Source organism: Clostridium sp. D43t1_170807_H7 (assembly GCF_015555905.1).
In the GTDB taxonomy this organism is placed as follows: domain Bacteria; phylum Bacillota; class Clostridia; order Clostridiales; family Clostridiaceae; genus Clostridium.
On sequence record NZ_JADNLK010000001.1, the window covers coordinates 64,302 to 179,644 of the forward strand.

The 115,343-nt window shown below is 27.4% G+C and carries 106 protein-coding genes, 1 tRNA gene, 1 other RNA gene, 2 pseudogenes, 1 riboswitch and 1 other annotated feature; of the genes and pseudogenes, 34 read left to right on the top strand and 76 right to left on the bottom strand.

Features of this window, described 5'->3' with window-relative positions; genetic code table 11:
* Positions 1-96: 96 nt before the first annotated feature.
* Together I2E98_RS00310 and argS (I2E98_RS00315) are read right to left on the bottom strand one after the other, a co-directional pair.
* On the bottom strand, positions 97-186 hold the full coding sequence (locus tag I2E98_RS00310; RefSeq protein ID WP_243250856.1) for a hypothetical protein: 90 nt from the start codon (positions 184-186) through the stop codon (positions 97-99).
* Positions 187-501: 315 nt separating this feature from the next.
* A complete protein-coding gene (gene argS, locus I2E98_RS00315; protein WP_195466996.1) occupies positions 502-2,256 on the bottom strand; it encodes an arginine--tRNA ligase in 1,755 nt (584 codons plus the stop codon).
* Between the two features lie 389 nt (positions 2,257-2,645).
* On the opposite strand from argS (I2E98_RS00315), the pseudogene I2E98_RS15890 reads away from it, so the two are divergent.
* A pseudogene (locus I2E98_RS15890) lies at positions 2,646-2,761 on the top strand (IS1595 family transposase); the annotation flags it as partial.
* A gap of 80 nt (positions 2,762-2,841) precedes the next feature.
* Here the strand turns inward: I2E98_RS15890 and I2E98_RS00320 are convergent.
* The 14 genes from I2E98_RS00320 to I2E98_RS00385 form a co-directional block, all read right to left on the bottom strand.
* Positions 2,842-3,531, bottom strand: a complete 690-nt coding sequence (locus I2E98_RS00320; RefSeq protein ID WP_195466997.1) for a Crp/Fnr family transcriptional regulator — start codon at positions 3,529-3,531, stop codon at positions 2,842-2,844.
* Positions 3,532-3,836: 305 nt separating this feature from the next.
* Positions 3,837-4,859 (bottom strand): CAP domain-containing protein, encoded by a 1,023-nt coding sequence (locus tag I2E98_RS00325; protein ID WP_195466998.1) that lies wholly within the window; start codon positions 4,857-4,859, stop codon positions 3,837-3,839.
* Between the two features lie 273 nt (positions 4,860-5,132).
* On the bottom strand, positions 5,133-5,627 hold the full coding sequence (locus tag I2E98_RS00330) for a hypothetical protein (protein WP_195466999.1): 495 nt from the start codon (positions 5,625-5,627) through the stop codon (positions 5,133-5,135).
* Between the two features lie 221 nt (positions 5,628-5,848).
* Positions 5,849-6,640 (bottom strand): DUF4097 family beta strand repeat-containing protein, encoded by a 792-nt coding sequence (locus I2E98_RS00335; protein WP_195467000.1) that lies wholly within the window; start codon positions 6,638-6,640, stop codon positions 5,849-5,851.
* 12 nt (positions 6,641-6,652) lie between these two features.
* Positions 6,653-7,327, bottom strand: a complete 675-nt coding sequence (locus I2E98_RS00340) for a hypothetical protein (protein ID WP_195467001.1) — start codon at positions 7,325-7,327, stop codon at positions 6,653-6,655.
* A 10-nt stretch (positions 7,328-7,337) separates the two neighbouring features.
* A complete protein-coding gene (locus I2E98_RS00345) occupies positions 7,338-8,036 on the bottom strand; it encodes an ABC transporter ATP-binding protein (RefSeq protein WP_195467002.1) in 699 nt (232 codons plus the stop codon).
* An 8-nt stretch (positions 8,037-8,044) separates the two neighbouring features.
* Positions 8,045-8,401, bottom strand: coding sequence for a GntR family transcriptional regulator (locus tag I2E98_RS00350; RefSeq protein WP_195467003.1), 357 nt, complete (start codon positions 8,399-8,401; stop codon positions 8,045-8,047).
* Positions 8,402-8,590: 189 nt separating this feature from the next.
* Complete coding sequence (gene adhE, locus I2E98_RS00355; RefSeq protein ID WP_195467004.1) at positions 8,591-11,242, bottom strand: bifunctional acetaldehyde-CoA/alcohol dehydrogenase; 2,652 nt, start codon at positions 11,240-11,242, stop codon at positions 8,591-8,593.
* Positions 11,243-11,729: 487 nt separating this feature from the next.
* The gene (locus tag I2E98_RS00360) at positions 11,730-12,533 is read right to left on the bottom strand and encodes an ATP-binding cassette domain-containing protein (protein ID WP_195467175.1); all 804 of its coding nucleotides are present in this window, start codon (positions 12,531-12,533) and stop codon (positions 11,730-11,732) included.
* Positions 12,499-13,419 carry an ABC transporter permease gene (locus I2E98_RS00365; RefSeq protein WP_195467005.1) on the bottom strand — a complete coding sequence of 307 codons (921 nt, stop codon included), beginning with the start codon at positions 13,417-13,419 and terminating at the stop codon, positions 12,499-12,501. The genes I2E98_RS00360 and I2E98_RS00365 overlap by 35 nt, the downstream gene beginning before the upstream one ends.
* Positions 13,419-14,459, bottom strand: coding sequence for an ABC transporter substrate-binding protein (locus I2E98_RS00370; RefSeq protein ID WP_195467006.1), 1,041 nt, complete (start codon positions 14,457-14,459; stop codon positions 13,419-13,421). The genes I2E98_RS00365 and I2E98_RS00370 overlap by 1 nt, the downstream gene beginning before the upstream one ends.
* 269 nt (positions 14,460-14,728) lie before the next feature.
* Positions 14,729-15,166 (bottom strand): HutP family protein, encoded by a 438-nt coding sequence (locus I2E98_RS00375; RefSeq protein WP_243250859.1) that lies wholly within the window; start codon positions 15,164-15,166, stop codon positions 14,729-14,731.
* 59 nt (positions 15,167-15,225) lie between these two features.
* Positions 15,226-15,684 carry a MarR family winged helix-turn-helix transcriptional regulator gene (locus I2E98_RS00380; RefSeq protein ID WP_195467007.1) on the bottom strand — a complete coding sequence of 153 codons (459 nt, stop codon included), beginning with the start codon at positions 15,682-15,684 and terminating at the stop codon, positions 15,226-15,228.
* A 197-nt stretch (positions 15,685-15,881) separates the two neighbouring features.
* Positions 15,882-17,006, bottom strand: coding sequence for an SEC-C metal-binding domain-containing protein (locus I2E98_RS00385; protein ID WP_195467008.1), 1,125 nt, complete (start codon positions 17,004-17,006; stop codon positions 15,882-15,884).
* Between the two features lie 357 nt (positions 17,007-17,363).
* On the opposite strand from I2E98_RS00385, the gene I2E98_RS00390 reads away from it, so the two are divergent.
* Positions 17,364-18,314: an alpha/beta hydrolase gene (locus I2E98_RS00390; RefSeq protein ID WP_195467009.1), complete on the top strand. Its 951-nt coding sequence runs from the start codon at positions 17,364-17,366 to the stop codon at positions 18,312-18,314.
* 78 nt (positions 18,315-18,392) lie between these two features.
* Here I2E98_RS00390 and I2E98_RS00395 read toward each other — a convergent pair whose 3' ends face one another.
* The 5 genes and pseudogenes from I2E98_RS00395 to I2E98_RS00415 all read right to left on the bottom strand — a co-directional run bounded on the left by I2E98_RS00395 (position 18,393) and on the right by I2E98_RS00415 (position 23,632).
* Positions 18,393-19,355 carry a tRNA-dihydrouridine synthase family protein gene (locus I2E98_RS00395; protein WP_195467010.1) on the bottom strand — a complete coding sequence of 321 codons (963 nt, stop codon included), beginning with the start codon at positions 19,353-19,355 and terminating at the stop codon, positions 18,393-18,395.
* Positions 19,356-19,427: 72 nt separating this feature from the next.
* Positions 19,428-20,181 (bottom strand): annotated as a pseudogene (locus I2E98_RS00400) (U32 family peptidase).
* 14 nt (positions 20,182-20,195) lie between these two features.
* A complete protein-coding gene (locus I2E98_RS00405; protein WP_195467011.1) occupies positions 20,196-21,536 on the bottom strand; it encodes a hypothetical protein in 1,341 nt (446 codons plus the stop codon).
* Between the two features lie 3 nt (positions 21,537-21,539).
* On the bottom strand, positions 21,540-22,553 hold the full coding sequence (locus tag I2E98_RS00410) for a metallophosphoesterase (protein ID WP_195467012.1): 1,014 nt from the start codon (positions 22,551-22,553) through the stop codon (positions 21,540-21,542).
* 347 nt (positions 22,554-22,900) lie between these two features.
* Entirely contained in the window at positions 22,901-23,632 is a 732-nt protein-coding gene (locus I2E98_RS00415; protein WP_195467013.1) for a MerR family transcriptional regulator, read from the bottom strand.
* A gap of 288 nt (positions 23,633-23,920) precedes the next feature.
* Between I2E98_RS00415 and I2E98_RS00420 the strand changes: the two genes are divergently transcribed.
* The gene (locus tag I2E98_RS00420) at positions 23,921-25,339 is read left to right on the top strand and encodes a DUF4317 domain-containing protein (protein WP_195467014.1); all 1,419 of its coding nucleotides are present in this window, start codon (positions 23,921-23,923) and stop codon (positions 25,337-25,339) included.
* 60 nt (positions 25,340-25,399) lie between these two features.
* Here the strand turns inward: I2E98_RS00420 and I2E98_RS00425 are convergent, their stop codons facing one another.
* Positions 25,400-26,101 (bottom strand): MgtC/SapB family protein, encoded by a 702-nt coding sequence (locus I2E98_RS00425; protein WP_195467015.1) that lies wholly within the window; start codon positions 26,099-26,101, stop codon positions 25,400-25,402.
* 290 nt (positions 26,102-26,391) lie between these two features.
* Between I2E98_RS00425 and I2E98_RS00430 the strand changes: the two genes are divergently transcribed.
* The gene (locus tag I2E98_RS00430; protein WP_195467016.1) at positions 26,392-26,904 is read left to right on the top strand and encodes a L,D-transpeptidase; all 513 of its coding nucleotides are present in this window, start codon (positions 26,392-26,394) and stop codon (positions 26,902-26,904) included.
* A gap of 145 nt (positions 26,905-27,049) precedes the next feature.
* On the opposite strand, the gene I2E98_RS00435 is transcribed toward I2E98_RS00430, so the two are convergent.
* Positions 27,050-28,570, bottom strand: coding sequence for an NAD(P)H-hydrate dehydratase (locus tag I2E98_RS00435; RefSeq protein WP_195467017.1), 1,521 nt, complete (start codon positions 28,568-28,570; stop codon positions 27,050-27,052).
* Between the two features lie 201 nt (positions 28,571-28,771).
* Between I2E98_RS00435 and I2E98_RS00440 the strand changes: the two genes are divergently transcribed.
* Both I2E98_RS00440 and I2E98_RS00445 read left to right on the top strand, forming a co-directional pair.
* Positions 28,772-29,458 carry a Crp/Fnr family transcriptional regulator gene (locus I2E98_RS00440; RefSeq protein WP_195467018.1) on the top strand — a complete coding sequence of 229 codons (687 nt, stop codon included), beginning with the start codon at positions 28,772-28,774 and terminating at the stop codon, positions 29,456-29,458.
* Positions 29,455-29,877 carry a cytidine deaminase gene (locus tag I2E98_RS00445; RefSeq protein ID WP_195467019.1) on the top strand — a complete coding sequence of 141 codons (423 nt, stop codon included), beginning with the start codon at positions 29,455-29,457 and terminating at the stop codon, positions 29,875-29,877. The genes I2E98_RS00440 and I2E98_RS00445 overlap by 4 nt, the downstream gene beginning before the upstream one ends.
* 97 nt (positions 29,878-29,974) lie before the next feature.
* Here I2E98_RS00445 and I2E98_RS00450 read toward each other — a convergent pair whose 3' ends face one another.
* Complete coding sequence (locus I2E98_RS00450) at positions 29,975-30,424, bottom strand: NUDIX domain-containing protein (RefSeq protein WP_195467020.1); 450 nt, start codon at positions 30,422-30,424, stop codon at positions 29,975-29,977.
* Positions 30,425-30,594: 170 nt separating this feature from the next.
* Here I2E98_RS00450 and I2E98_RS00455 point away from each other — a divergent pair, with 170 nt between their 5' ends.
* Both I2E98_RS00455 and I2E98_RS00460 read left to right on the top strand, forming a co-directional pair.
* Positions 30,595-31,284, top strand: a complete 690-nt coding sequence (locus I2E98_RS00455; RefSeq protein ID WP_195467021.1) for a YoaK family protein — start codon at positions 30,595-30,597, stop codon at positions 31,282-31,284.
* A gap of 60 nt (positions 31,285-31,344) precedes the next feature.
* Positions 31,345-31,734, top strand: a complete 390-nt coding sequence (locus tag I2E98_RS00460; protein WP_195467022.1) for a hypothetical protein — start codon at positions 31,345-31,347, stop codon at positions 31,732-31,734.
* Between the two features lie 102 nt (positions 31,735-31,836).
* On the opposite strand, the gene I2E98_RS00465 is transcribed toward I2E98_RS00460, so the two are convergent.
* From I2E98_RS00465 to I2E98_RS00515, 11 genes are all read right to left on the bottom strand, one after another.
* Complete coding sequence (locus I2E98_RS00465; protein WP_195467023.1) at positions 31,837-32,709, bottom strand: radical SAM protein; 873 nt, start codon at positions 32,707-32,709, stop codon at positions 31,837-31,839.
* A 193-nt stretch (positions 32,710-32,902) separates the two neighbouring features.
* The gene (locus tag I2E98_RS00470; protein ID WP_195467024.1) at positions 32,903-33,643 is read right to left on the bottom strand and encodes a hypothetical protein; all 741 of its coding nucleotides are present in this window, start codon (positions 33,641-33,643) and stop codon (positions 32,903-32,905) included.
* A gap of 94 nt (positions 33,644-33,737) precedes the next feature.
* Positions 33,738-33,890 (bottom strand): DUF296 domain-containing protein, encoded by a 153-nt coding sequence (locus tag I2E98_RS00475; RefSeq protein ID WP_195467025.1) that lies wholly within the window; start codon positions 33,888-33,890, stop codon positions 33,738-33,740.
* 218 nt (positions 33,891-34,108) lie between these two features.
* Entirely contained in the window at positions 34,109-35,347 is a 1,239-nt protein-coding gene (gene purD, locus I2E98_RS00480; protein ID WP_195467026.1) for a phosphoribosylamine--glycine ligase, read from the bottom strand.
* 208 nt (positions 35,348-35,555) lie between these two features.
* Positions 35,556-37,061, bottom strand: coding sequence for a bifunctional phosphoribosylaminoimidazolecarboxamide formyltransferase/IMP cyclohydrolase (purH, locus tag I2E98_RS00485; protein WP_195467027.1), 1,506 nt, complete (start codon positions 37,059-37,061; stop codon positions 35,556-35,558).
* Between the two features lie 13 nt (positions 37,062-37,074).
* Complete coding sequence (gene purN, locus I2E98_RS00490) at positions 37,075-37,677, bottom strand: phosphoribosylglycinamide formyltransferase (protein WP_195467028.1); 603 nt, start codon at positions 37,675-37,677, stop codon at positions 37,075-37,077.
* Positions 37,665-38,666 carry a phosphoribosylformylglycinamidine cyclo-ligase gene (gene purM, locus I2E98_RS00495; protein WP_195467029.1) on the bottom strand — a complete coding sequence of 334 codons (1,002 nt, stop codon included), beginning with the start codon at positions 38,664-38,666 and terminating at the stop codon, positions 37,665-37,667. The genes purN and purM overlap by 13 nt, the downstream gene beginning before the upstream one ends.
* 18 nt (positions 38,667-38,684) lie before the next feature.
* The gene (gene purF, locus I2E98_RS00500) at positions 38,685-40,106 is read right to left on the bottom strand and encodes an amidophosphoribosyltransferase (RefSeq protein WP_195467030.1); all 1,422 of its coding nucleotides are present in this window, start codon (positions 40,104-40,106) and stop codon (positions 38,685-38,687) included.
* A gap of 163 nt (positions 40,107-40,269) precedes the next feature.
* Positions 40,270-40,974, bottom strand: coding sequence for a phosphoribosylaminoimidazolesuccinocarboxamide synthase (purC, locus tag I2E98_RS00505; protein WP_195467031.1), 705 nt, complete (start codon positions 40,972-40,974; stop codon positions 40,270-40,272).
* Positions 40,974-41,453, bottom strand: coding sequence for a 5-(carboxyamino)imidazole ribonucleotide mutase (gene purE, locus I2E98_RS00510; RefSeq protein ID WP_195467032.1), 480 nt, complete (start codon positions 41,451-41,453; stop codon positions 40,974-40,976). Before purE ends, purC begins: the two co-directional genes overlap by 1 nt.
* A gap of 101 nt (positions 41,454-41,554) precedes the next feature.
* Positions 41,555-45,301 (bottom strand): phosphoribosylformylglycinamidine synthase, encoded by a 3,747-nt coding sequence (locus I2E98_RS00515; RefSeq protein WP_195467033.1) that lies wholly within the window; start codon positions 45,299-45,301, stop codon positions 41,555-41,557.
* A 298-nt stretch (positions 45,302-45,599) separates the two neighbouring features.
* Here I2E98_RS00515 and I2E98_RS00520 point away from each other — a divergent pair, with 298 nt between their 5' ends.
* The 3 genes from I2E98_RS00520 (at position 45,600) to I2E98_RS00530 (ending at position 50,166) form a co-directional block, all read left to right on the top strand.
* A complete protein-coding gene (locus I2E98_RS00520) occupies positions 45,600-46,241 on the top strand; it encodes an undecaprenyl diphosphate synthase family protein (RefSeq protein WP_195467034.1) in 642 nt (213 codons plus the stop codon).
* Positions 46,242-46,267: 26 nt separating this feature from the next.
* Entirely contained in the window at positions 46,268-47,758 is a 1,491-nt protein-coding gene (gene crtI, locus I2E98_RS00525; protein ID WP_195467035.1) for a phytoene desaturase family protein, read from the top strand.
* A gap of 230 nt (positions 47,759-47,988) precedes the next feature.
* Complete coding sequence (locus I2E98_RS00530) at positions 47,989-50,166, top strand: UvrD-helicase domain-containing protein (RefSeq protein ID WP_195467036.1); 2,178 nt, start codon at positions 47,989-47,991, stop codon at positions 50,164-50,166.
* 97 nt (positions 50,167-50,263) lie between these two features.
* Here the strand turns inward: I2E98_RS00530 and I2E98_RS00535 are convergent, their stop codons facing one another.
* The 4 genes from I2E98_RS00535 to I2E98_RS00555 all read right to left on the bottom strand — a co-directional run bounded on the left by I2E98_RS00535 (position 50,264) and on the right by I2E98_RS00555 (position 53,589).
* Complete coding sequence (locus tag I2E98_RS00535) at positions 50,264-50,893, bottom strand: hypothetical protein (protein ID WP_195467037.1); 630 nt, start codon at positions 50,891-50,893, stop codon at positions 50,264-50,266.
* A gap of 444 nt (positions 50,894-51,337) precedes the next feature.
* Positions 51,338-51,880 carry a rubrerythrin gene (gene rbr, locus I2E98_RS00540; RefSeq protein WP_195467038.1) on the bottom strand — a complete coding sequence of 181 codons (543 nt, stop codon included), beginning with the start codon at positions 51,878-51,880 and terminating at the stop codon, positions 51,338-51,340.
* 334 nt (positions 51,881-52,214) lie between these two features.
* Positions 52,215-53,150: an SPFH domain-containing protein gene (locus I2E98_RS00550; RefSeq protein WP_195467178.1), complete on the bottom strand. Its 936-nt coding sequence runs from the start codon at positions 53,148-53,150 to the stop codon at positions 52,215-52,217.
* A gap of 10 nt (positions 53,151-53,160) precedes the next feature.
* The gene (locus I2E98_RS00555; RefSeq protein ID WP_195467039.1) at positions 53,161-53,589 is read right to left on the bottom strand and encodes an NfeD family protein; all 429 of its coding nucleotides are present in this window, start codon (positions 53,587-53,589) and stop codon (positions 53,161-53,163) included.
* Positions 53,590-53,938: 349 nt separating this feature from the next.
* Here I2E98_RS00555 and I2E98_RS00560 point away from each other — a divergent pair, with 349 nt between their 5' ends.
* Complete coding sequence (locus I2E98_RS00560; RefSeq protein WP_195467040.1) at positions 53,939-55,843, top strand: NAD(+) synthase; 1,905 nt, start codon at positions 53,939-53,941, stop codon at positions 55,841-55,843.
* An 88-nt stretch (positions 55,844-55,931) separates the two neighbouring features.
* On the opposite strand, the gene I2E98_RS00565 is transcribed toward I2E98_RS00560, so the two are convergent.
* From I2E98_RS00565 to I2E98_RS00595, 7 genes are all read right to left on the bottom strand, one after another.
* Positions 55,932-56,537, bottom strand: a complete 606-nt coding sequence (locus tag I2E98_RS00565) for a hypothetical protein (RefSeq protein ID WP_195467041.1) — start codon at positions 56,535-56,537, stop codon at positions 55,932-55,934.
* A gap of 130 nt (positions 56,538-56,667) precedes the next feature.
* Positions 56,668-57,318: a deoxynucleoside kinase gene (locus I2E98_RS00570; protein WP_195467042.1), complete on the bottom strand. Its 651-nt coding sequence runs from the start codon at positions 57,316-57,318 to the stop codon at positions 56,668-56,670.
* A 137-nt stretch (positions 57,319-57,455) separates the two neighbouring features.
* Positions 57,456-58,319 (bottom strand): NAD(P)/FAD-dependent oxidoreductase, encoded by an 864-nt coding sequence (locus I2E98_RS00575; protein ID WP_195467043.1) that lies wholly within the window; start codon positions 58,317-58,319, stop codon positions 57,456-57,458.
* A 12-nt stretch (positions 58,320-58,331) separates the two neighbouring features.
* On the bottom strand, positions 58,332-58,646 hold the full coding sequence (gene trxA, locus I2E98_RS00580) for a thioredoxin (protein ID WP_195467044.1): 315 nt from the start codon (positions 58,644-58,646) through the stop codon (positions 58,332-58,334).
* Positions 58,647-58,784: 138 nt separating this feature from the next.
* Positions 58,785-60,494: an ABC transporter ATP-binding protein gene (locus I2E98_RS00585; protein ID WP_195467045.1), complete on the bottom strand. Its 1,710-nt coding sequence runs from the start codon at positions 60,492-60,494 to the stop codon at positions 58,785-58,787.
* A gap of 78 nt (positions 60,495-60,572) precedes the next feature.
* Positions 60,573-60,809, bottom strand: coding sequence for a hypothetical protein (locus tag I2E98_RS00590; protein ID WP_195467046.1), 237 nt, complete (start codon positions 60,807-60,809; stop codon positions 60,573-60,575).
* 47 nt (positions 60,810-60,856) lie between these two features.
* Positions 60,857-61,231 (bottom strand): DNA mismatch repair protein MutT, encoded by a 375-nt coding sequence (locus I2E98_RS00595; RefSeq protein ID WP_195467047.1) that lies wholly within the window; start codon positions 61,229-61,231, stop codon positions 60,857-60,859.
* A gap of 190 nt (positions 61,232-61,421) precedes the next feature.
* On the opposite strand from I2E98_RS00595, the gene I2E98_RS00600 reads away from it, so the two are divergent.
* The 3 genes from I2E98_RS00600 to I2E98_RS00610 all read left to right on the top strand — a co-directional run bounded on the left by I2E98_RS00600 (position 61,422) and on the right by I2E98_RS00610 (position 63,463).
* Positions 61,422-62,021, top strand: a complete 600-nt coding sequence (locus I2E98_RS00600; RefSeq protein WP_195467048.1) for a restriction endonuclease — start codon at positions 61,422-61,424, stop codon at positions 62,019-62,021.
* On the top strand, positions 61,999-62,514 hold the full coding sequence (locus I2E98_RS00605; RefSeq protein ID WP_195467049.1) for a restriction endonuclease: 516 nt from the start codon (positions 61,999-62,001) through the stop codon (positions 62,512-62,514). The genes I2E98_RS00600 and I2E98_RS00605 overlap by 23 nt, the downstream gene beginning before the upstream one ends.
* A gap of 235 nt (positions 62,515-62,749) precedes the next feature.
* On the top strand, positions 62,750-63,463 hold the full coding sequence (locus tag I2E98_RS00610; RefSeq protein WP_195467050.1) for an HAD family hydrolase: 714 nt from the start codon (positions 62,750-62,752) through the stop codon (positions 63,461-63,463).
* A 260-nt stretch (positions 63,464-63,723) separates the two neighbouring features.
* On the opposite strand, the gene I2E98_RS00615 is transcribed toward I2E98_RS00610, so the two are convergent.
* Both I2E98_RS00615 and I2E98_RS00620 read right to left on the bottom strand, forming a co-directional pair.
* Positions 63,724-64,563 carry a S1-like domain-containing RNA-binding protein gene (locus I2E98_RS00615; RefSeq protein ID WP_195467051.1) on the bottom strand — a complete coding sequence of 280 codons (840 nt, stop codon included), beginning with the start codon at positions 64,561-64,563 and terminating at the stop codon, positions 63,724-63,726.
* Positions 64,564-64,571: 8 nt separating this feature from the next.
* The gene (locus tag I2E98_RS00620) at positions 64,572-65,075 is read right to left on the bottom strand and encodes a gamma carbonic anhydrase family protein (protein ID WP_195467052.1); all 504 of its coding nucleotides are present in this window, start codon (positions 65,073-65,075) and stop codon (positions 64,572-64,574) included.
* 134 nt (positions 65,076-65,209) lie between these two features.
* Here I2E98_RS00620 and I2E98_RS00625 point away from each other — a divergent pair, with 134 nt between their 5' ends.
* Entirely contained in the window at positions 65,210-66,238 is a 1,029-nt protein-coding gene (locus I2E98_RS00625) for a CehA/McbA family metallohydrolase (RefSeq protein ID WP_195467053.1), read from the top strand.
* A gap of 158 nt (positions 66,239-66,396) precedes the next feature.
* Here I2E98_RS00625 and I2E98_RS00630 read toward each other — a convergent pair whose 3' ends face one another.
* Positions 66,397-66,753, bottom strand: coding sequence for a hypothetical protein (locus tag I2E98_RS00630; protein WP_195467054.1), 357 nt, complete (start codon positions 66,751-66,753; stop codon positions 66,397-66,399).
* Between the two features lie 204 nt (positions 66,754-66,957).
* Between I2E98_RS00630 and I2E98_RS00635 the strand changes: the two genes are divergently transcribed.
* Both I2E98_RS00635 and I2E98_RS00640 read left to right on the top strand, forming a co-directional pair.
* Complete coding sequence (locus tag I2E98_RS00635) at positions 66,958-67,425, top strand: Lrp/AsnC ligand binding domain-containing protein (protein ID WP_133014714.1); 468 nt, start codon at positions 66,958-66,960, stop codon at positions 67,423-67,425.
* A gap of 95 nt (positions 67,426-67,520) precedes the next feature.
* Positions 67,521-67,715 carry a DUF378 domain-containing protein gene (locus I2E98_RS00640; RefSeq protein ID WP_133014715.1) on the top strand — a complete coding sequence of 65 codons (195 nt, stop codon included), beginning with the start codon at positions 67,521-67,523 and terminating at the stop codon, positions 67,713-67,715.
* Positions 67,716-67,754: 39 nt separating this feature from the next.
* On the opposite strand, the gene I2E98_RS00645 is transcribed toward I2E98_RS00640, so the two are convergent.
* Positions 67,755-69,497, bottom strand: a complete 1,743-nt coding sequence (locus I2E98_RS00645) for a phosphoenolpyruvate carboxykinase (protein WP_195467055.1) — start codon at positions 69,495-69,497, stop codon at positions 67,755-67,757.
* Positions 69,498-69,676: 179 nt separating this feature from the next.
* Here I2E98_RS00645 and I2E98_RS00650 point away from each other — a divergent pair, with 179 nt between their 5' ends.
* The gene (locus I2E98_RS00650) at positions 69,677-70,552 is read left to right on the top strand and encodes a ComEC/Rec2 family competence protein (RefSeq protein WP_195467056.1); all 876 of its coding nucleotides are present in this window, start codon (positions 69,677-69,679) and stop codon (positions 70,550-70,552) included.
* A gap of 80 nt (positions 70,553-70,632) precedes the next feature.
* On the opposite strand, the gene I2E98_RS00655 is transcribed toward I2E98_RS00650, so the two are convergent.
* Positions 70,633-71,433: a ribonuclease H-like domain-containing protein gene (locus tag I2E98_RS00655; protein WP_195467057.1), complete on the bottom strand. Its 801-nt coding sequence runs from the start codon at positions 71,431-71,433 to the stop codon at positions 70,633-70,635.
* Positions 71,434-71,662: 229 nt separating this feature from the next.
* On the opposite strand from I2E98_RS00655, the gene I2E98_RS00660 reads away from it, so the two are divergent.
* The 3 genes from I2E98_RS00660 to I2E98_RS00670 are packed head-to-tail and all read left to right on the top strand — an operon-like array spanning position 71,663 to position 73,844.
* Positions 71,663-71,884 carry a ferrous iron transport protein A gene (locus I2E98_RS00660; RefSeq protein WP_195467058.1) on the top strand — a complete coding sequence of 74 codons (222 nt, stop codon included), beginning with the start codon at positions 71,663-71,665 and terminating at the stop codon, positions 71,882-71,884.
* 24 nt (positions 71,885-71,908) lie between these two features.
* Positions 71,909-73,666: a ferrous iron transport protein B gene (feoB, locus tag I2E98_RS00665; RefSeq protein WP_195467059.1), complete on the top strand. Its 1,758-nt coding sequence runs from the start codon at positions 71,909-71,911 to the stop codon at positions 73,664-73,666.
* 46 nt (positions 73,667-73,712) lie between these two features.
* Positions 73,713-73,844, top strand: coding sequence for a FeoB-associated Cys-rich membrane protein (locus I2E98_RS00670; RefSeq protein ID WP_195467060.1), 132 nt, complete (start codon positions 73,713-73,715; stop codon positions 73,842-73,844).
* A gap of 46 nt (positions 73,845-73,890) precedes the next feature.
* Here the strand turns inward: I2E98_RS00670 and I2E98_RS00675 are convergent, their stop codons facing one another.
* Positions 73,891-74,991, bottom strand: coding sequence for an AI-2E family transporter (locus I2E98_RS00675; protein WP_243250867.1), 1,101 nt, complete (start codon positions 74,989-74,991; stop codon positions 73,891-73,893).
* Between the two features lie 113 nt (positions 74,992-75,104).
* Positions 75,105-76,796, bottom strand: a complete 1,692-nt coding sequence (gene argS, locus I2E98_RS00680) for an arginine--tRNA ligase (protein ID WP_195467062.1) — start codon at positions 76,794-76,796, stop codon at positions 75,105-75,107.
* 223 nt (positions 76,797-77,019) lie between these two features.
* Between argS (I2E98_RS00680) and I2E98_RS00685 the strand changes: the two genes are divergently transcribed.
* The gene (locus I2E98_RS00685; RefSeq protein WP_195467063.1) at positions 77,020-78,537 is read left to right on the top strand and encodes a Ppx/GppA family phosphatase; all 1,518 of its coding nucleotides are present in this window, start codon (positions 77,020-77,022) and stop codon (positions 78,535-78,537) included.
* Between the two features lie 10 nt (positions 78,538-78,547).
* Here I2E98_RS00685 and I2E98_RS00690 read toward each other — a convergent pair whose 3' ends face one another.
* Positions 78,548-79,198, bottom strand: a complete 651-nt coding sequence (locus tag I2E98_RS00690; protein ID WP_243250869.1) for a site-2 protease family protein — start codon at positions 79,196-79,198, stop codon at positions 78,548-78,550.
* A 171-nt stretch (positions 79,199-79,369) separates the two neighbouring features.
* Complete coding sequence (locus I2E98_RS00695) at positions 79,370-80,833, bottom strand: LCP family protein (RefSeq protein WP_195467064.1); 1,464 nt, start codon at positions 80,831-80,833, stop codon at positions 79,370-79,372.
* 446 nt (positions 80,834-81,279) lie between these two features.
* Here I2E98_RS00695 and rocF point away from each other — a divergent pair, with 446 nt between their 5' ends.
* Together rocF and I2E98_RS00705 are read left to right on the top strand one after the other, a co-directional pair.
* The gene (rocF, locus tag I2E98_RS00700; protein ID WP_195467065.1) at positions 81,280-82,179 is read left to right on the top strand and encodes an arginase; all 900 of its coding nucleotides are present in this window, start codon (positions 81,280-81,282) and stop codon (positions 82,177-82,179) included.
* A 112-nt stretch (positions 82,180-82,291) separates the two neighbouring features.
* Positions 82,292-82,918, top strand: coding sequence for a 3'-5' exonuclease (locus I2E98_RS00705; RefSeq protein ID WP_195467066.1), 627 nt, complete (start codon positions 82,292-82,294; stop codon positions 82,916-82,918).
* A gap of 60 nt (positions 82,919-82,978) precedes the next feature.
* On the opposite strand, the gene pflA is transcribed toward I2E98_RS00705, so the two are convergent.
* Positions 82,979-83,692, bottom strand: coding sequence for a pyruvate formate-lyase-activating protein (pflA, locus tag I2E98_RS00710; RefSeq protein WP_195467067.1), 714 nt, complete (start codon positions 83,690-83,692; stop codon positions 82,979-82,981).
* A 652-nt stretch (positions 83,693-84,344) separates the two neighbouring features.
* On the opposite strand from pflA, the gene I2E98_RS00715 reads away from it, so the two are divergent.
* The 5 genes from I2E98_RS00715 to I2E98_RS00735 are packed head-to-tail and all read left to right on the top strand — an operon-like array spanning position 84,345 to position 88,734.
* Entirely contained in the window at positions 84,345-84,884 is a 540-nt protein-coding gene (locus I2E98_RS00715; RefSeq protein WP_195467068.1) for an XRE family transcriptional regulator, read from the top strand.
* 60 nt (positions 84,885-84,944) lie between these two features.
* Positions 84,945-86,027 (top strand): spermidine/putrescine ABC transporter ATP-binding protein, encoded by a 1,083-nt coding sequence (gene potA / locus I2E98_RS00720; protein ID WP_347708004.1) that lies wholly within the window; start codon positions 84,945-84,947, stop codon positions 86,025-86,027.
* On the top strand, positions 86,017-86,844 hold the full coding sequence (locus I2E98_RS00725) for an ABC transporter permease (RefSeq protein ID WP_195467070.1): 828 nt from the start codon (positions 86,017-86,019) through the stop codon (positions 86,842-86,844). Before potA ends, I2E98_RS00725 begins: the two co-directional genes overlap by 11 nt.
* A 14-nt stretch (positions 86,845-86,858) precedes the next feature.
* Complete coding sequence (locus I2E98_RS00730; RefSeq protein ID WP_195467071.1) at positions 86,859-87,671, top strand: ABC transporter permease; 813 nt, start codon at positions 86,859-86,861, stop codon at positions 87,669-87,671.
* A gap of 1 nt (position 87,672) precedes the next feature.
* Positions 87,673-88,734, top strand: coding sequence for an ABC transporter substrate-binding protein (locus I2E98_RS00735; RefSeq protein ID WP_195467072.1), 1,062 nt, complete (start codon positions 87,673-87,675; stop codon positions 88,732-88,734).
* Positions 88,735-88,780: 46 nt separating this feature from the next.
* On the opposite strand, the gene ndk is transcribed toward I2E98_RS00735, so the two are convergent.
* Positions 88,781-89,197 carry a nucleoside-diphosphate kinase gene (gene ndk, locus I2E98_RS00740; RefSeq protein WP_195467073.1) on the bottom strand — a complete coding sequence of 139 codons (417 nt, stop codon included), beginning with the start codon at positions 89,195-89,197 and terminating at the stop codon, positions 88,781-88,783.
* Between the two features lie 108 nt (positions 89,198-89,305).
* Between ndk and I2E98_RS00745 the strand changes: the two genes are divergently transcribed.
* Positions 89,306-89,578 carry an acylphosphatase gene (locus I2E98_RS00745; protein ID WP_195467074.1) on the top strand — a complete coding sequence of 91 codons (273 nt, stop codon included), beginning with the start codon at positions 89,306-89,308 and terminating at the stop codon, positions 89,576-89,578.
* A gap of 793 nt (positions 89,579-90,371) precedes the next feature.
* On the opposite strand, the gene I2E98_RS00750 is transcribed toward I2E98_RS00745, so the two are convergent.
* The 14 genes from I2E98_RS00750 to I2E98_RS00815 all read right to left on the bottom strand — a co-directional run bounded on the left by I2E98_RS00750 (position 90,372) and on the right by I2E98_RS00815 (position 107,004).
* Positions 90,372-91,103, bottom strand: a complete 732-nt coding sequence (locus I2E98_RS00750; RefSeq protein ID WP_195467075.1) for a glycoside hydrolase family 73 protein — start codon at positions 91,101-91,103, stop codon at positions 90,372-90,374.
* Positions 91,104-91,319: 216 nt separating this feature from the next.
* Complete coding sequence (locus I2E98_RS00755) at positions 91,320-92,726, bottom strand: sodium:alanine symporter family protein (protein ID WP_195467076.1); 1,407 nt, start codon at positions 92,724-92,726, stop codon at positions 91,320-91,322.
* Positions 92,727-92,881: 155 nt separating this feature from the next.
* Positions 92,882-92,979, bottom strand: a riboswitch (glycine riboswitch).
* 175 nt (positions 92,980-93,154) lie between these two features.
* Entirely contained in the window at positions 93,155-94,828 is a 1,674-nt protein-coding gene (gene leuA, locus I2E98_RS00760; RefSeq protein ID WP_195467077.1) for a 2-isopropylmalate synthase, read from the bottom strand.
* Between the two features lie 87 nt (positions 94,829-94,915).
* Positions 94,916-95,110 (bottom strand) — a binding site (T-box leader).
* 60 nt (positions 95,111-95,170) lie between these two features.
* Positions 95,171-96,130 carry a D-2-hydroxyacid dehydrogenase gene (locus tag I2E98_RS00765; RefSeq protein ID WP_195467078.1) on the bottom strand — a complete coding sequence of 320 codons (960 nt, stop codon included), beginning with the start codon at positions 96,128-96,130 and terminating at the stop codon, positions 95,171-95,173.
* A 139-nt stretch (positions 96,131-96,269) separates the two neighbouring features.
* Positions 96,270-96,357 (bottom strand) — tRNA-Leu (locus I2E98_RS00770).
* 64 nt (positions 96,358-96,421) lie between these two features.
* The gene (locus I2E98_RS00775; protein WP_195467079.1) at positions 96,422-97,186 is read right to left on the bottom strand and encodes a potassium channel family protein; all 765 of its coding nucleotides are present in this window, start codon (positions 97,184-97,186) and stop codon (positions 96,422-96,424) included.
* 218 nt (positions 97,187-97,404) lie between these two features.
* The gene (gene malQ, locus I2E98_RS00780; protein ID WP_195467080.1) at positions 97,405-98,904 is read right to left on the bottom strand and encodes a 4-alpha-glucanotransferase; all 1,500 of its coding nucleotides are present in this window, start codon (positions 98,902-98,904) and stop codon (positions 97,405-97,407) included.
* A gap of 72 nt (positions 98,905-98,976) precedes the next feature.
* Positions 98,977-99,990, bottom strand: a complete 1,014-nt coding sequence (locus I2E98_RS00785; protein WP_195467081.1) for a LacI family DNA-binding transcriptional regulator — start codon at positions 99,988-99,990, stop codon at positions 98,977-98,979.
* A gap of 237 nt (positions 99,991-100,227) precedes the next feature.
* On the bottom strand, positions 100,228-101,187 hold the full coding sequence (locus I2E98_RS16260; RefSeq protein WP_195467082.1) for a helix-turn-helix domain-containing protein: 960 nt from the start codon (positions 101,185-101,187) through the stop codon (positions 100,228-100,230).
* Between the two features lie 208 nt (positions 101,188-101,395).
* Positions 101,396-102,346 (bottom strand): helix-turn-helix domain-containing protein, encoded by a 951-nt coding sequence (locus I2E98_RS16265; RefSeq protein ID WP_195467083.1) that lies wholly within the window; start codon positions 102,344-102,346, stop codon positions 101,396-101,398.
* 25 nt (positions 102,347-102,371) lie between these two features.
* Positions 102,372-103,481 (bottom strand): sn-glycerol-3-phosphate ABC transporter ATP-binding protein UgpC, encoded by a 1,110-nt coding sequence (gene ugpC / locus I2E98_RS00800; protein ID WP_195467084.1) that lies wholly within the window; start codon positions 103,479-103,481, stop codon positions 102,372-102,374.
* Between the two features lie 341 nt (positions 103,482-103,822).
* A complete protein-coding gene (locus tag I2E98_RS00805; protein WP_195467085.1) occupies positions 103,823-104,194 on the bottom strand; it encodes a hypothetical protein in 372 nt (123 codons plus the stop codon).
* Positions 104,195-104,218: 24 nt separating this feature from the next.
* Positions 104,219-104,704, bottom strand: a complete 486-nt coding sequence (tpx, locus tag I2E98_RS00810) for a thiol peroxidase (RefSeq protein ID WP_195467086.1) — start codon at positions 104,702-104,704, stop codon at positions 104,219-104,221.
* Positions 104,705-104,982: 278 nt separating this feature from the next.
* Positions 104,983-107,004 (bottom strand): molybdopterin-dependent oxidoreductase, encoded by a 2,022-nt coding sequence (locus tag I2E98_RS00815; protein WP_195467087.1) that lies wholly within the window; start codon positions 107,002-107,004, stop codon positions 104,983-104,985.
* Between the two features lie 142 nt (positions 107,005-107,146).
* Between I2E98_RS00815 and I2E98_RS00820 the strand changes: the two genes are divergently transcribed.
* On the top strand, positions 107,147-108,697 hold the full coding sequence (locus I2E98_RS00820; protein ID WP_195467088.1) for a ClC family H(+)/Cl(-) exchange transporter: 1,551 nt from the start codon (positions 107,147-107,149) through the stop codon (positions 108,695-108,697).
* A gap of 65 nt (positions 108,698-108,762) precedes the next feature.
* On the opposite strand, the gene I2E98_RS00825 is transcribed toward I2E98_RS00820, so the two are convergent.
* Positions 108,763-109,629, bottom strand: coding sequence for a hypothetical protein (locus I2E98_RS00825; RefSeq protein WP_195467089.1), 867 nt, complete (start codon positions 109,627-109,629; stop codon positions 108,763-108,765).
* 187 nt (positions 109,630-109,816) lie between these two features.
* On the opposite strand from I2E98_RS00825, the gene I2E98_RS00830 reads away from it, so the two are divergent.
* The gene (locus I2E98_RS00830) at positions 109,817-110,041 is read left to right on the top strand and encodes a hypothetical protein (protein WP_195467090.1); all 225 of its coding nucleotides are present in this window, start codon (positions 109,817-109,819) and stop codon (positions 110,039-110,041) included.
* A 46-nt stretch (positions 110,042-110,087) separates the two neighbouring features.
* Positions 110,088-110,452, top strand: an RNA gene (rnpB, locus tag I2E98_RS00835) — RNase P RNA component class A.
* 218 nt (positions 110,453-110,670) lie between these two features.
* On the opposite strand, the gene I2E98_RS00840 is transcribed toward rnpB, so the two are convergent.
* From I2E98_RS00840 to dnaG, 4 genes are all read right to left on the bottom strand, one after another.
* Positions 110,671-111,456, bottom strand: coding sequence for a Nif3-like dinuclear metal center hexameric protein (locus I2E98_RS00840; RefSeq protein ID WP_195467091.1), 786 nt, complete (start codon positions 111,454-111,456; stop codon positions 110,671-110,673).
* Between the two features lie 9 nt (positions 111,457-111,465).
* Entirely contained in the window at positions 111,466-112,158 is a 693-nt protein-coding gene (locus I2E98_RS00845) for a class I SAM-dependent methyltransferase (protein ID WP_195467092.1), read from the bottom strand.
* 183 nt (positions 112,159-112,341) lie between these two features.
* Complete coding sequence (rpoD, locus tag I2E98_RS00850; RefSeq protein WP_195467180.1) at positions 112,342-113,472, bottom strand: RNA polymerase sigma factor RpoD; 1,131 nt, start codon at positions 113,470-113,472, stop codon at positions 112,342-112,344.
* Between the two features lie 8 nt (positions 113,473-113,480).
* On the bottom strand, positions 113,481-115,265 hold the full coding sequence (dnaG, locus tag I2E98_RS00855; RefSeq protein WP_195467093.1) for a DNA primase: 1,785 nt from the start codon (positions 115,263-115,265) through the stop codon (positions 113,481-113,483).
* Positions 115,266-115,343 lie beyond the last annotated feature (78 nt).

Genomic DNA, 115,343 nt, shown 5'->3' on the forward strand with positions numbered 1-115,343 from the left:
ACTTATATATAAAAAATAAGAAATACTATGATTATAATCACAGTATTTCTTATATATCCTTAAAAAACTTAGCTAATTCTTCTCTATCAGTCACTATTATCTTTTTATTTTCGGAAATAATAAGCTCTTTTTTTTTTGTAGTATTTTTAACGCTCTAGATATCGTTTCTCTAGGAATTCCTAACATATCCGCTAAATAAGTAATGCTTAAGTTAAGATGAATCTACAAGACCAGCTAACTATAAATAACTTAAACGAGTTATTTATAAGCATATATAGTTTTACAATATAAAAAGATTACAAGTGAACTAAAAGGTGTAACTCCTTTTGAATATAGAAGTAACACCTTAATAGCATAATTTCATATTATTTCCTCAGTTCCTAATTCACAGGAGGCAATCCAAATTAAAACCTCCTTTTTGTATTAGTTAGTCGAGAATTTTATTTTGCGACAACCAAATTTGATTTCATAAGAAAAATCCTTATTGGCATTATGATATTACTACATTTTCTCAACAGATTGAATACCTAATAAATCTAAACATTGCTCTAACACTGATTTTACAAGATTTATTAGCGTTAGCCACGAGTCCTTCTTAGACTGATTTTTTTCTGTCAATATTTTTGTATCATTATAAAACTTATTAAAGTTATTTGATAAATCATAGATATATTCACAAATCTTATGTGGTGCTCTATCTCTAAAACTTACTTGAACAACTTCATTAAATTTAACTAGTTGTAACATTAATGCTAATTCTGAATCCCTCTGTGGAGATAGTATATTATTATTTAAGTTGAAACCTGCCTTTTTTAGGATAGATTTAATTCTTACTATCGTGTATAAGATATATGGGCCTGTATTTCCTTCAAATGAAATAAATCTATCAATATCAAATATATAATCCTTAGCTGCTTGGTTTGATAAATCACCATATTTTAATGCTGCTAAACCAACCTTTGAAGAAATTTCTTCAATTTCTTCCATATCTATATTCTTATTATTTACTAATTTTTCTTTACTTGCATCTTTGATAATTTTTAATAAATTAGAAAGTCTCATTACTCCACCATCACGAGTCTTAAACGGCTTTCCATCTATACCATTCATTGTTCCAAAGCCTACATAATCTAATATTGTATCTTTTTTAGCTATTCCTGATTTCTTAGCTGCTCTAAAGAATTGTTCATAATGAAGACTTTGTCTCTTATCCGCCAAATATATTATTTCATCAGCTTTCATATCTCTAACTCTTTCTACAACTGTAGCTAAATCAGTAGTCCCATATAAAGCACCTCCGTCAGATTTTAACAATAAAAGTGGTGGCATTGGACTCTTATCACTTTCCTCTTCAATCTCAAATATTAGAGCTCCTTCACTTTTCTTTGCATATCCATTTACTTTTAGCATCTCTATCATCTCAGGTATATATTTTTCTGCATCACTTTCACCATTCCATAATTCAAAATTAACATTTAAATCTTGATAATTTCTCTTTAAATCTTTAACTGAAACATCTAATATATGTTTCCATAATGCAATATATCCTTTTTTCCCTTTTTGTAATTCTACTGTAGCTTGTTTTGCTGCTTCCAAAGCACTTTTATCACTTTTAGCTAATTTACTTGCATATGGATATATTTCTTCTAGTTCATCTATTGAAAACGGTGCTTCTTTAGGATATTCTCCAATAAAACTTTCATCAAAATATGGTAGCTCTGGATTTCTTCTTTTAACTTCTGAAATTACCATCCCAATCTGAAGTCCCCAGTCCCCTAAATGAACATCTCCCATTACATTATGACCTAAAAATTTAGCCATTCTCTTAATACTTTCCCCTATAATAGCTGGCCTTAAGTGCCCAACATGTAGAGGTTTTGCTACATTAGCACCGCCATAATCAACTATTATTTTCTTTATCTCTGTAGTCTTGGGTACTCCAAATCTACTATCATTGTTCATTTTATTAATATATTCTGTTACAAATTCATTATTAATATTAATATTTATAAATCCTGGTGATACAACTTCTATTTTTGAAAAAACTTTATTATTTGATAATTTTTTTAAAGCCTCGTTCGCTATAATCATTGGCGCCTTTTTATATTTTTTTGCATTCATTAATGCTCCATTACACTGATACTGACAAAGATCTGGTCTATTTGAAATACTTACCCTTCCAGATTCCCTATCATATCCAAGCTCCTCAAAAGCATTTTTTACTAAATCACTTATTTCCTCAATAAACATTCTCATTCCATTTACCTCCTAAAAAATTAATCCTCCTTTTGTCTATTAAAATTGGTCGCGAAACTTTTTTATTATTAATAAAATGAGTTTTTTATATACTCACAGCTTAACCTCATCTGAATACACCTGAATGAATATAAATAAGTATTATTCTTTTCATAAAATTTAATTTTTAACTTTATGTTATATTATATCATTATTTTCATATATTTCCATAATATATTTGTATTTATTATAATATTAAAGTAATTTAGTGAAATAAACTGACGATTAGGTAAATACTGTATACTATTAAAATCAAATCTTAGATATTTTTAATTATTATTGTAACTTCTTTTATTGAGTCACATAATACTTAACTCCCTCAGCGATTTCTTTCTGTAGGTTCTGTTGAACGTATAGGAGAAATTCTATTCTATGTACAGATTTTCACAAATCATATATTCAATTTGCTATAAATATGAACTTGTACCATACGAGATTTAAAAGATGTAGACCTCATGAAAATATTAATGAGAAGACTCAATGGAGTTGCAACATTTATTTATATATAAAAAATAAGAAATACTATGATTATAATCACAGTATTTCTTATATATCCTTAAAAAACTTAGCTAATTCTTCTCTATCAGTAACTATTATCTTTTTATTTTCGGAAATAATAAGCTCTTTTTTTTGTAGTATTTTTAACGCTCTAGATATCGTTTCTCTAGGAATTCCTAACATATCCGCTAAATAAGTAATGCTTAAGTTAAGATTAATTAAAATCCCTTCTTCTACTTCTATTCCATAATCTTTTGATAACTTCCACAGTTTAGCAGCTAGCTTTTTTTCTACTTTAATTGATATAGTATTTTTACTTTGCCTATATAATCTTCTTACTTTAAGTGCAAGAGAGTTTATTATTATTATTGATAACTCAAAATCTTCATTCATTAACCCAATAAAAGCTTCTCTTTTAAAACAAAGTATTTCTGCATCTTCAAATACTTCACAATTAATAGCTGCTGGCAACTCATCAATTATTACATCATTTATTACCGTATTATCTCCCAAAATAAAAATTACTTTTTTTTGTGCTGACTCAGTTAATTTATAAAGTGCTACTTTTCCACTTTTAACTATATATATATTTTTAACTTGATCTTTATCCCTAAATAAATGTTCTCCCTTTTTAAGTAATCTAACTACACCAATACTTGATAACTTTTCACAAGTTATATTATTCATATTCTGAAATAAATGTAATTCTTTCACGTCTTCAACGCTACATTTTTTCATTAGAGTAACTCTCCTTTTTTTATTTAACATTAATATTACTATTTAATACATAATAAATAATTAAATTATATTTCACAAGTAAGTAATTTACAAACATTACAAAACTATTATAATTAAAACCTTTTCATTTTATATATTATAGTGCTATTATACCACTAAAAATTATTTATATAAAATTATAATTCATTATTATAAACCTAATCAATAAAAATGAGGATTCAATTTGGAATCCCCATTTTTCTTACTACTATATAATAGCTTGTCCTATTTATTAGAACATAATTATTAAGTTTTAATTCTATATCTTATTTGTAGAATTCTTGAGTAGCATATACCTTATTTCCTATTTTATATACACCAACTCCTATACTTGAGAAGTTAGTTGACAAGATATTTGCTCTATGTCCTGATGAATTCATCCAATTTGTCATAAATTGATTAGCTAACGCATTTGCATCAGAAACTCCACCTATATATGCAATATTTTCTCCCCAAGCTCTATAAGATACTCCATCATTTTTCATTTTAGTTGTTATAAGATTTCCATTTAAATCTTCATGACTAAAATAATTATTATCTCCCATATCTTGAGATTTTATTCTAGCATACTTTTGCATTGTATTATTATATGTTAATGCTGGAACTCCTGCTTTAGCTCTCTCTTCATTTACTTTATTAAATATAGCTTGCTCTACTGCTGCCATAAAATTTTGATTTTCATTAACTGTACTATTATTAGTTGAGTTATCTGGTGTTTGATTTACTACCGGAGGAGTTACCTGCGGTGTATTAACACTTGGTTTTTGCTCTACACTTGGAGCATTTGGAGTACTTGGTTTTTGCTCTACACTTGGAGCATTCGGAGTACTTGGTTTTTGCTCTACATTCGGTGTATTTGGAACTACTGTGTTCCCTGGTGTTTCATCAACACTTGGATTGTTAGGAACATTTGGTGTTTGAGATCCATCACTTGGTGGAACTACATTATTATTATTATTGTTATTATTATGGTTACTATTATTATTGTTATTATTATTGTTATTATTGTGGCTATTGTTATTGTGCTTGTCCGATGTTCCTATAATAATTATATTTCCACATGAACCGTTACCCCAATATATTTTCTTAAAATGTATTCCACCTAATAGGCTTCCTGAAATACCACATCTAGCTTTTTCAGATATGTTTGAATTAGAAGCATTGTTAACCTCTGTTACGTTTACATTTGTTGTTTCTTTAGAAACTTTTCTTGTAGCCGCAAATGCAGGTGTAACCGCTCCCCCTATTAATGTTAATGTAAGTATACTAGCAATTAGTTTATTCTTCATTCGTACCACTCCTTTTTATTTTTTCGAATAATATTAAATTACTCAATATCTTATTAGTTTAAAGTACTTTATTACTTTCACTAATGCCGTCTTGTATAGTTATAACATATATCTTATTTAAAGCTAATAGTAGATTACTTCTTAAAATAGTAATAACACCTATTCATATTATTAGATTCCATAATATCCATTAATGCCTACAGAAATTTTCGCATGTTTTCTATGTTTAAATCACTTTGGTAATTTAATACTTACAATAAATTTCTAGTATATTTATTTATTTTTTAAAAAATTTTTATTTTCTTTTTTTGCAATCTCTAAACTATCATATTCTTTTATACTCTCAATATAAAATTCTCTATTATTTTTTCTTAACACAACTTCTACAGGTACATTAATCCCTTCTGCCGTATCATATCCTTGTTCTAATCCATCAGTTTCTAGTACTGTAGATTGTGCTTCCATATTAATAACTAAACAGACATTATATTTACCATCATCCTTACTAGCTCCCAAAACTTCACTTTCATATTTATTCAATATAACATCTTCTATATAGTAGTTATAAAATATTACATATTTAGATTTATTAAAAACCTCTTCTTTTATATAGTCACTAACCTCTTCATCATACCCCCTATCATACGATAATACTTTATCTACTATTTCTTTAATTTTTTTAATATCACTCTTTGATATATCATTACTACTACACATAACCATTCCTATGTTTAGTAGTATTAATATAAACGCTATTATTTTTTTCACTTAATTCCCTACCTTTTTAAATTTATTTATATATTCTTATGTAAACTAATCATCTTATATGAATATGTTTTATGAAACTTATGTAAAAATATATTTAAATACACTATTTGCTTACTATTTTTTATATTTTCCAATATATCTTCTATTTTTATTTGTAATATTATTGTTAATAAGAAAACACCTTAGCTTCTGCTAAAGTGTTTTTTATATAATGATAAATATTAATTATATACTTTTAATTCTCCTATTCCTACATTCAAATCAAACTTATAAGTTTTTTCTGAAGAAGTTTTTACATCTATACTTGCTTCTCCAATTCCCGAACTAGTATTAAAATATACTGGAGCATTTTCTGGAATTTTTATTTCTCCACTTCCAACTCCTGATTCAAAAGTAAGATTCCCTCCAACTTCAGCTAGTGAAATATAAATATCTCCTACACCTCCATCAATATCTATATCACCACATTTTCTAACTAAATTTATATTACTATGACCTACACCTGAATCAAAATCTAATTTATTAAATACAATATCATCAATGGTTAATTCTCCAGTCCCACCATCAATAGTTAATTTATTACATGTAATATCTCTTATTTCATTTTCTCCTACACCAAAGTCATAATCTAAATCTCCATTAAATGAATATGGAATTTTTATTTCTAACTCTAATATATAATCATTATTTCCAAATAGATCTATTAAGTCATCACTATTATCTTTAATTTTAATAGTATTATTACCCTTAGTTAATATTATATCTTCTTCAGCTAAATTAGTTATACCTGAAACTATAACCTCATCACCTTCATAGCCACTTAGCTTTACTACTCCACATCCAACATCTATATCTATTTTGTTTTCTCCTTCAAAAACTACACTTTTATTTATTTCTATTTCTTCACTACTTAATTTAGTTGTATTTGCTTTACCTCTCACTTCAAATCTTACACAAGCAGTAAAAGTAAGCACCATTATTATTGACCAACATAAAACAATTATTTTTTTCATTATTTTAACCCCCTATACTATATCTAATTTTTTATCAATATGATATACACTTAAAAATATCAATCCCCCAAAAATAATTATATTTATAAGTATATCAAATAAATTCATCTCTAAAATTTCTCCAATTACCATATATATTGGGGGAAATATAAAATAGCTAATTATTTTCAATACAACAATTACTATTGCTATAATCCACATAGATATAATAGTTAAAAATACACATGTTCCTGTATTAGAAATATAACTTTTAAAAATCACTATTAAGGATGTTATTAAAATAAATAAAATAAAAACTCCCAACAAAATTGATAGTGATGTTATAATTATTAACTTACTATCTCCTCCAATAATCATATTCCCTATACTTGTAAAAAGAATTAATAGTAATCCTAAACCAATAAACTCTAAATATTTAGCACATATTAATTCCCATCCTTTGATAGGTGTAAGAAACAATAATCTCCCTTCTTCTATAGATATACTTTTTAAAAACTTACCTATTGATATTATAAAATTAATTATCAACACTACAGATATTACTGGAATAAATGTTACATCTGAAGGAACTCTTCCACCCAATATTAAACGTCGAATAATAAAAAATAATATAACTGCAAATTCTATTATTAGTTGTATCTTTTTACTTTTTATATCAAATTTAATAATACTAACAATATTCCTCATATTCCACCTCCTACTCTGCAAAAATATATTTATATATTTCTTCTATTGATTTACCATACTTTTCTCTTAATACTTCTGCATCATTAATTTCAATAATTTTACCTTCATCTAAAAATGCAACTTCATCAAATATACCTTCCAATTCTCCAACATAATGAGTTGTTATTATCATTGAGCTATCTTCTTCAATATTATCTATAATAGCTTTTATTATTTTTTCTCTAGTAACTATATCTATCCCTGAAATTGGTTCATCTAAAATATATAATTTAGCTTTTCTACTTAGTGTTAAGCTTAAATGTAATTTCTCTAACATACCTTTAGATAAACTTTTTATCTTTAACTTTTCATCTAAATTCATAAACGCTAATAATTCTTTAACTTTTTCTTCATTAAAATCTTGAAAAAAATCTTTATAAAACTCTACAGCATCTTTTATTGTCATCCAATTAGATAAAGTATTTTTTTCTTGAAGGAATGATACTGACTTTTTTGTCTCACTACTTACTTTTATTCCATCAATTAATACATCTCCTGATGTTGCTTTCTTAATACCAGAAATTATATTTAAAAGTGTAGTTTTACCCTTCCCATTAGGCCCAAGTATACCTAATACTTTTCCTTTGTTTAAAGTTAAATTTAAATCTTTAATAATTTTTTTATTGCCAATTTTTTTATACAAATTATTGACCATAAGAACCTTTTCCATATATCCTCCTAAAAGCGTTCATTTATTATACTAATTAAATCTTCTTTTCTAACACCTAGTCCCTTACTTTCATTTATAAAATTAATAATTACATCTTCTAACATTTCTATTCTTACTTCATTAATCTTGTTTTTATTTTCTACAACAAACTTTCCAATTCCTCTCTGAGTGTATATTAGGCCTTCATCTTCAAGTTGTGCATATGCTCGTTGAATAGTATTTGGATTTACTTTTAATTCACTTGCACACTCTCTTACTGACAAAATTCTATCACCTCCTTTTAAATCTCCTTTTACTATACTCTTTTTTAAATATCTTATTATTTGAGTATATATAGGTTCTTTTGAGTTAATCTTAAACTCCATGTCTCCCCTCCTTGCGGGTATCAGTGTGTTAATAATATAATACACTAATTCACTTCTTTTGTATACATTTTTTTCTATTTTTTATATTTTTTTCTTTTTAATCATTACCTTAATGTTTTACCTTATTAATTTTTTCATAAAGAAAAGCCCTAGCTTTCGCTAGGGCTTCCTATTATATGAATATATTGATTATTTATTTTTCTTTTCTTTTTTAGCTGGAGCTTCTACTGCTACTTCTTTAACAGCTTCTACTTTTTCACCATAGTAGCTAGTGATATACATTTCTTTTAATTCTTTCATTAATGGATATCTTGGGTTAGCTCCTGTACATTGGTCATCAAATGCTTGCTCAACCATTTCATCAAGTGTTTCAAAGAATTTAACTTCGCTTACACCAGCATCTTTAATTGTTTTTGGCATATTAACTTTAGCTTGTAATTCTTCTACAGCTTTAATTAATAATTCAACTTTTTCTGCTTCAGTGTTCCCACCTAATCCTAAGTGATCTGCTATCTTAGCATATCTCCATGCTGCATTTGGATATTTGTATTGAGCAAATGCTGCTTGCTTAGTTGGAGCATCAGTAGCATTGAACTTAATAACTTCTTTCATAACTAAAGAGTTAGCCATACCGTGTGGTAAGTGGTGGAATGCACCTAGCTTATGAGCCATTGAGTGGTTAATTCCTAAGAATGCATTACTGAATGCCATACCTGCCATACAAGATGCATGAGCCATTTTTTCTCTTGCTTTAATGTTAGTTGTACCTTCATTATAAGCATCTGGTAAATATTTAAATACTAATCTGATTGCTTCTAAAGCTAATCCATTAGTGTATTCTGAAGCCATTATTGAAACATAAGCTTCTATAGAGTGAACTAATACGTCGATACCAGCGCAAGCTGTTAATCCTTTTGGAGATGTCATCATTAATTCAGCATCAACGATAGCCATATCTGGAGTTAGTTCGTAGTCAGCTAATGGATATTTAACTCCTGTTTGCTCATCAGTTATAACTGCGAATGGAGTAACTTCTGATCCAGTACCAGCTGAAGTTGCTATAGCAACCATCATAGCCTTTTGACCCATTGTTGGGAATTTGTATATTCTCTTTCTTATATCCATGAATGTCATTGCTAAATCATGGAAGTTAACTTCTGGATGTTCGTACATAACCCACATAATTTTAGCAGCATCCATAGCTGATCCACCACCAAGTGAAATTACAACATCTGGTTGGAAGCTAGTCATTTCTGCAGCACCAGCTCTAGCACATCTTAATGTTGGGTCTGGTTCAACATCTGAGAATATTTTATATTGGATTCCGTTTGCTTCTAAAACTTCTGTAACTTTGTTAGTATATCCCATTTCGAATAATACTTTATCTGTTACGATGAATGCTTTCTTTTTACCCATTTCAGCTAATTCTTGTAAAGCTACTGGTAAACATCCATATTTGAAGTAAGTTTTTTCTGGAACTCTAAACCAAAGCATATTTTCTCTCCTTTCAGCAATGCTCTTAACGTTAATTAAGTGCTTAGGACCAACGTTTTCTGAAACTGAGTTTCCTCCCCATGATCCACATCCTAATGTTAATGATGGTGCTAACTTGAAGTTGAATAAGTCTCCGATAGCTCCTTGTGCTGCTGGCATGTTAATTAATGTTCTAGCAGTCTTCATTCTTTCTCCGAATGTTAATACTCTATCTCTGTTCTTTAATTGATCAGTGTATAGAACTGAAGTATGACCCATACCACCTAATTCGATTAATCTATCAGCCTTATCTAAAGCTTCTTCAAATGACTTAGCTTTGTACATAGCTAATACTGGAGATAATTTTTCGTGTGAGAATGGTTCTTCTAATTCAACTGAAGTAACTTCTCCAACTAAAACTTTAGCTGTTTCTGGAACGTTAACTCCTGCCATCTTAGCAATCTTACAAGCAGATTGACCAACCATGTCAGCATTTAATCCACCTTTTTCATTTAAGATGATCTTTCTAACTTTATCTATTTCTTCGCCTTTAAGGATGTATGCTCCTCTTTCAGCTAATTCTCTCTTAACTTGATCATAAACTTCTTCTAAAACAATGATTGATTGTTCTGATGCACAGATAACACCATTATCGAATGTCTTAGAAAGTAATATTGAGTTTACAGCCATTTTAATGTGAGCTGATTCATCAATTATTGCTGGAGTATTACCTGCTCCAACCCCTAAAGCTGGTCTTCCTGATGAGTAAGCAGCCTTAACCATTGCTGGACCACCTGTAGCTAATATTATATCTGATTCTCTCATAACGTTTTGTGATAATTCAACTGATGGTTGATCTATCCATCCGATTATTCCTTCTGGAGCTCCTGCTTTAACTGCAGCTTCTAAAACTATTTTAGCAGCTTCGATTGTAGCATTCTTAGCTCTTGGATGTGGAGAGATTATTATAGCATTTCTAGTCTTTAAAGCTATTAAACACTTGAATATTGCTGTTGATGTTGGGTTTGTTGTAGGAACGATAGCAGAGATAACTCCGATTGGTTCTGCTACTTTAGTAATTCCACTTGTCTTATCTTCTTCTAAAACTCCACAAGTTTTCATATTCTTATATTGGTTATATATATATTCAGCAGCAAAGTTGTTCTTTACAACTTTATCTTCAACTATACCCATTCCAGTTTCTTCTACAGCTAATTTAGCTAACTTAATTCTGTTGTGGTTAGCTGCTAAAGCCGCTTGTCTAAAGATTTCATCTACTTGTTCTTGAGTATAAGTAGCAAATTTCTTTTGTGCTTCTCTTAATTGTTTAATTCTTGCTGTTAATTCTTGAGCGTTTGTAACTTTCATTTATTACATCCTCCTAAATAATCAATATTTATAATAATTTTCATTGATATCTTAAATTCCAGGGACTTTGTTAAGTTTTTGTTTTGATTGTTAATTCTTTAACTTGTCCACACCCTTATTGTACTCGTTTGTTTATTTTTTGTCAAACTTTTTTTAAAAGTTTTTTTATTTTATTTTTTAACCCTATTTCCAACAACTTCTAAAACCAAGTTTTTTCAATTATGATAACATTTTCAGCATCTTTTATTTTTTTTTGACATTTTATAAATTTCTAGTATTTATTTTTTTATTTATATTTTAATTCCAACTAATTTGTTTTTTTATTAACCCTCCTTCATTTTTGTTATATTAATAACAAACTTTTTTAACCTATTTCTATATTATAATTTCTTATTAAGGACCTTTCTCTTCAAAAAAAAGACTGAAATATAAATATACCTTTAAATTTGGCATAATTTAAAATTTCAGTCTTTTTTTATTAATGATACTATGCTAATGATGTTAGTAAACTTCGGTCACTTACTTCATCAATAACATTAGCTTTACTAAACATATCCATTAACTTTTCTGTTGTTAGTTCTCTCTTATCTTTATCTTTAATGTCAAAAAGAACTTTTCCTTCATGCATCATAAGTAATCTATTACCATATTCTAATGCTTGTTTCATATTATGAGTTACCATTAATGTAGTAATATTATTTTCTTTTATAACCTCTTGCGTAATCTCCATTATCTTAGCTGATGTCTTAGGATCTAATGCTGCTGTATGTTCATCCAATAATAATAGTTTTGGATCTGACATTACTGCCATCATAAGGGTTAAAGCTTGACGTTGTCCTCCTGATAATAGTGTTACTTTATTATAAAGTTTATTTTCAAGACCTAAATCAAGTTTAACAAGTAATTCTTTATAATATGAGATTCGCTTTTTATTAATTCCAAAAGAAAGGCCATAAGTTTTCCCCTTATTATCTGCTAAAGCCAAATTTTCTAAAATAGTCATATTAGGAGATACACCTACTGATGGATTTTGATAAACTCGTCCAATTTCCTTAGCTCTAATATACTCCTCTTTGAATGATACATCCCTTCCATCCAATAATACCATTCCAGAATCTATTGGTATACTCCCACTAATTAGATTTAATAAAGTTGATTTACCTGCACCATTTGATCCTATTATAGTTATAAACTCGCCTTTTTTTACTTCTATACTAAAGTTATCAAAGACCTTATTCTCATTTATAGTGTTAGGATTAAATACTTTGCATAGCCCTTGAATCTTCAGCATTTCCTTCACCACCTTCTCCTTTATTATTATTTACTTTTTTTCTTTTATTCTTTATTTTAAACACATCACCATTTGATGCTAATGCTATAGCAACCAATATAGCTGTTAATATCTTTAAATCATTTGGATTTAATTTCATCCATAATGCTATTGCCACAACTAATTTATATATTATTGCACCGAATATAGATAATGTTGTAACCTTTATCATAGATAATTTTCCAAATATTGATGTTCCTATTATTACTGCTGCTAATCCCATTACAACAATTCCAGTTCCCATCGTGATATCTGAAAACCCTTGATTTTGAGCTGTTAGAGCACCTGATAATGCTACTAATGCATTACTTATTGATAACCCTAAAACCTTAACTATATTCTTATTTACTCCTAATGATGATACAACCTGTTCATTGTCACCAACTGCAACTAATAAAAATCCAGTTTTTGTCTTTAAAAATAAATCCAATATTATTTTTACTAAAATTACTATAGCTAAAATAATAAATATTGAATTAATAGCAGGATTTTTAAAAATATAATTAGTATTAAATAGTGGTATATTTGATTTTCCCATTATTCTCAAGTTTATTGAGTATAATCCCATCATAACTAATATCCCTGACATTAAATTACTTATTTTTAGCTTCACATGTAAAAAACCAGTTATAGCACCAGCACAAGCTCCCCCTAAAGTAGCTACTAATATAGTAACCCATGGATTTATTCCATGAACTAACATTGCTGCTGAAATTGACGCACCTAATGGAAATGTTCCATCAACGGATAAATCAGGAAAGTCTAGTATCTTATATGTTATATAAACACCCATGGCCACTAAGGCAAATAGTAATCCTTGTTCTAAAGCATTAAGTATTACTTCCACTATTGAACCCCTCCAGTTACTTTATTAGCTTTTGTATTAATATCTTCTGGAATTGTTATATTTAACTTTTCTGCAACATCTGTATTAATAGTAATAGACATATCACTCAAAGTACTTATTTCAATATCACTTGGTTTTGTTCCATTTAAAATTTCTGCTGCTTTATATCCTGCTTCTTTTCCTAGTTTAAAATAATCTATACCAATAGAACAAAGCCCTCCTTTAGATACTCCAGCTTCCTCACCGCACAATATAGGAATGTTTTTATTTACGCAAATATTTCCAACTAAATCATATGCTGAAGCTACTGTATTATCTGTAGGTGCATATAAAGCATCTATTGAGGCTATTGCCGCATTTAAATTTTGATTTATTTCATTAACAGTTGTAACGGATATTTCTTTAATATCTATTCCATTTTTATCTGCCTCTCTCTTAAGCTCTTGAACTTGCGCTAATGAATTAGCTTCTGATGAATTATATATCACTCCTAGTGTTTTTATATCTGGAACTAATGTTGTTAATAAACTTAATTGTTCTTCCATAGAAACCATATCTGAAGTTCCTGTAACATTTGTACCTGAACTTTCCCAACTCTCAGCTACTCCTGCATCAATAGGATCTGTAACTGCAGTGAAAACTATTGGAATATCTTTTGTAGCATTATAAGATGCTTGAAGACTTGATGTAGCTATAGCAAATATCATATCTACCTTAGATGTAACAAATTGATCAGAAATAGTTTTAGCAATTGCTATATCTCCTTGGGCATTTTGATAATTAATCTTTAAATTTTTTCCTTCCTCAAAACCTTTTTCCTTCAATCCTTCTATAAATCCCTCTCTTGAAGCATCTAGCGCATCATGTTGAACTAATTGATTTATTCCAATTGTATATATCTCCTGAGCTTCATTTGAATTTTCGCTTATATCCTTTGTTTTTTCACTCTCATTTGATGAGCTTGTTTTAGCACACGAAACTAATCCTGAAACAATTAAAATTCCGCTTAAAATTAGTGCTAGTTTTTTCTTTCCTACCATGTTTCCATCCCCCTAAACTTAAAACAACTCAAACTTCATCCTACTATTCTACTTTTCATAATAATAAAAAAAACTAATATTTTTTCTTTTATTTAAACATAATATTATTTATTTATGTTTTTGTTACTAAAAATTGAGTTATTTTATTAAATTGTTATTATTTATGTTATCACACTTTGAATATATTGTAAATATTTTAATTTTACCCCAGTATATTTTTGTAAAAAAAATAGATTAGTATAAAACTCTATCTATACTAATCTACTATATTACTCTGGTACAGCTCTATGTCCAATTCCAATTACAACCTCATCTAAATGTAAAAGTCCTACGCTTAAAAATATACAAACACTCATATGTTGCCCTTTTCTAGCTATTCCAACTTTTCCTCCAACATTTTGCCCACTAGCTCTCTCTCTAATTTGCATTAATGCATCTCGAGTTGCTCCAATAACTCCACCTTCATGTAAATGTTCATCCCTTGTAACATTACTTCTTTTAGCAGCTACTAAAGCACGTTCTAATATTTTAGATGTAGATTCATTAATATTACCACCTATATTAACTGCTGTAACTAATATTCCTGACTTTTTATATAAATCCTTTAACTGTTCTTCCTCTTCTCTTGTGGATATTGCCATTTGTGTAGCAATTTTAGCAACCTCCATACTTGAACTATAAGTCATTCCCATACTCTTCCTTTCCATACCCCTTTAAATTAAATATTTAAATATTTTTTCAAAACAAAATTTCTAGTTAAATTAAACTAACCAAGAAGATTATATTTTTCTTCAAAAAAGTTAGTCATTCTCTTTAATGATGTTATAAGTACAGTTTCCTCAGTCTCCGGAAGCTCTTTGATAATACTTTTTATCATATCATCATGGAACTGTGCATGACTATCAAATGCTTTTTCCCCTTTGTTTGTTAATTTTATTAAAACTACTCTTCTATCTTCTTCTATTCTTCTTCTCTCAACATACTCTTTTTTTATTAATCTATTTATAGCAGTAGTTAATGTTCCTACCGTAATATCTAACCCCTTTGCTACCTCTGTCATAGTCATCTCTCTATCCTTACCAATAGCTTCAATAATATGATTTTCGGTAACAGATAAATCACTAAATTCCCCTTGCTTTATAGCTGCTGCTTCAATCTTTAAAATATCATTAAATAATTTTACTAATAACATATTTAAAACGTCCTCAGACTCTTTACGTATCATTTGTTTCACTCTCCCAAAAAAATAAAAATATATTATTATTATAAAATAGATTAATACATTTTATCCAGTATTATTTGAAATTATTTATCATTTGTAAACTGCTAATATTGCTCGTTACTAACAAATAAAAGGATTAACAACTTATTATTCATGAAAAAAAGGAACGTAATTAAACATTCCTTTTTATTATGATTGATTTATCCACAACACTTTTTATACTTTTTACCACTTCCACATATGCATGGATCATTTCTACCTATTTTAACTTCATTAACAACCCTAGCATTTGCTTTTTCTATTTCATCTTCAGTATATCCTTTTAAAGACCACTTTCTAATACTTTTTGCAAAAAGCTCTAATTCATATACAAAAATCTTTCTTTCTTCTTCTGATTGTATTTCATAGGCTTGTAAAAATATATCTATAGCTTCTGACTTCTCTACTTCATTTTTTATAGCAACTATAAAGCCATCCATTTCTTCTTTTAATATATTTTTATCAATAACAAACAATTCACCAAGTACTTTCTCTAATTTAGCTCCTTGTTTATTCTCTTCAACGAAATCAATTTTACCTGCCTTTACTAATGATTTCTTATCAAATTTATAATAATCATTTTTACATTCTTCTTGAAGCTTTAATATCTTTTCTGTATCCTCTACATCTATGTTACAAAGCATATCTCCATCAATAACATAGTCATATCCAAGTTCTTCTCCATTTGCTATTAATGTATTTATATATGATTCATCAAGGCTTGTTCCAAATATATTTTTTATATTTGATTTAAGAAAATCAATTTTGCAAACACCATAATAATAAACCATTCCTGAAATAGCTTTTATTATTTCTTCATTTAATCTAGCTTTATCCTTTAAATCCTTATTTAATTGTTCACTAATTACGCTCTTTAATTCCTTTGGCATAACTACAAATGCCTCATCATTTTTTACTCCAGAAAAAGCTAAACCTCTATTTCTTAAATAATTAATATAAATCATTTCATTACATTCATATTTCTTTAGTCCGTTCACCTTAAGTAATTCTTCTATATATCTTAAAACACTTTCTTCCATTAACTCTAAAGCAACCTTAGTGTTTTCTAATATTACATTCATTACCTTTTCAACAGCATCTGCTTTCTTTAATGTTGTAATCCCTCTAACTGAATATCTCTTAGCTATTTTAACTAATTCATCTTTAGTCATTTTTTCTAAAAAAGCTTTTAAAGTGCAATCTTCATCTATACTCTTCCACATTTTTTCAACACTTTTATTATCAGCCTTCATTATTTCTTCTTGAAGTTTATTCTTATCTTCCATTTAATTTCTGTCACCCCGTATTATATTCTACAAAAAAATCACTTCTTTTATTATATATATTTTTTCATTATAGTCAAAATTATTTTTTACCAAAAAATCGAATATCTATGTGTTAATTTTTTATCATAACTAAATTTAAAAACTTATACGTGATATTCTAATTTTTTAATTCAGTTAGTATAACTTTCCTCTCAGATAAATAGAAAGATTAGTTTACTGTAATACATTATATCTTCAAATTGCCATTACCTTTTATTTACTTGTTAATTTTTCAAAAAATATGATACAATAATCTAAAAAAATAAATTTCGACCTTCAAACTATTTGATTTTTTAAAATGTGCAAAGGAGATTAATAATGAAAAAGAAGAAACTTTTAGGGATATCCTTAGGGATTATTACAGTCATTATAGTAATATCTCTAAGTCTTGTAGGAAATTACTTTTATAACTTAGCTTTAAATCCAAATACACCAAAAGATATTGTATTTGGAACACCAGAAGAAGCAGAAGCAACAAGTGGACAAGTTTTAGATTCAGATATTTCTTGGTTATTAAATGACTCAAATTATACTGATGAATATATAACTTCTTCTGATAACTTAAAGCTTCACAGTTATCAAATTAAAAATCAAAATTCATCTGACAAATGGGTAATTACTGTACATGGTTATACAAGTGAAGGAATAAATATGAGTACATATGCTAAACAATATTATGATAATGGCTATAATGTACTTATTCCTGATTTAAGAGCTCATGGGTTAAGTGAAGGTAACTATATAGGAATGGGATGGGATGATAGATTAGATATTATCTCATGGATAAATTATATATTAGCTGAAAATCCTAATGCTGAAATAGTACTTCATGGAGTTTCTATGGGAGCTGCTACAGTATTAATGACTTCTGGTGAAGAAATACCTTCTAATGTAAAATCAATAGTTGCAGACTGTGGGTACACATCAGTTTGGGATGAATTTGCATATCAATTAGATGACCTATTCTCATTACCTGAATTCCCAATACTTAATGTTTCATCTATAGTTGCAAAAATAAGAGCCGGTTATTTCTTAGGCGAAGCTTCATCTATAGATCAAGTAAAAAAATCTAAAACTCCAATTTTATATATCCATGGAGATCAAGATGATTTTGTTCCTTACTATATGATGGAAGAACTTTATAATGCAACAAGCTCTGAAAAAGAAATGTTAACAATAAAAGGTGCAGAACATGCTAAAGCTTCTGAAGTAGATCCTGAAACTTATTGGACAACTGTAAATAACTTTATAAATAAATATATGAACTAATTTATTTTTATAACTTTAAAATGAGGATTCAAAATTTCAATTTTAGAATCCTCATTTATTTATATTTAGTATTATTTATTATTCATTACTAAATAACCCAGCACCTTTTATAATTTCTTGCTCCTCAAATAAACTTGAAACAGCCTCTCTATAATCTTTAGCTTTTTGTGCCTTCTTAATTTTTTTATAATATTTTTTATTATCTGTAAATATATGTGACATATATCCCCAAATCTCTTTCATTCTATACATGGCATTTTTGTCTTCATTTAAAAGAATTGTATAATTTTCAAAAATCTCATCATGGAATTTTTTCAAAGTTTCTTTGCTAGTAAAATTATTATCTTTAATTTCTCCAATTAATCCTGGATTAGCTAATATACCTCTTCCAAGCATTACTTTATCTATTTGTGGAAACTCATTTACTATATTGTGATAATTTTCAGTAGTAAAAATATCACCATTATAGCATATCGAATGCTTACTTAAAGATAAGGCATCTTTAAACATTTTTAAATTTGGTGTGTTTCCATAAAAATCCTCCCTAGTTCTAGGATGAATTATTAATTCTTCAAGAGGGTACTTATTATAAATTTCAATAAGCTTATAAAATTCTTCTGGCATTTCTTTTCCTAATCTAGTTTTTATTGATATTTTCATATTATCAATTTTATATATTTCATCTAAAAATCTATCTAATTCATCTGGATAGGCAAGAAATCCTGAGCCTCTCTTTTTTGAAACAACTGTTCCTGCTGGACATCCTAAATTTAAATTAATTTCATTATATCCTAATTGCTTTAACTTATTTGCAGTTAATATAAATCCTTCTGCATCATTAGTTAATATTTGTGGAACTACATTTAAACCTTCATTGTTTTCTGGTAATAGATCTCTTAATTCCTTAGTTTTAAGACTTAAACTTTGGTTAGGTACAATAAAAGGTGTAAAGTATTTATCTATATTATGAAAGTATTTTTCATAAGCATTTCTATATATGTGCCCTGTAATTCCTTCCATTGGTGCTAAATAATATTTCATGTAATTACTCCTCGTTTGTAAATATTCTAAAAAACATTATATCAGCCAAATACTTTATAATCTACATTAATATTAATAATAACACTCTTTACTACATTTACCTTTAAATAGCTTATTTTTTATAGCTTTTTTATAATTCTCATCATTATCAATATTTCCAAGGATAATAATTAGATTCCTCATTTACTTTAACTAAATCATATGGCATCTTACATAAATGACACATTTCATCACAATGCAAAGAGCTACAAAAAGCCCCACTATAATGACACTTCTCATTTAGAATAAAAGCTTCATATTGTAAATTTTTTATTTTATTATTTTTTATACAGGATTTTATATCTTCAATTGTATTTTTCCTATGAAAAACATATCTAGATATATTTAATTTATTTAAAAAATCTATTGCTAAACTATTAATTTCTGAACATTCTCCACTTAAATGTATAACACACTTGATCCCCTTTTCTTGTAAGTATAATATAAGTGCAATATCTGCTATAATAAATTCATTAAATCCAATGCTTATTAAATCTTCTATTATATTAGCTATTTCCTCATACTGCTCTTCTATATAATATAGATAATTAAATGCTATACTTACTGGAACCTTATAAATATCAACCATTTTCTTTAATATCTTCATATCTTCTAAAGAATTTATTTGAATATTATAATAAAGTACTTCCCTTCTATTTAAAGGAAAAAGACTTCCATATTTTTTATTCCACTCATAAGGCACATACCCACAAAAAACTTCATCTGCCCCTGCTTTAACTAATCTTATATAATCATCAATACATCCAAGTCCTGATACTATCTTCATTTTATTTTCCTCATTTATATAAAATTTAAAACTATTCTATCTATTCCATTATCTATATAATGCTCTAACTTCTCAAAATCCTTAAGTAATGTGTCATCAAAAGCAAATATTGAATTATATCTTCCTACCATTTTTAAGTGCTTTGGATATGAAAATATATATTCCTTACAGTACATTGGACATCCTTTAACAAGTTTTTGATTACCTCTATTCATTGTTGTACACATTGCATATAATGTACAATACTGAGATGTATTAGTTACATAAAAAGGAATATGTAAACTATGATTTCCTTCTGCAATTTCAATATCATATCCACAATTTTCATACTCATATCTTTTTATATTATTTTCATTTAGAAATCTATTAAAAATATAACTATTAAGATTATTTTTTCCTATTAACTTATTGTTTTCCTTATACCCTTTTTTATAAACATACCTTGGATCCTTCTTTCTTTTATTTAATAATACTCCTAGGTTAAGAATAAAATAATCACTTTTATCCTGTACTAACTTTATCATTCCCCAATCATTTATTACAATTTCTATATTTTTATTATTTTCAATACACCAATCATATATCTTCTCTATTATATATCTAGTTTTTTCTATATAGCACTCTCTTATATAGGTAAAGCATATTGTGATTTCTAGATTTTCTTTTTTAGCCTTTTTAATCATTTCAATTAACAATTCAAGGCTTGGAAATAAATTATGACAAAACTCATTTCCAATATAAATTCTTGATATATTTTTATGCATAAGCTTATGCTTTTCTATAAAATTATTTTTTAAGTAATTATCAACAAATACCTCTATGTCTTCATTTAAATATTTATTATACAGCTCATAATTATCTATATTAATGGCTAATTCTACTGAATTTAAAATACTATAATTAAAGCTATCATAATTTAAATTAGTCATCCACTCTTGCTTTTGACTTATATAATCTTCATAGAAATCATAATCTTTTTCTGAAGGATATCCTACCATCTCATTAGAAAAATAATTATCATCACTATATGACTTTAATCTAATATATCTAGTATAATTGTTAAAAGTATTTCTCACATTTTGTAAATAAGCTTCGTCCTTAATAGAAAAAACATAAGTTATATAAAACTCATGCTTCTCCTTATTTATCAAATTATATTTTTCTATAGTTATTTCTTCATATCTATTTTCATCAAATATATGAAATATAACCTTTAATTCATTTATCTCCTTTATCTCTTGTGCTAATCTTATAGTTAACCTTTCAGGAGATATTTTCATTATTCTTACTTCTTTAATATTTAATAAACAGGTTATTAACCCTGATGGTAATAATTCTACTTCTTCTCTTTCCAAAATTTATTTCCTCACAATATCAATCACTACATATTCACAATGTTTTTCTGTTCTTAATGGATATCCCCAACCTCCTATTCCACAAGAGACTATTATATCCATATTGTCTTTTTTTTCATATCCATATTCCATTTCATTAATATTAAACAATTCCATCAACTGTCCTATTGGCCATATTTGACCATAATGTGTATGCCCAGAAATCATTAAATCATATCCACTTTCACTATTTTCTTTTAATTCACAAGGCTCATGATCAACTATTATTTTATAATAATCATCACTTACTTCTTTTGATAGTTCTTGTGATGATTTTCTAGTTTCATTTGCATAAGATCTATCTTTTCTTCCTATTATACACAGTTCATCATTTATTTCATATATATCATCGGCAAGTATTTTTATTCCTGAATTTATTATTGCTTCCTCTAACTCTTCTTCAGTATAGTTAGGATCTATTGTATATTTAGATTTATCATGATTACCATATACATAATATATCCCATAATTACTTTTAATAGTTGATAATATTTTAAATGCATCTTGCATTTCTTTTAAAGTCGTACTTTCATCTACAATATCTCCACCTAATATTACTATATCTGCATTAGTTTCTGATATTTTATCACAGTATTTTTGCAAAGTCTCATTATCCATAGTAGTGCCAAAATGGAGATCTGATATAAAATCTACTCTATAGGCTTTGCTCCCAATATTTTTATTTGTATACACAGTATAATCTTTTTCAATTATATTATGAATATTTATATATCCATATACAATTAAAATTGCTGTTAATAATAACGGTATAATTCCACTTCTATAAGTTACTTTAATAAAACTATTATTAGTAAATTTCTTTATAATAAAATAAATTAATTCAACTACCCATGCAATTATAACAATATGAAATACTACAACTGCCCATGTTCCCCATACCTTTAATGCTGGTATCATTATAAGTAATGTTAAAACTAAACTTATAATTTTTTGTTGCTTGATTTTCTTATCTTTCATAAGCAAATTTAAGATTCTTCTAATAAAAAAAAATATATATATATATTCCAAAAGGAATCATAAATATTACTGGTAGTACAATATAGAAAAACATTTTTTATTCCCTCTTTCTCAATATTTCTTTTTCCAAACACTTTAAAAACTACTCACTATATATTTCATTCATTATTTGTGCAGATACCATATTAAAATAATACTGCACCTTACCCTTAGTACAATAAATTAAATCTTCTCATTTTTATATTTATTTTTTGCTTTTTTCAAGAAAATGTCAAGTTGTTAAATACATAATACCTGCAAAAAATCCACAACAATTGTTGTGGACTTTATATTATAAATATAAGCTTTTATTTTGAGCAATATATCTCAATTGCCTTTGCCATGAATTCTGAAGTTCCTTCTCCATATTTATCTATATTTTCTTTAAATCTTTCATCTCCTATATACATTAATCCTAAACAACTTAAAATTTCCTTTGTGCAATTATAAAAATTTAATGTTATATAACCTCTCCATTTTTCAACTAAACTTTGTACAATATCACTATTTACATCTTTATCTCTATTATCAGCAAACTCCTTTAATATTTTTGCCATTTCTTCATTAATTGTATTCCATGAATTTTTATCGTAACTAGTGGTTTTTTTCTCATACTCCTTATATGCATCAGTATTGCCCCAACGTTTTTTAACTTCCTCTGAATATTTTCTTTTATTTTCTTCAATTTTACTATTATCAAATTCTTTAAAACTCATATTATTATCTCCTTTTATTGTTTTATCTATTAAGGTAACTAATCCATCTATTCTTTTTCTTTTTTCTATAAGCAATTCCTTATGCTTATTTAACGCTTCAATTTTATCATATTTTGGATTTACCATTATTTCTTTTATTTCATTTAATGGAAAATCTAATTCTCTAAAAAATAGTATTTGTTGTAACTTTTCTAAATCCTCAATTGAATACATTCTGTATCCAGCTTCCGTAGTCTTACTTGGTTTTAAAAGTCCAATTTCATCATAATAATGAAGTGTCCTTACTGTAACTCCGCTTAACTTTGCTACCTCGCTTATTTTCATTTTTATTCAACCTCTTTTTATAGATCAGTAGATATTTTCAATTGAATTATTATAGCTATAATAAATTTTCCCTACCACAATATAACTATAATCTATAACGTAACGTTATAGTCAACAAAAATTTAAAATAATATTTTATCCATTATAATATCTTATATTCAAAAATTTATAACTTACTAATATAATCTATTTCATTCTTGCAGAGGTTTCATGAGAATATTATACTTATAATTAGTAACATATTTTGCTATATATTAATAAATAAAATTTGTAATGAAAGGATTATATATGAGAAAAAAAGATATATTAGAGCTAAAAAAACGTTTTAAAAAAGACCACTGTACTTTTACAAAAATGTGTGGTTGTTACGTTAATGGCGAAAAAAATATTTTATTAAAATTTAGGGAAACATTTTTAAATTTAGAAGAAGATGATTATTTTAAATACTTAGAAATTGCTAAGAAAGTTTTATCTGGAACTATTGGTAACAATATTTTAGAACTTAATTTTGAACTTAACGAAGAACACATAAACGAAAAACAACTTTCTTTTATGAAACTAAAAAACAGTGGATTAAAAGATGATGCTTTACTTGATGAATTCTACAATTCAATTATAGAAAGTTATGATTATACCGGTAACTTCCTAATACTTATATTCCACGATGCTTACGATATTATTACTAAGACTAAAGATAATGCAAAACTAGATGAATCTGAAGAGGTTTATGAATATATTCTTTGTGCTATATGCCCTGTTGAACTATCTAAGGCGGGACTTAGATACTTTGAGGAAGAAAATACTATTAAATCTCGTACAAGAGATTGGGTTGTTGAAGCACCAAGTAATGGATTTGTATTTCCTGCCTTCATAAATCGTGGTTCAGATGTTAACTCTATTATGTACTATACAAAAAATTCAAAAGATACACATCCTGAATTAATGGAAAATGTTCTAGGCTGTCCTTCAAAACAAACTCATACAGAGCAAAAAGAAGCATTTAATGATATTATCCGAGATGCTCTTGGTCCTGATGAAAAAAAATCTGAGCATTTCTTTATGGAAATTCAAGAAAGCCTAAATAATAAAATTGAAGAACATAATAGTATTTATGAAGAGTCTGATACACCAATAGTTTTAACTAATGATGTTGTTCAGGAAATACTATCTCTAAGTGGTGTCCCTGAAGAAATTACTACTAAAATAGAAAAATCATATACAGAAAACTTTGGCGATACCCCTCCTGTAGCTGAAATATTAATAGATAATAAGGCTCTTGCCGCAAAAGCTCAAAAGAAAAAAGAAGAAATGCTTGAAAGACAGGTAAAAATCCTTGAAAATAAACTTGAAAGAGTAAGTCAAGCCTCTTCCCCAGATTCAGAAAGCGAAAAGATTTCATCAGAATTAGAAAATGAAGCTGCTATAGAAGTAGATTCTTCTAATATTACTTCAGAAGATATTAATGATTCTATATCAAAAGATAATTCTGATACCGACCTTAATACTAACATAGGGACATCTGAAGCTTTAGATGAAAGTATTGATAATTCTAATACTACAAATGAAAACTATGATATTGTACTAAAAGTAAAACCTGAAAAAGTACCTCAAATAAAATCACAAATAATTGACGGTAAAAAATACCTTGTTATTCCTGTTGATGAAAATGAACAAACTACTGTAAATGGAATTGATAGCTTAGTTTAATATAATTTAATAATAAAAATGGTATGTATCATGCTTTCTGACACATACCATTTTATATGTTTAATGTTCTATTAAATCTACCTTTTCAACTTCATTTATACACATTATATCTGTTAATATATCACTAATATCAAGTTCATCATCAATATTTATTTTAAATCTAAGCCTAACCCTTTCACTATTAGATTTTTTTTGCATTTCAATAGATACAATATCCCCACCTGTACTTCTTATCATATCCTTTATAGCTTCAACTGTCACTGATATATTTCCATTTATTCCAACCTCTATATGTGCATGTGAATTCTTAGATATAGAAATTAAATTTTTTATTTTAAATACATCATTTAAAAATGCATATGCCACAAGAGTAACCACTATTGAAGCAAGATATATACCTGTTCCTACTGCAAGTCCTATTATAGCTGCTAAACATATAGATGCTGCTGTAGTTAAGCCTTTTACACTTCTTTTATCCTTTAATATTGTTCCTGCACCTAAAAAACCTATACCTGAAATATATTGTCCAGCTAATCTGAACACATCATTATCTCCACCATTAATGCGATAATATTCTAAAGATGTTATTTGAATTAATAAGCCTACAAGTCCAACCATAACGTGAGTTCTTATTCCTACTACCATTCCTTTTTTCTCTCTATTATATCCTATTGCCCCAACAAGAATTACACATATAATTATTTTAAATATAATGACTGCTGATATTCTAAATATTTCACTATTAATAAATTCCCTTATCATAAGATACTCACCTCCAGAAACTTAATAAAAACTCTATATCTATATTATAATTTAATTTATTATCTATAATATAAGTAGATTTAAAACATTTTTAATTTTTATTAACTTATGCTATACCCTATTAAATAGACACATTTTTAGAATACTTTTCTGGAAAAAGTTTTAATTTAAATAGAAGTATAAGATTATTTAATCCAATACTTCTATTTTGTCGTATAAGAAACAATACTTGAACATTCAAAGCTAACTATTCATAAACTACTATATTTAGTAATTAAAAGAGAGGCTTTATGTTATTTTATAGTAAATTAAAAAATTTATATCACAAACTAATTTTATCCAAATATATAATAGCTCATAATTTTAGAATTCCATCAAATTACAATGATACCTCTACAAAATTTGTAAATAACAATAATTTATCTAGCACTACCAAATATCTTATTTGGGTAGATACTAATAATTTTCATGTGAATATTTTTTCAGGCTCTAAAAATAACTGGAAGCTAGTGAAGAATTATATTTGCTCTATTGGAAAACCATCCACCCCTACACCATTAGGAACATTTAAAGTTGGTGCTAAAGGATTTTCATTTGGCGAAAATCATGGGTATATTTGTTATTACTATACACAATTTAAAGGAAATTATCTTTTCCATTCAATTATTTATAACTTAGATAATACAGTTAGAGACGGACGTCTTGGATATAAAATTAGTAATGGCTGTGTTAGACTTGCTAAAGTAAATGCTAAATGGATTTATGATAATATTCCATATGGAACTACCGTTTTTATAAGTTAAAGAATTGATTATAAAAGTTGAGAATCAATAATAAAACTATATATTTATAATTTAAGCTGTATCCCACATATTTGGTAGAATACAGCTTATTTTTATTATATACGTATATAATCACTTCTCAATATCATCTCTAATTTTCATTTCTCTACTGTAATTTAAGTTGATTTTCATGTTTATTTATTAAATCTTCAACTATATATGGAAGCTTTTCAATAATATGAGATGCATTAACACAAAACATATCTTTTGATAATATATCTCCACAATATCCATGAATATAGGCTCCTAATATTGCAGCCTTAAAAACATCATAACCTTGACCTATAAAAGAGGCAATAATTCCTGTAAGTGCATCTCCCATACCTCCTGATGCCATTTTGCTATTTCCTGTTGAATTTATATAAACTTCTCTACCATCAGTTATTATAGTATTATATCCCTTTAATAATACTACTACATTATATTCTTTAGCAAAATTAACAGCAATATCAATTCTATTTTCAACTAACTCTTTGATATTAATACCTGTAATCCTAGACATTTCTCCCATATGTGGTGTTATTACAATCTTTCTATTACTATTCTTTAATAATTCTAAATTATCTTTTAATACATTTAATGCATCTGCATCAAGAACTACAGGACATCCTTCCTTAGAAAGAATACTTCTTACCTGTTTAAATGTAAATTCATCATTTCCCATACCAGGTCCCATTGCAATACTATCACTATTTAATATAACCGCTTCAAATGTATTATCCTCATATGACATTGACATAGCTTCTATTAATTTAGTCTTTAAAATATCTACTACAGATTTCTTTGTACAAAGAGTAACTAACCCTGAACCAGTTCTTACAGCTGCCATAGTTGAAATATACGCTGCACCTGTAAATTTTTCAGATCCTGCTATAATAGTAACTCTTCCAAAATTACCTTTATGTGAATACTTATTTCTCTTTTTTATAATACTTTTTATATCATTTATTTCTGTCATGTATTCTTTATTATGAAATTTATTAACTACATAATCTGGTATACCTATTTTTTCAATTATTATATCACCTGTATATTTTTCACTTTCATAATCTAAAAATCCCTTTTTATAAACTTCAAAAGAAACAGTTTTATCAGCTTCAATAGAATTACCTAGAATCCCAAAGCTATCGCATTTCATTCCTGAAGGTATATCTATAGAAAGTGTGTAAGTGCTTTTTTCATTTATTATTTTAATTACTTCATCATATATTCCTTCTATTTTTCTGCTTAAACCTATTCCAAAAATTGCATCAATAGTCATGCTATTTTCACTTAGTGCTTCCCTTAAATTTATAATATCTTCACTTTTAATAATATGCTTTATATTAATCCCCATATTTTTTAAAATATTATAGTTTGTTTTACAGTCTTTACTCATTGAATGATTACCTATTATAAATATATCTACTTTCATATTCATACTAAAAATATGACGTGCAACAGCTAAGCCATCACCTCCATTATTTCCAGTTCCACATACTATAGTAAATGATTTAAATTTTTCAAAATCTATATTTTTATTAACCTTTAATGCAGCATTTTCCATAAGAATAATTGAAGGAACTTTTAAATTATTTATACAGTAATTATCTATATTTCTTATTAAATCTGACTTTCCTATTTTCAAAATCTCATCACCTTTTATAAAATTAATTTATATATTTATAATTATACCATCATTTAACTATTTTATATTAATTTTAATAATTTGTTTCTTTAGATTATCTTTCTAAAATTTTGGACATTTGTCCTTAATTTTTCTATTACCACTTTCTAAAAAAATTTAATATGATATAATTACTTTACTTAACTAATAAGGAGACTTGCAATGAACAACTTACCTTATTTTTTAGACACTTGTCCTAATTATATAAAAAATAAATTTATGTATGTTAAATTTAATACCTTTGATAAAATACTTAAACAAAATGAAGCTCCTAACTTTGTATATATAATAAAAAAGGGAAAAGTCAAAGTTTATTCACTAACACCAAGTGGAATTAAATATCTGGAAAGGACTTATTGTGAAAATGATTTATTTGGGGAATTAGAAGTATTCGCTAATAAACCTATATTAAATTATGTAGAGGCACTTGAACCTTGTGAAGCAATTAAAATTTCTAAAGAATCCTTTTTAGAATGGATTAAATATGATAGTGAATTTTCTTTATATATTCATATAGAGCTTTCTGAAAAAATGTATCATACTTCTATTAATAGTAAAGCAAATGTTGCTTATAATTTAAAAGATAGAGTACTCTTCTTTTTATGGAAGTTTTTAAATGAACATAATCTAAATACCGTTCATAAAGACATACTAGTAGAAGGTGTAGGTTCTAATATTAGAAGTATTAATCGAATTATTAAAGAGTTAGTAGATGAAGATATTGTTGAATATAATAAAGGATTTATTAAGGTAAAGGATATAAATAAACTTGCTGATATAAATTTCTCCTCTAATAGTCATAATAACTTAGTAAGTATTTTTAATAATAATTCAGGAGGCAAACCATGATAGATAAGAAATTATTAATAGAAAAAGCATTCGATGCTCAAAAACATTGTTACACACCATACTCAAACTTTAATGTAGGTGCAGCTTTACTTTGTGCTAACGGTGAAATTTATCAAGGATGTAATATAGAAAATGCTGCATATACACCAACAAATTGCGCTGAAAGAACAGCTTTCTTCAAAGCAATTTCTGAAGGTCAAAAGGAATTCACTGCTATTGCAATTGTAGGAAATAAAGCAGACATAAAACCTGGAGATGGGGATTTTTGTGCTCCTTGTGCTGTATGCAGACAAGTAATGGCTGAGTTTTGTGATTTAAAAACTTTTAAAGTAATAATTGCTAAAAGTACAGAAGAATATTTAGAGTATACATTAGACGAACTTTTACCATTAGCATTTACAGGTAAAAATTTAGAGTAAACTATTAAAAGCTATTGATTTCTAATCAATAGCTTTATCTATATACAAAAAAGTTATTAAGAATTATCTTTAATTTACTCCCTAATAACTATTTATCTTATAAACTATAATATTGCTCTATGAACACTTTATGACTTCTCGGTATATTTTCAGGTAGTTCATCATAACTGAAGAAACATAAATCCTTAGTTTCAAAATTATCTATATTCAGTTCACCACTATAATTTTTACATACATATCCTATGGTTATAAAGAAAGCCTTATCTCCATGAGGAAACTCTATAAAACAATCTTTACCTGAAGTTGTTCCTAAAAGCTTTAATTCTTTTATATCTAAGCCTGTTTCTTCTTTTGCTTCTCTAATTGCAGTAGTTTCAAGAGACTCACCTAACTCTGTAATTCCACCTATTAATCCCCATTTGTAAGGAAATGTTCCTCTCTTTTGTAATAATATTTGATTATCTTCATTTATTATTAATACATTTACCCCTGTCAGATTTATTGAGTCATGACCTACTCTTTCTCGTATATATTTAACATAATCCATATTTATAACCTCACTATTATTCATTAGCCTAAACAATATAATTAACTTTTTTCTCACTTCTATTATACCTATAACTTTTTGTTATTAAATAAAAAGAAAGATAATTTTCTAATTTAGGGCATAATATATAGGTCATTTTATTAATATTTATGTCTTTAAGGTGGATTTATATGAAAAATAACAATAACAAAATACAAAAGCTACCACCATTTGAAAAGCCTTTATTTATAATGATAATAACTTTTGTTGGTGGATATATGAATGGTTATACTTATATTACAAGAAATAATATATTAGCTAATATGCATACTGCTAATATGTCTAAATTAGGAATTAATATTGCTCTTGGAGAGTGGTTAGAAGCACTACATTACTTCATTCCAATTGTAACCTGTATATTAGGTGCAGCTTTTAGTAAATTAATCGAAACTATACTTATAAACTTTAATTTTAAAGGGGATTGGAGAAAGTTTGCTCTTATTTTAGAAGGAATTGCATTATTTTTAATAGGACTAATTCCTAGTTCTTTTCCTGATATTATTGTTACTAATTTAGTTTCTTTTTTAATGGGATATCAATTATGTTTATTTAGAAATTGTCTTGGTGTCCCTTTTAATACAACTATATGCACTGGTAATATTAGAACTGTTGGATTATTCTTATTCGGTGCATTAGATAAAGAAAGTACTGACTCTTTTAAAAAATTAATTACTTTTACAATACTTACTTTTTCTTTTACAGCTGGTACTATTCCTGGTACTTTAATATCTCTTGCTTTAAGTATTAAATCTGTATGGGTTTGTAGTTTTATATTATTTATACAAGCTTTTTGGATATATATTTATGAAAAGAAACTTTAAACAAACTTACCTCTTCTAAATACTATATAGTATGAAATCTAATGATAGGAGATGAGATACATGTCAAAAAATTGTTGTAACACTGAATCACCCTTCTGTAATAATAACTGCTGTAACCCTTGTAATGGCTATGGCAATGGTATATCAAGCTTTGGTGGCTCTTGGTTTTATATGCTAGCAATATTTTTATTATTTGGTGGTAGTGGCTTTGGTCCTGGTAGCTTTTGGGATGACTATGGCAAGATATTCCGTTGTAGCGGATTTAATAATGCTTGGTGTGATAATATTGGATTTAATAAATTTAACAACGGCATCTTTGGTAACAGCAACTTTGGTAGTAATAATCTTTCTAATGCCAATCTTTCCAATACTGGACTTGCTGGACTTCTTGGAGGTCTTTCTGGTAATAGTAACTTTAATATTGGTAATCTTACTGATTCTTATAATTAAGCCACTCCCAAAGAAAGCTATTAGGATTAATTTTCCTAATAGCTTTCTTTAAAATCTAATAATAGACATGTATCATGAGTATCGTTTCTCTCATAACTAAAACTATATATCAAAACTTAATTGAATTTCATTATTTTTTTCTTCAAAAGTTCTCATATATTTAAAAACCTCTTCTACTCCACAAATAATATTATTCTTCTCACAATTTTCCTTAATAATTTTCATCAATTTTTCATGATTATCACTTACTACTTCATAACTATTACCATATTTTCTTATATATTTCTCTTTTAACCCTTTAAAATACTTATCTAAATTTTTATAATAATACTCTCTATTTCCATCTCTTAATGTTAATCCAATACCGAATACTACAATTCCTTTAACTTTAGCTTCTATACAATAATTTAATATTCCTCTTATATTATCTTCGGTGTCATTTATATATGGTAAAATAGGAGTTAACCAAACTACTGTAGGAATACCGTTATCCCTCATTATCTTTAACACTTCAAAACGTTCTTTTGTGGTAGAAACATTAGGCTCAATTATTTTGCATAACTCTTCATCATAAGTTGTTAGTGTCATCTGTACAACACACTTTGCTTTATTATTTATGCTTTTTAATAACTCTAAATCTCTTAATATTCTATTTGATTTAGTTAGTATTGTTAATCCAAATCCATGCTTTTCAATTATCTCTAAACATTTTCTTGTATTTTGCAGCTTTTCTTCTAATTGAATATATGGATCACTCATTGCACCTGTTCCTATAATGCACTTTTTCCTTTTTTTCTTAAGTGCATCCTCTAATAACTGAGGTGCATTACTTTTAACTTCTATATTTTCAAAGCTATGATTCATTCCATAGCAAAGACTTCGGGCATCACAATATATACATCCATGAGTACATCCTCTATAAATATTCATTCCATTATTACTAGATAGTATCCCCTTAGCTATGATCTCATGCATATACCTGTAACTTCCTTCCTTAATTATTTCATTACTCTATATCTTAATACAGTTTTTAATTTTTCTAGTCCTACCTTCTTCTGTTAAATCCCATAATCCATCTAAAGAATAAACAGTATATTAAAAATAACCATCTGGTGTATGTCTATTTTTATACATCATTCTAATTTCATAGGCAATAGAATAGTTGATTTTACTGTAAAGAATTTATAAAAGCTTCTAACTCACTTAATGTTGCTGATTCATAATTCCAACAAGCATCTATATTTTTAGCCTCTTTTACTATTGAGTTATAGATATTATTATATTCATCTTTTGTTACATTTTGATTATCTATAAAGAATTCAATTAAATTATCTCTAATAGGTATATTATTACCTGATTCAGTTTTAGCATAAAGTTCTTTTGTCTTTGCTTCACCATTTTCTACTGTAACTATTGTAATTTTCTCTTCTTCCCAAGTTTTTTCAGAATTATAGACTGTAAGACTTGGATTTTCAGAATTGTCGTTTACTCTAAAAGTATATGATACATCACTTTGTCCATATCGCTCTCCAATTACTCCTTCATATATACATTTTACTTCTCCATCTTTTATTGTATATAACATTACCTGCATATCATGTAAAATTATCATTTCTGGAATTTCATCCTTATCAAAATCAATTAATTGTCCATATTTAATTCCTTTAATCATTCCAGTTGATTCTGTCTCGAATCTACCATACTTATCTATTAAACTGTTAACCTCTTCCTTGTATAAAGCCTTGTAATCAACGATTTCCTCTTCTTGCTCTTCAACTTCTTCTTTATCTATCTCTTCTTGAACTATATTATCAACTTCTTTATCCTCTTGTTTACTTGTACACCCTACACCGTTACTAAATACAAAAATTATTGCCAAAAGTAACATAACCCCTTTTATCTTTCTCACTTTAACCTCTCCCTATTTACATTTTATTCCAAATACTATTTTATAATATTTTTTCTATATTTAAAACATAATTTTATATTTTTATTGTAGTAGATTAAAAAATTAAAAATTCAATTAAGTTTGACACACATCCTACTGATGATAATACAACTGCAGCCTTAAGGTTCTCTTCTTTTGCTATTTTCTTTATTTTAATTAATAAATCATCTCCTCTCTGAAGCCTTTTGCATATAATTCTACTATTCATTTTATTTACCTCATTTTACAAGTTAATTCTAATAACTATACTGAACATTACTAATATATTTAAAAGTATGCTCTTAATTATATAATTACTCTATAATATACTCATATATTATTTTGCATTTAATTATTTTACTATAGATTTATTATAATTTAATCAACTCTAAATAAAAACATCCTCAACATTTATGCTAAGGATGCTTCACTATTTCCATATTTATATTAAATATCTCTTCTACAATACTTACCTTCAAAATTAACCATATCAGCTAACTTATAAGCCTCTTCTCTAGCCTCTTGAACCGTTCTACCTCTTCCAACAACAGATAAAACTCTACCTCCACTAGTTCTAAGAACTCCATCTACTAATTGAGCACCAGCTAAGAATACCTTGTCCTTAATACTTTCATCAATAGTTATTTCAAATCCCTTTTCAAAAGTTCCTGGATATCCATTAGAAGCTAAAACAACATTAACGCAAGCTCCATCATACCACTTAACTTCAACTTCATCTAATCTACTATCTAAAGCTGCTTCAACTAAATCAAGTAAATCACTTTCCATTAAAGTTAATACAGATTGAGTCTCTGGATCACCCATTCTTACATTGTACTCTAATAAATAAGTTCCCTTTTTAGTTATCATTAAACCAAAGAAAATAATTCCCTTAAAATCAAATCCTTCTTCTTGAATTCCTTTTAAAGTATTAGCAACTATGTTTTCTTCAAAGTCTTTCATTACTTCTTCAGTAACAAATGGATTTGGTGCTAAAACTCCCATACCACCAGTGTTTGGTCCCTTATCTCCATCAAATATTTGTTTGTGGTCTTTTCCTGAAATAAAAGGTATTAAAGTTCTACCGTCAGTAATTGAAAGGATTGAAGCTTCTACACCTTCAAGGAATTCTTCAATAACAACCTTTTGTCCTGCCCCCTTGAAGATATCAGAAATCATAAAATCATCAATTGTATTCATAGCCTCTTCCTTAGTTGCTGCAATTACAACTCCTTTACCAGCAGCTAATCCATCAGCTTTAATAACTATTGGATATTCACAGTCTTCTAAATAAGCTTTAGCTTCTTCACATTTTGTGAAAGTTCCATATTGAGCAGTTTTAACTCCATACTTTTTCATAAAATCCTTAGAAAAAGCTTTACTTCCTTCTAATTGAGCACCTGCAGCATCTGGCCCAAAGCATCTAAGCCCTGCTGCCTTAAACTTATCTGTTATCCCTTTTGTTAATGGATCTTCTGGTCCAACAAAAGTTAAATCTATATTATTTTCTCTTGCAAATACTACTAATTCATCTATATCAGTGATATTAACATTTTCACATTTATTTTCAATTGCAGTTCCACCATTACCAGGTGCTACAAATATTTTACTAACTTTTTCACTTTTAGCTAATTTCCAAGCAATAGCATGCTCTCTTCCACCCGAACCAACTAATAATACTTTCATGTAATTACTCCTTTTCTTTTAATTATAAATGACTTATAACTATCAACTATATCTGTTACTAATGACAAGTGACAAGTGGAAAGTGACAAGTTAAGGATGAAACTACTTCGTAGTTTCTACAAATTATAAATTTTCTAAAGTCAGCCTAAGCTGACTTTATCCCTTAACTTCCCACTTGTCACTTGCCACTTGTCACTATTAAACATTCTTAATGTTTAAAGTGTCTTATTCCTGTGAATACCATGGCAATTCCATGTTCGTTGCAAGCATCAATTGATTCTTGATCTCTTATTGAACCACCTGGTTGAATTATTGCTTTAATTCCATATTTAGAGCATTCATCAACTATATCTCTAAATGGGAAGAATGCATCTGAAGCTAGTATAGTTGCTCCTTCACCTCTTCTTAAAGCATCCATTGTTGGCCAAATTCTATTAACTTGTCCTCCACCAATTCCTACAGCAACACCATCTTTAACTGTAACTATAGCATTTGATTTAACATATTTAACAACCTTCATACCAAATACTAAATCTCTCATTTCAGCTTCAGTTGGAGCTTTTTCTGTAACAACTTTTAATTCATCTAAAAGTTTAGTATCTTCTTCTTGAACTAAAATTCCTCCATCAACAGTTACCATGAATTTCTTATCACATGGCTTAACGTTACATTTAATAACTCTTAGGTTTTTCTTAGTTCTTAAAACTTCTAAAGCATCTTCATCAAAATCTGGAGCTGCAACTACTTCTAAGAATATTTTAACCATTTCTTCAGCAGTAGCTTTATCAATCTTCTTATTGATAGCAACTATTCCACCGAATATTGAAGTTGGATCTACATCGTGTGCTTTAGTGTAAGCTTCTACTGCAGTATCACCTATTGCAACACCACATGGAGTGTTATGCTTTAATGCACAGCAAGCTGTTTCTTCAAATTCATTGGCAACTTTCCATGCGATATCTAAATCCTTGATATTGTTGTAAGAAAGTTCTTTACCATTTAATATTTCAAAGTCATTCATACCACCATCAAATTCATTTGAAACATAGTATGCAGCACTTTGATGTGGGTTTTCACCATATCTTAAGCTTTGCTTCTTCTTATATGAAATTGAAAGATATTCTGGATATTCTTCTTCATCATTTAACATAAAGTTAGAAATTGCTGCGTCATAAGCACTCATTAAATTAAATACTTTACCAGCTAATTTCTTTCTTAACTTGTAGCTGACATCTCCAGTTTCATTAATTTCATTCATTACTAATTCATAATCCTTAACATCTGAAATAACAACAACATCTTGGAAGTTCTTAGCTGCTGCTCTTAGCATTGTAGGACCACCAATATCTATAAATTCAACTTTTTCTTCAAAGCTTAAATCTTCTCTTACTTTTTCAAAGAAAGGATATAAATTAACTATAATCATATCTATAGTTTCAATATTTCTTTCTTTTATAGTTTTCATATGCTCTTCATTGTCTCTTATAGCAAGTATTCCTGCATGAATAATTGGGTGAAGAGTTTTAACTCTTCCATCTAGCATTTCTGGGAAATTTGTAACTTCATTAACTTCTGTTACTGCAACTCCATTTTCCCTTAAGTGTTTATACGTACCTCCAGTTGAAATAACCTCAACTCCGTTTTCTGCTAAAAACTTTGAAAAATCTAAAATTCCAGTCTTATCAAATACGCTAATTAATGCTCTTTTAATCATGTAAAAATCCTCCCTATTTTAAAATATTTACTCTGCCGTCTATAATCTCAATTTTACCTCTACTTATTAAATCAATAGCTTTAGGTAATAATTTATGCTCTTCCACTAGTACTCTCTTTTGTATATCTTCTGCCCTATCATCAAAATATACTGGAACTGCTTCTTGAAGTATTATTGCCCCACCATCTACTTCTTCATTAACAAAATGAACTGTACATCCAGTAAACTTAACACCTGAAGCTCTTACTGCATTATGTACATGCATCCCATACATTTTATCTCCACAAAAACTTGGTATAAGTGAAGGATGAATGTTTATTATTCTATCTTTAAATTCTTTTAATATTTCCCCATCTAATATTGAAAGATAACCAGCTAAAACTATTAAATCAACCTTACCTTTAGTTAATTCTAATATCTTATTAGAAGCTTCATTTCCATATTCCTTTTTAGAAACAACATATGATGGAATTCCAGCATTTTTAGCTCTTTCTAAACCATAAATGCCTTCTTTACTTCCAATAACCATTTCAACTTTAAAAGTTTCTTCTCCATAATCTAAAATTGATTGGAGGTTTGAACCTCCACCAGATACAAGTACTGCTACTTTAAGCAAACTCCTTCACCTCCAGCTGTTACAACACCAATTTCATAAGCTTTTTCACCTAATTCATGAAGTTCTTTTATAACAGCATTAACATCTTTTTCATCAACACATAACACAAAACCAATTCCCATATTAAATGTGTTATACATATGATCTCTATTTACACCTTTGTTAATCATATCTTCAAAGATTGCTGGTAATGGATAACTATCTTTATTTATTTCTGCAGTTAATTCTGAGCCATTAAACATTCTTGGGACATTTTCAATAAATCCTCCACCTGTTATATGAGACATACCCTTAATATCAAATTTTTCAATTAAGCTTAATATTGGTTTAACGTATATCTTAGTTGGAGTAATTAATGTTTTCCAAACTTCTTCTCCATTAAATTTTTCATTTAAATCTGTATATAATTTTCTAACTAAAGAGAATCCATTTGAATGTACCCCTGAAGAAGCAATACCAATTAGCTTATCGCCTGGCTTAATATTTTTTCCGTTTATTATTTTATCTTTATCAACGATACCTACTGCAAATCCTGCAATATCATATTCTCCTTCTTTATAAAAACCTGGCATTTCAGCAGTTTCTCCACCAACTAAAGCACAATCTGACATAACACAACCATCTGAAACACCTTTAACTAAATCAGCAGCAACTTCTGCTTCAAGCTTTCCACAAGCTATATAATCTAAGAAAAATAATGGCTTTGCTCCATGACATAAAATATCATTTACACACATAGCTACACAGTCAATACCCACTGTATCATATTTCTTAGTTTTAAATGCTAATTCAAGCTTAGTTCCAACCCCATCCGTACCTGAAACTAAAACAGGTTTTTTATAACCTTCTGGTAATTCAACCATTCCAGCAAAACTTCCTAAGCCATTTAAAACATATTCACTCATTGTTCTTTGTGCATATTCTTTTATAAGCTTTACTGACTTATAACCCTCTTCTATATTAACTCCAGCATCTTTGTAAGTTATCATTATAAATTCCTACCTTTCTTAGTTATGATTTTGGTTTTCGATTGGTGTTGCAACAGGATATACTCCATTGAAGCATCCTACACAATAACCTTGATTTGCATTAAAGCATTTGTACATACCATTCATAGTTAAATATCCTAAAGAATCACAACCAATTATTTCTCTTATTTCTTCTAATGAGTGATTAGCCCCAATAAGCTCTTTTCTATAAGGAGTATCAATTCCAAAGTAACATGGATATTGAACTACTGGTGATGCAACTAAGAAATGAACCTCTTTTGCTCCAGCCCTTCTTAAAGATTCAACTAAATGTTTTGAAGTAGTTCCTCTTACTATTGAATCATCTATAAGAATAACTCTCTTACCTTTTATATTTACTTTTAAAGGATTTAACTTAACAGCAACTGCTCTTTCCCTAACTTCTTGAGATGGAGTAATAAATGTTCTACCTACATATCTATTTTTTACAAATCCTGTATCATAAGGTATTCCTGAAGCCTTAGCATATCCTATTGCTGCTGGTATACCTGAATCTGGTACTGCAACAACTACATCTGCATCAATTGGATTTTCTTTATATAATTGTTCTCCAGCTCTTACTCTTGATTCATGAACATCTAATCCATCTATAATAGAATCAGGTCTTGCAAAATAAATATATTCAAAGGCACAAGTTTGACATTGAGTATTTTCAGAATATCTATATGAATTAATTCCATTTTCATCAATTACTACAATTTCTCCTGGCTCAATATCCCTAACTAATTCTGCACCAATTGCATCTAAAGCACAGCTTTCAGAAGTTAAAATATATCCTTCCTCAATTTTTCCTAAAGAAAGAGGCCTTATTCCATGTGGATCTCTTACACCAATAAGCTTGTTTTCAGTTAATATAACCATTGCAAATGATCCTCTAACAGCTTGAATTGCATCTAATACTGCTCTTTCAACACCTTTTTTAGCTCCTCTTGCAATTAAGTTAGCAATTACTTCTGAATCAATTGATGTATGGAATATATGTCCTCCATCCTCTAATAACTCTCTAATAACATCTGCATTAACTAATGTTCCATTGTGTGCCATAGCTATTGGTCCTAACTTTGTTTGGCTTAATAATGGTTGGGCATTTTCGATTCTAGTATCACCACTTGTTGAATATCTAACATGTCCAATAGCAGCAAATCCCTTTAAACTATTTATATCTTCTTGAGAAAATGCTTCTGTAATAAGTCCCATTCCCTTTTTAATATTTATATCTTCACCATTAGCAACAGCTATACCTGCACTTTCTTGTCCTCTATGTTGAAGTGCATATAAACCATAGTAAGTCAGCGATGAAACATCTAGTGGCTTGTTTGAATACACACCAAACACTCCACATTCATCTTTAAATTTATCATTACTTGGATCCATTATTATATTATCTAACTTTGGATTCATACTCCTACCCCCAATTAATTAGTTTTTGAGTGACAAGTTATAAGTTACAAGTTTCAAGTTAATGAATAAATTCAGTTAATACTGAATGTAAAATATATATTTTTAGAAACTACACAAGGAGTTTCATCCTCAACTTGTCACTTGCCACTTGTCACTATCTAAACTATTCTTGTATTCTCTTTAATATCTCAACATAAGCATCCTTAACATTACCAAGATCTCTTCTAAATCTATCCTTATCTAACTTTTCTCCAGTTGTTGCATCCCAGAATCTGCATGTATCTGGTGAAATTTCATCAGCTAAAACTATATCTCCATTATATCTACCAAACTCTAATTTAAAGTCTATTAATCTTATGTTAGATTTTAAGAACATATCCTTTAAAATATCATTAATTTTTGCTGTTAAAGAATAAATCTTTTCTAATTCATCAAAAGTTGTTGCTCCAATACCAACTGCATGGTAGTCATTTATTAATGGATCTCCTAAAGAATCATCTTTATATGATAACTCAAATACTGTTGTTTTAAGTTCAGTTCCTTCTTCTAATCCTAATCTCTTAGCCATAGAACCAGCTGCAACATTTCTTACTATTACTTCTAAAGGAACTATTTCAACCTTTTTACATAATTGTTCTCTATCACTTAACTTTTTAATAAAGTGAGTTGGTACTCCTTTACTATTTAACATCTCAAATAACATTGAAGTAATTGCATTATTTAAAACACCCTTATCTTCTATTTGCCCCTTCTTTTCTCCGTTAAAAGCAGTTGCATCATCTTTGTAATAAACTATTACTTCATCAGCCTTATCTGTAGAATATATTTTCTTTGCCTTACCTTCGTACATCATCTCTAATTTTTCCATTATAAATCCACTCCTTCACCATTTTCAGCTATAAACTTTTCTTTCATTTCTTTTCTATATTGAACTAATTTAGCTTTTAATTCCTTATCTCCAACAGCTAACATTTGTACTGCAAGCATTCCAGCATTATAGGAATTATTTATTCCAACTGTTGCAACCGGAATAGATTTTGGCATTTGAACTATTGAAAATAATGCATCTAATCCTTCAATTGCTCCCTTACATGGAACTCCTATAACTGGCATTGTTGTTTGTGAAGCAATTACTCCTGGTAAATGTGCTGCAAGTCCCGCACCTGCAATTACAACTTCACATCCTTGTGCTTCACATTCTCTTAAAGTTTCTTCTAACTTTTCTGGAACTCTGTGAGCTGATAAAACAAATGCTTTATATTCAACTCCAAATTCTTTTAAGCAGTTAGCTGCTCCTCTCATTATTTCTGTATCTGACTTAGAGCCAAAAAATATTGCTACTTTCATTTTAATTCTCCCTACACTTTAAATTTTATTTCATTATTTATTCAAGAAACTCCCTAAGGAGTTTCCACCTTAACTTGCCACTTATCACTTGAAACTTGAAACTATTTAAAGTATCTAACTCCTGATTCGAAAATCTTTTGATCAAAGTTTCCTGGTACATTTTTATAAAGGTTATCTCCAATTCTTTCAGAGTGACCCATCTTACCAAGCACTCTACCATCTGGGCTTGTTATACCTTCTATTCCTAACATTGATCCATTTGGATTAAATGGCATATCTAATGCTATATTCCCTTTATTATCAACATATTGAGTTGCTACTTGTCCATTTTCTATTAATTGTTTTAATAGTTTTTCTGGAGCAACAAACCTTCCTTCTCCATGTGAAATTGCTACATTGTGTATATCTCCTAATTCAACTCCACTAAACCATGGTGATTTTTTAGAAACAATTTTAGTTTTAATTATTGAACTCATATGTCTATTAATTTCGTTATAAGTTAATGTAGCCATATCTTCTTCAATATCAACTATTTCACCATAAGGAACTAATCCTAATTTAATTAATGCTTGGAAGCCATTACAAATACCTAACATTAATCCATCTCTATTCTTTAATAAATCCATAACAGCATCTTTAATTCTTTCATTTCTAAATACTGTTGATATAAACTTACCTGAACCATCTGGTTCATCCCCTGCCGAGAATCCACCAGGTAACATTATTATTTGACTTTCTCTAATTTGCTTTTCTAAATTTTCAATTGATTCTACAAAAGCATCATTAGAATAATTTCTAAACACTAATGTTTTTGTTTCAGCTCCAGCATTTCTAAATGCTCTTTCACAATCATATTCACAGTTTGTTCCCGGGAATACCGGAATTATTACTTTTGGTTTAGCAACCTTTATAACAGGTGATTTAATATTTGATTTGTTATATAAAACTTCTTTTACAGTTTCATTTTTATCACTAGTTTTAATCTTAAATACTTTTGATAGTTTTTCTTCATAAGCTTCTTCTAAAGCATTTAATTTTAAGTCTAAATCATAATCTTCTGAAACTATTACTTCATCTTTAACTGTTAATCCTATTTCTTTATAAGCACATCCCTCAAATTCTTTATCTACATTTACATCTCTCTTTACTTCTAAAACTAAACTTCCATAGTTTAAACCAAAAAGTTCTTCTTTAGTTAGATTAGAGAATTTAACACCAATTTTATTTCCGAAAGCCATCTTAGAAAGTGTTTCTGCAACCCCACCAAACTTAACTGATGATGCTGATATTACTTTTCCTTCTAAAATAAGCTCATGTAGCTTCTCTAAATTCTTCTTATATCCTTCAACCTTTAATGTATAATCTTCATTTCTTTCAGCCATTAAGAAAACTAACTTTGAAGCAACTTCTTTAAGTTCTGCTGAAATTATATTTTTTGCTTTTTCAACTCCAACAGCAAAAGCTACTAATGTTGGAGGAACATCCAAACTTCCAAAGCTTCCAGACATTGAGTCTTTACCACCAATTGCAGGTATTCCTAAATCCATTTGTGCTTGATATGCTCCAAGTAATGCTGCAAATGGTTTACCCCATCTTTCTGGGTTCTTTCCTAATTTTTCAAAGTATTCTTGAAGAGTTAATCTTACTTTTCTATAATCTCCACCAACAGCTGCTAGCTTTGTTACTGCTTCAATTATTGAGTAATATGCCATGTGATATGGACTCCATACTCCTAAATCTGGATTAAATCCATAACTCATTATTGTTGCTTCTTTACTTTCTCCATTTAATACTGGGATCTTAGCAACCATTGCTTCTTGTTCTGTCGCTGCATCCTTACCACCATATGGCATAAGAACTGTTCCTCCACCTATAGTAGAATCGAATCTTTCAACTAATCCTTTTTGTGATGCCACATTTAATTTCTTTAAGTTATTTATCCATTCTTCTTTAACATTTATATCACCAACTGCTAAAGGATATTCACCTGGTAATTTAACTTCTACATTTGTTATTTGTCTTGCTCCATTTGTATCTAAGAAGCTTCTCTTTAAGTTAACTATTTCCTTCCCTCTCCAATACATCCTTAATCTCTCTGTATCAGTAACTTCTGCAACAACAACTGCTTCTAAATTTTCTACTTTAGACAATTCTATAAATCTATCTACATTTTCTTTATTAACTACTACAGCCATTCTTTCTTGTGATTCAGAAATTGCAATTTCAGTTCCATCTAAACCTTCATACTTTTTAGGAACTTTATCTAAATTAATATCTAATCCTCTAGTTAATTCCCCAATTGCAACTGAAACTCCACCAGCTCCAAAGTCATTACATCTTTTTATCATTTTAGATATTTCAGCATTTCTAAATAATCTTTGGATTTTTCTTTCTGTTGGTGCATTACCCTTTTGGACTTCTGCTCCACATTCATTTATTGAATCTTCTGTATGTTCTTTTGATGAACCTGTAGCTCCACCAACACCATCTCTACCAGTTTTTCCTCCAAGAAGAATTACTATATCGCCAGCTTTTGGCTCTTCTCTTACTACATTTTCCTTTGGAGCTGCTGCTATAACTGCACCAACTTCCATTCTCTTAGCAACATAGTTTGGATGATAAACTTCTGAAACTTGTCCTGTTGCTAAACCAATTTGATTACCATATGAACTATAACCATGTGCTGCTCCTAAAGTAATTGTTCTTTGTGGTAATTTACCCTTAATTGTATCTTCAACTGGTACTGTTGGATCTGCTGAACCAGTAACTCTCATTGCTTGATATACATATGTTCTACCTGATAGTGGATCTCTTATAGCTCCTCCTAAACAAGTTGCTGCTCCACCGAAAGGTTCTATCTCAGTCGGGTGATTATGAGTCTCATTTTTAAACATCACTAAGTATTCTTCATTACCCTTATCTGTTTCTATGTTAACTTTTATTGAACAAGCATTTATTTCTTCAGAAACATCTAGATCATCTAGCATTCCTCTTTTTCTCATTTCTTTCATAGTAATAACTGCTATATCCATTAATGTTTCATCTCTATCCGTTTCTCCATAAACGAAATCTCTTGATTTTAAATATGCTTCATATGATTTTTGTGCTGCATTATTTAATTCACCTATTTCAAATGTTACATCTTCAATTGCCGTACTAAATGTTGTATGTCTACAGTGATCTGACCAATAAGTATCAATCACTTTTATTTCTGTAATTGTCGGTACCTTTTCTTCACTCTTAAAATAATCTCTTATCATTAATAGGTCTTCCACACTCATTGCTAATCCCAATTCCTTGTGGAATTCTTCTATTTGATTTCTATCTTTATTAACAAAATCATGAAGTACTTCTACATCGTTAGGCTCTGCTAATTTTGAAGAAAGTTCAATATTATCTATTGCTACCTCTCTAGAATCTACTGGATTTATATAATATCTTTTTATTTTGTTTACTTCATCTTCACTTAAATTACCTTTTAAAATAATTACTTTAGATGATTTAACTTCAATTCTATCTTCAGCTCCTAATAGCCCAATACATTCAGATGCTGAATCAGCTCTTTGATCATATTGTCCTGGTAAAAATTCAACTGCAAATGCAATCTCATTTTCATCAATTGGAAGAGTTCCTTCATATAAATTATCTACTGTCTTTTCAGCAAATATTGTGTATAGAGACTTTTTATAGTACTCTTCTTTCATTTCACCTAATATATATTTATTAACTACTCTTACATCTTCAAGATTATCTATTCTTAAATTACTTTTGAAATCTTCCATAAGACTTTTAGCTTCAACATTAAAACCATTTTTCTTTTCCACAAAAATACATTTAAACCCTAACATCATATACCTCCACATACACATTTTTCAAAACACGAACATTTTTATCTTTTTTATACTTATTCTTCGTATTAATTAAATATTACCAATCCTTTTTGTTTTTGTCAACTTTATTATTTTTTATAATACATCTTTCGCCATATATCCGAATTTTATTTCTTTCTAATTTATTTTAATTCGCATTTATTCTTTTTTCATTAAATTTATATTTAGCAAAAACTTTTATTGTATTAATAATACAATAATTAGAAATACTATATAAGGTTAATTAGATTACAAATATAATTTAAGGAGTGATTTCATGAGACTTCCTAAACATATTGGTATTATTCCTGATGGTAATAGACGTTGGGCTGAAAATAATGGTCTCTCTAAGGAAAAAGGATATAATATTGGTATTAATCCAGGTCTTCTACTATTTAAAATATGTCAAAAACTCGGCATTGAAGAAATAACCTATTATGGTTTTACTACTGATAATACAAAAAGACCTACAAAACAAAAAGAGGCATTTACTAAAGCTTGCATAGATGCTGTAAAATTACTTTCTCAAGAAGATGCTGAATTGTTAGTTGTTGGTAATACAGAATCCCCTTGCTTCCCCCCTGAATTAATACCATTTACTGAAAGAAAGGTTTTCGGAAAAGGTGGATTAAAAGTAAATTTTTTAGTTAATTACGGTTGGGAGTGGGATTTAAATTTATCTAGACAAACATATAAAAAAAGAAATAATTTAGATTTGATATTACACTCAAAAGATATTTCAAGAATAGATTTAATTGTTCGTTGGGGTGGAAGAAGAAGATTAAGTGGATTTTTACCAATACAATCTGTCTATTCAGATTTTTATGTAGTTGATGATTATTGGCCAGATTTTAAGCCTCAACACATATATGATGCACTAGACTGGTATGCAACACAAGATATTACATTAGGAGGCTAAGACTTTAATCTAAGGACGTGATTAAAATGAAGAAAGCAATTATTATCGGTGGCGGCATAGGTGGGCTATCTATAGCCGCTAGATTATTAAATGACGGTTTTAAGGTAGAGTTATATGAAAAAAATAAATCATTAGGTGGAAAAATTAACGCTCTTAAACATGATAATTTTAAATTTGATTTAACTGGTTCTATATTAATGATACCTAAAGACTATATTGAACTTTTTGATTATTGTAATAAAAATTATAGAGATTATTTTTCTCTTATTCCTCTTAATGATTTATATAAAGTATTTTATTATGATAATACAAATTATACTTTTTCAACTAACTTACCTTCTCTTTGTAAAAACATAAATAATATAACAAATAATAATTTAAATGATATGTATTCTTATTTTGAATTTTTATCTAGTAATTATAAACGATATTTATTAGCTGAAAAATATTTTTTAAACAGACCTTTTATAGAAAGTAAAAACTTTTTTAATTTATCAACTTTAGATAAACTTTATAAATTACATTCTCTAAGTTCTTGTTATAGAGATTGTAATAAATTTATATCTTCAAAAAAGTTAATAAATTACCTTATGTTTCAATCTATGTATGTGGGAGTTTCCCCTTTTTCATCTTCAAATATTTATAACTTAATTCCTTCTGCAACTCAATATAATGGACTTTATTATATAAAAGGAGGCATGTATTCATATATTGAAGCATTAGAAAAATTAGTTTTAGACCTTGGTGGTAAAATTCATATTTCATCACCAGTTGATGAAATTATATTTAAAGATCATACTGCAATAGGTATTAAAGTTAAGAATAAACGAATACATAGTGATTTAGTAGTTTGTTCTAGTGATTATTCATACAGTATTAATAATTTAATAAAAAATAAATGTGTTGAAGCTGAATCTATTCCAAATTCTATTTCAAAACTTGAACATTCCTGTTCAACTTTTATTTTATATTTGGCATTAGATAAAAAATTTCCTTCTCTTAATGTACATAATATTTTTATAAATAAGAACTTTAGAAAAAATATTAATTCTCCTTTTAAAGGAAAACTTTCTCCAGATCCTTCACTTTATATTTATTGTCCTAGCTCCATAGATAATTCACTTTGTCCTATAGGCTGTGAAACAATAAATATTATGGTGAGAGTTCCTAACTTGCTTTATAAAAATATATCTTGGAGTAATGATGACATAATTAATCTTGAAAATAAATTATTAAATATAATATGTAAAATACCTGGCTTAGAAGATATTGAATCTCATATTTTATTTAAACATACTTTAACTCCTATTGACCTAAAAAATATTTTTAATACTTATGCTGGATCTGCTTTTGGGTTAAGCCATAACTTAAATCAAAGCTTAATTTTTAGACCTCAATGTATGTTGCCACATATTAAAAATTTATATTTTACAGGAGGTTCAATACATCCTGGTAATGGTATTTCAATGGTATTGAAAAGCTCAAAAATTTGTGCTGATATTATAAAAAATAAATAAAATAGCACTTCCATATATTGTATCTTCCCCGGAGGCGCTTCCATTTAATTACATACAAAAAAAGTGCCACAAGCTAATCCTTGTGACACAATCCTACGTAACCTAAAAGGTCACTAATATTTTTTCCAGTAAATTTAATTTTATTCTAATCATAATATAAATTCATTACTTGACATACACCATTAGAAACTATTAAAATTTAATGACAATTATTTAAAGGAGAAGATTAAATGATTATTGGAAGAGAACTACAAGATGAAAATAAATATTTAAATAAAACAATAGAAAAAATCACTGATTTACTTAACAGTTATGGTATTTCTAGTGAAAAACAAGATAAAGAAATAATAAAGCATAGAAAATTCTTATGGGATAATAGAAATGAATTAGATGAAATTGAAATAAATGAGAACTGTGGACAGGTTGCATTAAATGAACAATTACATGCAAAAAAGATTTCAAGAATTAGAACATTAGAAAAACAACTTTCTAACCCTTATTTTGCTAGACTTGACTTTAAAGAAGATGGTGAAGATGCAGAAAGCTTTTATATAGGATTATCTACTGTAGAAGATGAGGATAATTTTGATATTTTTGTATTTGACTGGCGTTCTCCTATTGCTAATATGTTCTATGATTTTGAGGTTGGTCCTGCTTTTTATGATGCTCCAGTTAGAAGAATAGAAGGCCAAATTGAATTTACTAGACAATATAACATTAGAAATGGTGAAATAGTATTTATGCACAATTCTAATGAAAGCCTTTGTGATGAAGCATTAACATCTATGTTAAGTGGAAATGCTACAGATAAAATGAAAAATATCGTTGCTTCTATTCAAAAAGAACAAAATGATATTATTAGAAGTGATGATAGTAAAGTGTTATTTATACAAGGTGCTGCTGGTTCTGGTAAAACTTCTATAGCATTGCATAGATCTGCTTATTTATTATATAAGCATAGAAAAAACTTAAGTGCAGAAAATATTTTAATCTTCAGTCCAAATGAAGTCTTTGCAGAATATATATCTGATGTATTACCTGAACTTGGAGAAAGTAATATTCGTCAAACTACTTTTGAACTTTATTCAAAAAGGTTTTTACCTACAAACTATTTATATGAAACTAAAAATGATCATTTAGATTATATTTACTCTAATATAAGAGATTTAAATGAATTTAACAAAAGAACTAAAGCTATGGAATATAAAAACACTTTAGAATTTATGAATGTATTAAATAGTTTTAATTTAGATATTCCAAAACTTATAACTAATGTTAAACCAATAATAATTGAAGGTTCTCAAATAGTAAGTAAAAAATCTGTAGAAAAAACATTCTTTGAAAGATTTAAGGATATTCCTTTCTTAAATAGAATTGATGTTATTAAACAAAGTTTATTTTCACAAGTTGAAAATAAATATTTATCATCAAAAGATAATTCACATTTTGATTATGTAGAAGATAAAAAAACTTTCTATGATTACTGTAAAAACCAAGTTGATATTCAAGTTGATTCTATGGTTGATACATTAGATAGTGTTGCTATATACAAATTACTTTGGGGAAATATAGAAAGATACACAGACTTTGACTTAAATGATATAAAGGAAATTACATTAAACTCTTTAAATAATAATGAAGTCAAATATGAAGATATTACACCAATAATTTATATTAGATCTGCTTTAGAAGGATTCAGAAGCTACGGTAATATGAAGCATGTTCTTATAGATGAATGTCAAGATTATAGTCCTTTATTCTATGAAATAGTTAAGAAGTCATTCCCCAATGCATCTTTAACTATAATGGGTGATTTAAATCAAAGAATTGACAAACATTCAAATGTTAAAAATAGATCTAGTATTACTGATGTATTTAATGATGTTAAAACTGTTGTATTAACTAAAAGTTATCGTTCTACTGGTAATATAACAAACTTTACTAAAGATATTTTAGATACTCATGAACCTATTGAAGCTGTTGATAGAATTGGTGATAATCCTACTATTCATATGGTTAATAGTAATTTATCTGAAAAAATTGCTGATAAAATTGCTGAAATGAAAGATAAAGGATTTAAATCTATAGCTGTTATTTGTAAAAATAAAGAAAACTGTGAAAGACTTTATTCTTCTTTAAAAGAAATTAATGAAGATGTGAACTTAATAACTAGTGATAAATGTGAATTTAAAATTGGTGTTAATGTAATAAGTTCTTATATTGCAAAAGGTCTAGAATTTGATGGTGTTATTTTAGCTGATGGTGAAAGTTATTTATCAATTGAAGATAAACATCTTTTCTATACTGCTTGTACGAGAGCATTACATGAATTACATATATATACTAATACTTCACTAGAGGAGATACTTCCTAAGGATTCTTCTCTTTATGAAATTGTTAATAATTAAAATATGTAAAATTAGAGAGTAGACAGATTTGTTTTCCACAAATCTATCTACTCTCTTAATCTAACTCTACTGATTTTTATTGATAAATTATTAAATATTATCTTACTGTAGTTATAACCTCTTCCATTAAAGCTTTATTATTATCAAAAGAAGTTTGATTATATGCTCCCATTGTTAAGATATAAACTCTATCATCCTTAAATACAGCTGTTTGATATGTGTATACAGAACTATTATCGTCAGCTTTTTGTACATACTCCAAACAGTTTACTTTAATACCATTTACAATCTTAGAATCAGAAATTATATTATCATCAACTATATCTAACATATCTTTAAGACTTTTAGTTGTCATACTCATATATACTTCTGAATAAATGCCATTTACTGATTCTGATAATATATTTGTATTAGTTCCCGTATCATCTATTAAGTAAATTGGTATACCTTCTGAATCACCATATTCTATCCAACTGCTAGGAATATCTACTTGCCAATCATCAAAACTTATAGTTTTATAATCATAAGATAAAGTTATTTCTGATAAATCTTCATTTACCAAATCTTCATCTATTTTGTCATTGGTATCTTCTAAATTACTCTCAACAGATTTATCATTATTTATTAAAGTTTCACGCTTTGATTCACTAGTACCTTTTGTGCATCCCATAAATATACATGGAATAAGAAATGCTGATAATATAGCTATTATTTTTTTCCCCTTCATGAACAATATCCCCCTTTAACCACCATATAAAATTTTAAAATGTAAGTAAATTGAATTCCCCTAAAAATCAACTCATTTATATTTATATTATCATAAACTTGAAATTATTAATTTTTTCTCATAATTCTAAACACTGATATCTAATAAAGCATTCCTATAAAAATATAAAGAAAAACCTTCTATATAGATTACAATTTAATTTCACAATGGAAGAAGAGCTAATTAATTTATATAAATAATATTATAAAAGTTTTAAAAAGAAGCTGTATCAAATTAAATTTATTAATTCAATCTGATACAGCTCTTTACTTAAAATAACTGTATATATAAATTTTATCTAGTTATTATATTTCATTCTACTGAAATGAATTTAAATTTATTATTATGCTCTTTTTTATTTCAAAATATTAACATTTTATTTTTATTTCAGACATACTCAATAATTTAGTAATTTATAACTCTTAATTCAAAGTATGCTTGTGGATGTTTACATACTGGACATACTTCTGGTGCATTTAAGCTGTCTACTATATGTCCACAGTTACGACAAATCCAAACTGACTTTGTGTTCTTAGCAAAAACTGATCCATCTTCTACATTTTGAAGAAGCTTTAAATACCTTTCCTCATGAGTTTTTTCAATCTTCCCTATAGCTTCAAATAAATAAGCTATATCATTAAATCCCTCTGCTCTTGCTTCCTTAGCCATTCTATCATACATATCTGTCCATTCATAATTTTCTCCTGCAGCTGCTGCTTTTAGATTTTCCTCTGTTGTACCTATATCACCTCCACATAAAAGTTTAAACCATATTTTTGCATGTTCCTTTTCATTTGCAGCAGTTTCTTCAAATAAAGCAGCTATTTGTTCATAACCTTCCTTCTTAGCTTTAGATGCAAAATAAGTATACTTATTACGTGCCTGACTTTCTCCTGCAAAAGCTTCCATTAGATTCTTTTCAGTTTTTGATCCTTTTAAATTTGGCATATTTCTATACTCCCTATAATCTTTATTATTCATAAGATTATATGTTTGTATTTATAATAATTATTACTATTTAATTTTGCCTAATATTTATAATAAATACTCCATCTCCTTTTAATACTCTATAAATCTCTTCTAGCCCTTTTTTAGTATCATTCCAAAAATAAATAGTATTTATAGTGGTAACTACATCAAAAAAATCATCATCATATAATAAATTACAACAATATCCTATAGAAAGACATAATATCTTATGTTCAGAAATAAAATTTTCTTATTCTCACATATTAAATAATAATAAAAAGCACTGTAGGATTTCCTACAATGCTTTCTGTTATTATTCCTTATTTCCTTTTAACATTTCTCCAATAGCAGCTATACTACCAAGTGATGATAAAGTTTCATTTGGTAAAATAAGCTTATTAGCTGGATTGTTAGCCATTTCCTTAAGAGCTTCAACTTGTTTAAGTGCTATAACTCTTTCATCTGTTCCAGAATCAATTATAGCTTGGTTAACTTTCATAATAGCCTCTGCTTCTGCTATAGCTATTTGTTCAATTGCTTTTGCTTTACCTTCTGCTTCAAGTAATTGTGATTCCTTTAAACCTTCTGCTCGTCTAATATTTGCTTCTTTTTCAGCTTCTGCTGCAAGGATTTTAGATTGCTTTTCACCTTCTGCTTTTTCAATTTGAGATTGTCTTAAACCTTCTGCTTGAAGAATCATAGCTCTCTTATCTCTTTCAGCCTTCATTTGCTTTTCCATTGCTTGTTGTATTTCAGCTGGTGGAATTATGTTTTTAATTTCAACTGATAGTACTTTAATACCATAAGCATCTGTAACTTCATCAATAATACCTAATAATTGTTGGTTAATACTATCTCTTCCTGCTAATACTTCATCTAATGTCATATTACCAAGAATATTTCTTATATTAGTTGTTGCTGAATAAACTATACCTGATTTATAATCTTCAATGTTATATACTGCATCTTTAGCATTTAACATCTTATAGAAGATAACGTTGTCTACTGAAATTTTAACATTATCTTTAGTAATAACTGATTGTGGTGGTACATCCAAAATTTGTTGCTTAGTTGATACTTTTTTTCTTACAAAGTCTACACCTGGAATTACAAAGTGCCAACCTGGCTCTAAGATTCTATGGAATTGACCTAACCTTTCTACTACATATAAATAACCTGTATTTACTACTTTAATTGATGATAGCAATATTATAAATAAAACAACTAATACTGCTACTAAAAAAATCATACCTGGCATATTAATCCTCCTTTAATTTAACAATTAGCTTATTTCCTTCTATACCTGTTATAGTATATTTTTCACCTTTTTTAATTGTTTTTCCTTTATTGTAAGCAGTCCAATAAATACCACTTACTTTTATCTTTGATTTTTCTTCCATGTCTTCATCGGCAATCATTTCTTTACCAATATAAGTTTGCTCCATTGTTGGTACATGATTTACATCTGCCTTAAATTTTTTCTTTGCCCAAGGATATCCAATAGAAACAGTTGCTATACCTACAACTAAAAATGCAATAATTTGCCATGCTACCGATATACCAAGTAAAGAAAGTATTATAGCGACTATAGCTCCTAATGAGAACCACATAAAAATAAAACTACTAGTAACAATATCAATAGCAATTACTGCAATGGCAACAAGTATCCAGACAATAACCTCAACCATTAACCTTCCCCCTTTCTGTTATTATACATTCATTAATAAATACTTATAAAAGTTTCACTAATAATATGTATTATTTTTATTATATACTATTCTTTTCTATTTTTGTAGTTAAGTTACTTACCCTTATTTTTCTAACCACAATTTTATTATATTTTATTTTTAAACCCATTGCAAGTTATTTTTTATCTTTAAAAGAGTTATTTTATATCATTTAATCTGTTTTGCTATACTTTTCTTTCAAATCCATTGATTTTCTAAGCTTTTCCTTTTATTATTGATTTATATGTATTTTATTAACCTTGGAATACAATACTAAATTTATATAATATAACGAAATGGAGATGAATCTATGGACTTTATTAAAGTAGGTGCTGCTTGTCCCAAGACAAAGGTATCTGATATTAAATATAATGTTGAAAATATATGTTTTTGTATAGATGATGCATATGCTAAAGGTGTAAAATTTCTTGTTTTTCCTGAACTTTGTATTACATCTTATACATGTGGAGACTTATTTTTAACTTCTGCACTTTTAAATAAAACTTTAGATGGATTAAAAGAAATTTGTGAATACACAATTGCTAAGGACATACTTATTACTGTTGGTGCTCCATTAATCCATAATAATGTTTTATATAACTGTGGATTTATGATTTTTAATGGTAAAATTCTTGGAATTGTACCAAAATCATATATTCCTAATTATAGTGAATTCTATGAAAAAAGATGGTTTACTGAAGGTATTAATTTAATTGATGAAATTGTAACATTACCATTCCAAGAAAATATACCTTTTGGTACTAATTTAATTTTTACAAGTGGCGATTATAAATTTGCATTAGAAATTTGTGAAGATTTATGGGTTACTATACCACCTAGCTCTTATCTCTCTCTTTTAGGCGCTAATATTATTGCAAATCTATCTGCTTCTAATGAACTTGTAAGCAAAAAAGATTATAGAGTATCTTTAATTTCTAATCAAAGTGCTAGATGTATGACTTCTTATATTTATTCATCTGCTGGAGTTCATGAATCTACAACTGATCTTTTATTTAGTGGTCATTTAGTAATAAGTGAAAATGGATCTATATTAAAAGAAAATCAAAGATTCCAAAGAGAAAATGAAATAATTACCTCTTGTATAGACGTATTTAAGCTTAATTCCGAAAGACTTAAAAACTTAAGTTATAGAGATGCATCGAATATAGTACCTTTTAAAGCTAAAAATATATCATTTAAGTTTAATAATACTGAAATTAAAGATTTTGATAGATATGTTGATAAACATCCTTTTGTTCCTTCAAATGAACATGAAAGAGAAGAAAGATGTAAAGAAATATTTAATATTCAAGCTGCCGCTTTAGCTAAGCGTTTAGAACATACAGGGCTTAAAAAAGCTGTTATAGGTATTTCTGGTGGACTTGATTCAACATTAGCGCTTTTAGTTGTAGTTAAAACCTTTAAGCTTTTAGGAATTGATAATAAAAACATTATAGCAATTACTATGCCTGGCTTTGGTACAACTGATAGAACTTATAATAATGCCTTAACTTTATGTAATGAGTTAGGAACAGATTTAAGAGAAATAAATATAGTTGATGCTGCCCTTCAACACTTTAAAGATATTGGGCATGATAAAGATATACATGATGTAACTTATGAAAATGTTCAGGCTAGAGAAAGAACTCAAATTCTTATGGATTTAGCAAATAAAGAAGGAGGTCTATTAATAGGTACAGGAGATCTATCTGAATTAGCTCTTGGATGGTGTACTTATAATGGAGATCATATGAGTATGTACTCTGTAAATCCTTCAATTCCAAAAACGCTTGTTAGATATTTAGTTAGATATGTTGCTGAAAAAGAATCTAATAAAGAAGTATCTCATACACTATTAGATATATTAGATACTCCTGTTAGCCCTGAACTTCTTCCAAAGAGTGATAATGGTGATATAGTTCAAAAAACAGAAGATATTGTAGGACCTTACGAGCTTCATGATTTCTTCCTTTATCACTTTATAAAGCATGGTTCATCTAAAGAAAGAATATTACTTTTAGCTCAAGCAGCATTTAAAGATGATTATTCTAAAGAAGAAATTGAAAAATGGCTTGATAAGTTTATTTATAGATTCTTTACTCAACAATTTAAAAGAAGTGCTTTACCTGATGGACCTAAAGTTGGTTCAATCTCTCTTAGTCCACGCGGAGATTGGAGAATGCCTTCTGATGCATCATTTAATTCCTTTAAATAAACTTCTGAAATTTAAATTATTTAATTTAAGTTACTTGTTTAATAACTAGGATAATTAATTTCTTTTAAAATAAGAAGAGTGAATTTTATTATTCACTCTTCTTTACTAATTCAATTCCAATTTCCTTATATTCATCCACCTTATATGTTAATAAATACACATTATCTTTTAAAAGTTCTCCTCCAAAGGATTCCATCCCTTCAGTTGTTAACTCAATATTTTCTAAAACCTCTTCATTATTATTTAAAGAAACTATATTTAATCCCTCATATTTGTCTGCATCTGACGAAATTAATATAACAAATTCATTATTATTTTCTTCAGATAACTCTAACATAGCTACAGAGTTATTTCCTTTTATTATCTTATCTAAATTTAATACTTTATGACTTCCTAAATTAAAACACTCTTTATATTTTGCAATTGCATATTGATTTTCTCCACTATCTTTGATGCAGAAAAATCCTAAATATGACCCATTAATTTCTTTTATTGATAATTCTTCAACTTTTCCCTTATAATTTTTCCCATCATCAATTCCTATTATTCCTTCAATTTGTTCTACTATATAATTTTCTGTAGTATATGTATAAAATTTAAATCCCTTATTATATAAATTTAACACTATAGCTCCTATTATCAGTATTAAAATAATTATAATTACAAGTAATATTGATTTTGTCTTTTTTCTCATCTTATCCCCTCCATACCTTCTCTTTATTTTTACTCATTCTACATTTTTCTTAAAATCCCTTTAAATACCTATAAATAAAATTTTAAAAAATAGAGAAGTCAATATATAAATATTAACTTCTCTATTTTTATTACTTTCTAACTTCTTTTAATTTATTTTCTACCATTTCAATTAATTTCTTTTTATCTTCTTCATTATTAACTACATCCATAACATTCATATCTATAACTAAAACTTCAGATGCATTATAATGATTATTAACCCAATTATCATATCCTTCCCATAAGAAATGATAATACTCTCTTAAACTATCATCAATTTCAAACTCTCTTCCTCTAAGATTGATTCTATTAATTACAGTTTCAAAAGAGCCCTTAAGATATATCATAATATCTGGCGCCTTTTTAGGAAGTGATTCTAGCTCTTCCATCATATTGCTTAATAAATTTTCATATATATTCATTTCTAACTCAGATATTCTACCAAGCTCCATATTCTTCTTAGCAAAATACCAATCTTCATATATTGATCTATCTAAAACATTATTATCATTAACTAATGCTTCCTTAATACTTTTAAATCTCGTATTTAAGAAATATAATTGTAATAAGAATGGATATCTCTTTCTTTGTATCTCTTCTTCAGACTCACTGTAAAATAAGGGTAAAAGTGGATTATCATCAACTGATTCATAAAAGACCTCTGAATTAAAGTGCTCTCCTAAAATTTTTGCTACTGAACTTTTACCTAAACCTATCATTCCACCAACAACTAACAACATACTTCACCTATCCTTTATTATTCATCCTTAGTGCTAATTTATGATACATTGTATTTATATTTAAATCAAGTCTTGACAATATTTAAAGAAAAAAATAAGATATGCTATTTATAACAACATATCTTATTTTATATAATCTATTTATTTTTCAGGATATCTATATACCTTACAGCACTTAATGCTGCTATATTTCCTTCTCCTGCTGATTTTATATATTGATATGGCTTACCTACACAATCTCCAGCTGCAAAGCATCCAGGAATATTGCATTTCATTTCTCTATCCACATTAATATGCCCATCAACAATTTCAAGCCCCGGAACTAATTGTCCTGGTGAAATACTATCCTTAAGAACAAATACTCCATCTGTTTCTAATTCTAAGCCTTCAAGTTTTAATGAAGAAACTTTAGTATCCCCAACTATTTCTAATGGCTTCTTATCAACAACTTCTATATTATCTCTAACTTCATATTCACCTTTGTACATAGGTATATAGTAAACTTTTCCTGCAAGTTCACTTACATAATTTGCTTCCTCTTCAGCTTCTTTGTTATATCCTACTATTGAAACTGTTTTTCCTTTATAAAGAGGAGCATCGCAAGTCGCACAATATCCTACACCTTTACCTAGTAATTCTAGTTCACCTTTAATAGGTTTAGTATATTCCATCCCAGTAGCTAAAATTACAGCTGTAGCCTCATACATTTTATCATTTACCATCAAAGTGAAATAATCACCCATAGCATAGATATTATTTACTCTTTCCTCTGTAATTTGTATTCCCATCTTATCTATATGCTCTGCAAACTTTTCTTTTACTTGTGCTCCATTCATTCCATAAAACCCTAAATAGTTGTTTATTTTAGGAGCCTTAACTATCTTATTACTTAAATCCTTATTTCCAAAGATAATGAACTTTTTATTTCTTATTTTTGCATTTAGAGCAGCCGATAAACCTGCTGGACCGCTACCTACTATGGCTAAATCATATCTTTCCATAGTATTCCTCTCTTATAAGTGCTTTTCAACTGCAGCTTTTAATTGAGGCTTTGGCATAAATCCAACTAATGTATCGATAGGTTCTCCATTTCTAAATACCATTATTGTTGGAATACTTGCAACTCTATATTTTCCTGCTAAATTAGGACATTCATCTACATTAACTTTTGTAAATTTAGCATTTGTTAACTCTCCTGCAACTTCTTCATAGATAGGACCTATCATCTTACAAGGACCACACCATTCTGCCCAGAAATCTACTATACTAATACCATCAAAATTAATAACTTCTGAATTAAATTCATTTTCTTTTAAATGTTGAACCATTATAATTCCTCCTACTCCCTCTTAGGGGGCTATTAATATTATTTGTTTTATTGTACAGCGATAATTATTATTAGTCAATAATTTTATGCTTATATTTAGTTTACCCTTTTTTTCTGTAAAAATTCTGTGATAAATTACTTAATTAACTTTTGCATATCTATTTAATTCATCATAAATTCCACCTTTTTTAATAAGCTCTTTATGACTTCCTCTTTCTTCTATCCCTTTATCAGTTAATACTATTATTTCATCTGCATTCTTTATTGTAGATAATCTATGTGCAACAACTATTGTTGTTCTATCCTTGCAAAGTTCTTCTAGTGATTGTTGAATTAAATATTCAGTTACATTATCTAAAGCTGATGTAGCTTCATCTAGAATTAGAATTGGTGGATTCTTTAAAAAGACTCTAGCAATTGATATTCTTTGTTTTTGACCGCCTGATAATTTTATTCCTCTCTCCCCAATATATGTATCATAACCATCTTTTAATCCCATTATAAATTCATGAATATTAGCCTTTTTCGCCGCCTCAATAACCTCTTTATCACTTGCATCTTGCTTTCCGTATTTAATATTTTCTTTTATTGTTCCTGTATATAAAAATACTTCTTGTTGAACTATTCCAATATTTTTTCTTAAAGAATCTAATTTAATATCATATACGCTTTTTCCATCTATTTTTATATCACCTTTGTCCACATCATAAAATCTAGGTATTAAATTACAAAATGTAGTTTTTCCACCTCCTGATGGTCCTACTAATGCTAACATTTTTCCTTTTTCTATAGATAATGTAATGTTATCTAATACTTTTTCATTTTCATAACTAAAACATACATTTTCAAAGTTTATATGCCCTTCTACTTTTTCTAATTCTATGGCATCATTTTTTTCTTTTTCTTCTTCAACATTCATAATCTCTATAAATCTTTTAAATCCAGTCATTCCATTTTGGTATTGCTCTACAAAATTAATAAGCTTTTTAATTGGATCTGTAAATAATTTTACATATAGCATATAAGCTAAAAAATCACCTAAGTTAATAGTATTATAATAAGTAAATATTCCTCCTGCTATTAAAACAACATAATCTAATATATCTACTCCAAAGTTAACCCCTGCAAAATATTCTGCCATAACTTTATATGAATGTTTTCTTACTTCTTTAAACTTATTATTTCCTTTATTAAATTTTTCATTTTCATACTCTTCTGCAACAAATGCCTTTGAGATTCTTATTCCTGAAATTGAGTTTTCTAGTGTTGAATTTATTGCAGATGTATGTACTCTAGTTTCCATAAAACATTTATTCATCTTTTTTCTTTTCTTAAGAGTAAATATTACTATGAAAGGAACAAATGCAAATATTAAAATTGTAAGGGGTAAATTTATAGTAGATAATATTATAAATGATCCTAAAAACATTATTATTGAAATAAATAAATCCTCTGGTCCATGGTGAGCAAGCTCAGATATATCCATTAAATCATTTATCATTCTGCTCATTAAATCTCCAGTTTTTGTATTATCAAAATATGAATTTGGTAATTTTTCAAGATGCTTAAACATATCTCTTCTCATATCACCCTGCATTCCAACTCCAACAAGATGTCCAAAATATTGCATAAAATAGCAACATCCAGCTTTAACTAAATATAAAACCATTAGAATAACTGCAAATATTCCTATAACCTTTATTTCTTTATTAGGTATAGCATCATTAACTAAAGCCCTTGTCATCATTGGATATATTAAATTACATAAAGTTGCTATAGTAGCAACTATTAAATCTGTAAAAAATAATCCTCTATAAGGCTTATAATATGAAATAAATTTCTTAATCATATAATCTCTCCTTTTTATTTAACACATAAAAGAAGAACAAGGTTTTATTTATTCCTTGTTCTTCTTTTGCTTTATTTATTAATAAGTATCTCTATCAGAATTATGAATATCTAATACTCCAGCTTCTTCATCAGAAATTGGAACTAAAATAGTACTTAGTAATTTTTCTTCTTTTCTAGCATAAAAATATGAGTCACTACCTACTCTAAGCTTTTTAGTATATTGATTCTTTTCAATTTTATACCTCTTATTATCATAAGATTTACCTATAAAGTACTTTGCCGTTTCCCTTTTAATAATTACTCTATAAAGCATTAAATATCCCCTTTAATTTTATCATTAGTTTTACAATGATTATTCATTTAAGCTTCAAAATAATCATTTAATATCATTTTATCTTCATCATTAAAAATATAATCTTCAAGATTTCTTTGTCCAATCCATTTTATACTATTTATACTTTTATGACAAGTAATATATTCTTTTATGCACCCTGTAAAAACTTTCAATTTTTCTTCACCTTCTAAATTATATTCTTTAAAAGGTTTTAAATCAAATATTGTGCATTTTATATCTTTATCAACTGCCTTAGAAATGCATTTTTCTTCTGTTTCTTTTCCCTTTATCTCTTTTCCAAATGTTCCCCATTTTCTTTCATTTCTTTTTCCTCTTTCTGCAATTAATACATTTCCAAAATCATCATAAATAATAATTGAACATCTTGTAATCATCCCCATATTTACCTCCAATTAGCACTTAATTCTTAATGAATTTATCTATTATTATAATTATAATCCCTTTTTGTTGAATTTAAAACATTATTTTCTCTTTTATTACAAATTTATTTATATTTTTCAGTAAAATTTATCTATTTAGCAATGTATATACCATACAAAATTTGTTAATAATTAAGACGAGGTGATTTTTATGAATTTTATCAAATATTTACCACTTATTATATTATTATTTTTCACATTAAAATTTTTAATTTCATATATAGAAAAATCTACTATTTCCCTAGATCAAAAAATAATGGAAAAACAAATTGAACTTGGAATATTATCTATAAAAGATATTCAAAAAAATAATTACAATACATTTATTAAAGTTATCAATCTATATTTTGATATATTAGGATTTAAAGACAAAGTAACACTACCTAACGAATATAGTAATCTAACTAATTTTAAAGCATCATTAAATAATGAAGATATATTTATTAGTTGCATTCAAAATGATCTACTAGGAAATACACCTGCAGATGAAGATAAGTGGGAATTAACTGGCCGACCTGATGTTCAAAGCTTTTTAGCTAGAATGTTCATTAATGATTGTAAAAAAGGAATTATAATAACTAATAGTAGTTTTTCTACTCAAGCTATAGAATTCATTAATGATTTTAATAATAAAAATCAAGAAAAAGAAATTAAGCTTATAGATGGTTATGAGCTTACAAAAACAATAAGAAATCATAAATGCTATATTATGAAAGAAGGTCTAATGAATGAAGTTAAATACAATATATAGCTACTTTATAATAATACTATTTGCTCCTTTAATAGGTAAATTAATTAATAAAATTATTATATACTATAAATCATATAAAGGTTTTGAAAAAGATACTCATCTTTATAATATAGTTCACAAATTAACTCCTCATGAATTTGAAATTTGGTGTAGCGAATATTTATCCAAATTGGGATTTACTAATATACTTCTTCTTCCTATTGGTCCTGATGGTGGAAAAGATATTATTTGTGAAAAGGATTCAGAAAAATATTATGTAGAATGCAAAAGATTTTCTAGTGATAACCCTATATCACCATTTCATATTGAAAAATTGTTAGGATCTATGATTGCAGATAACATAAATAACGGAATAATTATAACCACAGGTACTATATCTGATGATTCACAATCTATTTTAAATAAAATAAATAAATCCTATAATATTCAAGTAATAAGTTCTAAGGAATTAGATATTCCATACAACGAATATATACTTAAAAGCAATATTTAATTAGCTATCTCATTTTCCTCTCAATATATTAGGGATGTGTCATTCTTAATGCACATCCCCATAAATTTATCTTAAATTAACATTATCTAATAATTACTACTACTTTCAAAATTCCAACAATTATTTATACTAACAAATAAGTAAATTAGTCATTTTTTGTAATAAAATACAATTCCATTCTATCTACTATAATGATATAATAGAAAAAAATTTTATAAATGACTACGGAGAATTTATGTATACTAATTATATTTTTGATTTATATGGAACATTAATTGATATTAATACTGATGAAGAAAGCACAGAATTTTGGTACAAGCTATCATTATTTTACTCTTTTAAAGGTGCCTTATATACTGCTGAAGAATTAAAAGAATCATATATAACTTTAGTTAAGTCTCATTTAGATAATCTAACTGATACAAACTATCCCGACTTTCCACTGGAAAATGTATTTTCTAAGCTTTATACAAATAAAAATATTATTCCTTCTGATGAGTTAATAATTGATACTGCACATTTCTTTAGAACTTCATCTATAAAGTATATAAAATTATATGATAATGTAATTAACTTATTAGAATTGTTAAAGAAAAAAGGGAAAAAAATATATTTATTATCAAACGCTCAGAGAATATTTACACTTTATGAAATGAGATTGTTAGGAATTGAAAAATATTTTGATGATATTTTATTTTCTGCTGACTATAAAGTATGCAAACCAGATGAGAATTTTTATACTACTTTAATTAATAAACATAATTTAAATATAAAAAATAGCATTATGATTGGAAATGACTATATATGTGATATAGAAGGTGCTTCAAATGTTGGATTAGACTCATTATATCTTCATTCTAATCTTTCACCTGAAATCAAAGGAAAACTTAAAAGCACATACTCAATTATGGAGATGGACATCTCTAAAATCTATGAACTTATTAACTAAATTATTCGTTAAAGCTTGAATTCCGTGATGCCGAAAAATTGATTATATAATCTCCAGGAAGGAATATAATTTCACTAAGAATTTATATAATCTTCCCTCCGATAATATAATCAATTTTTTCTCTATCACTAGATTTTAAGCTAAAAGTATAATTTTCTACATACTTCCCCTTAAAAGATAACAACTTATGCTATATTTAATAAAAAAAATCATTAACTAAAAATATTTTAACTTTGCTAAAAAACACCTTCAAGTAAAAACTATATAAGTCTGCTTCCTTCTTTATCTTGAGTAAGTTTTCCAGCCTTCATAAGCCCACCTAAAGCCATCTTAAAGTAATTCTTACTAGTTGCAAAAGTAGCTTTTATGTCTTCTGGATTAGATTTATCATTGAATTCCATAAATCCACCATTTTTTCTCATATAAGTTACTATTCTTTCTTGAAGTTCATCTCTTTCATTTAATCTAGTTTTTCTTGGAGTTAAACCTATTACACCATCTTCATAAACTCTCTTAACTCTTAACTTCATTTCATTTCCTGGATGAACCTCGTTATAATACTCATTAGGTAATACTAACCCTCTATATTTAGCATCAATTGCAACATTTAAAGTTCCTGAAGGAGTTTTTGAAAACACCATTGCAGTAACTTCATCTCCAACCTTAAATGTTCCTTCTTCAGCAACTTCAATATATGGCTCAACTTCTGTTGTAGCTGCAAGTCTGCCTGTCTTATCTACATATATGTAAAATAAATATTTTTTCCCTGTATGTAATTTATATCTTTGTTCTTTTAATGGTACAAATATATCTCTATCTAATCCAAAATCAACGAATGCACCAAACTCACCTTGATGTACAACTTTTAAATAAGCAACATCTCCAACTATAGCTAAAGGCTTCTTAAATGTAGCTATTGGTCTATCTTTTGAGTCTCTGTATATAAATACTTCAATCTCCTTACCAACTTCTACTCCCATTCCTTCTGCTAATGACTTAGGAAGTAAAACATCCTCTTTACTTTGTTTATCAACTAGATAAAATCCAAAGTCCTTTTCTCTATCTACTACTAAAGTATTATATTCTCCTATTCTTAACATATGTCCTCCTACTTTTTATATCTTTTACTTAAATTTACGTAATTATCTGCTGATTTCTTAATATTTTTTATTTCATCATCAGTTAATTCTCTAACTACTTTTGCTGGATTTCCTAAAATAAGAACTCCTTCTGGAAAACTCTTTCCCTGTGTCACCAGACTTCCTGCCCCTATAATAGTATTCTTTCCAATTTTAGCATTATTTAATATTATTGATCCCATTCCTACTAAAACATTATCTGAAATACTACATCCATGAATTATAGCTCCATGACCTATAGTTACATTTTTTCCAATAATACATGGAGAATTAGAATCAACATGCACCACTGAATTTTCTTGAATATTAGTATTAGCACCAACTACTATTTTGTTCATATCGGCTCTAAGTCTAGTACCAAACCATATGTTTACATTATCCTCAATTTCAACTTTTCCTATTATATCAACGCTTTCTGAAATATATGTATTCTCATTTATTTTAGGTTTAGCTCCCTCAAAATCCATAATCATATTTTTTAACTCCCTTATAAGTTATATTCATCATGAAAGTTTCACTTTATTTTATCACCCTTTATAATTATTGTCATTATTTTAATGCCTTTAATACTATATATTAATAGTGAATAATTTTAAGAGGCGAATTTGTGAGTAAAAGTAAGCATAAAACCAAAGTAATCTTTGATCAGAATAAATTAAAATATTATTATGGTATTCCCCACTGTCATTCCAGTTATTCAACTGGTAAAGGTACTCCTTTAGACTTATATGAGTTTGCTATAAAATGTGGTTTAGACTTTTTATTTGTAACTGATCACAATGACTTTCTTTCAAATAAAACTACTGCTAAGGATCGTACTTTAACAAAATGGGATGCAACAAATTATTTTGCCAATAAAATAAGAAGAAATGAAGATGACTTCTTACCTATTGTTGGCTTTGAATGTAGAACTGTTCCCTTTGGCGATTTTAACATAATAAATCCTAATAACTTCTTTACTGGTGCTATAAAAGATTTAAGATTATTAACATTATGGATGTTTAATAATCATCAAGCTTTTATAATCATTAATCATCCTCACAAAGAAATTAGCAAAATTCAATACAACGAAGTTTTTAATAAAATTATTACATCTATAGAAGTTTACAATGGTAATCCTGCAAGTAAGTATACTAAACATGAAAAATACTATTATCAATTACTAGATAGTGGTTGGAAATTAGGCGCTGTTAATGGGCAAGATAATCATAGAATTAATTTCGACCAATCTGATAATTTAACTGCATATATTGCAAATGATTTTTCTAAAAATGCATTAATTGATGCTTTTAGAAGTCATAGAACCTACTCAACTGAATCACGATTTTTAAAATTACATTTTACTATTGATGAGACATTTATGGGAGATACATTGTCAATTTATTCCTCTAAAATAAAGTTTTCAATTTTTACTGAAGACATTAGATATAAAATAAGAGAGATTCAAATAATATCAAATGGTGGCCTCATTATAAAAAAAATTGAAGATATTAATTTAAATAGCATTAAGTATATATATGAGCATCAAAGCTTAAAATCAGAAACTTGGTATGTTATTAGAGTACTACAAGATGAAAATAAAACTGCAGTAAGTTCTCCAATCTTCATTGTTCATTTAAATAATAACTATATTTAGAAATTTTTCACTTGAAGCTACATAAAAAATACAACTTTAAGTGAAGAAAATTGTTTGAAGGCAAAATAAAAAGCGTTTAATCTTAATATTCCCTTTATAGAAAATAATTTTAACAACAAAACTATTTCTATAAAGGGAAAAATTCAAAATTAAACGCCTTATTTTTTATTGTTTTGTGCATTATTTAAATGCTTTACTCTATTAGGCTTAGCCTTAGGTCTAATTTCAATTTTCTTTTCTTTCTTTTTAGGTCCACCAGTTGTTTGAATATCCATAAACCATAAAAAGAATGTTACTGTTAATATTGTTAGTAAAAATGATACCCACCAAATATTCTTTCCTATAATAGCAGGCATAAATATTTGTAAAATAAATGTTGCTATAGCTATACCAAGTGGTATATATTTATTAATTCTAACTTTTGAAAATACATACTTGCTTCCTAAAAACATTATTCCAAATACAATTGCTAATAAAACAATGAAATAAAGCAGCGTTGATAAAAAGTTACCCATCAATAGCTCTCCTTCCTATATCTTTCTACTATATATATTACTGTCTATTTAACATATTTTCAACCTGATTTTACTTCCATATATTGATAATTTATTAATTATTTGATTATTTCTTATAATAACTTTTATTTTATACTTCATTTTTTATATAAAATTTGATAAAATATATAAAAGATATTATAAATTTATTAAAGGGGTGTTATTATGGGTTTAAACCAAGCCTATCAACTTGATGAATTAGATCTTCAAATTTTAGATATATTAATTAAAGATTGTAGAACTCCATACTTAGAAATTGCAAGACTTTGCCATGTTAGTGGTGGTACTATTCATGTTCGTATGAAGAAAATGGAGGAACTTGGAATAATTAAAGGAACTAAAATTCTTTTAAATCTTCCTAAGCTAGGATACGATGTTTGTTGCTTTGTAGGTATATATATTGATAAGACTTCATCATTCTCAGAAGTTTTTGAAGAAATGTCAAAAATCAAGGAAGTTGTTGAATTACACTTAACTACTGGTGATTATTCAGTATTTGCTAAAGTTATCTGTAAAAACATAAGTGATCTTCAAGATATATTACTAAACAAAATAAATGTTATTTCTGGAATTCAAAGAACTGATACTATTATATCTTTAAATCAGCCTATTGACAGAAATATTTCAATTTAATAAATAAAATTTAATCTTGAAATGTAGTCAGTACGAATATAAATTTCTCCTTTGGAAAAAATAACTATGTTATTAAAACCAAAGGAGTTGTTTTTATGAAGGTAATTGATACCATAGTACTTATACTTATTATAATTGGAGCTATAAACTGGGGACTATTAGGTTTTTTTCAATTCGATCTTGTTGCTGCAATATTTGGGGAAATGAGTACTTTCAGTAGAATAATTTATGCTATTATTGGTATTTGTGGATTATATTCTATATCATTTTTTGCAAAAGATAAATTTTAAAAATAAAAATAGCTTTGCACATAAGTGCAAAGCTATTTTTTATAACTCTTTAATAATGTTAAATAACTCTATTGCAGCTTCTCTTGGCCCATCTTGTTCTCTACCTTTAACTCCAAGACATGTCTTGATTTGTCCAACTTTTACATTTGTAGCAAACATTGTTTTAAAATATCTCTCTATCAATATGTCAGTAGCTTCTTGTTTTTGTGCAGGTCCAAATGGATTTGCAAAGTAACTTTCAACTAATCCCTCTTCAGTTGTAGTTCCCTTTGCCATTCTTGGTCCTGATTTAAATAATTTAATTGCATCTTCAGCATTATTAAAATATTCAATGGCTTTATCATTTTCTGTTATGTCAGTAAAATTATTAGCATATAAGAATAAATCTATTTTATATCCCTTTATTATCTGGCTATATGGTGCTACAGGAGTTACTAATCTTGCATTTATTTTATCTGGATTCATAAATATACTTCTATCTATTTCCCTAAATGCATATCCTTGAGCTAAATCATCTAATCTGACAAAAGCACCTATTTCTGTACCATATCCATATATCTCTCCATTAATCTCCTTAAAAGTACCCATATCATCAAAAATAATATTCATATTACTTATATATTCTTCACTTAGTGTTCTAAAGGCTTCCAAACTTTCAGATTTTCCTGCACCACTATCCCCCATTATTACTACATTAGCTTCTTTTCCATTTTTCATTTGAACATTTACCATTGCACCATGTATAGGCAAATAACCTCTTTTTATCATTATTAAATTATGCAATGTTAATATCATCTTTTTCATATATCCAAAGTAATCTATCTCCTCTGAATAATTTATATACCCAAGCATTATATTATTTTCATCATCATCATAGAAAACTGTTTTTAAATCTTCTCCATCATTTATTCCAAATACATAAACAATATCAGGACGTCTTCCTCTACATTCCTCTCTCTTCGCCATTTCAAATAAATTACATAAAGTTATTCCATGATTCATAAAATCTCTATGGAAAAATATATATGCTATTAACTCTCCAACTTTTGCAGGATAGCAGAACCAGTGTTCTTTATTTATATGTGCATACTTTAAAGGATTATCATAAACCTCTGAAAACATTCCATTTCTTGTATTCTTTTTAGGATATGTTATAAATGGTGGTTCCAATAAAATACAATCTATAAAATTAATATCTTCTAGCGCTTCATATCCATTTGGAATTGGCCATAATAGTTTATTTATCATTATACTACAATTCCCACCAGCTGTTATTTGTCTAAAGACTTTAGGATTTCTTCCTAATACATTTTGCTCAATTTTTCTATAGAACTTTAGAATTAGTTTTTCAAAAGCTGAATTTGCTTCTGTAAAATTCATAGCTGCTAACCCTTGACTAATCTTATCATTTTGAATAATAGTATATCTCTCTAATCTTCTCCAAAATAAATAAAAATCTTCTATTACATTAATAAACTCTTCTTTATTACTCAAAAGTTCACTATATCTTGGATTTAACTCAATAACTTCTTTTACATCTATAATAGTCAGCCATTTAAAAATTTTGGTAATATCTTCTCTTAGAGTTGATATTTCAGTGGTGTTTAGAGATTTAACTAAATATCTATATGATAAAGTTCTCTTTTTCTCAGACTTTTTTAAATAAACACTTAGAACTCTCCTAAATCCCTCACTTTCTAACAAACTCTCAAAATTGGTACAATACCTAGTAGAAAAATTCATCAACACTTTATCGTTGCTTATTGAAAACTCCTTTTTCATCCTCATCCTCCTAATATTTTTTATTTAATTTCTGTCTTTTATAATATGTTATACAATTATAACATATTTTACCAAAAATTTCACTTCACTAACTTATTAAATATTTATAAACTTAAGATTTACTTATTTAATTCTAGTCAATAATTTAAAATATATATTTTATTTAGGAGTCTTTAATTATGAATAATTTTAAATATAATAATCATAAAGTATTAAAATTAATACTTACTATTTTTGCAATTATCGTTTTTATTTTCTTTTTAAATCCAAATAATAATACTAATTGTGAAAATAAGATGATTGTTCACTACATAGATGTAGGTCAAGGAGATTGTATTTTAATTCAAGTTAATAATAAAAATTTGCTTATAGACTCTGGGCCATCTAGTAGTAGAAAAGATTTATTAGATTATTTAGAAAAATTAAATATTAAAAAATTTGACTATATTATTGCAACACACCCTCATGAAGATCATATTGGAAATATGGATACTATTATAAAAAGATATAGTATTGGAAGCTTTTACTCTCCTAAAGTAGTAAGTTCATCTACTACCTTTGAAAACATGATTAGCGCTTTAGTAGATAAAAATCTTAAAATTAATGTTTTAAAGAAAGGATTTAAAGGAATTGATCTTGGAGAAAATACAGAAATTGAAGTATTCTCTCCAGTAGAAAATTTGTTTAGTGATAATCTAAATGATTATTCTCCAATCATAAAAATCACTTTTTTTAATAATTCTTTTTTATTTACAGGAGATGCTGAAATATCAACAGAAGAAACAGTGTTATCTCAAAATAATAATTTAAATTGTGATATTTTAAAAGTTGGACACCATGGTTCTTCAACTTCTACGTCTCTAGATTTTCTTACTTCAGTGAACCCATCTGTTGCAATAATATCTGTAGGTAAAAATAATTCTTATGGTCATCCTACATCTGAAACTTTATCTCTTCTTAATTACTTTAATATTAGAACAATTAGAACAGATATTAATGGTACCATTATCGCTACTTCTGATGGAAAAAACATTTCTATATCTAGTGTTAAATAAAACTTCTATAAATGATAGATGCTCCTAAATAATTAGGAGCATCTATCATTTAAGGATAAATTCCTTAAATTAATATAACTTTAATCTACAATACAATCCTCAGTATTTTCAATTTCATTTACTTCTATTTCTTCTTTATTCTCTTCTATAACCTCCTTATTATCAGATTCTTCCTCAGTAATTTCTATATTGTCTTTATGACTATCAACTTCTATTACTTCATCTACTTCATCTTCACTTTGTATATAGTCTTTCCAAGTAATAAAAATCTTATATAGATTTACTACATCTTGCTCATTATATAATAATATTGTTTCTATTTTTTCTTTTGGCATTCTTTCAATATACTCTTTATCCTTTAATACTTTATGAAATGTTTTAGCCAAATTCGAACCACTAATAACCTCTCCTTCTCTATATATATCAAAAATCTTTTCTAAATTTTTAAGACCTATAGATGTATTCATATTTCTTTCATATTCCTTTTGTATATCTAAGGATTTAAACTCCTTTTCAAAATCAAAATAAATATTATATTTATTAAATAAATATTTTATTACTGTAAAGTCATTGTTTCCGGAAAAAGTAACAATAACCTTTTTGCCCATTTTTTTCATTCTTGTAAAATATTTTTTTGCAAGTATAAGTATTTCAACTACTTCACTCTTATTTTCTATCATATATTGAGTTACATGTATCTTTTTATCAACATTATTATATATACATGCTCCAAATACTCCTATACATTTGGGTTTTTTATAAACATAATGTTCTAAATCAAAAAATATAATTTCTTCTGGCTTACACTGCACCTCCTTACCTTCTAATATTCTTTTAAGATTATACTCTTCTACATCAACAAGATTTTCTCGAATAATCACGCTATCACTCTTTCTTACATTATTTATCTCCTGTTTTTAGTTATTATATCTATATCTTTTTATTATATCATGTTATTAATATAGTGAATACCTTTTATACTTCTTACTTTTTGAAATATATAGCAAACTTGTTTTTTATATGGTTCTTATATTGACCAAGCTATATTTTATTGATATTATATATTATGTTAGATTTTCTGATAATGATTTTCAATTAGAGGTGATATAAATGTGTATTTGTGATTTAAAGGTTGGAGAAAAAGCTAAGATATATGAAATAAACGGAAATAGTAAACTTAGTAAAAGACTTTATGCCTTAGGACTTATTGAAGGAACTGAAATAGAATTAAAAAGAATTGCTCCTTTAGGTGATCCTTTAGTAGTCAACCTAAGAGGTTTTGATTTAGCTATACGTAAAAAAGATGCTAAAAATATTATTTTAACAGCTTAATTATAAAAATAAGGGGATGACAAAATGAAAAATGTAGCTTTGCTTGGTAACCCCAACGTTGGAAAAACTACACTTTTTAATAGCCTAACTGGTTCTAATCAAAGAGTTGGTAATTGGGCAGGAGTAACTGTAGATAAAAAAGAAGGCTTTTTTGATGATTTTAAAATAGTAGATTTACCTGGTATATATGCTATGGATACTTTTTCAAATGAAGAAAAAATATCAAAAGAGTTCTTAGAAAATGGACAAGTTGATTTAATATTAAATATTATTGATGCTTCTAATATTGACAGAAATTTATATTTAACAATGCAACTGAAGCAATTTAAAAAACCTATTATTTTAGCTGTAAATATGATAGATGTAGCTGAAAAAAAAGGTATAGATATCGATTATAAAAAATTAGAAAAACTTTTAAAGGTAACTGTTGTTCCTATACAAGCGTCTAAGGAACAAGGTATAGATGATGTAAAAAAAGCTTTAAAAAATATTGACAACAATAAAGTTGATAATAATGATTATAATTTTTCAAGTGAAAAAGAAACTTATGTTTACATAGAAAACTTATTAAGTGAATGTACTAAAAAAGATAACAAAGCTACAAAAACTATAAAGGAAAAATTAGATAATATAATGCTAAATCCATGGCTTGCTTATCCTATTTTCTTTATAATTATGGCTTTAACATTCCAAATAACATTCTCTTGGATAGGACAACCACTTTCAGACTTATTAGATTCATTATTAAATGACTCTTTAGTTCCTATAATTGAAAGTTTAATTCAAGGAACTGCACCTTGGTTCCAATCATTAATTATAGATGGTATTATAGGTGGTGTTGGTGGAATATTAGTGTTATTACCTATAATATTATCACTTTTTGCTTGCATAACTATTTTAGAAGATAGTGGATATATGGCAAGAGTTGCTTTTATAATGGATAAAATCATGAGAAAGATGGGCTTATCAGGAAAAGCATTTATTCCTATGATTGTTGGTTTTGGATGTTCTGTTCCTGCTATTATGACAGCAAGAACTTTAGAAAGTGAAAAGGATAGAAAACTTACTGCTTTATTAATTCCTTTAATGAGTTGTAATGCTAGATTACCTGTTTATAGTATATTTGCAGCTGTATTTTTCCCTAATAGTATAGGGTTAGTTGTAGCTTCACTTTACTTCTTAGGTATATTATTAGCATTTATACTTGGTATAATTTTTAAACATACAATATTTAAAAATGAAGAAGAACCGCTACTTATAGAATTACCTGAATATAAATTACCATCATTAAAAAATCTTTTAAATCAATTATATGAAAAAACTAAAGGATTTTTAGTGAAAGCTGGTACATTAATTTTTGCAATGAGCATAATATTATGGTTCTTATCAAACTTTAATTTTTCTGGAATGACAGATGTTAATGATAGTATACTAGCTTCTGTAGGTGGTTTTATCGCACCTATATTTAAGCCTCTAGGTTTTGGTAATTGGCAATCATCAGTATCATTATTAACAGGATTAATTGCTAAAGAAACTGTTGTTTCTTCAATGAGTGTAATTTTTGCTGGTGATCTACAAACAATGTTACCACTCCACTTTACTACACTATCAGCATTATCATTCTTAGTGTTTGTTTTACTTTATACACCTTGTATTACTGTTGTTGGTACTATGAAAAAGGAATTTGGTTCAAAATTGACTTTATTCTCTGTAACTTATCAATTAGTTTTAGCTTGGATAGTTTCATTCTTAGTATTTAATATAGGTTCATTCTTTATTTAACCTAAAAAAAGGATTTGAATCTTTACTTAAAAGAAGGTGAATTTATTTGGAAATTTTTATTGCAGCTTTATTAATTATAGTTGCTGGATATATAATATTTAAAAACATAAAAAAATCTTCAAAGGGTGGTTGTAACTGCGGAAGTTGTTCATCTCACTGCTCGAAGTATAAAAAATAAGAACTGCAAATTTTGCAGTTCTTATTTTTTATACTATTTATAACAATTAAATTATAACATTATTCTTCTCTAAAAGTTTTCCATAGTATATCTTAATTGTTGCTGCTGTTGGAGAGGCTAGAAGCATTCCTATAGGCCCAAAAAAGCCTCCTGCTATTACAACTGCATATATAATCCAAAATGGTCTTACCCCAACTTTATCACCTATAAGTTTAGGATCTAAATACCATCCATCAAACATTTGTAATGAGAATAATGTTAAAAATACAACTATTCCCTTCATAGGCGATACAAATACATTTATTAAAAAACCTATAACTTCACCTACAAATGGACCAAAATAAGGTATCATATTTGTAATTCCAACTAATATAGACAGTAATATTGTATATTCAGATCCTACTATATTTAGTAATATAAAAGCTAAAATACCTATTATCATTGAATCAATTGCCTTTATACCTATATATGTTACTATCATAGAATTATAAGTTTTAATAAATTCAATTACCTTATTACTTTTCTCTTCTTTTAAAATTAAATACATAATTCTTTTACATTCATGTAATAATCTCTCTTTATCTATAAGAATATATATAGCTACTAATAATCCTATAATAATATTAAAAATTATTGATGATAAGCTTACTACTTTATTTAATGAGCCTTCTATTGCGCTCATAACTATTTCTCCAGCTTTATCTATATATGTATTAACATTCATATTAATACCTATGTTATTTATAATCTTACTTAATTGCTCTTGTTCTAAAACATCATTAACAACATCCTCCATAGAATTTATATAACTAGGTATGTCGCTTCCTATATCCTTTATATTTTCTATTAAGCCTGGTATTCCATATAATCCCCAAATAGTTATTCCTCCAATTAAAATAGCGTAAGTTAAAGCTATAGATACTCCTCTTTTTAATTTTGCTTTTACCTCAAACAATTTCACAATTGGAGTTAAAACATAAGCAATTACTATTCCATAAATAAATGACATAGATAAGGAAATAAACTTTTTTATTATATTAATAAATATTTCAATGTTATCTATTAGCTTAAAAGCTAGCAATGCCACTACTATAGTAATTAATACAGCTGTTATTAAACCCTTATATTTATTATTTTTTAAAAACAATAATTTCTCACCACCATTTACCATATTTTGTTATACTTATTATATCAAAAATACTGTAAATTATATATTAAGATTATCTTAAATTTCAACTAATTTTAAGATAGATAACTAACTTAAATATCTTCTACTACTTCAATACCTATTAGATCTAATGCATTCTTAATAACTTGACAAGTAGCTTCAACTAAAATTAATCTTGCTTTCATCAATTCCTTATCTTCTAGATTTAATACTAGATGTGAATTATAAAACATATTGAAAGTATTAGCAACTTTTACTGTATATTCTGTTATTATAGAAGGCTCTAATTTCTCTGTGGCATCATTAATTGCATTACTAAAGCTTTCAAGGGTCTTAACTAGTTTAATTTCTTCTTTAGAATTCATCTTTCCAAAATTAGGAGTTATATCAAATTCTTCAACATTTTTTAATATAGTATTAGCTCTTGAATATACATACTGTATATATGGACCAGTTTCACCTTCAAATGAGATAATTTCATTTAAATCAAATACTATATCCTTTTCTCTTGAATTCTTTAAATAAGTAAATATTAATGCTCCTACTCCTATTTTTTTAGCCACCTCTTCTTTATTTTCTAGGCTTGAATTCTTTTCATTTATAATTTCTAAGGATTTTTCTATAGCTCTATTTATTAAATCATCTAAAATATCAACTTCACCTTTTCTTGAGAAATAGCTTTTATCTTGAAACTTAACTAATCCAAATCTAGCATGAATACAATCCTTTACCCATTGGCACCCTAACAACTCTAAAACTTTAAATATTTTCTTAAAATATAATGTCTCTGAAGCTTCAACAACATATATACATTTATGAAAATTATAAGTATCTTTTCTATAAATAGCAGTAGCTAAATCCCTTACTGCACATTTTACTCCATAATTCGCTTCTAAAATAATACATGGTGGCATATTATATTCATTAAGCATTACAATTTGCATACCATTACTTTCAGACAATATTCTTTTTTCTTTTAACTTATCAACTACACTATCAATTTTATCATCATAAAAAGATTCTCCTACATATGAATCAAAGCTTATATTAAATATATTATAAATACTTTCAAATTCTCTTATACTTAAATCTCTAAATTTCTTCCATAAAGCTTTTATATTTTCATTCTTACTTCTTAATTCTTTAAAGTATGCTCTTCCCTCTTCTTCTAACCATGGATCTTTTTGTGCTTCCTCATGAAACTTAACATATACTCTTAAAAGCTCAGCTATTGCGTTTTCTTCTAACGCTTCTTCATTTCCCCATCTTTTATATGCAGATATTAATTTACCAAATTTACTTCCCCAATCCCCTAATTGATTTAATCTTTCAACCTTATATCCTTCTCTTCTAAATAACTTATAAAGAGAATTTCCTATTACAGTACTAAATAAATCTCCTAGCTGAAATGGTTTAGCTATGTTAGGTGATGAATATTCAATACATATAGTTTTGCCCTCACCTATATTAGACTCCCCATAATTATCACCATCTGATAGTATTTTTTCTAAAGTCCTTTTTATAAATTCATTTTTATCAATAAAGAAGTTTACATATGCCCCCAAATTTTGTACTTTTTCAAATCCATCTTGCTTTAACGTCCTCTTTAGTTTTTCAGCAATAATATTAGGATCTTTTCTAAAAATCTTAGCCAATTGAAAGCAGGGAAATGCATAATCCCCCATTTCTGTGTTTGGTGGAATTTCTATTAATTCTTCTATAGCATGTAAATCTATATCAATCTGTTCTCTTATAGCTTCAGCAACCTTCCTTTTATGATTCATAATTTCTTCTCCTATTTTTATATTTTACTTCAATAATAAAAAAAACGCCTCTTTGAAACACAAAAAGACGAATATATCTACCATAGCACTTAATTTTTCAATTTAGTTTTATTTAATTTATTATAACTAAGAAAAATATTTTTTGTCAATAAACCTTTATTTTTATTTCATTTTTATATATCATAATAATTATATAAAGTATTAATGATAGGAATGGTGTTATATGATTCGAGTTGGTATAATTCATATAGGTTCTAGTAAAATAAGATTAATGCTAGCAGAAGTAGAGGATGTAGGATATTTTAAAATTATAGATGAACTAAAGACTCCTTTTAAGGTTTGCTATGAATTATCTAAGAAATGTATTTTATGTAACGAAAAATTTAATTATATTCTATCTACATTAAGAACATATAAGTCTCTTTGTGAAGCCTCTGGTACTAAAGAAATATTTACTATTACAACTAGTTTTTTTAATGATTTAAAAGATAGTGAATCTATTGTGGATATGATAAAATTAAACCTTAATTTAGATTTAAAGGTTTTATCACCTGAAGAAGAAATTAAATTTACTGCATTAAGTGTGAATAGAAGTTTAAATATAACCAATTCTCTTATAGTTGAAATAACAGGAACATCAACTAATTTAATATCTATAAAAAATAAAGAAATTGCCAATTGGGAATTACTACCCTTTGGTGGAATAAATTTAGCTTATACATTCAATATAGCTGATAGGATATTAAATTCAAATTTAGATGAATCCACCTCTTTCGTAAGAAGTAAATTAAATAATATATCTTGGCTAAATGATAAATTTGAATCCATAGTTATTGTAGGTGATTTTGCTAAGACAATGGTTAAAATGGATAAATTTAAAACTCATTATCCCTTAGAATTAATTAACAATTATGAATTATCTGAAATAGGAATTCATGAACTTTACAACATTATAAAATGTAAGGATTTAAAGCTTCGTCGTAAAGTTGAAGGAATTGATTTAGATATGGTAGATAGTATATTTAGCTCTTTACTTATACTCAATGAGATAACCAAGACAGTATCGCCAGATAACATACAAGTATCTAATAATTCAATTAGGGAAGGACTTCTTTACGATTATCTTTATAAAAATTATGATGTAATAGAAAACATTTTAGATTATAGTATTTATGGTATATTAAACTCATTAAATGCTAATATTCCTCATGCACAACAAGTATACTTTTTATCATCTATTTTATTTGAAGAATTAAAACCCCTTCATAGATTAGATGATAAGTATTTAAATATATTAAAAACAGGAACTATGCTTCATGATTGTGGAATTAGTATCAATTATCAAAATCATCATAAACACTCCTTCTATATTATTTTAAATTCATTTATTAATGAACTTACACACAAAGAGCATCTAATGAGTGCAGCTATTGCAGCTTCTCATAGATTTAATAATTATCATTTACCTTTAGCTCAATTTTCTTATCTAATCAATAAACTAGATATTGATATAATTAATAAAATTGGTGCATTAGTAAAAATTTCTGAAGGTTTAGATAGAAGTCTTGTTGGTGTAGTAAAAAAATTAAGAGTTTATTTTGATGATGAAAAAGTTATTATTACTGTCTCATCACCTAGCAACTTAGATGTAGAAATACATCAAGCAATGCGTGGTAGAGAGTTTTTTAAAGAAATATATCATAGAGATTTATTTATAGAAAAAGAAAGGTGGCAAAATTAATTGCCACCTTTTAAATAATTCCAAATATTAATTTTGCGAAAGCCATAAATCCATTCAAAATAAGGTTAACTGGTATTGATAAAATAGTTCCACCGATAAATATAATTGCAATAAGTATTAAAAATTGATATTGATATATTTTATCTGAAACCTTATAAAATGTTTTTGGCCATAAATCTCTAAATATTTCAAATCCAGCTAATCCTGGTATAGGCAATAAATTAAATACAAATAAACTTACATTTACAGTTGCAATTAGTAATACCATATTAATTAATATGAAGTATATTGTATCTGGTAAGATATTAGATAAAAATTTATATGTACCTACATATAATATTGTTCCTAAAAGACCTACTAATAAGTTAGCTAATGGTGCTGCAATAGAAACTTTTATTGCATCTTTATATCCTCTTTTATAAGCGCTTGGATTTGTGTTTAAAGGTTTAGTCCATCCAAATCCAGCTATTAAAATCATTATAAATCCAATTAAGTCTATATGTGCAGCTGGGTTTAAAGTTAGTCTACCTTGAAATCTTGGCGTTTTATCACCTAATTTATCTGCAACTAAAGCTTTTGCATAACCTTGGGCAGTAAAAGCTATTAATATAGCTGGTATTTTCAAAATTATTACTAATAATTCCATTCTAAACGAGCTCATTATTTTATTCCTCCCTATTATTCTTTTAATTATTATATCATATATTATGGTATAAATTATCATATTAATAATAATTTAATAAACTTATATTAATAATATTGTTAAATATAAAAGCGATGATTTTACTCATCGCTTTTTATATTTTTACACTTAAATAACTTATTGAATTATTTAAACCTCTCCAGAAGGTGCTGGATTCTCTGGAGTAATCGTCTCTTCTGGAACTACTGGTTCTTGTGGCGTACTTGGCTCCTCTGGCGTACTTGGTTCACTTGGCGTACTTGGTTCACTTGGCGTAGTTGGCTCTTCTGGAACTACTGGTTGTTCTGGAGTACTTGGAGTTTCTGTACTTGTTCCACCATTATTACTATTATTACTATTATTATTGTTATTACTGTTGCTGTTGCTATTACTATTACTATTGCTATTACTATTACTATTACTATTGCTATTACTATTACTATTACTATTACTATTGCTATTACTATTTGTATTACTATTTGTATTACTAGATGGTGGAATAACAATATCTTCACTATTATCTATATAATCTTCTGGATTAATATTATGCTTATTATTATATTCTTCTGACTCTGATTTGTATTCAGACATTGCTTCATTAAAGGAATTATAATCATATTCATCTGGATTTGGAAGCTTACCTTCAAATATAAATTCATCTAAGAACTTAGCATTTTGCTCTCTATCCATTAAGAATACCCAGCCTAAGTTTTTATATAATCCTCCATCAGCTAATTCTGGAATTGGTATTTGAAGTTGTGCAATATCTAAACTTGGGAATTTATATATAGTATATGCCATATTTAAAGCTTGTATTGGCTCAATATTTGTTTTTATATGCTCTAACATATTATTCATTATTCCTAGGTATTTACTTGGTTTAGTTTCTTTTAACTTTTCTGCTACCTTTATTAAAACTTCTCTTTGTCTATCTGTTCTAGCATATTCATCTCCAACACCTTTTCTTATTCTTGCATAAGATAAAGCTTGTTTTCCATTTAAAACTTGTAATCCTGGTTCTGTAACTGGACAATCATTTCCACCTGTAGATTCACCAATATATTTATTTAACTCATCAAGCATATAATCTTCTACATTTAACTCTAGTCCACCCATTTGATCAATAATTGCTTCAAATCCCCAGAAATTAATAATTACATATTTATCAAGACTAATTCCATAAGTTTCTTTTATAGTTTCAATTAAAAGCTCTGGTCCCCCATATGCTAACGCAGCATTTAATTTTCCTTCTCCATGACCTGGAATATTAACTAAAGTATCTCTAAATAATGAAGTTAATCTTATTTGTTTTTTATTATTATCTAGTGTAGCAATTATAATAGAATCTGCTCTTGATGCTTCATCTAATGTTCTTGCATCGGTTCCTATTAATAGAACATTTGTTATTCCTTCAACTTCCTTATATTCAGTATCAGATATAGTTTCTGAAGGACTTAATCCTGAATATATTTTACTTCTAATATACATATATCCTGTTGCAAGAGTACATATTAATAAAGCAAAAACAATAACTGTAGATACTATAACTTTCTTTTTAGTTGACCACCTTTTCTTCTTAGAACGTTTTTTTCTTTTTCTATTTGGTTCACTCATCTCTGTTCCATCCCTTCAAAAATATTAATTTTTAATATTAAAAGTTAAATGTATGCATTATTATTTCAAATATAGTTTATGTAATTTTAATTTTATAATTATAAATTAACAAATATAATAATACCACATTTTACAGTAAATTTTAAATTTTTAATGATATTTTTGTAATTTGTTAAATTTTTATATAATTATTGTAAATTTGCCATGCCAATATAGTTATTTTATTCTTATTTTATTATTTTATTAAACAAATAAATTCATTTTTATACATTTACTCCTTTAAAATAAAACATCTTTTTTATCATTTTGGACATAATATAAATAAGATACTTATTTTTTTAAACAAATATTTTAATCAATAAAAGAGAATTTAATATTTACTTATATTATTTTAAGTATTATTATAAGTATTGTGTAAAATTTAGATAATCGATGGAGGTCTTTTTATGAATATAAGTATTATTGGAATGCCTCTTTTTTATGGTTGTGATAAACCTGGTGTAGAAAAGGGACCTGAAGAATTAAGAAAAAACAACCTTATAGATATTTTTCAAGAGAATCATAACGTTTATGATTTAGGAGATATTGAAGTTGAAAAAGCAAATGCTGAAGATAAATTCCTAAGTAACTCAAAGTTAAAATATTTAGATCAAGTTGTTGCGGCAAATAATGGACTAGCTGCTAAAGTTTTAAGTGCATTAGAAAATAACACTTTACCTTTTATAGTTGGTGGTGATCATTCATTAGCTTTAGGATCAATTGCTGGTGCTAGTAAATTTTTAGGAAATGATTTAGCTGTAATTTGGATCGATGCTCATGGAGATATAAATACTGAGGAGACCTCACCATCTGGAAATATCCATGGAATGCCTTTAGCTGCATCAATGGGAATTGGATATAAAAAATTAACCTCAATTTTCTTTGATGATTTTAAAATAAAACCAGAAAATGTTTTTATTCTCGCTTGTCGTGATTTAGATGCTGGAGAAATAGCTTTAATAGATAAATTAAATATGAATGTTTGGACAAACAAAGATATAAATATTAAAGGAACTGAGGTTGTTGTTGATGAATTATTATCAATAATAAAAGAAAAAAACATAAAAAATATTCATCTTTCTTATGATATAGATTGTTTAGACCCTGAATATGTTCCTGGTACTGGAACTCCAGTTAATAATGGTTTATCTTTTAGTGAAAGTAAAGTATTACTTGAATCCATTTTAGGTACAAGCTTGGTAAGATCTATGGATTTTGTAGAATATAATCCTGATTTAGATAAAAATAATAAAACTAAAGAAACTTGCATAGAATTATTAAAAATTATATCTAAAACATTAAAGTAAAAAAATCACCTTTATATTAATATTATATAAAGGTGATTTTTTATTATTAATTTGTTTATTAACATAAGTTATGATATCATAAAATGAATAAGTTAAATTTTTGGAGGTAAAGATGAAATTATTATTTTTCGATACTGAAACAACTAGTGTACGTCCTGGTCATATATGCCAGTTAAGTTATATAACTGTAGATACATCTACAAAACCACAAACAACTATAGGTAAAAACTTTTTCTTTACAGTTGATGAAATGGATCCTGCAGCTCAAGAAGTTCATGGATTTTCTCTTGAAAAACTTTATGAATTATCTGATGGTTTAGAGTTTTTAGAACAAATTCAAGATTTCATGAGTGATTTTTTTGATGCTGATTTCGTTATTGGACATAATGTTCAATTTGATGTTAAATTTTTAAAACATGAAGTTAATTCTTTATATGAAGCTGGAATGATAGATGCAACTTGGGAACCTAAAAGAACATTCTGTACTATGGCATACTATAAAAATATATGTAAAATTCCTTCACCAAATGGTAATGGAATTAAAAATCCAAAACTATCTGAAACAATTGAATATTTAGGAATTACTGATGATGCTATTGCCAAAAAAGCTGATGAATTATTCCAAGGTAGTGGAAATTATCATGATGCTAGATTTGATACTGCTGCTGTTTACCTTTTAGTTATCGAAGGTATGAAAAAGAAATTAATAAAACCTGGATTTTTCTCAAGCCAACTTTAAGCTGAATCAATGAAAAAAATAGTAGTAAACTCTATATAAGGTTCACTACTATTTTTTATTTTATAAATTAAGTAATTTATATAACTCTTTACATTTGTCCTTATCCATTGCAGGAACACCATCTAATCTGTATCTTATTCCCATATTCTCATATTTATTTACACCAAGTAAATGATATGGAAGTAATTCTACTTTTTCAACATTATTTAAAGATTTAATAAACTCCCCTAATGAAGATATATATTCTTCACTATCAGTCATTCCAGGAACAACAACTTGTCTTATCCATATTTTTGTATTACATTTCTTACATGCTTCTAGGAATTTCAAACTTTCGTCTATTTTTATTCCTGTCATTTCCTTATATCCTTCTTCTGTAAGATGCTTAACATCGAAAAGAACTAAATCTGTATATTTTAATATCTCTTCATAATTTCCAAAACCTACTCCAGATGTATCTAATGTAGTATGTATTCCTTTTTCTTTACAAAGCCTTAAGCACTCTTTTAAGAATTCTGGTTGTCTTAATGGATCACCACCTGAGAAAGTAACTCCACCTCCAGATCTTTCAAAATAACTTCTAAATCTGGCAATTTTATTTACTAATTCTTCTGGCGTAAACTCTAATGTTTCTTCTCCTTTATCACTCCATGTATCTGGATTATGACAATATTGGCATCTTAATGCACATCCTTGCATAAATACTACAACTCTAATACCAGGGCCATCTACTAATCCCATTGTTTCTATTGAATGTATTGTTCCTTTTAACATATTCTTTCCTCCATATTATCTATAAGTTTATGTTAACTATTCTTTAGATTTATCAAATAATTAAATAAAAGTATATTTTTTTCATAAAATTATTTTCCTCAACAAGATTATTATACACCTTAACTTTAAATTTGTTAATAGTTTCATATAATCATTATCTATTCATAATAATTATTATTTAACTCGCTATTAAAAATTATATTTTAAGTATTAAATTTTATAAATTTATACTTTTTATAATTATATTTAAGATAAATTTATATAATTTTATATTTAATAATTTTATATGTATTTTTTTCTGTTGTTTACCAATTATAAATTTATATATAAATTTTTATTTTAATTAAATAACAAAATTTATATCCATACTTTGCTATTATCCTTTAAATTGGGTATTTTAATTTTTTTTATAATTTACACTATTCTTAGTTATACTAAACTTTTAATGTATAAATGTTAAACTTTTTTTTATCTTTTTTCTTCAAACCCTTTATTTATAAGGTTATCATCGAAAATTTTTATTCAAATATTTTATTAAAAAATATTGATTTTTCATTTACAAGTCTATATAATAACATTGTTTGTTTAGTAATTTTAAACCATTAGTTTAGTAATAGTTATTATTAAACTAATTGAAAGGCAAGGTGAAATTGTGCAAATTGGTGACAAAATAAAACGAATGAGAATTGAAAAAGGACTAACACAAGAAGAACTTGCTAATAGATGTGAATTATCTAAAGGTTTTATATCTCAACTTGAAAATGATTTAACTTCACCATCTATCGCTACACTAATAGATATTCTTGAAATACTCGGGACAAACTTAAAAGAATTCTTTAGTGATGATAAGGATGAAAAAATAACTTATAAATATGAAGATATGTTTGAAACCGAAAATCATGATTTAAAATATAAATTAATGTGGTTAGTTCCAAATGCACAAAAAAATGAAATGGAACCTATAATGATAACATTGGATCCAGGTGGAAAGTATACAGAAGAAGAACCCCATGAAGGTGAAGAGTTTGGTTATGTTTTATCAGGAACAATAACTTTACATCTTGGAGATAAATCTTACAAAGTTAAAAAAAATGAAAGTTTTTATTTTAAACCAAGATCAAATCATTATATAAGCAATAGTGGAAAGACATCTGCTAAAGTTATTTGGATTTCTACTCCACCATCATTTTAAGTGATATTCTAAATTTTCAATTTAGCTAATAGAACTTGCTCAATTGGCTAACGAGAGAAAATGTTAATATTAAAGAAAGAGGTGTTTTTTTTGAGTCAAAATATTATCGAAATACAAGGTATTTCTAAAGTCTATGGTGATAATACGGTGTTAGATAACCTTTCATTAAATATACGTAAAAATGAATTTTTAACTTTACTTGGCCCTAGTGGATGCGGTAAAACAACTACTCTTAAAATCATAGCAGGATTTGAAACTGCTGATAGTGGAAAAGTTGTCTTTAATGGAAGTGATATATCTAATTTACCACCTTATAAAAGACAATTAAATACAGTATTCCAAAAATACGCATTATTTCCTCACATGAATATATATGAAAATATTGCATTTGGACTAAAAATTAAAAAACTTCCTAAGGAAGAAATTGATAAAAAAGTTCATGAGATGCTAAAAATGGTTGCGCTTGAAGGCTTTGAAAAAAGATCTGTTGAATCATTAAGTGGTGGTCAACAACAAAGAGTTGCAATTGCTAGAGCATTAGTTAATGAACCACAAGTTCTTTTACTTGATGAACCTCTTGGTGCATTAGATTTAAAACTTAGAAAAGAGATGCAATTAGAACTTAAGAAAATTCAAAAAAGACTTGGAATAACATTTATATTTGTAACTCATGACCAAGAAGAAGCCTTAACAATGTCAGATACTATTGTTGTAATGAACAAAGGAATAATTCAACAAATGGGTTCACCAGAAGATATATACAATGAACCTGCTAATGCTTTTGTTGCAGACTTCATTGGAGAAAGTAATATATTAGATGGAATTATGCTAGAAGATTACAAAGTTAAATTTTCTAATAATGTTTTCACTTGTGTAGATAGCGGATTTGATAAAAATGAACCTATAGATGTTGTAATCAGACCAGAAGATATTGAAATTACAACCGTAGATAAAGGAATGTTAACTGGAAAAGTTAATTCAGTAACCTTTAAGGGTGTTCATTATGAAATAGAAGTAGAAACTGAGAATAATAAGTGGATAGTACATAATATAAAAAGTGCAAGTGTTGGTAATACTGTGGGATTAATCATAGATCCTGAAGCAATTCATATAATGAGAAAGGTTGAAGCCCATGAAAAATAAAAATAATCAAGGTATACTTCCAGCATCACCTTATATTGTTTGGAGTGCTCTTTTTATTGTTATTCCACTTTTAATTGTAGTTTTCTTTAGTTTTACAGTAAAATCTGGAGATAACTATAGCTTTTCTCTTGAAAATTTTAAAAGATTAATTGACCCCAATTATTTAAAAGTATTTTGGAGAAGCCTACTTTTAGCTGCTGAGGCTACATTAGGCTGTCTTATCCTTGGATATCCTGTTGCATATTTAATTTCTAAAATGAGAGAAGGAAAGCGAAATATATTAATTATGCTTTTTATAGTTCCAATGTGGATGAATTTCTTACTTAGAACTTATGCTTGGCTTCCTATCTTAGGTAAAAATGGTCTTATTAATAACTTTTTAGTTACTTTAGGATTTTCTCGTGTTGATATTCTTTATAATGATTTTGCAGTACTTTTAGGTATGATATATAACTTTTTACCATTTATGATATTACCTATATATACTGTTCTTACAAAAATGGATAAAGATCTAATTAATGCGGCTGCAGATTTAGGTGCGGATAGAAAGAAAATATTCACTAAAATAATTATACCTTTAAGTATGCCTGGTGTTATTTCAGGAATTACAATGGTATTTATGCCTGCTGTTTCTACATTTGTTATTTCTAGAATACTAGGTGGTGGGCAATATATGCTACTTGGTAATTTAATTGAAACACAATATACAACAATGGGCGATTGGAACTTCGGTTCTGCTATTGCAATATTTATGATGATAATAATATTAATTTCAATGGCCTTTATGAATAAATTTGAAGGTATAGACGATAAATAAGGAGGAGATATACTATGATAAGAAAACTTGAATCTTTCATTAAGAGATTTTATTTAATACTAATTTTTATATTTCTTTATACACCAATAGTTACTTTAATGGTATTCTCCTTTAATGATTCAAAATCTATGGGAAAATGGAGTGGCTTTACTTTAAGATGGTATACCCAACTTTTTCAAAATGCTAGAATAATGGAGGCATTAAAGTACACAATAATAATAGCCGTTATTTCATCTATCGTTGCTACAATAATAGGTACATTTGCAGCAATAGGAATTCATAGAATGAAAGGAGTTCCTAAAAAAACTTTATTGAATATAAATAATTTACCTGTATTAAATCCTGATATTGTTACAGGTATATCTATAATGAGTTTATTTATATTTATATTCCCTTTACTAAATAAGATAGGAATAAATGCTCAATTTGGCTTTACTACAATGCTTTTAGCACATATTACATTTAATATTCCATATGTTGTATTATCTGTATTACCTAAATTAAGACAACTTCCTTCTAACATAACTGAAGCAGCCTTAGATTTAGGTGCAACACCAGGATATGCTATGAGAAAAATAATTTTACCTCAAATAAAGCCTGGTATAGTTGCTGGTTTATTAATGGCCTTTACAATGTCAATTGATGACTTTGTAATTAGTTTCTTTACAACAGGTCCTGGAGTAACTAACCTTTCTATTGAAATTTACTCTATGGCTAGAAAGGGAATTAATCCTTCAATTAATGCATTATCTACTTTAATGTTTATAACAGTATTAACTTTATTATTAATTGTAAATAGAAAAGAATTTACTTCAAGGGGTGAATAAATTGAAAAGATTAAAAAAATTAGCAGCATTAGTTGCATCAACTTTATTAACAACTTCTCTTTTTGTTGGGTGCGGAGGTAGCAATGCTGGAGAAAATGGAACAATAAACTTCTTTAACGTTGGTGATTATATCGATGAAGCTCTTATCAGAAAATTTGAAAAAGAAACAGGAATAAAAGTTAACTATTCAACTTATGATACTAACGAAATAATGTATCAAAAAGTTAAAACTAATCCTGGTACTTACGACGTAATTGTACCATCTGATTATATGATTGAAAAAATGATCCAAGAAGATTTATTAGAAAAAATAGACTTTAATAATATTCCTAATTATAAATATATAGGAGCTGATTATACGGATCTATCTTACGATCCTAGCAATGAATATTCTGTACCTTATATGTGGGGAACTATAGGAATAATTTATGATAGTACAAGAGTTACTGAACCAGTAACTAGCTGGGATATATTATGGGATTCTAAATATAAAGATGAAGTATATATGTTTAATTCTCTTAGAGATTCTTTAGCTATTGCCTTAATTAAAGCTGGCTACTCTATTAATTCAACTGTTCCTAGTGAAATAGAAGCTGCTAAAGATGAATTATTAGAACAAAGAAAATTAACTAATCCAGTTTATGTTGTTGATGAAGTTAAAGATAATATGATTTCAGGCGAAAAAATGCTTGCTACAGTTTGGTCTGGTGATGCAATTTATATAATGAATGAAAACCCTGATATGAAATATGTTATACCTGAAGAAGGATCTAATAAATGGGTAGATGCTTTATGTATTCCAAAGGATGCTCCTAATAAAGCTGGTGCTGAAGCATTTATAAACTTCTTATGCGATCCTGAAAATGCTAAAGAAAATGTAGATTATATTGGATACTCTACACCTAATACTGCAGCTTACGATATGTTAGATGAAGAAACTAAAAATAATCCTGCTGCATATCCTTCTGACGAAACATTATCTAAATGTGTATTATTTACTAATTTAGATCCGGAAACATTAAAGTTATATGAAGCTGCTTTTACAGAAGTGCTTTCTCAATAAAAAAATAATGCAGAAACTTAATAAATAGTTTCTGCATTATTTTTTTCTATTTTTTATAATTTAAATTAGGAAACCATATTTTCATTTCTCTTTCTGAACTTTCAATAGAGTCCGATGCATGTACACAGTTCTCTGTGATTCCTTTAGCATACCTTTTTCTTATAGTCCCCTCTTTTTGTTCTTTAGGATTCGTAGCCCCATTTATCTCTCTAACTTTATCAATACAGTTTTCACCTTCTACTATTAATGCACACAATGGACTTCTTGTAATAAATTCTATTAATGAATTATAAAAACTCTTGCCATAATGCTCTTTATAATGCTCCTCTGCTACTTTTCTTTCTACTTGCTCCATTTTTAATGCAATAATCTTTAATCCAGCATCTTCATAAAAGCTTATTATCTTTCCAATTATGTTTTGTTCTACTGCATCAGGTTTAATTAACACTAATGTTCTTTCCATACTTCCCCCAAAAATTTATTTTTTAATTTATAACATTATATGTTGTATCTACTATTTTTATATATGATATAATTCTAAATATATACTTTTTTACAAAAGGAGGAGCTTATGATTAGATACTACATAATTGTTGATGGTCGTGTCCAAGGTGTGGGATTTAGATTCTTCTGTACAATGAATGCTCGTACATTAGATTTAACTGGATGGGTTAGAAATATGGATAATGGTATGGTAGAAATGGAAGTACAAGGTGAAGAAAGTTCCATTGAAAAATTTATTAGAAATATAAAAAAGGGAAATCGCTTTATTAGAGTTGATGAACTTTATCAAAAGAAAATAGAAACACTCCCTCAAGAAAAAACATTCACAGAACGCTATTGAATAAAATTGCGCATTACATGGGGCGAAAAAATGAAATATTTATTTTCCGGAAACGGTGAAATTTTCGCCTAGAATTTATATAATTGATTCCGTAAAGTTTGCTAAAGTTTTTAAACTTAAGTGAGATTCAAAATTTCAATTTTGTAAATCGAACTTACACATTCGACGCAAGGAGAAGGTGCTTCCTTTTAAAATGAAACTCACTCTTCACTATCGCTCAGAGGAGTAAGTTCAGCTAACTAAATCAAGATTTAGAGCTTCACTTAACGCAAACTTTACTACATCAATTATTAAATTCTACGGCTCAATTTCAATGTTTCCTCCAAATTAATATTTCATTTTTTCTTTATCCATGTGTCTGCTTATAACCCACCCCTTTATAGTTAATGTTTTGTGCTACAAATTTTTCTGATATTATAGTTAATTTGTGTATTAATATTTTTAGTTTATTTAAAAATATATATTTAGAAGTTAACAATTTATTATATAAAATATAGCAGAAGTCGTTAATTTTTAAGGTGATTACGTAGAAAATTGTATCTTTTAGCTTAAAAGCTAGTGATAGAGAAAAAATTGATTATATTATCGGAAGGAAGATTATATAATGAACTTTAGAATTTAATTATTATTAGAATAAAATCTGCGTTAAGAAGCTGAGGGAATGAAATGACTTTCGAAGCTTTAGCAGATTTTATGGAAATAATAATATAAATTCTTAGTGAAATTATATTCCTTCCTGGAGATTATATAATCAATTTTTCGGCATCACGGCATTCAAGCTTTAACGAACAATTTAGTCATATTGCATTAGATTGTATTTTTCTATAAGTGATATTAGCTTATCAGCATATATTGGCTCTCCATTCTCATTTTTAACTGTACTATAGCCTGCATCTTCTAATGCTTGTGCTTGAGATTTATAGTCATTTCCATTAAATAATCCATATTCAGCATATCTTGAATTTTCATATAAAAACTTTCCATGATCCTCAATTGACTCATTAATATTATCATACTTTCTAAAATTAGCTATTGTAGAATCATTATAGTTTTCACTTGTTGCTATTGTGGCAATAGCTCCATTCCACCTTGAATCAGCCTTTATCCCAAATAAATTATTATGTGTAACTGCTAACTCGGAATTTCCCCATCCTGACTCTAATATTGCTTGCGCCATAGTTATTGATGGTAATATTCCATACTTATTATAATTACTAATAGCTCCATCTGATATAGTTTCTATAAATTCCATCTTTTCACTATCCATGTATGTATTAGAATATACTTCTTGATTATCAGAATCCTCTTCGTTCTCTTCTATTATATTCTCTTGTTCTTTATTTTCCACAGCCGCCACTTCCTGTAAATCATTTATTTCTTGGAAAATATTACTTCTCAAATTTAAAACCATTATATATAATATAAGAATTGTAAATATACCAACTACACATATTTTTTCTAATTTTATTTTTTTATTTCTTTTAGTATAACTCCCTAACCCATTGTATTTAATATTTTTTTTCATTTTCAACTCTCCTATAAAATTTAAAATACATCTTATATTTTTAGTATTTTTAAAGTAATATTGTTTATATACTTTTTGTAATTATTTTGCCTTTATATATATTTTTTTATTACATTTAATAATATGAATTTATTAAATGTTTATTACTCATTTAACTTTTTTACAAACTAAAAGGACCTATATATATTCTAATAATATATATAGGTCCTTTATTCTCTAGTTAACTTGCAACTTATTATCTTTTTCTATTTTATTTTCCCTGTTTAACTTTTCAAAAAACTCATTAGTTTCATTTATAACTACATGTCTCAATGCTATTAGACCAACTAAGTTAGGTAATGCCATTAATCCATTCACTATATCTGCCATTATAAATACTAGATTTAATGATAAGAAAGGTCCTACCCCTACAAATGCTATGAATACAATTTTATATAACTTTATTCCTTTAACACCTGTTAAATATTCAACACATCTTTCACCATAATAGTTCCATCCTATAATAGTAGTAAATGCAAAAAATATTAATCCTATATTTACTATATACTTTCCTATTACTGCAAAAGGTAACCCTTGTTCAAAGGCTAATGTTGTCATTGCAGCTCCTTCAAATCCACTATTAAAGCTTCCAGTTAAAATTATAGCCAACCCTGTCATTGTACAAATTGTTATTGTATCTATAAATGTTCCTGTCATTGAAATTAATCCTTGTTTAACCGGAGATTTAGTTTTAGCTGCTGCTGCTGCTATTGGAGCACTTCCTAAACCAGCTTCATTTGAAAATACTCCTCTTCCTACTCCTCTTTGAATAGCTATTGCTACAGTTATACCTACTGCACCTCCTAATGCAGCTTTGGGATTCACTGCACTATAAAGTATTAACATTATAGCTCCTGGTATAGCTTTAAAATTAAATACTAATACCATTAATGCTCCTAAAATATACATAATTGCCATTGATGGAACTATTTTTTCTGCTACTTTTGATATTCTCTTTATACCACCTAATGTTACTAATGCTACTAAAACAGTAATAACTACTGCACTAATCCATAATGGCACATTAAATGTTAACTTAGCTGCTGATGCTATAGAATTTACTTGCCCAAATGTTCCTATCCCTAAAAGAGCTACTCCAACTCCAAAAATAGCAAACATTTTAGCTAAAAACTTACTTCCTACACCCTTTTCTATATAATACATAGGTCCACCAGACATTTGTCCATTTTCATCTACTTCTCTATACTTAATTGCTAAAACTCCTTCAGCATACTTAGTCGCCATTCCGAAAAATGCTGCTATCCACATCCATAAAAGTGCTCCTGGTCCTCCTGCTGCTATTGCAGTTGCAACACCAACAATGTTACCAGTACCTATAGTTGCTGATAAAGCAGTACAAAGTGCAGCAAAACTTGATACATCTCCTTTTGCATCATCATCATATTCTTCGTCATCTTTTGAAAATAAATATTTAATAGCTAATGGTAGCTTAAATATTTGTAACAACTTCAACTTAAAAGTAAAATAAATTCCTGTCCCGACTAATAATATAAGTAGAGGTGGTCCCCATACTATACCATTAATCTCATTTAATAATTGTTCAATTGTTTTAAAAAATTCCATAAAAAAAATCCCCCTTAAAAATAAATTTATAGGAGGAGATTAAAAGTAACTATAAGTAAAAAAATTATATGAATATATTAACTAAATTGCGAAACTTCCTAGAATTAAGAAATTACTCTACAATATTATTCATAGTGATTTTTTACTATAAATCACTTTTATCCCCTGTCCTTTTACCTGAGAGTTTCAGTTTAATTTAAATTAAACCTTGCTCCTTCGGTGCCCTAATATGAGTCTCTCCAGAGGCTCGTCCAGTAACGGTCCTAATACCTGAAAGATTTACTTCTTCGGTGGATTTAAATCGCTCTCCCATTACCTTCATCCGAACATATTAAATTATAAAGTCATTATATACATTAAATATAATAAAATCAATATATTTTTTACAATTTATCTGATGGCTAGCTGTTGTAAAACTCCATCTGAAACTAAGAATTCACTTTATACAATCTATTTATTGCACTAATTATAGACTTTATAGATGCACGTGTTATATTACTATCAACTCCAACACCAAATGTTTTCTTATCTACATCATTTCTTTTCATATATACATAAGCTGCAGCTTCTGCTTCTGATCCTTTGCTTAGTGCATGTTCCTTATAATCTATAATAGATATATTTATTAAATTACTATTATATAAAGCTTTTCCTAAAGAATCTATAGGTCCATTACCAATTCCCTCTACATCCATCTCTACATTCTTATATTTAACTCTTGCCCTAACCTTAGTAGTCTCATTGCTTCCATGGTCAACATCAGATATAGAAAGATTTATTAATTTAAATGGTTCATCTAAATCTAAATATTCATTCTTAAATGCTTGTAAAATCTCATCTGGTTGAACTTCTCCCTTAGCCTCAGATATTTTTTGCACTACTTCTGCAAATTCTTGCTGCATTGCTTTTGGTAACTTATATCCAAAGCAATGATCCATTACAAAAGCTACTCCGCCTTTACCTGATTGACTATTTATTCTTACTAAAGGCTCATATTCTCTTCCTAAATCACTTGGATCAACTGGTAAATAAGGTACTTCCCATAATTTAGATCCTCTTTCCTCATATTTCTTCATTCCTTTATTTATAGCATCTTGATGTGAACCTGAGAATGCCGTAAACACTAAATCACCAGCATATGGATGCCTTACATGAACTGGTATTTTAACACATCTTTCATATATGTTAATTATCTCATTTATATTTTCAAGATTTAACATAGGATTAACCCCATGTGAAAACATATTATATGCAACAGTAAGTACATCTACATTCCCTGTCCTTTCTCCATTACCAAACAAAGTTCCTTCAACTCTATCAGCTCCAGCTAAAAGTGCTAATTCTGCATCTGCTACACCTGTTCCTCTATCATTATGAGGATGAACACTTACTATTATTCTCTCTCTATCCTTAAAGTTTCTACACATATATTCTATTTGATCAGCAAAAACATTTGGTGTATCCATTTGGACTGTTGATGGAAGATTTATTATTATTTTATTATCTCGTGATGCTCCCCAAACATCAGCAACTGCATCACATACCTCAAGTGCATATTCTACTTCCGTACCTGTAAAGCTTTCAGGTGAATATTCTAAAAATATTTTTCCTTCAAAATCTGAGGCATATTTTTTTACAAGTTCTGTTCCCTCTGTAGCAATTTTCTTTATTTCCTCTTTACTCATATTAAAAACAACATCTCTCTGTAGTACAGATGTTGAATTATATATATGAACTATAGCTTGTTTAACTCCCTTTAATGATTCAAAAGTCTTTTCTATTAAGTGTGGCCTAGCTTGTGTCAATACTTGAACTACTACATCATCAGGAATATAATTTTCATCAATTAATCTTCTTAGGAAGTCATATTCTATTTGCGATGCTGATGGAAAACCTACTTCTATTTCCTTAAACCCCAATTTAACTAATAAATTAAAAAATTCTATCTTCTCATCTATATTCATTGGATTTATAAGTGCTTGATTTCCATCTCTTAAATCTACACTACACCATATTGGCGCCTTTTTTATACTATTATTTGGCCAAGTTCTTTCCTTAAAATTTATTGTTTCAAATCTTCTATACTTACTATAATTTAACATTTATAAAAGCCCCCTTTAAATTTAAATATAATAGATTTACAATATATAATTTAAAATCAAGCAAAAAACCGCACAAACATCCCTCTATATTGGAGCGTGTTTGCGCGGTACCATCCAAAATTTCACTTAATTAAAATAACGGTATTATTCCGATAAAGACTACTAATATTTCATCTCTATAGCTCATGAGCGAGTTCAAAAACATTAATTTATAGACTCACAGCAACCGTCTACTCTCTGAAAAATTACTTATTTTCTACTACTCTCAATCTTTGCCTGTTTTATGACTTTTTTATAATATTACTATAAAAGTATATTTTTGTCAATACATATTCTATATTTTTATTTATCTACTCTATTTCTCACCTTACCATTATAAAACGCTCTTATATTTTCTATAACCTCATTAAATAGCCTTTCTCTAGCCTCCACACTTGCCCAAGCTATGTGAGGAGATAATATTATCCTATCTTTATTTTTCATTGTTAAAAGAGCACTATTTATTTTTATTGGTTCTACCTCAAATACATCTAAAGCTGCTCCTTTGATTTTACCCTCATCAATGGCCCTTGCTAAATCTTCCTCAATAACAATAGGCCCTCTTCCCATATTAACTAAAATAGCTGAAGTTTTCATTTTACATAATGCTTCATAATTAATTAATCCTAAAGTATTTTTACTTAATGGTGCATGTATAGAAATAATATCACTATTATTTAATAGCTCATCAAAAGATACTCTGTTAAATTCATTATTAGAATTATTACCTGTTGTGGAATAATATACTACTTTAGCTCCAAAAGCCTCTGCTATTTTAGCTACTCTTCTACCAATGTTACCAAGACCTATTATTCCCCAAGTTTTACCTTCAATTTCATAATAAGGCTTATCTAAACATGTAAATAATCCTGATTTTGAATACTCTCCACTCTTAACATAGTTATCATAGTAAGTAACCTCATCTAATAAAGCTAAAGCTGCTGCAAATGTATGTTGAACTACTGCATTAGTAGAATATCCTGCAACATTAGCTACTCCTATTCCCTTTTCTTTAGCATACTCTATATCTATATTATTAAATCCAGTAGCTACCTCTGCTATAAATTCTAAATTATTTGCATCACTTAGATTTTCTCTATTTAAAACTACCTTGTTAGTTAGTATTATATTAGCCTCCCTTACTCTCTCTTTTACTTCACTAATATCAGTAGTATCATAATATTTAACTTCTCCAAATTCATTTAACTTTTCTAAACTTATATCTCCTAATGTTTTACCATCTAATATTACTATTTTTTTCATCTCTTACTTCCTCTCTTTACTTAATATATAATAAAAAGACTATTTCTAAAAATAAATACAAAAAAAACAGCTTAACTTTTTGTAACTTAGCTATTAAATTCTGTATCTCTTCCTAAAATAGTCTTCAATATAATAAAATTGGTGCAGATGGTGGGACTTGAACCCACACAAGGGATTCCCTTAATAGACCCTCAATCTATCCTGTCTGCCTATTCCAGCACATCTGCATATAAATAACTGTTAATATAATTTTAAATTACTATAAAATTAAATTCAAGCATTATTTTCCATTTAATCCTTTAAGGATTTTAAAATCTTAGCTATATTATCAATATCCTCAATTGTTAATTCATCATAATTATCTAACATACTCTTTACATCATCTATAACTTTATCTTTATATGTCTTTTTAAATCCCTTTCTTCCTCCTATAAGTGATAATGTCAAACTAGTAGTTATAACTCCAATAATGCCTATACCTATTATCATTAATAATACTGCAATAGTTCTTCCTAATTGTGTTTTTAATAAAACATCCCCATATCCAACTGTTGTAAAAGTTACAAAGCTCCACCATAATGCATCGCCTAGAGGCATTCCTTCTACAAGAGAAATCAATACTGCACCTATGACAATAAATATTGTAGAAATCACTAATAAAAAATTCAATCTACTTTTACGTATTTCATCTTTAACTCTAATTTTAAATTTTATAGCACATATTACAAGCATTATAAATTTAATTATCTTTATACAATATGATGGGTTAATTACATTAGGCAAAATTGTAAAAGCCAATATCTTCATGTAAAATTTTATAGGAAAAATTGAAAATAAATCAATTGTATTTTTCCTTATAAATTGTTTTTTTCCTTTACTTATTACTAATCTAGTAAAATAATCGCCTATAAAGATTAATCTTACTATATTATCTATATAATAAAAAGCCCATTTAACTTCATTAGGTATATTAATAAATATATCAATTACCAACATTAATGAAAGCATAAGTGCTAATAATCCTATAAAAAAATCATATATACTCTTCTTACTCATAAAAATTATATCCTCTTATAAATATTGTTTAATATATTTATATTTATGTAATACAATTTCAATTTATGAAACACACTACTCACTTCCATTTGTAGATATAAGTTCGATTAATAAAATTAAAATTTTAAATCTCGTTTATGAAATAACTTATATTATTTAAAATTTAATTATGTTTGTCCAAAAAGGCTGTTGCATAATTCTTAGCAACAGCCCTTTTCCTATTTACATCTTCCATACATTTTTGTATATCTATAAATCTTATCTGCTAACTCAGTTGTACAGCTACCCTCTTTAATTCTCCATTTCCAATTATCCCCTAGCGTTGATGGTAAATTTACTCTTGTTTCATTACCTAAATTTAAGAAGTCCTGCATTAAAGCAATTGATACATTAGCCACACTACTCCATGCCCCTCTAATGAATCCCCAATTGTATCCTTCTTCTTCAGATAAACCTAAATATTCTTTACAATATTCTATATCAGATTTACTTCCAGTTACTTCAAACCATCCTCTAAAAGTATCATTATCATGAGTTCCTGTATATGCTATACAATTTTTTGTATAGGTATGCGGTAAATAATTACTTTCTTCCCTAGCATCAAAAGCAAATTGCAATACCTTCATTCCTGGGAATCCACTTTCTTTTAAGAATTCCATAACTTCATCAGTTAAAAATCCTAAATCTTCTGCTATAACATTAATTTCGCCTAATTCTTCTCTAATAGAATTAAATAATTTAATACCTGGTCCTTTTACCCATTTACCATTTATAGCCGTTTCTTCACCATAAGGTATTTCCCAATAACTTTCAAATCCTCTAAAATGATCTATTCTTACAACATCATAAAGTTTTAAACTCTCTTTAACTCTTTTTATCCACCACTTATACCCTATTTTCTCCATATAATTCCAATCATATAAAGGATTACCCCATAATTGACCTGTTGCTGAAAAGGCATCTGGTGGACATCCAGCAACTGCAATTGGTTTTAAAGTTTCACTGTAAATTAAGTAAGCTTCTGGATTACTCCAAACATCAGCACTATCTTCTGCCACATAAATCGGCATATCTCCTATAATTTCTATTCCTTTTTCATTTGCATAAGCTTTTAACTCATTCCATTGTTTAAAGAATACAAATTGAATAAATGACCAGAATGCAACTTCATCAGCTAATTCTTCTCTATATCTTTCCATCGCTTCAGGCTCTCTCTTCTTTATATCTTCATCCCACTCTTGCCAACTTACAAGATTAAATTTCCCTTTAACAGCCATATATAGAGAATAATCATCTAACCATTCTTTATTTTCTTTATTAAACTTATCAAATTCTTCTTTTAAAGATATATTATCTATATTTTTGAAATTATTATATGCCTTTCTTAATACATTATATTTAACATTAAATAAAAGACCATAATCTATATATTCAGAGTTATCTCCATAATTTTCATTAATATATTCCTCTTGCTTTAAAAGACCTTCTTTATTTAAAATATCAAAATCAATAAAATACGGATTTCCCGCAAATGCCGAAAACGATTGATATGGAGAATCCCCATATCCAGTTTGTCCTAACGGTAATATTTGCCAATATTTTAACCCTGATTTACATAAAAATTCTACATATTCATATGCCTCTTTTCCAAAAGTTCCAATACCAAATTTTCCTGGCAACGATGCAATATGCATTATAACGCCTGCACTTCTTTCCATATACCTCTGCTCCTTTTATAACAATAAATTTTATTATATATAAATTATTTTATACACTCTCAATATTTCTAATTAATTTAAATCTGCACAAGATTCTCTTTCTATTAGTTCTGTATCTAACAAAACATGTTGATTTTCACATTTATTTTTTAAAATATCAAATAAAATTTCTACACTTTTTATTGCCATTTCTTCCATTGGCTGTTTTATAGTAGTAATCCCTGGATTATAATAACGACTTATGTTCATACCATCAAATCCAACTATTGATATTTCTTTTCCAACAGTTAATCCACTATCTGTTACAGCCTTAGCTACACCCATTGCCATAACATCAGAAATTGCAAATATAGCAGTAATATCTTTACGCTTTTTCAAAAAATCTAAAGTTACTTCATAGGCAATTTTACTATCATAATCTCCTATAATAAGATTATCATCATTTGGTTCAATATTATTATCTTTTAGTGCTTTAATATATCCTTTATATCTCCACCAACTAACACAAAAGTCATTTTTCTCACCAATCATTAAAGCAATATTTTTATGACCTTTCTTTATTAAATAATTGGTAGCATCATATGACGATTGTAAATTATTAATTCCAACTGTAGAATACTTATCTTTACCTAATGGCGATACTGTATTAACCGAAGTTAATATAATAGGAACATCGATATTTTTAAAACTATCATCATCTAAATCTATAAAATTGCCTCCTAGGCATATTATCCCTTGTAATCTCTTTTCCTTTACAAATGAAATAATACTTTCAACCTCTTGCTCTAATACATAGTCATTTTGTTGAAGTATCATTGTATATTTATGTTCATTTATTTTACTTCCTATAACATTAATAAGTTCAGAAAAGAATGGATTAAAAACTCCTTTAACTAACACTCCTATATTTTTAGTATTATTTTGCTTTAATATCCTTGCACTATTATTAGGAACATAATTACTCTCTTTTATCACACGTAAAACATTTTCTCTAGTACTCTCTTTTACATCAGGATGATTATTAAGTACACGAGACACAGTACTAACACCTACTCCTGATATCCTTGCAATATCTCTTATATTCATTTATAAAACTCCCTTTAAAAAATATTTTGAATAGTTATCTCTGGTATCGTTACCTAGTTAATAAAAACATCACTATATGGATCACTTCCAAAATACTCCTCAAATTGGAATGATTCATTAATCTTAGCAAATATTACACTAATGAGTCACTTATGTCTATCTATAAATTACGTAAAATCAAGGTTTATTTCTCCAAACTTTTCGGTATCGTTTCCAAGTATAATTGTATCTTATTCATTAGATTTTTTCAACTGTTAAATTATTTTTTCTTCCTATATATAAGAATATTATTTTAAATATCATTGCATTATTGAATTCTCTTATATCATAGGAAGTCACTTTTTGTATTTTATCTAACCTATATATTAATGTATTTCTATGAATATACAACTCTTTCGCAGACTCACTTAAATTTAATCCACATTTAAAGAAAACCTCTATTGTCCTTATCATTTCATTATCTAGCTTCGCTATTTTAGATTTAAAATCGTTAACTATTTTATTTTTCATATCTTCTGATATAGAATCTATTACTTCTTCTAATACAAGCTTCTTATCATCAAATATTACTTCTTTAACCCCATATTTAATTGCTAATTGTAATCCCTTCAAAGTTTTATCATAAGCTTTTTTTAAATCATTATAATTATAAACATCACAATATGTTATATAATAACTTTTGCAATACAAACTATTTATTTTTTCTTTAATAATTTCAGCATCCTTTAAAACATCTTTAATATTCCCAATTACAAGTATATTATCATTATAAAGAACAACTTCAATTGTACTATTTGAATATTTCTCTTTTATATCATCATAAATTTCACTAGAATATTCACTTAAATAAATATTTATTAATTTAAATGCTTTATTTAGTTCAGGCCAAACAATTTCAACAACTTCATCATCGATATTTTTTTCACTTAATAAAGTTCTGGCTAAATCGTCCTTTTTAATTATTATTTTGTCAAGTCTACTTTCTAAAAAACGTGTTAATAAATTAATAGCATTAATATATTCTTCACCTGTTATTAGAGTATACTTAATGCCTCTATACTCTGATCTTTTTCTAAGATACTTTTTTTGAATTTTAAATGTTGGTGAAGAGTACATACCTACCCCATCCATAATTAATTGAAATGCTGTTTTAGACTCGTAATATATGTCATTTACCACCCGCTCTACAAACTTCACTATATCCCCCCTAAGAAACCATAATTATATTATTATATATTAAAATAAACCCACCTTTCGGTATCGTTCCCGTTTTTCTTAAATTTTTTCTACCAAGACTTCAGTACTAAAAATCTTGGTAGAAATAGAAGAAATTCTCAAATATTTCCTCTGCTTAAGTGTGTCGGTATCGTTCCCGTTACCATTATACATTATCTTGAAAACATTTTCAAGTATTTTTTTCATTTTTTTCTTTCCAAATAAAGAAAATTATTTTTAATAATACTGCTTCATTAAATTCTCTTATATCATAATTAGTATATTTTTGGATTTTATCTAATCTGTATATTAAAGTATTTCTATGAATATATAATTCTTTAGCGGCATCACTTAGATTTAATCCACATTTAAAAAACACTTCCATAGTTCTAATCATTTCATTATCTAATTTTGATATGCCATTTTTAAACTTATCATATATATCTTTCTTCATTTTACTTGATACAGAATCTATTATTCCTTCTAATATAAGTCTATTTGCATCAAATATACTTTCAATAATATTATATTTAATTGCTAATTCAATTTTATAACAAGTATCTTCATAATATTTTTTTAAATTTAAATAATTATCAATTTCACAATAGCTTATGTAACACTTTCCCGATACTATACTTTCTATTGTATTTTTTATACTTTGAGCATGTTCTAATACATCTTCAAATCTACCAATCATAAGTATATTGCCTTTATAAAATAATATCTCAATATCACTATTTAAGTAAACTTGCTTAATATATGACAATAATTCCTCATTATAATTATCTACATATATATTAATTAAGTTAAATTCTTTTGTAATAACTGGCCAACTTGATTTTATTACTCCATTTTCTACTTCCCTGCCCGTTAATAATAATGAAACTATACTATTTCTATTTAAGTATACATATTTCAATTTTTCTTCTATACAAAACTGCAATAAATCAATTGTAACACTGAGTGCTGCATTTGTTCTTATGTAGCACTCAGTGTTATTATAACAAAAATATTTTTCTATATAATCTTGTACCAATTCAAATTGAGGTGTAGAAAATTCTCCTACTTCATTAATTATTAATTGGAAGGGCACCTTACATTTACTGTATATTTCATTTACCAGCTTCTCAATACACTTCACAATATCTCCCCTAAAAAATTAATTATTATACAACTCTTATTTCTGTTTCTTTATCAAATACATGTAACTTTTCTGCTCTTAAATGAAGTTTTGCAACTTCTCCAATTTTTAAATTAGTTGTTCCTTCAACTCTTACGTTTAATGGATCTTTTCCACATCTAGTATAAATATAACTTTCTGCTCCCATAAGCTCTATAACTTCTACATTTCCCTTAACTATGCTATTTGGATTTTCTGCAATAAGCTCTGCATCATCACTTAAATGTTCTGGTCTTATACCTAATGTAACAGTCTTTCCAATATATCCTTCCTTAACTAAAGTTTCAGCCTTTTCTTTAGGAAGTACTATTTTGTTATCACCAAATATTGCAATGACTTCATTTCCATCTTTTTCAATTCTACCTTCTAAGAAGTTCATTTGTGGACTTCCAATAAATCCAGCAACGAAAAGATTTGCAGGGTAATTATAAATATTTTGTGGTGAATCAACTTGTTGAATAATACCATCTTTCATAACAACAATCCTAGTACCCATTGTCATAGCTTCTACTTGGTCATGTGTTACATATATAAATGTAGTTTGTAACTTTCTATATAATTTTATAATTTCTGTTCTCATTTGAACTCTTAACTTAGCATCTAAGTTTGATAGTGGCTCGTCCATTAAGAATACTTTTGGATGTCTAACAATAGCTCTTCCTAAAGCAACTCTTTGTCTTTGACCTCCAGATAAAGCCTTTGGTTTTCTCTTTAATAAATGTTCAATATCTAGGATCTTTGCTGCTTCTGTAACCTTTTGTTCAATTTCAGCTTTTGGAACCTTTCTTAACTTTAAAGCAAATGCCATGTTATCGAAAACTGTCATATGTGGGTATAAAGCATAGTTTTGGAAAACCATTGCTATATCTCTTTCCTTAGGTTCTACATCATTTACTAGCTTGTCCCCAATGTATAACTCCCCTTTTGATATATCTTCAAGACCGGCGATCATTCTTAATGTTGTTGATTTACCACATCCTGATGGTCCAACGAATACGATGAATTCCTTATCTTCAATTTCTAAATTAAAATCTTTAACTGCTGTTACGTCACCTTGATATATTTTATAAATATGTTGTAATGATAAACTTGCCATTTTTATTCCTCCCATAAATTCACTTCACTTCATATATTTATTGTATACCCTGTAACTGTTTTCATCTATATATAATATTTACAAATATGTAATTTACTTTTTGTAATATTATCCAATTTTACAATTTATCTATATATATTTTTCATTATATACTATTTAAAAAATTTTTAAAACAATTTACCATTATTAAATAATAAAATCCATCAAAAAAACAATACATAAAGAATACTTTAATCTTAAATCATGTTTATACTTATTTAAGCATAACTTATTGTAACTATTCTTTATGTATTAGTAAGTTATTCAAATATTAATTACTCTATATTTAAACTATTGTATAATTAATCAATTTCACTCTCCATTTGCTTTTTTAATTGTTTTGCAAATTCTTTTTGTTCTTTTCTATCTTCTTTTTCTAATTCTCTTATATCCTTATCTATTTCTTTTGCCATCTTTTTTGCATCTTTTTCTTCTTCTTTATAATCCTTTTTTTCTTGTTTTAATTGATGCTTTGCTTCATGATCTAATTCTCTATTTTGTTTCTTTAATTCATGCTGTTCATGTCTTTCCTCTCTTCTTTCAGCCTTTACTTCTTCCTTCATTTGATGCTTTATTTCATGAGCAAATTTCTTTTCTTCATGTCTTTCATGTCTTTCTTCCTTTTTTTCTTCATGGTGTATCTTCATTTCATCTATTTTCTCTTTTATGCTCATTATTATCTCTCCTTAGAATAAAATTTATTTTACAGCATTTAAAGCACTTTCATAATCTGGTTCATTTATAACATCTTTGCAATATTCAACATATGTAATTTTATTATTTTCATCTACTACAAATATAGCTCTTGTTAAAAAACAAAATTCTTCAATTAATGCTCCATAATTTTTACCAAAGCTCTTTTGCTTATAATCTGAGACTGTTTTTACTCTATCCACTCCAGCATTTCCACACCATCTTACTTGTGCAAAAGGTAAATCCATAGATACTACATAAACTGTAACATCCTCAAGTTTTGAAGCTTCTTCATTAAACTTTCTTACTTCCATATCGCAAACTGAAGTATCTAATGATGGTACTGTTACAAATATTCTTTTTCCCTTTGTATCACTTAGTGTTAAATCCTTTAATGTATTATCCACAACTAAAAAGTCTGGTGCAGTATCTCCAACTTTTACTTGTTCTCCTACAAGAGTAACTGGATCCCCATTAAATGTTATTTTCATTTGGTTACCTCCTTCATAAAGTTTTATTAACTAAATTTTAATTCTTAATTTCATTTAAACCATACATTAATATATTTCCCCATGTTATTAATTTTAATTAGTTCTCCTTGCTATTAAATAAAAGCAAAAAATGTCATAATTACATCTTTGGCTTTTATTTTACATTTGTTATAATTCAATCCAATAACTTATGATATTCTTTTCTTATATCTTTCTCAGAGTTTATTTTATATTTTGAATCAAAAAAATAAATACTAGTTAAACCAGTCTTTAAAATATCATTTTATTATATTTACAAATGTTTCATTATAAGTTATTTGTCCACCTATATCAGATGCACCACTATTAGTAAGGTAATTAGGATTTCCATGCTTCTCCCACCAACCTACATACATCATCACAACATAATTACTAATAGAATCATCTATTACCATCTGAACTCTTATTTGTCCATTATTTGATTTTAAACTTACTATTTCATTTTCTTCTAGTTCTAGTTCTAATTCATTAGCCATTCTACTATTTATATACGCTTTTGCAATATTAACTTCATCCATAAAGTGTTGACTTGATAAACTATCTTTTCCATGGTTAGTTAATAATCTAAAAAGTTTTTCTTCTTTTATTTTATCTAAATTATTTCTTTTATATTTTAATTTATCACATTTTAGTATCTCAAATTTGCCACTATTAGTTAGGAACTTCTTATCTTCCCATGCAATACTATTATGAATAGTAATATAATTATCTTTAATAAAGTCTAAACTAATATTTTTAAATTTATCATTTAATGGTTCTATTACTTTTTCTAAATAAGCTTTTTTATCTACAAAAGGATATTCATTTATGTTTAATCTTTTTGCTAATTCCATAAAGAAATAATATTCATCCATTAACTTTTCATCAATATCTACTAACTTTTCATTATAAACTAAATATGGATTCATCATTGAACTAAATAATAAATCTTCACTTTCTAATGTATTTGTTGTAGGAATAAACAAATCACATTCCTTGGCTGTATCAGTCATAAACATATCAAAACACACTTTAAACTCAACTTTAGATAAGCTTTTCTTTAATTTATTTAAATTTGGGAGTTGATTTAAAATATTGCTTTTTGTGATTATTGCCATTTTTATTGGTATATCAAGCACAATACTATTATTAATATTTTTATCATTTATAAAAATATTATCTTTATAATATGTCTTTCCATTATTACAACTATCTATAAAATCACTTATTTCATTAGTGTAAAAATATCTATTATTTGCAACACTTTCACTATCATAAGGATCTAAATTCAATATCTTAGGATATACTTTATTTGCATAATTTACTCCACCACCACTAAATCCTATTTGCCCTGTAATAGCTCCTAATGCATCTATTGCTCTAATAGTGTTTCCACCATTTTTATACTTTTGCATTCCAAACCCTAATAATATAGTAGAATATTTTTCACCATATAATTTTGCTAACTTTATAATATCATCTATAGCCACTCCACTAGCATCACTTAATTCTTGCATTTCTAATGATAATATATACTTCTTATAATCATCAAATCCATTAACAAATCTATTAATATATTCTTGATCATAAATATTTTCTTCTATTATTACTTTTGCCATGGCAAGAGCTAATGGTAAATCCCCGTTTACATTAACTCTTATATACATATCTGCTAATTTAGCAGTTGCTGTTTCAATTGGATCTATAACTATAATTTTACTTCCATTTGCTTTTGCCTTTCTAATGATTTTCATAGTATGTATTGTAGTATTAGCTGGATTTTTACCCCATACAAAAATATTTTTACTATTTAACATATCCTCTAATGAATGGCTTTTAGATTCACCAAAATCTAGCTTTTGAGCTGCAATTCCAGCACTCCAACATGGTCCTCCTTTAGAGAAACTTCCTCCACCATAAAAGTTTAAAAATTTCTCTCCAATACTTTTTAAAAGAGATCCATTGCCATACTGTTCATAATAAAGAATGGATTTACTCCCAAATTCCTTTTTATATAAATTTAGCTTTTCAGCCATAATATCTATAGCTTCATTAAAAGATATCTCTTTCCACTCTCCCACTTCTTTTAAAAGCGGTTTATATATTCTATCTTTATGATTTAATCTATCTAAATGAGCTAACCCTTTTTTACATATAAATCCTTTTGTATAAGGATGCTCCTTATCACCTTCAATTTTAACCACTTTATTATCTTCTACATAAACATTAAACTTACAACAATCAGCACAATCTAATGTACATCCATGACTTAACTTTTTCATTTTCATCCTCCTTGCTACTACTCTATTATACTATCAAATATAACTATAAAATTCTCCTATATTTTTCCTATATACATATACTTTCCTATATATTATAAAAAAGTTATACTATTAATATACTATCTTTTGAGGTGATAACAAAATGAAAAACTTCGATGTAATTACTCATACAGAGGAAAGGAATGTAAAACTAGTTCTAAAAGGCCTGTTAGTTGGTATAATAACATCATTTATAGTTATACTATATCGTTTTGCCTTATCATATGCTGAAGATTTTGCATTCTTTGTTTACAGCTATATTAAAACTCATAAGTATCTTATACCTCTTTGGTTTATTATTCTAATAGTTTTAGCTTTTATAGTAGGAAAACTTATAGATAAAGAACCCTATATTAGTGGTAGCGGAATACCTCAAGTTAAAGGTATTATGGGTGGATACTTAAAAAACAGACCTTTATCTATACTAATTAACAAATTTATAGGTGGAACTCTCTCAATTATCTCTGGATTATCATTAGGAAGAGAAGGTCCATCAGTTCAACTTGGAGCCTGTACTGGTGACATAATAAGCAAAAAATTTAATAGTACAAGATTAGAAAGAAGGCTTCTAATAAGTAGTGGAGCTACTGCTGGTTTAGCTGCTGCTTTTAATGCACCTTTATCTGGAGTACTATTCTCATTAGAAGAAATATATAAATATTTCTCTCCACTAGTTTTATTAGCAACAATAACTTCTGCCGTAGCTGCTGATTTTATTTCTAAACAATTTTTTGGACTTGATCCAGTATTTCACTTTGCTAATACAATTCCAATTCCTTTAAAAAATTATTGGCTTTTATTAGTTTTAGGTATCTTATTAGGCATATTTGGTGCTTTTTATAATTGGGTTACATTAAAAACTCAGAATTTATATGCTAAATTAAAATGCTCCACATCCACTAAACTAATGATTCCATTTTTACTTGCCGGAATATTAGGGCTACTATTTCCAGTTGTTTTATGTGGAGGTCATGCAGTTATAGAAGAACTTAACCTTAGTGCAACATTAAGTCTTTTATTATTAACTTTAGTTGCTAAATTTTTATTTTCAATAATAAGCTTTGGTTCTGGTGCACCTGGAGGTATATTTTTCCCACTTCTTATAATAGGCGGAACCTCTGGAGCTGTTTTTGGTTATATTGCAATAAATTATTTTGGAATTAGTCCTGAACTTTTTAATAATTTTATAATTTTATCTATGGCTGGATATTTTACTGCAATAGTTCGTGCTCCTATAACTGGAATAATATTAATAACTGAAATGACTGGTTCATTTACACATTTATTATCACTTACAATAGTTTCAATAATAACATATATAGTTGCAGATTTATTAAAAAGTGTTCCTATATATGATTCCCTACTAGAAAATCTTCTACTTAAAAATAATATTAATGAATATCATAGTCATAGCAATAAAAAATTGATTATAACTAATGTGGTTCATTTTGGTTCAAAAATAGAAAAAACTACTTTAAGTTCTCTTAATTTACCTGAAAACACACTTGTAGTATCTATTAAACGTGGTGAGGATTCTATAGTACCAAAAGGTAATACTATAATTAGAGCTGGTGATACAATACTAACAATGACAGACCTAAAAGATGAGTGGAAAGTTAGAGAACTTATGGATTCATTAACAACTATAGAATAGTTTTTTTAATAAAAAGGGAGGATTACTCAAAATACTAATAAGTTTTGAGTAATCCTCCTTTAATTTTATATACCAAATACAGGTCCTGTGATATTTCTCTCATAACGTTCTATAAAGCCCAATAATATATAAACACAAGCTATCACACCAAAAATATTTCCAACATTTATAGCTATACTAGGTTGTAATAAATCATTATACTGTGTTTTTCCATATTTCTTATATAATTCATCATATCTAGTAAAAGCTATATTTGCAAGTATAACCCTTGATAAGAAATAACAAATAGCTGATTGAATTGCAGGAATATCTGGATTTATTTCTCTATTTTTATTCTCTTTATATTTATCATGAACTAGTTGTATACTCTCTACAATACTTATATATGCAAGATAATCTGCATAAAACCTTATATTTATGGCATCTAACTGTGAAAGTATCAATGACAATTCTTTCCTAGCATCTATAGAAATATCTTTAATTTTGTGTACTTCATAAGTTCCTATAAACCCAATAGTAATAAAAAAGTATGTTAATACTTGAAATCCATCTCCTATTGTTATATCTAATTCTGGTTTTAATGAATGCTCCTTTTCTCCCCTTACAAGTTTTTTATATAAATGATTATATCTCTCTATATCAACATTCACCAATATTAACTTTGATACTACTTCTAAGTAACCAGATTCAATTGCTTCTACTTCTGAAATTATCCTTTCATTATTATTTCTGCTAACTATATATTTAATTGCATTAATAGTTAAATTATAAAATACAATATCTGAAATTATAAACAAATAAGTTGAGATTAATGCACTATTTAATAGTGATAACTCTTTTAAATCTTCTTCACTAAACTCAAAATATCTTTCTTTCTCACTATCATTTTCTAAATCAATATTCTTTTTTTTAAATGACTTATTATGTCTCACTTTTTTCTCCTTATCTTATGTTCATACTTCATTATATACTTATTTAATTATTAGTGAGACTTAATTTATTTGTCTTGTATATACTTTCTAAATAATGACTAAAACTTTACCATATAAAACTTTTTTATTACTGTATTTTAATATTAGTGCATATATTATAATAATAACAATTGCTGGAGTTGAAATAATGTCAAAGAAAACTGATTGGGGAAAAGTAATTAGAGATACAGTTGATCAAATAATATGTGCAATTAAAACCCCTTCTGCTAGACCTAAACAACCAAATTGTCCAAATCCTAAAGCTAGAATCTGTATTTTAATACTTATGGGAATAACATTATTATTTTCAGGAATAGGTATCTATAGTTGGATAATAATTATAATGTTGTTCGTAATTTTAACTTTTGTATAAAAAAACTATTTGTAATATTTAATAATATATGTTATTATAAATTCTGCGAGTGATACATGCAATCGCTGCTAGCTTTAAAGCTAGGAGAGGAAAGTCGGAGCTCCATAGGGCAGGGTGCTGGTTAACGGCCAGTCAAGGCGACTTGAAGGATAGTGCAACAGAGATATACCGCCAGAAGTTTTTAAACTGAATTCACTTTTGTGACTGGTAAGGGTGGAAAGGCGAGGTAAGAGCTCACCAGCATGGTGGTGACATCATGGCTATGTAAACCCCACCTGGAGCAAGACCGAGTAATGGCATTATGGGATTGCCCGTCCCGCCATGTGGTGTGTCGCTTGAGCTTGCTGGTAACAGTAAGCCTAGATAGATGATTGCTTAATACAGAACTCCGCTTACGGATCATCTCGCAACAAGAAAAACACTAGGTTTAAACCTAGTGTTTTTCTTTTACTCCAATATAATTTTACTTTATTTTAAAATTAAATATTACTAAGTAACACTAAAAGGAACATTCCAATTAATGTTCCTTTTATTATTATAAATTATATTGTTATCTTATATATAATTATACTTAATTGACTTAAAAACATAGATAGTTAACATAATCTACGTCTTTTTAAGACGTATACCTAATAAAAACTATATGGGTCAACTTCAACATTTGATGTTATAAAATCAATATCCTCAAATTTTTCTTTTAATTTTTCCATTACATTAAAGAAAACTATTTGTTCTGATCCGAAATGTCCCACATCTATAATGTTTATTCCCATTTCTTTATAATCAGAAGCAAAATGATATGTTGTATCCCCTGTAATTATAGTATCTACACCCAAATTTACAGCTTTACCTATAAAATCTTGCCCACTTCCATTTATTATTGCAATTTTTGAAATATTATCATTACCCTTAACAACTCTTAAATTATTAATTTTTAATGATTTCTTTACTTTCTCAACTAACTCTTCTAAAGTAGTTACTTCTTGAAACTTTACTATTCTCCCAAGGCCAGCGCTTTCTTCTCTTTTATTTTTTTCTAATATCTTAGAATTTTCAAATCCTAACATTGATACTATTGTATGATTTAAGCCATTTTCTACTGAATCTAAATTAGTATGACTTGAATAGAGAGAAATATCATTTTTTATAAGCTCTATTATCTTTTTACCTTGTAATGTATCTGTTGTAATATTACTTGGTTTTCTAAAAATAAGAGGATGATGTGTTATTATTAAATCAACATTTTCTCTTTTAGCTTCTTCAATAACCTTTAATGTACAATCTAAAGCTAATAATATTTTTTTTACACTCTTCTCTCTATCACCAACCATTAAACCTACATTATCAAAATCCTCTTTTAAGAATGTTGGTGCTATTTTTTCCATTTCTCTAATTATATCATTAACTTTCTTCATAAACTCACCTTATATATAATTTAACATAGAAGTAATAATATTTATTTTTTCATTTATCTCTTCTCTTCTTTTATTTGCACTTACAGTAGCTTCTGTTATAAATCCTAAAATTCTATTATATTCATCTAATTTAAATTGTAGATAATCTTTCATTAATGGATTTTTACTTCTTAATAATACAGGACTTATTTCATAGTATATACTATCTAATTCAGTTGCATTTCCTTCAGCACTTCTTACCTTAAATAATTCATAATATATTCCTTCATCAAAACATAAATCTTCTTTTATAATCTCATAGTTATTTGTATATAAATATTCTCTTAATACCTCTGGATTTTGAGCTGGAACTAAAATTAAATAATCAACTGCTTTTACTTTATCTATATCAGCCTCTAATATATCCCTTATTAAATTTCCTCCCATTCCAGCTATAACAACTTCATTTGCCTCATTTAGATTAAGTGGTTCAAATCCTCCACCTAATCTAAATTCAAGTTCATCTCCAAGCCCTTCTAAAACAGCATTAAGTCTTGCTTTATCTAACGGATCCTTGTTAATATCACAAGCAATTGCTTTTTCACAAAGTTCTCTTTCTAATGCTATTAAAGGAACATATCCATGATCAGTACCTATATCTGCAAGTGTATCAACCTTTTCTAAATTCTCGATTATAAATTCAATTCTTTTACTAACATCCATTTTAACTACCTCTAATATTATAATTATTTAATCTTTTGTTATCATTTAAAATAACAATTTTATAAATATGATTATTTTCTTATATTTATATTTACTTTATTAACTTATGTTATTTCATAAAATTTATTTAATTAATATATCCTATCTAATGCAAAAATTAGCACCAATGATGGTGCTAATTTACTAATCTAAGTAATCTTTTAGTTTCTTACTTCTAGATGGGTGTCTAAGCTTTCTTAATGCCTTAGCTTCAATTTGTCTAATTCTTTCTCTTGTTACATTAAACTCTTTACCAACTTCCTCAAGAGTTCTAGCTCTTCCATCATCTAAACCAAATCTTAATCTTAGTACTTTTTCCTCTCTTGGAGTTAGAGTATCTAATACATTTATTAATTGCTCTTTTAGCATTGTAAATGCTGCTGCTTCTGCTGGTGCAGGAGCATCATCATCAGGAATGAAGTCTCCTAAGTGAGAATCTTCTTCTTCTCCTATAGGCGTTTCTAAAGAAACAGGCTCTTGCGCTATTTTTTGAATTTCTCTAACCTTTTCTACTGGTAAATCCATAACTTTAGAAATTTCTTCTGGGAATGGATCTCTTCCTAATTCTTGTAATAACTGTCTTTGTACTCTTATTAATTTATTTATTGTTTCTACCATATGAACCGGTATTCTAATAGTTCTAGCCTGATCAGCTATGGCTCTTGTAATCGCTTGTCTTATCCACCATGTAGCATAAGTTGAAAATTTAAACCCTTTTCTAAAATCAAACTTTTCTACAGCTTTTATTAAGCCAAGATTTCCTTCTTGAATTAAGTCTAAGAATAACATTCCTCTACCAACATATCTTTTGGCTATACTTACAACAAGTCTAAGGTTTGCTTCAGCAAGCTTCTTTTTAGCATACTGACTTCCTTCTTCAATTTTTTTTGCAAGCTCCATCTCTTCTTCAGAAGATAGTAGAGGTACCTTTCCTATTTCCTTTAAGTACATTCTTACAGGGTCATCAATTGCAATACCCTCTGGTACTGATAAATCTATTTCCTCTTCAACCATGTCAATATCATTAGCTGCACCTTGAACTTCTATTCCCATTGATTCTAAAACTTCATAGATTTTTTCAATTTGCTCTGGACTTAGATCTATATTTTCTACCTCATCTAATATTTCTTGATATGTTAGGACACCATTTTTTTTACCTTTATCAAGTAGGTTTTTAACAATATTCATTCTACTATTTCTATCTTGGCTATCCTTAGGCTTATTCTTATTTACTTTTGTTTTTTCTTCCACTAGCTGACTACCTCCTTTCGTTATATGACCAACTATAATACTCTCTTAATTTCTTTCAACTTTTTAGTAACACTTGCTAACTCTATGGCTAATTTTATTGATTCTTCAATTTTCCCTTGGTTTTCAAGCTCTTTTTGTTCTTTTCTTAGTTGATCTATTCTTTGCTTTAATTTATATGAATGTATTTCATTAATGAAATCATTAATTTGAACTTTAACATCATCTGCAAAGAATATATTCTCTTCTCTGATTTTGACTAATTCTCCAATAGATTTTGTATTATTTAGCTTTGATTCTATAAATGAATCTATATTATTTATATTTTCCCCTTTAGCTAACATAATAACAGTGAAAATTTCTTTATGTTCTAGCAAAATAAAGTCGTTTTCTGATATTCTTTCCTCTATATACTGTAGATACTCCTTATTTTCTAACATAATTTTTAAAATTGCTCTTTCTGCTTTTAAAAATCCAGGTTCTACATATAATTTTGACCTATCTTCTTCCTTATTATTCCTAAAATTATTTTCTCTATTATCTTTCATCTTACTTTTGAGAATATCGTATAAAGTCTGTTCTTTTATACCAGTATTTTCCGATGCTTTTTTTATATAAACATCCTTTTCCATAGGATCCAAGTCCGAAATTATTTCCATAATTCTTTTCGCATATAATATTAAAGATTGACTATTTTTAAAATCAATTCCTTCTTCAGCTTTTTTCATTCTATAATCAATTAAAGGTTCTGCTGAATTAATTAATTTTAAAAACGCTTCTTTTCCATTACTACGTACATATTCATCCGGATCTTTTCCCTGTGGAATATTTAACACTCTAACATCAAACCCAGCAGTTCTTAAGATTTCTAGTCCTCTTAATGTTGCCATTTGCCCTGCCATATCTGCATCATATGAAATTATAACTTTATCAGCATATCTTTTTAGCAGTCTAGCTTGGTTGATAGTAAGTGCAGTTCCTAATGATGCTACTACATTAGTAATACCATATTGATGTAAAGATATTAAATCCATATATCCTTCAACAATTACAAAATACCTTTCACTCATATTATGCTTTAACGCAAAATTTAAACCATATAAATTAGTTCCTTTTTGAAATACTAAAGTTTCTGGCGAATTTAAATATTTAGGTTTTGAATCATCTAGTACTCTTCCACCAAATCCAATTACTTTTCCTTGATAATCAAATACTGGAAACATCACTCTATTTCTAAACCTATCATATTTTCTACCTTTTTCTTTATTTACAGAAATAAGTCCAGCTTCTTCTAATAAAACATCATTAATACCTTTTTTTCTTAAATAAAACATTAAACTGTTCCAACTATCATTAGCAAATCCTAAACCAAACTTTTTAATTGTTTCTTCCTTAATGCCTCTATTTAAAAAATATTCTTTTGCATTTTGATTATTCATAAGATTTGAAAAGAAAAACTTTGCTGCTTCAACATTTACTCTATACAACAAATCTTTTTTCTTTGCTGATTTACTTTTCTCTCCATTATTAATTTCCAAAGGAATATTGGCTCTATTCGCCAAATATTTTACGGCTTCAATAAAAGGTAAGTTTTTGTCTTTCATCACAAAAGAAATAACATTTCCAGCTTCTCCACAACCAAAACACTTATAAATTTGTTTTTCTTGTGATACTGAAAAAGATGGTGTTTTTTCATTATGAAAAGGGCATAGTCCTGTGAAGTTTCTTCCTGCCTTCCTTAGCCTAACCCTCTCCGAAATTACATCGACAATATCATTTTGTGATTTTATTTTTTCTAAAATTTCCTCAGAAATCTGCAAGGAGATCCCTCCTTACTATAATAATATTTATCCACTCTATATAATTCGACATATTATTATAAATTCCTTCTTTCTTTT

Coding starts and splice junctions, on each gene's coding strand:
- I2E98_RS00650 (WP_195467056.1), top strand. CDS start 69,677: ATGAATAATTTTAAATATAATAATCATAAAGTATTAAAATTAATACTT.
- I2E98_RS00560 (WP_195467040.1), top strand. CDS start 53,939: ATGGACTTTATTAAAGTAGGTGCTGCTTGTCCCAAGACAAAGGTATCT.
- ugpC (WP_195467084.1), bottom strand. CDS start 103,481: ATGGCAAGTTTATCATTACAACATATTTATAAAATATATCAAGGTGAC.
- I2E98_RS00370 (WP_195467006.1), bottom strand. CDS start 14,459: ATGGTAGGAAAGAAAAAACTAGCACTAATTTTAAGCGGAATTTTAATT.
- I2E98_RS00615 (WP_195467051.1), bottom strand. CDS start 64,563: ATGTTAAGAATAGGAGAATATAATACTTTAGTAGTAGATAGAGAAAAG.
- I2E98_RS00385 (WP_195467008.1), bottom strand. CDS start 17,006: ATGGAAGATAAGAATAAACTTCAAGAAGAAATAATGAAGGCTGATAAT.
- trxA (WP_195467044.1), bottom strand. CDS start 58,646: ATGGTTCAACATTTAAAAGAAAATGAATTTAATTCAGAAGTTATTAAT.
- I2E98_RS00645 (WP_195467055.1), bottom strand. CDS start 69,497: ATGAAAAAGGAGTTTTCAATAAGCAACGATAAAGTGTTGATGAATTTT.
- argS (WP_195466996.1), bottom strand. CDS start 2,256: ATGAGAATGTTTATTGAGGAAATAAGTGATTTAGTAAAAAATGCTTTT.
- I2E98_RS00640 (WP_133014715.1), top strand. CDS start 67,521: ATGAAGGTAATTGATACCATAGTACTTATACTTATTATAATTGGAGCT.
- crtI (WP_195467035.1), top strand. CDS start 46,268: ATGAAGAAAGCAATTATTATCGGTGGCGGCATAGGTGGGCTATCTATA.
- I2E98_RS00630 (WP_195467054.1), bottom strand. CDS start 66,753: ATGGGTAACTTTTTATCAACGCTGCTTTATTTCATTGTTTTATTAGCA.
- I2E98_RS00610 (WP_195467050.1), top strand. CDS start 62,750: ATGTATACTAATTATATTTTTGATTTATATGGAACATTAATTGATATT.
- I2E98_RS00375 (WP_243250859.1), bottom strand. CDS start 15,166: ATGGAAAGGAAGAGTATGGGAATGACTTATAGTTCAAGTATGGAGGTT.
- I2E98_RS00310 (WP_243250856.1), bottom strand. CDS start 186: ATGTTAGGAATTCCTAGAGAAACGATATCTAGAGCGTTAAAAATACTA.
- I2E98_RS00555 (WP_195467039.1), bottom strand. CDS start 53,589: ATGGTTGAGGTTATTGTCTGGATACTTGTTGCCATTGCAGTAATTGCT.
- I2E98_RS00550 (WP_195467178.1), bottom strand. CDS start 53,150: ATGATTTTTTTAGTAGCAGTATTAGTTGTTTTATTTATAATATTGCTA.
- malQ (WP_195467080.1), bottom strand. CDS start 98,904: ATGGAAAGAAGTGCAGGCGTTATAATGCATATTGCATCGTTGCCAGGA.
- I2E98_RS00765 (WP_195467078.1), bottom strand. CDS start 96,130: ATGAAAAAAATAGTAATATTAGATGGTAAAACATTAGGAGATATAAGT.
- purC (WP_195467031.1), bottom strand. CDS start 40,974: ATGGAAAAATTAGAGATGATGTACGAAGGTAAGGCAAAGAAAATATAT.
- I2E98_RS00335 (WP_195467000.1), bottom strand. CDS start 6,640: ATGAAAAAAATAATTGTTTTATGTTGGTCAATAATAATGGTGCTTACT.
- rocF (WP_195467065.1), top strand. CDS start 81,280: ATGAATATAAGTATTATTGGAATGCCTCTTTTTTATGGTTGTGATAAA.
- potA (WP_347708004.1), top strand. CDS start 84,945: ATGTTAATATTAAAGAAAGAGGTGTTTTTTTTGAGTCAAAATATTATC.
- I2E98_RS00565 (WP_195467041.1), bottom strand. CDS start 56,537: ATGAGAAAAAAGACAAAATCAATATTACTTGTAATTATAATTATTTTA.
- I2E98_RS00620 (WP_195467052.1), bottom strand. CDS start 65,075: ATGATTATGGATTTTGAGGGAGCTAAACCTAAAATAAATGAGAATACA.
- I2E98_RS00350 (WP_195467003.1), bottom strand. CDS start 8,401: ATGGAGTTTAAGATTAACTCAAAAGAACCTATATATACTCAAATAATA.
- I2E98_RS00695 (WP_195467064.1), bottom strand. CDS start 80,833: ATGAGTGAACCAAATAGAAAAAGAAAAAAACGTTCTAAGAAGAAAAGG.
- adhE (WP_195467004.1), bottom strand. CDS start 11,242: ATGAAAGTTACAAACGCTCAAGAATTAACAGCAAGAATTAAACAATTA.
- I2E98_RS00685 (WP_195467063.1), top strand. CDS start 77,020: ATGATTCGAGTTGGTATAATTCATATAGGTTCTAGTAAAATAAGATTA.
- I2E98_RS00340 (WP_195467001.1), bottom strand. CDS start 7,327: ATGAGGAATATTGTTAGTATTATTAAATTTGATATAAAAAGTAAAAAG.
- I2E98_RS00445 (WP_195467019.1), top strand. CDS start 29,455: ATGATAGATAAGAAATTATTAATAGAAAAAGCATTCGATGCTCAAAAA.
- I2E98_RS00325 (WP_195466998.1), bottom strand. CDS start 4,859: ATGAAGAATAAACTAATTGCTAGTATACTTACATTAACATTAATAGGG.
- I2E98_RS00725 (WP_195467070.1), top strand. CDS start 86,017: ATGAAAAATAAAAATAATCAAGGTATACTTCCAGCATCACCTTATATT.
- I2E98_RS00570 (WP_195467042.1), bottom strand. CDS start 57,318: ATGTTGTTAGTTGTTGGTGGAATGATAGGTTTAGGTAAAAGTTCAGTA.
- I2E98_RS00730 (WP_195467071.1), top strand. CDS start 86,859: ATGATAAGAAAACTTGAATCTTTCATTAAGAGATTTTATTTAATACTA.
- purE (WP_195467032.1), bottom strand. CDS start 41,453: ATGAAAGTAGCAATATTTTTTGGCTCTAAGTCAGATACAGAAATAATG.
- I2E98_RS00705 (WP_195467066.1), top strand. CDS start 82,292: ATGAAATTATTATTTTTCGATACTGAAACAACTAGTGTACGTCCTGGT.
- I2E98_RS00820 (WP_195467088.1), top strand. CDS start 107,147: ATGAAAAACTTCGATGTAATTACTCATACAGAGGAAAGGAATGTAAAA.
- ndk (WP_195467073.1), bottom strand. CDS start 89,197: ATGGAAAGAACATTAGTGTTAATTAAACCTGATGCAGTAGAACAAAAC.
- I2E98_RS00420 (WP_195467014.1), top strand. CDS start 23,921: ATGAGAAAAAAAGATATATTAGAGCTAAAAAAACGTTTTAAAAAAGAC.
- I2E98_RS00415 (WP_195467013.1), bottom strand. CDS start 23,632: ATGAAAATAAGCGAGGTAGCAAAGTTAAGCGGAGTTACAGTAAGGACA.
- I2E98_RS00605 (WP_195467049.1), top strand. CDS start 61,999: ATGAAGTTAAATACAATATATAGCTACTTTATAATAATACTATTTGCT.
- I2E98_RS00805 (WP_195467085.1), bottom strand. CDS start 104,194: ATGAGCATAAAAGAGAAAATAGATGAAATGAAGATACACCATGAAGAA.
- tpx (WP_195467086.1), bottom strand. CDS start 104,704: ATGAAAATAACATTTAATGGGGATCCAGTTACTCTTGTAGGAGAACAA.
- I2E98_RS00600 (WP_195467048.1), top strand. CDS start 61,422: ATGAATTTTATCAAATATTTACCACTTATTATATTATTATTTTTCACA.
- I2E98_RS00595 (WP_195467047.1), bottom strand. CDS start 61,231: ATGGGGATGATTACAAGATGTTCAATTATTATTTATGATGATTTTGGA.
- I2E98_RS00410 (WP_195467012.1), bottom strand. CDS start 22,553: ATGAAAGATAAGAAAATCAAGCAACAAAAAATTATAAGTTTAGTTTTA.
- I2E98_RS00425 (WP_195467015.1), bottom strand. CDS start 26,101: ATGATAAGGGAATTTATTAATAGTGAAATATTTAGAATATCAGCAGTC.
- I2E98_RS00590 (WP_195467046.1), bottom strand. CDS start 60,809: ATGCTTTATAGAGTAATTATTAAAAGGGAAACGGCAAAGTACTTTATA.
- purM (WP_195467029.1), bottom strand. CDS start 38,666: ATGATAACTTACAAAGATGCTGGAGTTAATATAGAAGAGGGTTATAAG.
- I2E98_RS00475 (WP_195467025.1), bottom strand. CDS start 33,890: ATGAATAGTAGAATTATATGCAAAAGGCTTCAGAGAGGAGATGATTTA.
- I2E98_RS00390 (WP_195467009.1), top strand. CDS start 17,364: ATGAAAAAGAAGAAACTTTTAGGGATATCCTTAGGGATTATTACAGTC.
- rbr (WP_195467038.1), bottom strand. CDS start 51,880: ATGCCAAATTTAAAAGGATCAAAAACTGAAAAGAATCTAATGGAAGCT.
- I2E98_RS00440 (WP_195467018.1), top strand. CDS start 28,772: ATGAACAACTTACCTTATTTTTTAGACACTTGTCCTAATTATATAAAA.
- I2E98_RS00690 (WP_243250869.1), bottom strand. CDS start 79,198: ATGAGCTCGTTTAGAATGGAATTATTAGTAATAATTTTGAAAATACCA.
- argS (WP_195467062.1), bottom strand. CDS start 76,796: ATGAATCATAAAAGGAAGGTTGCTGAAGCTATAAGAGAACAGATTGAT.
- I2E98_RS00360 (WP_195467175.1), bottom strand. CDS start 12,533: ATGCTGAAGATTCAAGGGCTATGCAAAGTATTTAATCCTAACACTATA.
- I2E98_RS00455 (WP_195467021.1), top strand. CDS start 30,595: ATGAAAAATAACAATAACAAAATACAAAAGCTACCACCATTTGAAAAG.
- purF (WP_195467030.1), bottom strand. CDS start 40,106: ATGAATCCAAAGTTAGATAATATAATAATGGATCCAAGTAATGATAAA.
- I2E98_RS00785 (WP_195467081.1), bottom strand. CDS start 99,990: ATGAATATAAGAGATATTGCAAGGATATCAGGAGTAGGTGTTAGTACT.
- I2E98_RS00775 (WP_195467079.1), bottom strand. CDS start 97,186: ATGAGTAAGAAGAGTATATATGATTTTTTTATAGGATTATTAGCACTT.
- I2E98_RS00575 (WP_195467043.1), bottom strand. CDS start 58,319: ATGGAAAGATATGATTTAGCCATAGTAGGTAGCGGTCCAGCAGGTTTA.
- leuA (WP_195467077.1), bottom strand. CDS start 94,828: ATGTTAAATTATAGTAAGTATAGAAGATTTGAAACAATAAATTTTAAG.
- I2E98_RS00530 (WP_195467036.1), top strand. CDS start 47,989: ATGATTATTGGAAGAGAACTACAAGATGAAAATAAATATTTAAATAAA.
- I2E98_RS00845 (WP_195467092.1), bottom strand. CDS start 112,158: ATGGATGTTAGTAAAAGAATTGAATTTATAATCGAGAATTTAGAAAAG.
- I2E98_RS00755 (WP_195467076.1), bottom strand. CDS start 92,726: ATGGAATTTTTTAAAACAATTGAACAATTATTAAATGAGATTAATGGT.
- I2E98_RS00320 (WP_195466997.1), bottom strand. CDS start 3,531: ATGAAAAAATGTAGCGTTGAAGACGTGAAAGAATTACATTTATTTCAG.
- I2E98_RS00815 (WP_195467087.1), bottom strand. CDS start 107,004: ATGAAAAAGTTAAGTCATGGATGTACATTAGATTGTGCTGATTGTTGT.
- I2E98_RS00535 (WP_195467037.1), bottom strand. CDS start 50,893: ATGAAGGGGAAAAAAATAATAGCTATATTATCAGCATTTCTTATTCCA.
- feoB (WP_195467059.1), top strand. CDS start 71,909: ATGAAAAATGTAGCTTTGCTTGGTAACCCCAACGTTGGAAAAACTACA.
- purH (WP_195467027.1), bottom strand. CDS start 37,061: ATGATTAAAAGAGCATTAATTAGCGTATTTGATAAGACTGGAATTTTA.
- I2E98_RS00345 (WP_195467002.1), bottom strand. CDS start 8,036: ATGGAAAAGGTTCTTATGGTCAATAATTTGTATAAAAAAATTGGCAAT.
- I2E98_RS00520 (WP_195467034.1), top strand. CDS start 45,600: ATGAGACTTCCTAAACATATTGGTATTATTCCTGATGGTAATAGACGT.
- I2E98_RS00660 (WP_195467058.1), top strand. CDS start 71,663: ATGTGTATTTGTGATTTAAAGGTTGGAGAAAAAGCTAAGATATATGAA.
- I2E98_RS00830 (WP_195467090.1), top strand. CDS start 109,817: ATGTCAAAGAAAACTGATTGGGGAAAAGTAATTAGAGATACAGTTGAT.
- I2E98_RS00395 (WP_195467010.1), bottom strand. CDS start 19,355: ATGAAATATTATTTAGCACCAATGGAAGGAATTACAGGGCACATATAT.
- I2E98_RS00450 (WP_195467020.1), bottom strand. CDS start 30,424: ATGGATTATGTTAAATATATACGAGAAAGAGTAGGTCATGACTCAATA.
- I2E98_RS00515 (WP_195467033.1), bottom strand. CDS start 45,301: ATGTTAGGGTTTAAATGTATTTTTGTGGAAAAGAAAAATGGTTTTAAT.
- I2E98_RS00745 (WP_195467074.1), top strand. CDS start 89,306: ATGATTAGATACTACATAATTGTTGATGGTCGTGTCCAAGGTGTGGGA.
- I2E98_RS00585 (WP_195467045.1), bottom strand. CDS start 60,494: ATGATTAAGAAATTTATTTCATATTATAAGCCTTATAGAGGATTATTT.
- I2E98_RS00430 (WP_195467016.1), top strand. CDS start 26,392: ATGTTATTTTATAGTAAATTAAAAAATTTATATCACAAACTAATTTTA.
- purD (WP_195467026.1), bottom strand. CDS start 35,347: ATGAAAGTATTATTAGTTGGTTCGGGTGGAAGAGAGCATGCTATTGCT.
- I2E98_RS00380 (WP_195467007.1), bottom strand. CDS start 15,684: ATGATACGTAAAGAGTCTGAGGACGTTTTAAATATGTTATTAGTAAAA.
- I2E98_RS00750 (WP_195467075.1), bottom strand. CDS start 91,103: ATGAAAAAAAATATTAAATACAATGGGTTAGGGAGTTATACTAAAAGA.
- I2E98_RS00840 (WP_195467091.1), bottom strand. CDS start 111,456: ATGAAGAAAGTTAATGATATAATTAGAGAAATGGAAAAAATAGCACCA.
- I2E98_RS00465 (WP_195467023.1), bottom strand. CDS start 32,709: ATGCATGAGATCATAGCTAAGGGGATACTATCTAGTAATAATGGAATG.
- pflA (WP_195467067.1), bottom strand. CDS start 83,692: ATGTTAAAAGGAACAATACATTCAATAGAAACAATGGGATTAGTAGAT.
- I2E98_RS00460 (WP_195467022.1), top strand. CDS start 31,345: ATGTCAAAAAATTGTTGTAACACTGAATCACCCTTCTGTAATAATAAC.
- I2E98_RS00635 (WP_133014714.1), top strand. CDS start 66,958: ATGGGTTTAAACCAAGCCTATCAACTTGATGAATTAGATCTTCAAATT.